General features: G+C 33.4%; 83 protein-coding genes, 5 tRNA genes and 3 pseudogenes. 37 read left to right on the plus strand and 54 right to left on the minus strand.

Annotated features, from left to right (window positions below; translation table 11 throughout):
- Positions 1 to 314, plus strand: a pseudogene (locus ACM39_RS17250) (transketolase C-terminal domain-containing protein); the annotation flags it as partial.
- Between the two features lie 95 nt (positions 315 to 409).
- Here ACM39_RS17250 and ACM39_RS18765 read toward each other — a convergent pair.
- A complete protein-coding gene (locus ACM39_RS18765) occupies positions 410 to 775 on the minus strand; it encodes a helix-turn-helix domain-containing protein (RefSeq protein WP_053073345.1) in 366 nt (121 codons plus the stop codon).
- Between the two features lie 196 nt (positions 776 to 971).
- Between ACM39_RS18765 and ACM39_RS17260 the strand changes: the two genes are divergently transcribed.
- Genes ACM39_RS17260 through ACM39_RS17270 form a run of 3 tightly spaced genes read left to right on the plus strand, consistent with a single transcriptional unit; the run spans position 972 to position 2639 of the window.
- Positions 972 to 1652: a hypothetical protein gene (locus ACM39_RS17260; RefSeq protein WP_048512299.1), complete on the plus strand. Its 681-nt coding sequence runs from the start codon at positions 972 to 974 to the stop codon at positions 1650 to 1652.
- A gap of 32 nt (positions 1653 to 1684) precedes the next feature.
- On the plus strand, positions 1685 to 2221 hold the full coding sequence (locus ACM39_RS17265; protein WP_048512300.1) for a TlpA family protein disulfide reductase: 537 nt from the start codon (positions 1685 to 1687) through the stop codon (positions 2219 to 2221).
- Between the two features lie 7 nt (positions 2222 to 2228).
- Positions 2229 to 2639 (plus strand): hypothetical protein, encoded by a 411-nt coding sequence (locus tag ACM39_RS17270; protein ID WP_131701482.1) that lies wholly within the window; start codon positions 2229 to 2231, stop codon positions 2637 to 2639.
- Between the two features lie 40 nt (positions 2640 to 2679).
- Here ACM39_RS17270 and ACM39_RS17275 read toward each other — a convergent pair whose 3' ends face one another.
- The 3 genes from ACM39_RS17275 to ACM39_RS17285 form a co-directional block, all read right to left on the minus strand.
- Complete coding sequence (locus tag ACM39_RS17275; RefSeq protein ID WP_048512302.1) at positions 2680 to 3057, minus strand: hypothetical protein; 378 nt, start codon at positions 3055 to 3057, stop codon at positions 2680 to 2682.
- Positions 3058 to 3124: 67 nt separating this feature from the next.
- On the minus strand, positions 3125 to 3595 hold the full coding sequence (locus tag ACM39_RS17280; protein WP_042723244.1) for an Lrp/AsnC family transcriptional regulator: 471 nt from the start codon (positions 3593 to 3595) through the stop codon (positions 3125 to 3127).
- A gap of 134 nt (positions 3596 to 3729) precedes the next feature.
- Positions 3730 to 8526 (minus strand): hypothetical protein, encoded by a 4797-nt coding sequence (locus tag ACM39_RS17285; RefSeq protein ID WP_048512303.1) that lies wholly within the window; start codon positions 8524 to 8526, stop codon positions 3730 to 3732.
- Between the two features lie 4 nt (positions 8527 to 8530).
- On the opposite strand from ACM39_RS17285, the gene tsaD reads away from it, so the two are divergent.
- From tsaD to ACM39_RS17300, 3 genes are read left to right on the plus strand one after another with little or no spacing between them, the layout of a single operon-like run.
- Positions 8531 to 9547: a tRNA (adenosine(37)-N6)-threonylcarbamoyltransferase complex transferase subunit TsaD gene (gene tsaD, locus ACM39_RS17290; RefSeq protein WP_048512304.1), complete on the plus strand. Its 1017-nt coding sequence runs from the start codon at positions 8531 to 8533 to the stop codon at positions 9545 to 9547.
- Positions 9544 to 9939: a hypothetical protein gene (locus ACM39_RS17295; protein ID WP_048512305.1), complete on the plus strand. Its 396-nt coding sequence runs from the start codon at positions 9544 to 9546 to the stop codon at positions 9937 to 9939. Before tsaD ends, ACM39_RS17295 begins: the two co-directional genes overlap by 4 nt.
- Positions 9936 to 10634: an RsmE family RNA methyltransferase gene (locus ACM39_RS17300; protein ID WP_048512306.1), complete on the plus strand. Its 699-nt coding sequence runs from the start codon at positions 9936 to 9938 to the stop codon at positions 10632 to 10634. Before ACM39_RS17295 ends, ACM39_RS17300 begins: the two co-directional genes overlap by 4 nt.
- A gap of 16 nt (positions 10635 to 10650) precedes the next feature.
- Here ACM39_RS17300 and ACM39_RS17305 read toward each other — a convergent pair whose 3' ends face one another.
- On the minus strand, positions 10651 to 11328 hold the full coding sequence (locus ACM39_RS17305; protein ID WP_048512307.1) for a TrmH family RNA methyltransferase: 678 nt from the start codon (positions 11326 to 11328) through the stop codon (positions 10651 to 10653).
- A gap of 80 nt (positions 11329 to 11408) precedes the next feature.
- On the opposite strand from ACM39_RS17305, the gene ACM39_RS17310 reads away from it, so the two are divergent.
- Positions 11409 to 12425 (plus strand): asparaginase, encoded by a 1017-nt coding sequence (locus ACM39_RS17310; RefSeq protein ID WP_048512308.1) that lies wholly within the window; start codon positions 11409 to 11411, stop codon positions 12423 to 12425.
- Between the two features lie 57 nt (positions 12426 to 12482).
- Positions 12483 to 12569: transfer RNA gene (locus tag ACM39_RS17315), tRNA-Ser, on the plus strand.
- 268 nt (positions 12570 to 12837) lie between these two features.
- On the opposite strand, the gene ACM39_RS17320 is transcribed toward ACM39_RS17315, so the two are convergent.
- The 4 genes from ACM39_RS17320 to ACM39_RS17335 form a co-directional block, all read right to left on the minus strand.
- Positions 12838 to 14685, minus strand: a complete 1848-nt coding sequence (locus ACM39_RS17320) for an acyltransferase family protein (protein ID WP_048512309.1) — start codon at positions 14683 to 14685, stop codon at positions 12838 to 12840.
- Between the two features lie 324 nt (positions 14686 to 15009).
- Positions 15010 to 15714, minus strand: a complete 705-nt coding sequence (locus tag ACM39_RS17325) for a hypothetical protein (protein ID WP_048512310.1) — start codon at positions 15712 to 15714, stop codon at positions 15010 to 15012.
- Positions 15715 to 15845: 131 nt separating this feature from the next.
- On the minus strand, positions 15846 to 17378 hold the full coding sequence (locus ACM39_RS17330) for a M20/M25/M40 family metallo-hydrolase (protein ID WP_048512311.1): 1533 nt from the start codon (positions 17376 to 17378) through the stop codon (positions 15846 to 15848).
- 80 nt (positions 17379 to 17458) lie between these two features.
- Entirely contained in the window at positions 17459 to 19129 is a 1671-nt protein-coding gene (locus tag ACM39_RS17335) for a helix-turn-helix domain-containing protein (RefSeq protein WP_048512312.1), read from the minus strand.
- 348 nt (positions 19130 to 19477) lie between these two features.
- On the opposite strand from ACM39_RS17335, the gene ACM39_RS17340 reads away from it, so the two are divergent.
- From ACM39_RS17340 to ACM39_RS17360, 5 genes are all read left to right on the plus strand, one after another.
- A complete protein-coding gene (locus ACM39_RS17340; RefSeq protein ID WP_048512313.1) occupies positions 19478 to 19723 on the plus strand; it encodes a hypothetical protein in 246 nt (81 codons plus the stop codon).
- Between the two features lie 91 nt (positions 19724 to 19814).
- Positions 19815 to 20108, plus strand: coding sequence for a hypothetical protein (locus ACM39_RS17345; protein WP_131701483.1), 294 nt, complete (start codon positions 19815 to 19817; stop codon positions 20106 to 20108).
- Positions 20109 to 20165: 57 nt separating this feature from the next.
- On the plus strand, positions 20166 to 20681 hold the full coding sequence (locus ACM39_RS17350) for a hypothetical protein (RefSeq protein WP_048512315.1): 516 nt from the start codon (positions 20166 to 20168) through the stop codon (positions 20679 to 20681).
- On the plus strand, positions 20678 to 21604 hold the full coding sequence (locus tag ACM39_RS17355; RefSeq protein ID WP_048512316.1) for a hypothetical protein: 927 nt from the start codon (positions 20678 to 20680) through the stop codon (positions 21602 to 21604). Before ACM39_RS17350 ends, ACM39_RS17355 begins: the two co-directional genes overlap by 4 nt.
- Positions 21573 to 22415 carry a GLPGLI family protein gene (locus tag ACM39_RS17360; RefSeq protein WP_165585137.1) on the plus strand — a complete coding sequence of 281 codons (843 nt, stop codon included), beginning with the start codon at positions 21573 to 21575 and terminating at the stop codon, positions 22413 to 22415. The genes ACM39_RS17355 and ACM39_RS17360 overlap by 32 nt, the downstream gene beginning before the upstream one ends.
- 117 nt (positions 22416 to 22532) lie before the next feature.
- On the opposite strand, the gene ACM39_RS17365 is transcribed toward ACM39_RS17360, so the two are convergent.
- The 4 genes from ACM39_RS17365 to ACM39_RS17380 form a co-directional block, all read right to left on the minus strand.
- Positions 22533 to 23975 carry a TolC family protein gene (locus tag ACM39_RS17365; protein WP_048512376.1) on the minus strand — a complete coding sequence of 481 codons (1443 nt, stop codon included), beginning with the start codon at positions 23973 to 23975 and terminating at the stop codon, positions 22533 to 22535.
- Positions 23962 to 27156: an efflux RND transporter permease subunit gene (locus tag ACM39_RS17370; protein WP_048512318.1), complete on the minus strand. Its 3195-nt coding sequence runs from the start codon at positions 27154 to 27156 to the stop codon at positions 23962 to 23964. Before ACM39_RS17370 ends, ACM39_RS17365 begins: the two co-directional genes overlap by 14 nt.
- Before the next feature lie 20 nt (positions 27157 to 27176).
- Positions 27177 to 28259 (minus strand): efflux RND transporter periplasmic adaptor subunit, encoded by a 1083-nt coding sequence (locus tag ACM39_RS17375; protein WP_048512377.1) that lies wholly within the window; start codon positions 28257 to 28259, stop codon positions 27177 to 27179.
- Between the two features lie 150 nt (positions 28260 to 28409).
- A complete protein-coding gene (locus ACM39_RS17380; protein ID WP_048512319.1) occupies positions 28410 to 28802 on the minus strand; it encodes a hypothetical protein in 393 nt (130 codons plus the stop codon).
- Positions 28803 to 29332: 530 nt separating this feature from the next.
- On the opposite strand from ACM39_RS17380, the gene ACM39_RS19380 reads away from it, so the two are divergent.
- From ACM39_RS19380 to ACM39_RS17395, 3 genes are all read left to right on the plus strand, one after another.
- Positions 29333 to 30331 carry a hypothetical protein gene (locus ACM39_RS19380; protein WP_048512320.1) on the plus strand — a complete coding sequence of 333 codons (999 nt, stop codon included), beginning with the start codon at positions 29333 to 29335 and terminating at the stop codon, positions 30329 to 30331.
- A gap of 234 nt (positions 30332 to 30565) precedes the next feature.
- Positions 30566 to 30958 carry a hypothetical protein gene (locus ACM39_RS17390; RefSeq protein ID WP_048512321.1) on the plus strand — a complete coding sequence of 131 codons (393 nt, stop codon included), beginning with the start codon at positions 30566 to 30568 and terminating at the stop codon, positions 30956 to 30958.
- A 29-nt stretch (positions 30959 to 30987) separates the two neighbouring features.
- Positions 30988 to 31416, plus strand: coding sequence for an META domain-containing protein (locus ACM39_RS17395; protein ID WP_053073346.1), 429 nt, complete (start codon positions 30988 to 30990; stop codon positions 31414 to 31416).
- 240 nt (positions 31417 to 31656) lie between these two features.
- Here ACM39_RS17395 and ACM39_RS17400 read toward each other — a convergent pair whose 3' ends face one another.
- Both ACM39_RS17400 and ACM39_RS17405 read right to left on the minus strand, forming a co-directional pair.
- The gene (locus tag ACM39_RS17400; RefSeq protein WP_131701484.1) at positions 31657 to 33003 is read right to left on the minus strand and encodes a hypothetical protein; all 1347 of its coding nucleotides are present in this window, start codon (positions 33001 to 33003) and stop codon (positions 31657 to 31659) included.
- A 967-nt stretch (positions 33004 to 33970) separates the two neighbouring features.
- Positions 33971 to 34228, minus strand: coding sequence for a SemiSWEET transporter (locus tag ACM39_RS17405; protein ID WP_048512323.1), 258 nt, complete (start codon positions 34226 to 34228; stop codon positions 33971 to 33973).
- A 415-nt stretch (positions 34229 to 34643) separates the two neighbouring features.
- On the opposite strand from ACM39_RS17405, the gene ACM39_RS17410 reads away from it, so the two are divergent.
- Positions 34644 to 36062 (plus strand): tetratricopeptide repeat protein, encoded by a 1419-nt coding sequence (locus ACM39_RS17410; protein WP_048512324.1) that lies wholly within the window; start codon positions 34644 to 34646, stop codon positions 36060 to 36062.
- A gap of 692 nt (positions 36063 to 36754) precedes the next feature.
- On the opposite strand, the gene ACM39_RS17415 is transcribed toward ACM39_RS17410, so the two are convergent.
- The 8 genes from ACM39_RS17415 to ACM39_RS17450 all read right to left on the minus strand — a co-directional run bounded on the left by ACM39_RS17415 (position 36755) and on the right by ACM39_RS17450 (position 46940).
- On the minus strand, positions 36755 to 37789 hold the full coding sequence (locus tag ACM39_RS17415) for an NAD(P)/FAD-dependent oxidoreductase (RefSeq protein ID WP_048512325.1): 1035 nt from the start codon (positions 37787 to 37789) through the stop codon (positions 36755 to 36757).
- A gap of 56 nt (positions 37790 to 37845) precedes the next feature.
- Positions 37846 to 38784 carry a gliding motility protein GldN gene (gldN, locus tag ACM39_RS17420; RefSeq protein WP_048512326.1) on the minus strand — a complete coding sequence of 313 codons (939 nt, stop codon included), beginning with the start codon at positions 38782 to 38784 and terminating at the stop codon, positions 37846 to 37848.
- 24 nt (positions 38785 to 38808) lie between these two features.
- Entirely contained in the window at positions 38809 to 40401 is a 1593-nt protein-coding gene (locus ACM39_RS17425; RefSeq protein WP_048512327.1) for a GldM family protein, read from the minus strand.
- Positions 40402 to 40456: 55 nt separating this feature from the next.
- Positions 40457 to 41152, minus strand: a complete 696-nt coding sequence (gene gldL / locus ACM39_RS17430) for a gliding motility protein GldL (RefSeq protein ID WP_048512328.1) — start codon at positions 41150 to 41152, stop codon at positions 40457 to 40459.
- A 57-nt stretch (positions 41153 to 41209) separates the two neighbouring features.
- Entirely contained in the window at positions 41210 to 42628 is a 1419-nt protein-coding gene (gene gldK / locus ACM39_RS17435; protein WP_048512329.1) for a gliding motility lipoprotein GldK, read from the minus strand.
- A 108-nt stretch (positions 42629 to 42736) separates the two neighbouring features.
- Positions 42737 to 44590: a glutamine--fructose-6-phosphate transaminase (isomerizing) gene (gene glmS / locus ACM39_RS17440; protein ID WP_048512330.1), complete on the minus strand. Its 1854-nt coding sequence runs from the start codon at positions 44588 to 44590 to the stop codon at positions 42737 to 42739.
- A gap of 24 nt (positions 44591 to 44614) precedes the next feature.
- Positions 44615 to 46156: a DUF4270 family protein gene (locus ACM39_RS17445; protein ID WP_048512331.1), complete on the minus strand. Its 1542-nt coding sequence runs from the start codon at positions 46154 to 46156 to the stop codon at positions 44615 to 44617.
- 13 nt (positions 46157 to 46169) lie between these two features.
- A complete protein-coding gene (locus tag ACM39_RS17450; protein WP_048512332.1) occupies positions 46170 to 46940 on the minus strand; it encodes a glycogen/starch synthase in 771 nt (256 codons plus the stop codon).
- A 170-nt stretch (positions 46941 to 47110) separates the two neighbouring features.
- Between ACM39_RS17450 and panC the strand changes: the two genes are divergently transcribed.
- Positions 47111 to 47959, plus strand: coding sequence for a pantoate--beta-alanine ligase (panC, locus tag ACM39_RS17455; protein ID WP_048512333.1), 849 nt, complete (start codon positions 47111 to 47113; stop codon positions 47957 to 47959).
- A 218-nt stretch (positions 47960 to 48177) separates the two neighbouring features.
- Here panC and ACM39_RS17460 read toward each other — a convergent pair.
- The 4 genes from ACM39_RS17460 to ACM39_RS17475 form a co-directional block, all read right to left on the minus strand.
- A tRNA-Lys gene (locus ACM39_RS17460) sits at positions 48178 to 48250 on the minus strand.
- Between the two features lie 181 nt (positions 48251 to 48431).
- Positions 48432 to 48504: transfer RNA gene (locus ACM39_RS17465), tRNA-Lys, on the minus strand.
- 77 nt (positions 48505 to 48581) lie between these two features.
- Positions 48582 to 48664, minus strand: a tRNA-Leu gene (locus ACM39_RS17470).
- A gap of 33 nt (positions 48665 to 48697) precedes the next feature.
- Positions 48698 to 48770: transfer RNA gene (locus ACM39_RS17475), tRNA-Lys, on the minus strand.
- Positions 48771 to 48884: 114 nt separating this feature from the next.
- On the opposite strand from ACM39_RS17475, the gene ACM39_RS17480 reads away from it, so the two are divergent.
- Positions 48885 to 49400, plus strand: coding sequence for a shikimate kinase (locus ACM39_RS17480; protein WP_048512334.1), 516 nt, complete (start codon positions 48885 to 48887; stop codon positions 49398 to 49400).
- Between the two features lie 16 nt (positions 49401 to 49416).
- On the opposite strand, the gene ACM39_RS17485 is transcribed toward ACM39_RS17480, so the two are convergent.
- The gene (locus tag ACM39_RS17485; protein ID WP_048512335.1) at positions 49417 to 49863 is read right to left on the minus strand and encodes an RNA-binding S4 domain-containing protein; all 447 of its coding nucleotides are present in this window, start codon (positions 49861 to 49863) and stop codon (positions 49417 to 49419) included.
- A gap of 55 nt (positions 49864 to 49918) precedes the next feature.
- Between ACM39_RS17485 and ACM39_RS17490 the strand changes: the two genes are divergently transcribed.
- On the plus strand, positions 49919 to 50677 hold the full coding sequence (locus ACM39_RS17490) for a hypothetical protein (RefSeq protein ID WP_048512336.1): 759 nt from the start codon (positions 49919 to 49921) through the stop codon (positions 50675 to 50677).
- A gap of 53 nt (positions 50678 to 50730) precedes the next feature.
- On the opposite strand, the gene ACM39_RS17495 is transcribed toward ACM39_RS17490, so the two are convergent.
- The 5 genes and pseudogenes from ACM39_RS17495 to ACM39_RS17520 all read right to left on the minus strand — a co-directional run bounded on the left by ACM39_RS17495 (position 50731) and on the right by ACM39_RS17520 (position 57491).
- Entirely contained in the window at positions 50731 to 52248 is a 1518-nt protein-coding gene (locus tag ACM39_RS17495) for an FMN-binding glutamate synthase family protein (RefSeq protein WP_048512337.1), read from the minus strand.
- Positions 52249 to 52299: 51 nt separating this feature from the next.
- On the minus strand, positions 52300 to 53646 hold the full coding sequence (gene mtaB / locus ACM39_RS17500) for a tRNA (N(6)-L-threonylcarbamoyladenosine(37)-C(2))-methylthiotransferase MtaB (protein WP_048512338.1): 1347 nt from the start codon (positions 53644 to 53646) through the stop codon (positions 52300 to 52302).
- Between the two features lie 158 nt (positions 53647 to 53804).
- Positions 53805 to 54300: pseudogene (locus ACM39_RS17510) on the minus strand (DUF1572 family protein).
- Positions 54301 to 54435: 135 nt separating this feature from the next.
- Positions 54436 to 56532 (minus strand): T9SS C-terminal target domain-containing protein, encoded by a 2097-nt coding sequence (locus tag ACM39_RS17515; protein WP_048512340.1) that lies wholly within the window; start codon positions 56530 to 56532, stop codon positions 54436 to 54438.
- Between the two features lie 161 nt (positions 56533 to 56693).
- Positions 56694 to 57491 carry a hypothetical protein gene (locus tag ACM39_RS17520; protein WP_048512341.1) on the minus strand — a complete coding sequence of 266 codons (798 nt, stop codon included), beginning with the start codon at positions 57489 to 57491 and terminating at the stop codon, positions 56694 to 56696.
- A 202-nt stretch (positions 57492 to 57693) separates the two neighbouring features.
- On the opposite strand from ACM39_RS17520, the gene glgP reads away from it, so the two are divergent.
- The gene (glgP, locus tag ACM39_RS17525) at positions 57694 to 59358 is read left to right on the plus strand and encodes an alpha-glucan family phosphorylase (protein ID WP_048512342.1); all 1665 of its coding nucleotides are present in this window, start codon (positions 57694 to 57696) and stop codon (positions 59356 to 59358) included.
- A 51-nt stretch (positions 59359 to 59409) separates the two neighbouring features.
- Here the strand turns inward: glgP and ACM39_RS17530 are convergent, their stop codons facing one another.
- Both ACM39_RS17530 and ACM39_RS17535 read right to left on the minus strand, forming a co-directional pair.
- A complete protein-coding gene (locus tag ACM39_RS17530) occupies positions 59410 to 59595 on the minus strand; it encodes a DUF6496 domain-containing protein (protein ID WP_047397622.1) in 186 nt (61 codons plus the stop codon).
- Positions 59596 to 59607: 12 nt separating this feature from the next.
- Positions 59608 to 60081: a hypothetical protein gene (locus ACM39_RS17535; protein WP_048512343.1), complete on the minus strand. Its 474-nt coding sequence runs from the start codon at positions 60079 to 60081 to the stop codon at positions 59608 to 59610.
- Between the two features lie 119 nt (positions 60082 to 60200).
- On the opposite strand from ACM39_RS17535, the gene ACM39_RS17540 reads away from it, so the two are divergent.
- The 6 genes from ACM39_RS17540 to recG all read left to right on the plus strand — a co-directional run bounded on the left by ACM39_RS17540 (position 60201) and on the right by recG (position 70571).
- A complete protein-coding gene (locus ACM39_RS17540; protein WP_048512344.1) occupies positions 60201 to 62330 on the plus strand; it encodes a S9 family peptidase in 2130 nt (709 codons plus the stop codon).
- Positions 62331 to 62495: 165 nt separating this feature from the next.
- Positions 62496 to 64151 (plus strand): peptide MFS transporter, encoded by a 1656-nt coding sequence (locus ACM39_RS17545; protein ID WP_048512345.1) that lies wholly within the window; start codon positions 62496 to 62498, stop codon positions 64149 to 64151.
- Positions 64152 to 64285: 134 nt separating this feature from the next.
- Positions 64286 to 66040 carry a peptide MFS transporter gene (locus ACM39_RS17550; RefSeq protein WP_048512346.1) on the plus strand — a complete coding sequence of 585 codons (1755 nt, stop codon included), beginning with the start codon at positions 64286 to 64288 and terminating at the stop codon, positions 66038 to 66040.
- A 290-nt stretch (positions 66041 to 66330) separates the two neighbouring features.
- Positions 66331 to 67842 (plus strand): peptide MFS transporter, encoded by a 1512-nt coding sequence (locus ACM39_RS17555; RefSeq protein ID WP_048512347.1) that lies wholly within the window; start codon positions 66331 to 66333, stop codon positions 67840 to 67842.
- A gap of 40 nt (positions 67843 to 67882) precedes the next feature.
- Positions 67883 to 68416 (plus strand): thioredoxin family protein, encoded by a 534-nt coding sequence (locus ACM39_RS17560; RefSeq protein ID WP_048512348.1) that lies wholly within the window; start codon positions 67883 to 67885, stop codon positions 68414 to 68416.
- A 70-nt stretch (positions 68417 to 68486) separates the two neighbouring features.
- Positions 68487 to 70571 (plus strand): ATP-dependent DNA helicase RecG, encoded by a 2085-nt coding sequence (gene recG / locus ACM39_RS17565; protein ID WP_048512349.1) that lies wholly within the window; start codon positions 68487 to 68489, stop codon positions 70569 to 70571.
- A gap of 621 nt (positions 70572 to 71192) precedes the next feature.
- On the opposite strand, the gene ACM39_RS17570 is transcribed toward recG, so the two are convergent.
- The 5 genes from ACM39_RS17570 to ACM39_RS17590 form a co-directional block, all read right to left on the minus strand.
- The gene (locus ACM39_RS17570) at positions 71193 to 71636 is read right to left on the minus strand and encodes a hypothetical protein (protein ID WP_048512350.1); all 444 of its coding nucleotides are present in this window, start codon (positions 71634 to 71636) and stop codon (positions 71193 to 71195) included.
- Between the two features lies 1 nt (position 71637).
- The gene (locus tag ACM39_RS17575; RefSeq protein WP_048512351.1) at positions 71638 to 72204 is read right to left on the minus strand and encodes a helix-turn-helix domain-containing protein; all 567 of its coding nucleotides are present in this window, start codon (positions 72202 to 72204) and stop codon (positions 71638 to 71640) included.
- Positions 72205 to 72511: 307 nt separating this feature from the next.
- Positions 72512 to 73015, minus strand: coding sequence for a GNAT family N-acetyltransferase (locus ACM39_RS17580; protein WP_082140645.1), 504 nt, complete (start codon positions 73013 to 73015; stop codon positions 72512 to 72514).
- A 70-nt stretch (positions 73016 to 73085) separates the two neighbouring features.
- Positions 73086 to 73958 (minus strand): 4-hydroxy-tetrahydrodipicolinate synthase, encoded by an 873-nt coding sequence (gene dapA, locus ACM39_RS17585; RefSeq protein WP_048512352.1) that lies wholly within the window; start codon positions 73956 to 73958, stop codon positions 73086 to 73088.
- 159 nt (positions 73959 to 74117) lie between these two features.
- On the minus strand, positions 74118 to 74510 hold the full coding sequence (locus ACM39_RS17590; protein ID WP_048512353.1) for a helix-turn-helix domain-containing protein: 393 nt from the start codon (positions 74508 to 74510) through the stop codon (positions 74118 to 74120).
- Between the two features lie 173 nt (positions 74511 to 74683).
- Here ACM39_RS17590 and ACM39_RS17595 point away from each other — a divergent pair, with 173 nt between their 5' ends.
- The 4 genes from ACM39_RS17595 (at position 74684) to ACM39_RS17610 (ending at position 78836) form a co-directional block, all read left to right on the plus strand.
- Positions 74684 to 74971: a hypothetical protein gene (locus ACM39_RS17595; protein WP_048512354.1), complete on the plus strand. Its 288-nt coding sequence runs from the start codon at positions 74684 to 74686 to the stop codon at positions 74969 to 74971.
- Between the two features lie 67 nt (positions 74972 to 75038).
- Positions 75039 to 75791 (plus strand): GLPGLI family protein, encoded by a 753-nt coding sequence (locus ACM39_RS17600; RefSeq protein WP_048512355.1) that lies wholly within the window; start codon positions 75039 to 75041, stop codon positions 75789 to 75791.
- Complete coding sequence (locus ACM39_RS17605) at positions 75791 to 76258, plus strand: hypothetical protein (RefSeq protein ID WP_048512356.1); 468 nt, start codon at positions 75791 to 75793, stop codon at positions 76256 to 76258. Before ACM39_RS17600 ends, ACM39_RS17605 begins: the two co-directional genes overlap by 1 nt.
- 19 nt (positions 76259 to 76277) lie before the next feature.
- Positions 76278 to 78836 carry a hypothetical protein gene (locus ACM39_RS17610; protein WP_048512357.1) on the plus strand — a complete coding sequence of 853 codons (2559 nt, stop codon included), beginning with the start codon at positions 76278 to 76280 and terminating at the stop codon, positions 78834 to 78836.
- 81 nt (positions 78837 to 78917) lie between these two features.
- Here the strand turns inward: ACM39_RS17610 and ACM39_RS17615 are convergent, their stop codons facing one another.
- Positions 78918 to 79334 carry a hypothetical protein gene (locus ACM39_RS17615; protein WP_048512358.1) on the minus strand — a complete coding sequence of 139 codons (417 nt, stop codon included), beginning with the start codon at positions 79332 to 79334 and terminating at the stop codon, positions 78918 to 78920.
- Positions 79334 to 80152: a GLPGLI family protein gene (locus ACM39_RS17620; protein WP_082140646.1), complete on the minus strand. Its 819-nt coding sequence runs from the start codon at positions 80150 to 80152 to the stop codon at positions 79334 to 79336. Before ACM39_RS17620 ends, ACM39_RS17615 begins: the two co-directional genes overlap by 1 nt.
- A gap of 931 nt (positions 80153 to 81083) precedes the next feature.
- On the opposite strand from ACM39_RS17620, the gene ACM39_RS17625 reads away from it, so the two are divergent.
- Genes ACM39_RS17625 through recO form a run of 4 tightly spaced genes read left to right on the plus strand, consistent with a single transcriptional unit; the run spans position 81084 to position 85723 of the window.
- Positions 81084 to 81842, plus strand: a complete 759-nt coding sequence (locus ACM39_RS17625) for a 5'-nucleotidase C-terminal domain-containing protein (protein ID WP_048512360.1) — start codon at positions 81084 to 81086, stop codon at positions 81840 to 81842.
- Entirely contained in the window at positions 81842 to 82792 is a 951-nt protein-coding gene (locus tag ACM39_RS17630; RefSeq protein ID WP_048512361.1) for a bifunctional metallophosphatase/5'-nucleotidase, read from the plus strand. The genes ACM39_RS17625 and ACM39_RS17630 overlap by 1 nt, the downstream gene beginning before the upstream one ends.
- 1 nt (position 82793) lies before the next feature.
- On the plus strand, positions 82794 to 85037 hold the full coding sequence (locus ACM39_RS17635) for a hypothetical protein (RefSeq protein WP_082140647.1): 2244 nt from the start codon (positions 82794 to 82796) through the stop codon (positions 85035 to 85037).
- Positions 85037 to 85723, plus strand: coding sequence for a DNA repair protein RecO (gene recO / locus ACM39_RS17640; protein ID WP_048512362.1), 687 nt, complete (start codon positions 85037 to 85039; stop codon positions 85721 to 85723). Before ACM39_RS17635 ends, recO begins: the two co-directional genes overlap by 1 nt.
- A 9-nt stretch (positions 85724 to 85732) precedes the next feature.
- Here recO and ACM39_RS17645 read toward each other — a convergent pair whose 3' ends face one another.
- The 7 genes from ACM39_RS17645 to ACM39_RS17675 all read right to left on the minus strand — a co-directional run bounded on the left by ACM39_RS17645 (position 85733) and on the right by ACM39_RS17675 (position 92203).
- Complete coding sequence (locus ACM39_RS17645; RefSeq protein WP_048512363.1) at positions 85733 to 88387, minus strand: MGH1-like glycoside hydrolase domain-containing protein; 2655 nt, start codon at positions 88385 to 88387, stop codon at positions 85733 to 85735.
- 174 nt (positions 88388 to 88561) lie between these two features.
- Positions 88562 to 89371, minus strand: a complete 810-nt coding sequence (locus ACM39_RS17650) for a glucose 1-dehydrogenase (protein WP_048512364.1) — start codon at positions 89369 to 89371, stop codon at positions 88562 to 88564.
- A 74-nt stretch (positions 89372 to 89445) separates the two neighbouring features.
- Positions 89446 to 89919: a GNAT family N-acetyltransferase gene (locus ACM39_RS17655; RefSeq protein ID WP_048512365.1), complete on the minus strand. Its 474-nt coding sequence runs from the start codon at positions 89917 to 89919 to the stop codon at positions 89446 to 89448.
- A 3-nt stretch (positions 89920 to 89922) separates the two neighbouring features.
- A complete protein-coding gene (locus ACM39_RS17660) occupies positions 89923 to 90540 on the minus strand; it encodes a DUF1684 domain-containing protein (RefSeq protein WP_048512366.1) in 618 nt (205 codons plus the stop codon).
- A gap of 111 nt (positions 90541 to 90651) precedes the next feature.
- Positions 90652 to 91056: a hypothetical protein gene (locus ACM39_RS17665; RefSeq protein WP_048512367.1), complete on the minus strand. Its 405-nt coding sequence runs from the start codon at positions 91054 to 91056 to the stop codon at positions 90652 to 90654.
- A gap of 407 nt (positions 91057 to 91463) precedes the next feature.
- Entirely contained in the window at positions 91464 to 91754 is a 291-nt protein-coding gene (locus ACM39_RS17670) for a hypothetical protein (RefSeq protein WP_131701485.1), read from the minus strand.
- A gap of 179 nt (positions 91755 to 91933) precedes the next feature.
- Positions 91934 to 92203 carry a hypothetical protein gene (locus ACM39_RS17675; protein WP_048512369.1) on the minus strand — a complete coding sequence of 90 codons (270 nt, stop codon included), beginning with the start codon at positions 92201 to 92203 and terminating at the stop codon, positions 91934 to 91936.
- 327 nt (positions 92204 to 92530) lie between these two features.
- Between ACM39_RS17675 and ACM39_RS17680 the strand changes: the two genes are divergently transcribed.
- Positions 92531 to 92857: a helix-turn-helix domain-containing protein gene (locus ACM39_RS17680; protein ID WP_048512370.1), complete on the plus strand. Its 327-nt coding sequence runs from the start codon at positions 92531 to 92533 to the stop codon at positions 92855 to 92857.
- Between the two features lie 46 nt (positions 92858 to 92903).
- Here the strand turns inward: ACM39_RS17680 and ACM39_RS17685 are convergent, their stop codons facing one another.
- The 5 genes and pseudogenes from ACM39_RS17685 to ACM39_RS19305 all read right to left on the minus strand — a co-directional run.
- Entirely contained in the window at positions 92904 to 93149 is a 246-nt protein-coding gene (locus ACM39_RS17685) for a hypothetical protein (RefSeq protein ID WP_048512371.1), read from the minus strand.
- 104 nt (positions 93150 to 93253) lie between these two features.
- Positions 93254 to 93931: a Fic family protein gene (locus ACM39_RS19665; RefSeq protein WP_410470254.1), complete on the minus strand. Its 678-nt coding sequence runs from the start codon at positions 93929 to 93931 to the stop codon at positions 93254 to 93256.
- A pseudogene (locus ACM39_RS19385) lies at positions 93911 to 94195 on the minus strand (RHS repeat domain-containing protein); the annotation flags it as partial. The pseudogene ACM39_RS19385 and the gene ACM39_RS19665, both read right to left, overlap by 21 nt.
- An 80-nt stretch (positions 94196 to 94275) precedes the next feature.
- Positions 94276 to 94626 carry a hypothetical protein gene (locus ACM39_RS17695; RefSeq protein WP_048512373.1) on the minus strand — a complete coding sequence of 117 codons (351 nt, stop codon included), beginning with the start codon at positions 94624 to 94626 and terminating at the stop codon, positions 94276 to 94278.
- A gap of 2 nt (positions 94627 to 94628) precedes the next feature.
- Positions 94629 to 95481 (minus strand): hypothetical protein (locus tag ACM39_RS19305; RefSeq protein WP_048512374.1); only part of this gene is annotated, 853 nt, incomplete at its 5' end.

The following is a 95481-nucleotide window of genomic DNA, read 5'->3' on the forward strand; positions in this document are numbered from 1 at the left end:
GCTGATGAGCTTGAAAAAGAAGGCATTTCTTGTGAGGTGATCAATATCCACACAATTAAGCCTTTAGATGAAGAAATCATCTTAAAATCAGTTGAAAAAACAGGTAAAATTGTAACTGCAGAAGAACACAACTATTTAGGTGGTTTAGGTGAATCTGTTGCAGGAATGCTAAAAAAAGAAAAAGGCCTACAAGACAGGAATTTGTAGCTGTAAATGACACTTTTGGAGAATCTGCAACACCTGCTGAATTGATGAAGAAATATAAAATTGATGCAGAAGCGGTGAAAGAAGCGGTGAAAAGAATTTTAGCTTAAATAAAATTGAAACTTACATACATAAAAAGTCCTCAAAATTGAGGACTTTTTTATTATTATTAAATAAAATAACTCAATTATTATTTTTATTTTAATTATTCTTCTTTATTTAAAAGGCTTTTCAGTAAAGCAATTTGATCATCTTTGTCTTTCAGCCTTTGTTCATATTGTTCTATAAGTTTATCCGAAATATAATTATTTATTGTAGTCACTTTACTAATGGCGCTTGCGTCACCTAAAGTATTATTAAAAATACTATCTCCGGTTTCATCGTTCATAAGATCGTAAATATCCGCTTCATAAAAATTTGAAATTTTCAATAGATTTTCTATCCCGGGTTTAGTCAGATCACTTTCCCATTTATTGTAAGCAGTTTGAGAAACGTCTAACTCATGCGCAACCTGCATCTGAGATAAGTTTTTCTGTTGGCGCATATGACGTAGTTTGGTTCCTAAGGACATAAGAATAATTTTTCAGCTAATTTAATGTTTTTTAAACTCTAAAAATAAAACTTTTGTTTTTGATTTTAAAACTTTTGTTTTTGATTTTAAAACTTTTGTTTTAGAATGTTAACCATAACATTTTTAGTTTTGACATAAGTTCTCGAGAAAACTTAAATGTGTAAAAAAATTATTTAAAATCTAAAATTACAATTTTATGAAAAATTTTATCAGACTTATGTCATTATTATTTATTTTAACAATAAACTTTACTAGTGCTCAAGAAGCATCAAGAAAAATTAAGGTTGCATGTTATACTACCTCATGCTGTTCTTTTCTTGGCTTTTTTGATGTTGATCTAATATCGACCACACACTGTCATTATATAACAACAAATAAAGATGGCTCTCAGCAACAATCCTACTCATCTACTTTTACAAGTAATATACCTATTAAAGATGGAACTGTAAAATTAGACGAAAATGTAATCATGCCCCAGTTTAAAGACGAAGAAGGAACGGCATTAGTATTACCAAAAGGAGAATACATAATTAAAAATAACGAAGTTGAATATAATTTATCAAAGATTAAGCACAATGCAGTATGCTGGTCAGAACATGTAACAGGAACAATTTTAGGGCATAATGTGGATTATACAGTTAGTGTATGTGTATTTTATCCTACTATAGGAAAATTAACCAATCAAAAAGTTAGTGTTTCTCTTAAATTTGATCTTGACGAATCTCAAAGAGAAGAAATTAGAAAAAACAACAATATGATTACATTTAAAGAGAATACTGTAATTAAGAAAGGTGATATTGTATATACCATAAAAGCAGGAGACTATTTTGTAAATGATAATGATGAAATTTATATTATCAATTCTTCAGTAAAATAAATATTTACATATATTTATCAAAATTTACAAAAATGAAAAAAATAATAGCCGTAATTTTAGTTCTTATAGTTGCGTTAATCTTAATTGGATCAAGATTTAGCTTTAAAATTGGGAATACTACAATAGGTAGAGCAACTGATGAAATAAGTATTCACAATGACAAAGATCTTACAAAAAGTTCTTTTCAGAAAAATTACCTGAATAAAGAAGAATTGATTATTGTTAATCTCTGGGCAACCTGGTGCAAACCTTGTTTAGAAGAAATGCCAATCTTTGAAAAGATAGCTACAGAAAACAAAGACATTAAATTAGTTTTCTTATCTATTGATAAAGACAGCAATAAACTTCAATCTTATCTTTCCCAAAATAAAATTAATGATATAACTTTTGAGAATAGAAATTACAGAAAAGCTATTAGAAACTTTTTAGATGGAAAGAGCAAAGATAACTTGGTTTATACAGATGCTGTTCCTAAAACTTACATCCTGAAAAATGGAAAAGTTATTCATACGGAAGAGGGTTCGATTGATTACCAAGAATTTTCTAAAAAATTAATATCACTCAAATAAATTAAATGTGAAGATCAAATATTTTCTTATTTTCTTCATCTATGTTTTCCCATTATCATTACAATCCCAAAGTACAATATCTGGTTTAGATAAAGGATTAGCAATAGGTAATATTCTAGTGCAGGGCTATATGGCTTTAAAAGGAAATGGTACAAAAAAAACAGATCCCAATGCTAAAACGGTAGACAGTTTTTGTTTTAAAAACAAAATAGAAGAGAAAATTACCGTAAAAATCAATGGAAAAATAGAAGATGAGGAAATAAAAAAGGAATTCGTAATACAGAAAGACGAGAAAGAGTGTACATATAATTTACCAAAAGGTATTTACACTTATGAAGTTCTACTTTCCAGTAAAGACACCTACCAGAAGGGGGAATACAAAGTTTCGGAAGAAACTTTAATGACAATAAATCATTAATTATAATTTTCTAAACCGCTTTCATAATGAGAGCGGTTTTTTATGTAAAAAACTTCCACTTCGGAATAATAGCCAACATTCCGAATCCTGTGAAAAGGAAAAGGTTAGTAACATCCGTATAAAGGAATGTGGATAAATAATAATTGTGCATAAAGAAATGCAACACCAAAAGAGCAGGAAAGGCAAAGATTCCTATTTTCCGGTAAAAAAACATCAGAACCAGACTTATTACCATCAAAGCATCAATTGAGAAAATCACATAGAAATACCATCTTGGAATATTCAAATATTCATGCTGAAGAAATTCGTCAAGGTCTATCCCGAATCCCATTATCGTAAACAGCATCAAAGCTGCAAATGCACCGATAAAACCCCATCCTTTCTTAGGATTTTCATCAAAATAGCTGTACTCTTCCATAACTACAAAAATAAAGAACTTATGAGAAATTTCATAAGTTCTTTTATATAATTCGTTTAAAATTTGATTAAATAGAAATAGCGTTAATCAGCCTGTTTTTATCACTTAAATATTCTTCCATAGAAATCATACTTTCAGTTCTCATTACATCCTGAATATCATCTATTTGGTAGATAATTCTTTTAGCATCTTCCGTATTCTTAGCTCTTACTTTACAGAAAATATTATATTTTCCTGAAATAACGCTTGCTTCAATTACGTTAGGAATACTTGTTAATTCTTTTAACACTTCTTGTGTACGGTTTGATTTTGTTAAAAGAATTCCGATGAAAGCCGTAAAGTGATAGTCTAATTTACCGTAATCGATATTAAGAGATGATCCCAAAATAATACCCGCATCTTCCATTTTTTTCACTCTTACGTGAATTGTTCCAGCAGAAACGTCCATCTGCTTTGCAATCTCTGTAAAAGGCATTCTTGTGTTTTCTACTAAGAAATCAAGAATCTTCTTGTCTATTTCGTCCAGTTGATAGTTCATATTAGTTAAATTACAATTTCCTTAAAAAATCAATGTATTTTTTGCAAATTTATAAAAAATAATTTAACTAAAAAAATTATATCAAACATTAACAATAATTAACACGGATGATAAAAATCATTAAAATATTCTAACTATTTACCACCTGATTTTGTAGAATCTGTTTTTATTTCAACTTTTGATTCAGCTGTTTTTTTATCTTTTTTGTTCTTTTTAAACAAAGAATTGAAGCTCTTAGTCCATACCACCCCGCCTCCATAGGCTTGATTTGCAGAACCATTTGTTCCTGCTCCTGCAAGGCCCATACCAATGTTTGTAGGTTTAGAATATCCTCTTAGAATTAATCCTCCGTCATTCTTTCTGGAAACGTCATATTCTATTGAGCCTTCCCCCGATAGGTAATTAGCTTCTGTAGCCTCTGTTTTCGTCAAAGGAATCCCCAAACCTGTTTTCACTTTTATCCTTGGCGAAACAGCAAAGCTTACTCCCGCATTAGCCCTGTCTCCGGTATTTGAATATTGATCTCCTTTCACATAATTCAGGTCAATCTGAAACTCATTACTCATCGTATTAAGAACCGACCCCAATTGTTTTAAAAGCAGATTATATCCAGAAGATTCTGCAACGCCTGCAACATCCACTTCAACTCCACCCGAATTAGAAACATTAAAGCTACTCAAAAGCAAAACAGAACCAAACTGAAGAACTTTCTCCCCCTCCTGGCTCATTTTAGAAGCCAACGTCTCTTTTACCTGGCTGGAAACATCCATTGCGGTAAGATTTAAATCTACTTTAGGATCCGTAAGGCTTTGTGTAATATTGGCCTGTAATAATATACTGATTGGCTGTATACTTCCCATGTTCAAATACTGTCCTGCATTTGAAACCATTCTTATGTAATTGGCCGTTATATCAAGAGCAGGTTTCATAGCATCACCGTCCCAACGAATACTGCTTCCGTTCTGAATCTGGAAAGTTTTATTAAGGATTGCTTTAGAAACGAAGGTTCCGTTATCAACTTTATAGGTTCCGTTCATAGCAATATTTCCTTGCCTGTTCATTTGAAATCTTAGATTATTGGCAGTACCTTTTACAGTAATATTTCCTACATCATCACCTACAAGAACATTTACCGTCGTACCTTTATCAACGTCAAGATTGAAATCGATATTCATATTGGCCCCGCTTTTTTTCTTTTCTTCAAGGGTAATTAAACCGTCTTTACCCTCTTTTAAAAATCTTAACATCTTAAATTCTTCAACATTCGAAGTCGACCCCGAATTGAAAGTAAATGTACTTCCATTAAGCGCCTTCATATTAGGTGTTGAAATATTTAAAGCAGAAACCGGCCCGTCTACGTAGAGATCCCCCTGTCCGTAAACTCTTCCCCAGAACAAATCAAAATCTTTCTGAGCAGTATTCAATACCAGTAAATTATCAGCTCTCATTACCAGGTTGACCCCCATTGATGAAAGTGTTTCAAACTGTATTGCCCCGGAAATGTTTCCATTTGAATTGGATCTTCCGTCATGTACTTCGATATTGTTAAGGATTGCCAATCCTTTTGATAAAGGAATAACTGTATCACCAAAAGAATAATCAACTCCCGTAAATAAAAGTTTTAGCCCAAATCCCTTTAAAGAAACATCTCCACTGTAATCAAGATCATTAAATTTTCCTGTTATTTTCAGGTCTCCGGTTGCTTTTCCTCTTAGATTTCCAAAAATAGTCTGTACAAACTGCTGGGCAAAGGCAACATCAAAATCCCGCATTTCTGCCGTCAGATCAATTACAGGTGTTGGTGTATTATTATTAACAGTTCCCGTGACATGCAGGTTATTATTTCCAATTATTCCTGAAGAAGCAACTTTTATATCAATATCATAAACATTTAACGAAAAACTATTGGTTGCGGAAACGGTAATATCACCCATATCATTTCCGTTCATCGTGATATCATCAATGGTCAAATCAACCAAAGGCTGAAGCGTGCTTTTATCCATTCTGATTTTAACAGAACCATTAGCCAAACCTTTAATGTTCATTCCGTTTCCTCCGGATTGCATTTCTAGAAGTTTTTCAATCGCAAAATCTTTGATATCTGCATCTACATAAAAGTCTTTCGCATTTTTAAAGTCAGCTTCATTGATCAACAATGCACTATTATCTGAATAAATCCTCAGATTTCGAATTTCAAAATCACTTTTATTCTTTCTGTACGTAATAGAATGATCCAATTCAGGACTTGTGTCAATAGCCCAAACAACATCATTGAATTTAACTTCGGTAGGCTCAAATCTAAAAACATAATCCCCTACTGTGTTGGTTGTCTGGTTGACATTGATTACATATTCTTTCAGCTGATCTTCGGAAGTATCTTCTGTATTTCCATGTTTAAATTTAGTAGCCAAATGAAGAATACTGTTGTTTTCATTTCTTCCACTCAGCGTAAAATCTTTGAAAACATTTTTATTGTAGACAACTTTGCCAATTTTCGCATACAACTGTTCATCAAGATTAGCTGTATTTATTCTTACCATGACACTGTCAACCATCGCACTGTCTCTGGTAACTTTATCTCTAGTATCTATTTTATAATCAGGATTTGCGGCAGCTAAAGCCTTATCCGCTTCGGTAATTTCCTCTTTCTTGGTCATTACATACTTTAACGTTGTAGCATCAAGATTTAAAATTAAATTATTCGAGTTTCCATCATATTCACCCTCCACTTTTGCACCTTGAGGTAATTTTAAATCAGGTAGGAAATAGCTTACCAAACCCTGCTGAACATCAAAATCCATTTTAAAACTCTGCCCTCTGTACAATTTTCTAGGCGGTGGGCCAACCAAGATTTTACCTAAACCATTTTCTACCATTCCGGCTAAATCGGCCAGATTATATCTTCCTGAAATTTTACCGCTTGCAGCTCCAGGAGCATCAACATCGATAACGCGGCTTCCTCCTTCAACAAAAGTTTTTAGCTTAGCATTGGGAATAATATATTTTTGAGTAGCTGTCGCAAAATTGATATTATTTGCTTCAACATCCAATGTCAAATCGTTAATAGAAGACATGGCCATTTTACCAACCACCTTTCCGCTTACAATCTGGTTTCCGGGTTTATCGGTAAAATAATTCATGTTTAAATAATTAACATCAGCATCTATATTCATGGAAATTCTTGAAGTACTGAAGTCGATTAATCCCTTTATTGTCGCTTTTGCCTGCTCATCGTTTACAGTGATCAGTCCGTTGTATTTTTTGTGATCTAATAAACCATCCAAATAAAGATTATTAATTTCCTTATTTAAGATTTCAATGCTTGCAATTTGGGATTTTGTCGTCAACCGCATTGTATTTACATCGAAACTTTGACCATTCACATCAAATTTACCGGAAATAAGACCAACAGATTTATTTTTGGTAATTACAGAAGTATTTAAATCTCGTACTTCAGCAATTCCTGAATATTTCGGCATCGCACTACTGTAATCTGTAAGAGAGAATTTCGTAATTTTGGCCTGTCCTATTCCTGTCATCAGATTTCCACTGGAAACATAGACTTGTTTAGGATTTACCCTTGCCGCCCCGTTATATTTCAATTTTCCAAAGTCATCAGCAAAATTCTTCATCTTTTTAGAAATAAATGAAGGCATCATTGCTTTTAGATCTTTATAGGTAAAATCTGTTGAAAGATCATTGGTTTCAATTAAAAAATTGCCCTTCAACAAATTATCAACTTTCATTGTTCTGGTAGCGATATTTACATCGGGGTTTCTTATAAGGAAGTTTTCAAGGTGAAATTTATTCAAAGGCCCTGTCATTTTACCGGAAATATTGAATGGTTTAAAATTATCCCAGTTTGTTACAAAATAGCTAATATCATATCCACTCAGCTGGCTTCCCTGCTGAAGATTCATATCCCAGCGAACCCTGTCTGCAAAACCCGCCCAAGAACCTTTGTGAAGATTAAATTTAATATCTCCCTGTAAAAGTGTGTGATCCGTATTTAATGTTAAATCTTTAAGTGAAAGAAAATCCTGAGTCATGGATAATTCCGTAGAGAAAGTGTCTACAAAATGAGATTTTCCCCATCTGTTTGTGACAAATGAAAGATTATTGATTAATGCAGAAACGTTCGGTCCGTTTACTTTTACATTTGGAGCTTTAAGATTAAACTTTGTAGCAGTCAGCCATTTTCCGGCTTCTCCCGGTGAATTTAAATTCACAATAGAAACCTTAGAATCAAGAATCTGCACCCTGGAATCTAACTGAAAAGGAGGCTTTTTCGAGTCCTTTTTTTTGCCGCTGTCAAATAACTGGGTAAAACGGATAAAGTTTGAAATGCTGTCCCCTTTATAAGTAATGACTTTTATCTCGGCGTTTTTTAATGTTAAGGAATTAAAACTTAAAGAATTATTTTTTCCAATGTTTGTCGCTAAAGAAAACCAATCTGAATTAGCAGTAAATTCTTTTGCCGTAATAAAATCAAGCCCCTTATAATCTTTTATTTTTAAACCTTTAATTTTTACATCTCCAAAAAAATCTACTTCTACACTTTCGGTAGACATCTTTGCTTTAAAATCTTTATTTACAATCTGTAAAGCCTGATCTGCAGCCCATTGTTTCGTTACCGGCAGATTGATAATGATAAAAACAGCAGCAACAAGACCAAAACCAATCCAGAAAAGAATTAATAAGAGTTTCGCCCACCAAGAATAGCTTGTAACATCCTTCATTGCCTGTTTTCCAAACTCTTCTGCAGTTTCTACAGGATGATGAATAGCATCTGAAGCAAGTTCAGACGCTTCCTTAACGGTCTCCTTTACAGCTCCTTCTACATTATCAACAGTTTTTTGTACCTGATTACCTAAGTTTTCAGCTACCGATTTTTTGTTCTCATTCTCGTTATTATTCTCTAACTTTGCCATTATTATGAGCGACTCTATAATTTTAGGTATTGAATCGTCTTGCGACGATACATCAGCAGCTATCATCAAGGGAAATGCTATTCTTTCGAACATCGCTGCGACTCAGGCAATCCATAAAGAATATGGCGGTGTGGTCCCTGAACTAGCATCGCGCGCGCATCAGCAAAATATCATCCCCGTTGTTGAAAAATCTTTAACTAAAGCAAATATACAACAAAATGCAATTTCTGCTATAGGATTTACACGTGGACCCGGACTTTTGGGTTCTCTTCTTGTAGGAACTTCATTTGCTAAATCTTTGGCAATGAGTTTAGATGTTCCTTTAATTGAGGTAAACCACCTTCAGGCGCACATTTTAGCCCATTTCATTGAAGATGCAAATCCTATGCCGCCAAAATTTCCGTTTTTATGTCTTACCGTAAGCGGAGGTCATACAATGATTGTTTTGGTAAAAGATTATTTTGATATGGAAATCATAGGGAAAACCATTGACGATGCAGCAGGAGAAGCATTTGACAAGATTGGAAAAATTTTTGATTTAGATTATCCTGCAGGTCCGGTTATCGATAGACTATCTAAGGAAGGAAATCCTGATGCTTTTAAATTTAATAAACCAAAATTAGAGAATTATGATTATTCTTTCAGCGGAATCAAGACTTCTGTATTATATTTTATACAAAAAGAAGTTAAAAAAGACCCTGATTTTATTAAAAACAATATTAAGGATCTTTGTGCTTCCGTACAAAAAACAATCATTGAAATTTTAATGAATAAGCTTGAAAAAGCGGCAAAAGATTTAGATATAAAAGAAGTTGCAATTGCGGGGGGGGTTTCTGCAAATTCAGCGCTGAGAAAAGCTATGGAAAACAATCATGAAAGATTAGGCTGGAATATTTACATCCCAAAATTTGAATATACTACTGACAACGCCGCAATGATTGCAATGGTTGCCCAATTAAAGTTTGAAAGAGGGGAATTTACTGATTTAAGAACCTCTGCAACTGCAAAATATGATTTATGAAAATACTCTTAGAAGAAAAAATACTTGGAACACGTTCTAAAAAGAACTCAAAATATTATTGGGTATTAGAAACTATTACAGGGAAGAATGATGTTCCGGAAAGTTCATTAGATTATTTCCCATCAAGTTCTGAAGGAGGATATATTCAGGATATAAAAGACGAAATTCTAGAAAAAATAAATTCAGGGAATATTTTCAGTTTTCCTTATACTCCAAAAGAAGGAGATTATTTATCAATCAAAAACAATTTAAGAAAACAAGAATATTTAAATATCATTTTCATTAATAATAATTGGATGGAAGAAGTATTTGTATGCAGTTATAGAGATTGTGATACAGACATTTATAAAACAATAAAAACAGGAGTTGCCATCTTAAGCCAGGATATATGAAATTATTTTACGGGGAAATATCAGATGATAAAGTAATCATTCATGATGATGAACAACAGCATATTGTAAAAGTTCTTCGAATGAAAAATGGTGAAGAAATTCATGTGACAGACGGAAAAGGCAATCTTGCTTCCGGAAAACTGATGATTGAAGGAAAGAAAGCAAATATCAATGTTTCTGAAATTAAAACAGGGCATCCTGATTTTAGCCCGAAACTTCACATTGCCATTGCTCCGACAAAAAATATTGACAGAATTGAATTTTTTGTAGAAAAAGCTGTAGAAATGGGCATTTCTGAGATTACAATTCTACAGACTGAAAAAACAGAACGAAAGAATATTAATATAGACAAACTAAGAAAACAGGCAATTGCTGCTTCCAAACAGAGCTTAAGATTTCATTTTCCTATCATAAATGATTCTGTCAGACTACAGGATTTCCTTAAAAGTATCAACGCAGACAGTACTTTTGTCGCTCATTGCCATGAAAATCTGGAGAGAATGGAGCTTAAAGAAATCTCAAAACCAGGTCAAATTACATTCTTAATCGGTCCTGAAGGAGATTTTTCTGAGAAAGAAATCTCTTATTTATCAGACAATAAAATAAAAGCCATATCACTTGGTAATCAAAGACTTAGAACAGAAACCGCAGGAATTTTCGTTGCAGCCTGGAATTATTTGAATATTTCAGTATAATTTTGTTAGCAATGATTTAAAATAAATCTGTAAAATTGTTGTCTTTTACATATTTTTCAAAAATCTGCTGTCCGCTTCTCATCGAATTTACTGCCCAACGGATTTTCATTCTCAATAGCTTTTCTTCGTTTAGTTTATAATCGATATCAGATTTAAGGAGTTTTTGTTTCAATTCGTACATACAAATCGAAGCTGCAACCGAAACATTAAAACTTCTTGTAAAACCATACATCGGAATTGCTAACGTTTCGTCTGCAAAATCTAAAATTTCCTGAGAAACACCCTCCATTTCAGTTCCGAAAACTAAAGCAATTGGTGTGGTAATTTTATATTCAGGCAACATTTCTGCATTATTTTCCAATGAAACCGCAACAATTTTATAACCTCTGTCTCTAATGTTTTGAAAAGATTCCCTATTTCTTGGTAGTTTTTCAACTTCAACCCAAGTATCGGCGCCTTTTGTTACGCGAAGATTGGGTTCGAAACTATACTCTTCCTGTAAAGCCACTACTTTATGAAAACCACAAGCCTCCACAGAACGTACAATCGCTGCGGCATTTCTGAACTGATAGATGTCTTCTACCACAGGAAGTATAAAATCTGAACTTTCGGGTGCGAAATGTTCAATTTTTTGCAATCTTTCTTCTGTTAAAAACTGTTTTAAATACTCAAAAGTTTTTGCTAAATCTTTCATTCATTTTCAAATCTTTGCAAATTAACGTAATTTTGAGGAATGAACCTGAACCAGGCTCAAAATCTTAATAAAAGTATTACATGAAACGTAAAGTCCTGCTAATTTATACCGGTGGAACCATCGGTATGGAAAAAGATTATGAAACCGGAAGCCTTCGAGCGTTTGATTTTGGAAATATTTTTGAAAAAATGCCCGAAATGAAGTTGATGGAATGTGAAGTTTTTGTACATCCTTTCGAAAAACCGCTGGATTCCTCTGATATGGGCCCCGAAGAATGGAAAGTTATCGCTCATTACATTCATAAAAACTATCAACACTATGACGGATTTTTGATTCTTCATGGAACTGACACCATGTCTTATACTGCTTCCGCACTGAGTTTCATGTTAAAAGGACTAACCAAACCGGTGATTTTAACAGGCTCACAACTTCCAATTGGTGATTTAAGGACGGATGCGAAAGAAAATCTTTTAACAAGTCTATATTATGCCAGTTTATATGAGAACAATAAAGCTGTTATTCAGGAAGTTGCAATTTATTTTGAATACAAATTATTAAGAGGAAACAGGACGTTGAAATATTCTGCAGAATATTTTGATGCATATTCCAGCCCCAACTACCCTATTCTTGGGCAATCCGGGGTTCATTTAAATATCATTAAAGAAAATCTCCACCGCTGTGATCCCAGAATACAATTTCATGTAGATGATCATATTTCTGAAGATATTTTATTCTGGAGAATTTTTCCGGGAATGAAGCTTAATCATTTTAAAGAAATTCCGAAAATGAAAGTCCTTATTCTTCAGGTTTTTGGTTCCGGAACGATTTTCAGCAGTGAAAAGACGATGGAAACTCTTCAGGAAATCAGAAATAACGGAACTGAAATAGTGGTGGTAAGCCAATGTATTTCAGGCGGAATATCATTTGGAAAATATGAAAACAGTAATATTTTTTCAAAAATAGGAGCTATCAGCGGAAAAGATATCACAGCCGAAAGCGCCATTACCAAAGCAATGCATTTAATTGATAATCCACATTATAAGGGTAGTTTTGCTGATAATTTTGCAAGAAGTCTCTGTGGAGAAATTTCAGAGTAAATTACATTAAGAGTTTGCAGATTCAATAAATTACCCTATTTTTGCAGTCTCGAATAAAGAAAGGTGTCCGAGTGGTTGAAGGAGCTACCCTGGAAAGGTAGTATACGGGTAACTGTATCGAGGGTTCGAATCCCTTCCTTTCTGCAAAAGACTTGTAAATCAATGATTTATGAGTCTTTTTTTGTTTTATAACACCTTTCCTAAAGCAGTTTTGATTTCTTTAAAACATAGTTTTTTTATACTTTACAACCGAAGAAGTAATGGATAACATATTAGAAGAATTGGAAAAAGCAAAAAATGCTTAAGTTAGAAATGGTTCGTAATGAGGAAGGTGTAATAAATAATTCATCCTTACTCGAAAAACTATATTTAATTTAGCCCAATCAAATTAATAGGGCTTTTATCTTAATTCTTATTGTAAATACTCATTTAATTTCTCCTTAATAATGTCTTTATATTGATCACATCCGTAGCTTGTCAAATGATGTGTATCATACATATATGGAATGCCTGACTTGTTCACTTTTTGAATTGAAACATTTAATAAATTTATATATTTATTTTTCAAATGATCCTCTAAAAAAAGATTGACCTGATTATTTTTTCGAGATAATTCTAAATTTAACGGTTGATGAATGCTATACCTTTGTTCTAAATAATCTGTAGTCGGATAATCAAAATAATACGTGTCAGTTTGTCCCAAATAAACAGTATCTACATTATATTGAGCAAAATATTTCTGGCTGAAATCTATTTTTAAGGCTAAGTCTTTGATTGGATACCCTGAATAGTTAGAATTTATTATAACCAGTTTCACTTTATCCTTTATTTTTGGAAAATAATCTACAAAAAAGTAATTAAAAAACTCCCTTGGCCCTTCAAAATTAGTTTTTGAGTCTATCATAGGGTACGTAGCATCTGTAGTTACTTGTATAAATTGATATTTATCTTTATCAATTATTTCCTCTATCATTTCTGACATCATTCCTGCATGACTATCTCCCAACAGTATTACTACAGAATCTTTTTTTATTTTAAGATTTGACAAATCATATTCATTAAAACGGTCTTCTCCATTTTTATGGCCTTTGATAAAATTATATTGTTTAGTTGCCTCCTCACTATACTTATAATCTGACGCACAAAAAATTAAATTTTTCATATAATTATTTGCAGGAAGCTCTTTGTACAGTTTCGTAACAATAAAAGATACCGTAAATAATATAAAACTTGTAATTAAAATAGGTTTTATTTTGTTATCGCTGGTTTTTTTCTCTATAGAATAATATGAAATTATTGCAAATATAAACGACAGACAAATAAACAATACCTTATATCTCAATCTGTCATTTAATGCAAAGTACATGCTTATCACCCAAAAAGGCCAATGCCATAAATACAAAGAATATGATATATCTCCGACAAACCTGACTAGCTTGTTATTAAAAAATTTTAAATCAATATTTATCAGAAGTATGATTGCAGTTGATACAACCGGAATTATTGTCAGTAAAGAAGGCCATACAACCTTATACTCCTTAATGAGATAGATACAGCTAAAAATAACAAGTAAGCATAAAGCCAGTATTACTTTTTTTAAATTTAAATTTATTTTTTTAAACCTGCCTTCAAAAAGAAATGCCAAACCTCCAAACATCATTTCCCAAGCTCTTGGGTAGAACATAAAAAATGAAAACGATCTGTCAGCTTTACTATGTAGCAGCATTGAGATTAACGAAATTATTATCATCAAACAAAAAAATAATATAAATTTATTTTTATTGTTTACATAAAATTTCCTTATTAACATCAGTATTAATGGATAAATCATGTAAAACTGCCATTCCACCGATAAAGACCATGTGTGCAAAAGAAAATTAAATTGAGAAGCAGTATCAAAGTAATTACTATTTAAATAGTAAAAAATATTAGAGAAAAAAAGACTGCTGGAATAAAAATATTTTAGATAATTAATAATTTGAGTAGGTATTAATAATCCAATTATTAATGCAAAAAATGAAATCATAGCAAGTAATGCCGGAAATATTCTTACTACTCTTTTTTTATAAAATGATAAAAGGTCGAAGTTATCATTCTTAAAGCCGGAAAGCACAATTCTAGTCATTAGATAGCCTGAGATCACAAAGAAAATATCTACCCCTATAAAACCTCCTGAAAAATATCTTAATTTGAAATGAAAAAATAAAACTGCCAATACAGAAATAGCTCTTAGAAGGGAAATATCGTTTCTAAACTTCATACATTTTGTTTAAGCAAATATAATTTTTTTTAACTTTATAGAAAGTACTATTTAACAATTTGAGTATAAAGAAACATTAAAATGTTGACTGGTTTATGACTAAACAATATTTCTACTGGGATCTTTTGTATAGCAGGAATCTTTTACATCATTTGAATAACTTAGTTTTACTTCTCTTATCAATCATTTTTTGTCGTTTAGAATCATGATAATTTAATATTAGAAAAAATCCCAGCCACGAAGGCTGGGTTCATTGTTTGAAAAATAAGCTAACAAAATGTTCAAACAATACAATTTAGTATATGAATGTTTGGTGTATTAGTTTTAATTACAAATGGTGAGGAAGTTATGATTTTTCATATGCAACTTAATTGTAGCTTCGGATCTTAAAACAGAATATGAGCTATATTCAAAAGCTTTTACAGCTTTCAGTTTTTGATCAATAAAATCTGCAATCCTTACAATAGAAAAGTGAAAATTTCTATATAAAGAAATATCAACTGTACAGCCGTAATAAGGCAGAAAAGCTTTTAAAAAGGGAATCGTTTTCTGATGTTGCTCATAATGTAAACAATATCCGGTTTGTTCTTTTGAGGTGATAATTTCATGATTATTAATATAATTCAACACATTTTCTTTTTCTTTATTCAATCCTTTTTTGTAAAAGTATGTATTGATTTTATCTAAAACATGCTGAGCATATTCCATCATCGTAATGGTTTTCCATTCTGAAATGTTATTAATTCCGGGAGGTAAGGGCTTGGATTGTTTTCCGTTTTCAAAATCCACACAGAAAGAAATACCAAAATTTTCGAAGTAAGGAAAGAAACAGTGCTTAACCTTTATTACAGCATCCGGCTGAAGTTTATCTTCCGAGAAATTGTAGCATAAATAAGGTCTGTACAACTCAGCCTGACTTTTCAGAAAGTCAATTTCATTTGTATTATCGTAATGCTCAAACCATTTTTCAAGATTGTCGTAATAATCTTTTTCAAATTCTCTGTAGCTTATATAAAATGGTAATTCCATAGCTTTAATGATTTAATATTGCAAAGCTATAGGTGTAAAGCGACAAAACTTGACGTGTTATTTTTAATTAAATATTTTTTTCCTTTGTTTTTAAAAAGAAATTTAATGTAAGGGATTTTATAAAAAAAAATTTACTTATCATAATTCTTCATAATGTATTCGAAGTAGTGAATCATTTTCATATAGTTTTCTATACTTATATATTCATTGGTACTATGGATGCTTTGCTGTTCAGAATTATTAATTTTTATCGGCATAAACCGGTAAATATTTTTACTCACAATCTGATATTTGTAAGCATCTGTTCCGCCAACAGTAAGATAAGGTGTTACTATGGCAGTCGGATGAATTTCTTTAATCGCAGCCTGAATCATTCGAAAAGCTTTTGTATTAGTCGGAGAAACCGCAGAAGCTTCTCTGGTATTATCTATTTCCTCAACTTCCACATCAAAACCTTCACACGCTTTTGCAATATGATCTTTCACCTCTTTTACCGTATTTCCGGGAAGAAGTCTGAAATTAACCACAAATTCAACTTCAGGAGAAAGTACATTTGTACCATCACTACCTTTCATCATGGTAAGTGCAGTTGTAGTACGAACTAAAGCATTGGTAGAGTTATTCTTAGTCAGCTGAGATAACAAAACCGGCTTTAAAAGCCACTGATTTGAAATAGCCAATCTGTTTGCAAATGGCATCGAACCTCCGATGTTATCAAAAAATTCATGAATAAGCGGGGTAATAACAGGTTTCATCTGGTGATCTTCTAAACGCTGCATAATAACTGCTGCTTTCCCGATAGCACTTTCCATTGGTGGCATAGAAGAATGGCCTCCCAGCCCTTTTACTTGAATTTTTGCGGATAAAAATCCTTTTTCTGCACAACCAATGACAGCAACATCGGAATCAATCCCTGCAATACTTCCTTTCTGTAGTACCAGACCTCCTTCATCATATACAGCATCGAATTTTAATCCTTTCTGTTTAAAATAATTTGCAATCTGTGTAGCGCCTTTTTGTCCGCCAACCTCTTCATCAAAGCCAAAAGCCAGATAAATATCCCTTTTCAAAACATTATTATTTCTAATCATGCTGTTCATAGATTCCATCAAAGAAAACAGCATCCCTTTCATGTCCATAGTTCCTCTTCCATAGATTCTTCCATTAGCCACTGCCCCGGCAAAAGGAGCAAAATCCCAATCTTCGGCAACTTTTGTCACAGCAGGTAAAGGTTTATCATCCGGTCTGAAAATATTTTGCTCATTTGATTTTACATCCGCATCTCCAGGAGGCACAACATCAATGTGGGAAAGAAATAAGATCGGTTCGAGATTTGGCTGGCTACCTTTTAGTCTAAAAACTAATCCGTATTTATTGATTTCATAATTCTCTGTATTCTGATATACCAGAGGATAAGATTTTTTCAAATATTCTTTAAATGCATCGAAAGTGGAATAATCAAAATCGCCTAATTCTCCTGTAGAAACTGTTGGTATTTTGATCCCTCCTGCGAATCTTTGAACGACAGAATCATTTTTCGCTGCTTTCCAGCCTTCTTTGGCTTCTGAATCAACTTTTTTAAATGGGTAAGTGGCTGTTTTTATCAGAAGAATTGCCATCAAAACAATTGCAGCACCGAGAATAATGAATAAAAGCTTTTTCATGATGATTATAATTTGTGTGTGGATAACAAATATAATGAAGAAAACCAAGTTTTACTACTAATATTCACCATATTTCATACTTAAATAGGATTTAATTTAGAAAAAGCACCTTTACTTTCAAGTTCCTGTCTTCTCTTCCTTATAAAATCTGTAGGCCGAATACCGTTAATTTCATAGAATAAATCAGAAAAATTCTGCCTTGAAGCGATTCCGCATTCCTGAGCTAGAGTCTCGATTCTATATTTTAAATATTCTTTATTTTCAAACAAAAGTTTAGTAATATAATTGATTCTTAGTTCACTCAAATATTTGTTAAAATTAGAACCTTTGCAGTCATTAATTACCTGAGAAAGATATTTGGAATTTGTGCCAAACTGATTAGCAAGTTTATGTATGGTAAGCCCTTTTTGAGTAAATTCTTTTTTATCTTCAAAAACTTTCAATTTACGAAGTAACTCTTCGATTTTTTCTTCATCTAAACCAGTTTTCTTTTCTTCAAAAATCTGTGGATTTGAAATTTTGCCCTCTTTTAAATTACCTTCATTATTTCTAAGCTTTTTTTCAAGCAAATCATATTTTTGCTGAATATTTTTTTCTTTTTTATATCTGATAATTAGTAAAATAACCAGACCAGCTGCCAAAATAATCAAACTAATAATAACAAAGTTTCCCCGGGAATTTACTTTTTCAAGCTTATTTTTTTCATCTAAAAGATTTTTTGTATCATATTCTTTATGAATTTTCGCAGAAAGGTAACTAAAGTCTGTAGATATTATACTGTCAGCCTTTAAAAGCTGGCTGGTATAATATAATTGTTGAGACTGATTTTTTTCTTTTTTATAGTAGTTAATCAATATCTCATAATTTTCCCTTACCTCCGGAAGGATAAACTGATATTTTTGGAATATGGAATCAACTTTTTTGAAGTTTGACAGCGCCTGATTGTTATTTTTTAGACTGAAAAAACTTTTACCCAAATAAAAATAGTTTACTGAAAGTGAAGCAAAATCATCCGTCTTTTTGATAGGAATTAAAGATTCATTTAAATTTTGGACTGCAGTTTTAAAATCACTTTTTTGATATTCTAGAATCCCGTTGCTTAATTGAAAATAACCTTTTTCCTGACTATAATCTTCATTATTTTTCACTTCTCTTAACCCTTTTTGAATCAAAGAATCTGCTTCTTTAAACTGTTTTAGATTTCGATAACAGATAATCAGCCGGTGTAAGCTATTGAGATATCCTTTCTTATTGTTAAAAATTTCATTAGGATGAAGTTTTTCTTTTGTTTTTAGATAATAATGATTAATACATTGTCTGAAAATCCTTGACGCTTCTTCATCATATCCCAAATAGCTTTTTACAACACCAATATGATATAAATTCTGGTATTTCAGGAAACTGTTTCCAGTATTTTTAGAATATTCATAGGCCTTGAGATATTCATTAAGTGCAGGCTGAAATCTTTTATAATTGTAGTAATAAATGACTCCTTTATCAATATATGCCGTGCTTATTAAATCATTATCACCTGATAATTTTGCAGCATAGATCATACTGTCTGCATATTTTAGCTTTTCCTCATCTGAACCAGAATAAAAGATCCCGTCTTTATAGCCCTGAACTAATTTTGTATAGTCTTTCTCTTTTTTAGCTTTATTGATATAGGGTTTGATATAGGGAAAGGCCCTACTGTCATTTTCTTCCAGGTTTTCATAGTTTTTTCTCAGTTTATAATATTCACTATACATTTCTTTTTGAGAAAAAGAAAGTTTAAAAATTATTATAAATAATAGAAAAAATAGTTTTTTATTCACAATGAGTGTTTATTAAGACATACATTCTAATCAAAAATACACAAAAATTGTTAAAATTTATCAAACATTATGGAATTAATACAGATAATTAACATCTGATTAAAAACAGCAACAAAACACTGGTAATCAACACAATAATAATGTCCCAATTCATGAATTAAGACGTCTTAATTTCTGAATAGTGACAACAAGTATTTTTTTTCTTATCATTTTGCCTATAAATTCGAAATCAGAAATCAAACTAAAACCTGGCCAGGGATAACCTTTAATTCAGAAATCAATATGAAAAAGATTATCTCTTTAAAGATCATCTCTTTATTTGCTATAATAGTTTTATCTGCAGGTTTACAATCCTGCAGACAGGATGACGAAAATGACTTACCAAGGTTTGAAGAAAAATCCCGTGGTAAAAGCTCTAATATAATGAGCAAGGATAGTGACCAATCTACTTCAAGAGATTCTATCAGTAAAGCTGAAGAAGAAGATCCTCCGGTAAAAAACGGCACTCACTGGAGAATAAAAAAATAATTTATCATCCACTTATTTTGTAGTGCGCAATACAAAAAAATGGCTTATAAATAAATCGAAAAATAACTATCAACTTTCAAATTTAATTAACATGAAAAAAGCAATTCTTTTAGCAGGTGGAGTTATCACTCTAACGCTTATGTCTTTCGCTGATACGAAAAACACAGACATCATCGAAGTAAACGGTAATGTAATTACTGTAAAAAACACTGAGAAAGTTTCTAAAGAAGATTTAGAATTTTTAAGTAAAAACGTTGTGGGATGGACTTACTGCGACTATCAGTCTGAGCTAAGTACCTGTACTACAAAAAACAGAACTTTCCCGGATGAGCCTACGACACCTGTGCTTACTCAATTAAACAAAATCATCAACAAGTATCAGTAAATACTTTTTCAGGATGCTCATAAGAGCATCCTGTTATTTCCATCAAACTAACAGGTAATGAAGAATACATATTTTGAATATATAATATTCTCTGTAATAGTTTTAAAGGTAATAATTACAGGAATAACAACGACTACTCAGTCTTTCTGTGACTTTTATAAATATGAAAACCCCATTCAGACAAAAGGATTTAAGTATGAAAAGTTGGTTTCTTCTTATACAGGTTTTGATACTGGATATGGTTTTTTTGCGCCGAACGTTTCAAGCAATTTTTTAATAATATCTGAAAATACCCAAACCGGTAATTCATATATTTCTACAGATTTGTTAAGTACAAAAGAAGGTAAGTTGAGATTTGCAAACCTCAATGACGTATATATCAAAAATGTAACAACTAAAGATAAAAATATACCTGAATTAAAAATCAATCATATTCTTTTAAAACAAGTAAACAAAAATTTTAAGAAAAAATATGGAAATAATATAATTACTTACGCTTATTTATATGACCAACCCACACTGGACAGTAATAAAAAAGAAACAAGATTAATAAAAATCGACAGTATAAAATGAAAGATTCTCTACACATATTTTTTAACAAAAATTTCGATCCGAATTTTCTTGTTTTTTTCAGAATAAGTATTGGAGCAATTTTATTGGTTCATTTCCTTTCTGTTTGGAGTGATTTTGAGTTATTGTATGGTAGTAACAGCATTATTCCGGTTGAAATACATGGGGCATTTTATGATTATAACATCATACCTTACAGCAAAATAGAAGCATTCTTATCAGAATATTCTCAAAATCCGGGGCTTATTTTCAAATACATCTATATCACCCTTACAATATTTGTAATTTTAGGCTTTTTTAGTAGAATATCAGCATTAGCATTATTATTTTTACAGATTTCTTTTGTAAAAACCGCTTCATTATTTTTTTATGGTGCTGATTTTTTTTCAAGCATGTCTTTATTTTATATTTTTATATTTCCGACGAGCAGTTATTTTTCTGTTCAGCAAAGATATTTACCTAAAACAATCTTCAATCTTCCAATACAATCTTTAAACATCAGCAAAAGGATTATCCAGCTACATCTGTGTATTGCCTACTTTTTTTCAGGACTTGATAAAATATTGGGATTCAATTGGTGGAACGGGGAATCAATGTGGAAATCATTAAACCTTCCAAATTTCACACACTTTATACATCTGCCTTCAATTTTTAACGAAAATTTCAGATATTTTTATATTGCAGGAGGATGGCTGATCATTATAATAGAAATTTTATATCCTATCTTTATAAATATCAGCAAAACCAGAAAACTTTGGTTTACCCTGACGATTCTAATGCATATCGGAATTATCATTAGCTTTAATCTTTTCTTCTTCTCTGCAATAATGATTATATGGAATTTAACATCTTATTACTTTAACTATTATGAAAAGGACGAACCTTATGAACAAAATGTATTTACTACCAGTATTTCTAATCAGTAATTTTATTTTTGCACAATCTTATAAGGTTTTCTATGAAATGCAGTGGAAGAATAAAACTGATGTTCCAAAACATGAGGAACTTTGCACTTTGATAACCAATGAAAAAGGTAAATCTTATTTCCAGGCCTACGAAAATTTCAGGAGAGATTCTGCTCATACCAAAATGGTGAATGATTATTTTGCCAACAAAGCCCAGGGTTTAAAAGTAAGTGATGGAAATTCCAATGCAAAATTCCGCTCTTTGGTAATTAAAGACATTTCTCAAAGTAACATTACCGTGGAAGAACGCTTTTTCACCAGTATTTTCTCTACAAATTATAGCTCTTGTAAACAAAACTGGAAGCTGGTAAACGATAAAGCAATGACAATTTTAGGATATAAGACCAATATGGCTTTTACTGAGTTTGGAGGAAGAAAATGGACAGCCTGGTATACAACGGAAATCCCGATAAGTGACGGACCTTATAAATTTTACGGATTACCGGGATTAATTTTAAAAATAACAGATTCTGAGAATATATATAATTTCGAAGTGAAGGGAATAGTAAAAGAAAAAAATGACCTCGAACAAAGGAATTTCACCTATGACCAGCCAATGAATATTTCACCAAAACAATGGGATGCGTTTTGGAAAAAATATATAAAACAACCCTCGGTTATTTTTGAAAATTTAAATACATCCCAAACTACTTATGTCATCAATGGAAAAGATGTCAACAGTAAAGAAGTAAAAGATTCCTACGATAAAAAAGAATGGGAAATACTGAAAAACTTTGAAAGCCCAATAGAACTAAAACCTAGTTGCCTTTAAAAAAAACTTCTCAATAATAAAAACTAATAACCATGAAAATTTAACATTTACATGGTAAAACAAAGGGTTCAGATCTTATGATCTGAACCCTTCTTCATAACGATTTAAAAGTCTCCTCTACTTCCAGCCTCCTCCTAAACTCTTATAAATATCAACAACTGTACTTAGTTGTTTTTCTTTTGCTTCTACCAATTCCATTTTTGCATCCAATGCATCTCTCTGGTTCATTAAAACTTCCAGGTAATCTGCTCTTGAATTTCTGAATAATTGGTTGGCAATGTCTATTGATTGATCCAATGCCTTATTTTCTTCAGATTTCAATTGATAATACTGATCAATATTCTTGATCTTTGACATCATATTTGCTACATCCAGATAAGCATTTAAAATAGTCTTATCATACTCATACAAAGCCTGAATCTGTCTTGCGTCTGCTGTTTGGAAATTAGCTTTGATAGCGCTTTTATTAATCAGTGGTCCCGCCAATTCTCCTGCCAAACTTGAGGCAATTGATTCCGGTAACTTTACTAAATAAGAAGGTTTAAAAGCTTCTAATCCCAATGTTGCAGAGATTTCCAACGAAGGATAAAACTCTTTTCTTGCTGCTTCCACATCAAGTTTTGATGATTTTAATTCCAATTCAGCCTGTTTGATATCGGGACGGTTCGCCAATAACTGTGAAGGAATTCCTGTATAGACTGTTTGCGGAACCATTGACATAAAACTCTCTTTCGTTCTTACAATCGGTTGAGGATATCTTCCCAACAAAGCATTCATTTGGTTTTCTTTTTCCGTAATCTGCTGACGAATCGTATATTCTGAAGCTTTTGATTTTGCTAGTTCCGCCTCAAATTTCTTCACAGCCAGCTCAGTAGTTGCTGCCGCTTCTTTCTGAATTTTAGATATTTCTAAGGCTTTCTTTTGAAGTTCTATATATTTTTGAATAATCTCAAGTTGATTATCCAGCGATAATAATTCATAATAATTATCTGCAACCTCAGCAATTAAACTCGAAAGAACAAAATTCTTCCCTTCAACCGTTGAAAGATAATGAGCAACTGCAGATTCTTTTTCTGTTTTAAGTTTTTTCCAGATATCGATCTCCCAATTTGCCATGATTCCTCCTTCGAAATTCCCCAGCGGATCCGGCATTTCTTTTCCGGGTTCTATTTCAGTTGTCGCATCACCCGCTCCTTCGCTCGTATAACGTCCTGCTTTACTTACTCCCGCCCCAAGCTTTGCTGCAACAGTAGGTGTTAGCTTTCCTTTTTTATAAAGAACATTGCTTTTTGCAATTTCAATTTCCTGTAGAGTAATTAACAGTTCCTGATTATTTTTTAAAGCTGTTTCTATTAAAACAACCAGGTTAGGATCTGTAAAAAACTGTCTCCAAGGTGTCATTCCGCTGTTATTATTAGTATCTGACTGTTCTTCCTGATTAAAATTCTGAGGAATATTTTCTTTTACCTCATCTTTTATAACGGTCGCCATAGGCGCCTTACAGCTTGCTAAAACAAGCGATAAAGCAATGGTTGCTATATATTTATTATAAATCTTCATGTTTGTCATCGTGTTGATAAGGTTCTGTTTGTTCTGTTAAAGGATTTTCTTCTTCATATCTCGCTAATCTGGATTTATCTGCAATTGTTCCAAAGATGTAGTACAATCCCGGGATAATCATTAACCCGAAAATAGTTCCGATAAGCATTCCCCCCGCAGCGGCTGTACCAATCGTTCTGTTACCCACAGCTCCTGGTCCGGTTGCCATTACCAACGGAATCAATCCCGCAATAAATGCAAACGACGTCATTAAAATCGGACGGAAACGAATAGCAGCCCCTTCAATGGCGGCTTTTACAACAGGGATACCTTCTTCAGCTTTCTTCTGTACGGCAAATTCTACAATCAACACTGCATTTTTACCTAAAAGGCCAATCAACATGACCATTGCCACCTGCGCATAGATATTGTTTTCCAGTCCTAATAATTTTAAACATAAAAATGCCCCGAAAATACCCGTTGGCAATGATAAGATTACCGGTAACGGAAGAATAAAACTTTCATACTGTGCAGAAAGAATTAAATAAACAAAACCCAGACACACCAGGAAAATAAATACAGCTTCATTTCCCCGGCTTACCTCATCTTTAGAGATCCCTGCCCAATCGATACCAAAACCTCTCGGAAGGGTTTTATCTGCAACTTCCTGAATAGCCTTAATGGCTTGCCCGGAGCTGTAACCCGGCGCCGGAGTACCACTTACTTCTGAAGAGTTGTACATATTATGTCTCGTGATTTCAGATAAACCATATACTTTTTCCAATCTCATGAAATCTGAATATGGAACCATTTGCTCCTTATCATTTTTAACGTATAACTTTAATAAATCACTTGGCAGCGCACGATATTGAGGTCCCGCCTGGACAATTACTTTATACGGCCTGTCAAATCGGATGAAACTCGTCTCGTAGTTTGAACCAATCAAGGTTGATAAATTATCCATTGCATTTTCAATGGAAACTCCTTTTTGCTCCGCCAAATCATTATCAATTTTTAGCATATACTGAGGAAAACTCGCAGAATAAAAAGTAAATGCAGAACCCAGTTCAGGTCGTTTTTTCAATTCCTTTACAAAATCATTACTCACTTTTTCCATTTTCTGATAATCCCCACTTCCCGCTTTATCTAAAAGACGAAGTTCAAAACCTCCCGCAGCTCCATATCCCGGAATGGATGGAGGTTGGAAAAATTCAATATTCGCACCCGGAATATTTTTAGCCTTTTCTTCAAGTTTTTCAATGATTTCCGCAGCAGATTCTTTACGATCTTCCCAGCTTTTAAGGTTAATCAAACAAGTTCCTGAGTTGGAACCTGTACCTTCTGTCAGGATTTCATATCCTGCCAATGAAGAAACAGACTGTACTCCATCAATACCTTCGGATTCTCTTAATAATTCTTTAGCAATCTGATTCGTTCTTTCCAGCGTGGAACCCGGAGGGGTCTGAATAATTGCATAAATCATCCCTTGATCCTCACTTGGAATAAACCCTGAAGGAAGAGAATTGCTCAGGAAGAATGTACAAGCACAAAATGCTAATAACAGTGGTAATGTAAATGCTTTTTTAGTAACCGTTTTATTCAAAAGCTTCTCGTATTTTCCTGCCCCCTTTGTAAATAAATTGTTGAATTTATCTAAGAAAATAGTAATCGGAGTTCTCTTTTTAGCTTTTCCGTGATTATTTTTTAGAATTAAAGCACATAAAGCCGGCGTCAATGTCAAAGCTACAACTCCCGAGAGTATAATTGCAGAAGCCATTGTAATGGAGAACTGGCGATAGAATACCCCAACCGGCCCGGACATAAACGCAATCGGTATGAATACTGATGCCATTACCAGGGTAATTGCGATAATTGCACCACTGATTTCATGCATTGCTTCCTCGGTTGCCTTTAATGGCGAAAGTCCTTTTTCTTCCATCTTGGCGTGGACGGCTTCTATTACCACAATCGCATCATCGACGACGACACCAATTGCCATTACCAAGGCAAAGAGTGAAATCATGTTTAAAGTAATTCCAAAAGCGGACATCACAGCAAAAGTACCTACCAATGAAACAGGAACCGCCAAAGCAGGAATTAATGTAGAGCGCCAGTCTCCCAGGAATAGAAATACCACAATTGCCACCAAAACAAAAGCTTCAAATAAAGTATGAACAACCTTTTCAATAGAGGCATCCAAAAATCTTGAAACGTCATAACTAATGTCATAATGCATTCCTTTCGGGAAAGAGTTTTTCTGCAGGTCAGCCATCAAAGCTTTTACATTTTTAATAACGTCACTTGCATTTGAACCATATGACTGCTTTACGGTAATAGCTGCAGAAGGTTTCCCGTTTAATGTAGAATAAATGTCATACATCGAAGAACCGAATTCTATATCCGCAACGTCTTTTAACCTTACAAATTCTCCTGCAGATTTTGCTTTTAATATAATATTTCCATAATCCTTTTCATTATTAAAACGACCAGGATATTTTAAAATATACTCAAATGACTGGGAACGCTTTCCTGAACTTTCTCCTGTTTTACCCGGAGATGCTTCCAGACTTTGCTGATTTAAAGCTTCCATTACCTCATCTGCTGAAATATTATATGCCGTTAACCGATCAGGTTTCAGCCAGATACGCATTGCATATTCTCTTGTTCCCAAAATGTCTGCAAAGCCTACCCCACTTACCCTTCTCAATTCAGACATTACATTGATATCGGCATAGTTGAAAAGGAACTTTTGGTCAGATTTCGGATCATCACTGTATAAATTAATATACATCAACATATTGGGCTCTTCACGGGTAATTTTCACCCCTTCACGCACTACCAAAGGAGGAAGTTTATTTACTACCGAAGATACACGGTTCTGAACATTTACGGCTGCTACGTTAGGATCGGTTCCCAAGTCAAAAACCACCTGGATGGAAGCTTCCCCGTCATTTCCGGCATCAGAAGTCATATATTTCATCCCCGGAACACCATTAAGACCTCTTTCCAGCGGGATGACTACGGATTTGATCAACAATTCGTTGTTCGCACCCGGATATTCTGCGGTGATGTTTACTTTTGGTGGTGAAATTGACGGGAATTGTGTTATAGGAAGTTTTACCAATGATAGAACTCCCATAAATACGATAATCAATGAGATTACGATAGACAGAACAGGTCTGCGAATGAATTTCTTAAACATACTACTTCATTTAAAGAGTCCTACTCTGCTTTTAATTTCAATGACTGAAGAACTTTTTTCGGATCCTGGAATTTGGTCTGAACTTTTTGATCATCTTTCACTTTTTGTACTCCTTCCAGCAAGATTTTGTCGTTTTCTGAAATCCCTGACGCAATAACATATACATCAGGAAGTTCATAAGCAACTTTTATATTTTTAGACTTCGCGACACCATTTTTATCAATCACGAAAACATACTTTTGATCCTGAATTTCGTATGTCGCTTTCTGAGGAATAATTAAAGCATTTTTTAATGGTAAAGTCATTTGTACTTTTCCGGTTTCTCCGTTCCTTAATAATTTCTCAGGATTCGGAAATTTGGCTCTGAATGCAATATTTCCTGTTTCATTATCAAATTCACCTTCAATGGTTTGAATTTTACCTTTCTGGGGAAGGGCTTCCCCGTTTGCCATAATCAAAGTTACCTCATCACTTCCCCTGTCTGCAGCATGCATCTGATAACTCAAATATTCGGGTTCGGAAACATTGAAATAACTGTAAACATCGTTGTTATCAGACAGTGAGGTTAACAAATCTCCTTCGTCTACCAAACTCCCCAATTTCAATGGAAGCCTATTGATTACTCCTGAAAACGGAGCTTTAATATCAGTAAATGATAGATGGATTTGAGCCAGTTTTGCTTCTGCATTTGCAGCGTCTAATTTAGCTTTTGCCATTGCTCTTTCATTTTTGGAAACAATATTGTTGTTTGCCAAAGTACTTGCATTTTTCAGCTCAATGGTAGCCTGCTCTACTTCAGCTTTGGCTTTTAATAATTCTGCCTGGTACAATTGGGGCATGATTCGGAATAAAGTCTGTCCTGCATGAACATACTGACCTTCATCCACATAGATTTTCTCCAGAAAACCTTTTTCCTGTGCGCGAACTTCAATGTTCTTTACAGACCGAATCTGAGCTACATACTCTTTATTGATTACCGTATCCATTTTCACAGCAGAGGTAACCGGATAAATTGTAACTTCTTCCCTTTCTTCTTTCTTTTTGTTACAACTAACAACAAATAAGAGGACACTTAGCATAATGCTTGAGACAACTCTTTTCATCATAATTTTAGAGTTTAATATTTTAAATCGTTTATGAAAAATTTAGAAATGGTAATAAGTATAGTTACGATGTGATGATTACCGGCAAACACAACGCAGAATATTTCCTGCTCATCTCATGAGCAGAAAAGCAATCAAAGAAATAAATTTTTAAATTCTTATCGAACGGATCAAGATAAACGTTTTAACAGTAGAAAAATTTGAAATAAAACCATATACGGCAGATTTCAACTGTTTTTTGCTTCGTAAACCGAAAACATAAATCAAACTGAAAACACTTGCAAAAACGACAATCGTCTGGAAAGTATCCGAAAACTGAAAATCATCTTCCGCAAGTTCTAACGAATAAGCATTACCCGAATCATCAGGAGCTTGCTGCATTGAAAGTTTTTCGTAAGTTTGGTTTAAACGGTTTACTTTTTTGGGCATATTATGAGAAGTATGACCAGAATAGTCGTTTCGCAGAGTTTTGACATTAATTTTGCTTTCCACTACAAACAGCAGAAAAAGACTAGTCAAAAAGTATACGATATAGTTTCTCATTTTGAAGGCACAAATGTACATTTAGTTCTATATACAAACATAATAGATTAACAAAATTTAACTCTCCTTTAAATTACCTGAAATCGCACCAGTTCCCAATTTTCAGAAAAAAAACAGGTTTGCCCGAAAGAAACAAAATCAAAAAAAACAGCAAACTGTTTAATATCATTTCTGCAAAAAGCTTTATACCAACAGATATTAATCTTATTTTATTAATTTAAAAATAAAACATGTAAATATTGTCTATATTTAGTAAACGCATCCCACAAATATGAAATATAGTTAACAATATCATTTTATTACGAAACTATTCATAATATTACTTATATTTAATGAAAATTTAGCTAAAATATGATGAATAAAATTACATAATCAAAAATACCCAAAAACATATTCAGAATAACACTCCCCAACAACCTAAAAACATTATCCTATGAATAAAAAATTAAAAATAAGGGCACCAGATTCTTAAACTATGTAAAAACTTAGTACACCCCACAATACATCTATAACTATGAAATATTTTAATTATGAAAAACAAACTATCAACATTAGGATTTGTATTTGTATCAATTCTTTCATTTGCTCAAGTAGGCATTAATACATCCAATCCACAAAACACTTTCCACATCGACGGAGCAAAAGATAATCCAGCTACAGGCACTCCCTCAGCAACAGAACAAGCCAATGACTTTATCGTAACAAGCACCGGAAGTACAGGAATCGGAACTAACGCACCAGATGTTTCTGCGATTTTAGACATCACTTCACAAAACAAGGGGATTTTAGGCCCCAGAATCAGCCTTACATCATCTACAATGCAGCTAAGTGGTAATCCGAATGCGACAGGCCTGCTAATTTATAACACAGGGCCTGTACTGAATCCCGGTTATTATTTCTGGAATGGAACGGAATGGAGGGTCTTCAACACCTCATCAGGCGGCGGGGGCGGTACAACAAATATTGCAACTGTTGAGAGTATCGCAGTAATGGGGCCATTAACAGCTACCACAGACAACGGAAGAGCCGGATACGCCATTTCCATCAATACTCCTGACGGAAAATTTTCCGTACGTTGTTTTATACCTACAGGTACTGCATTTGCAGATGTAAATTTACAAATCAGAAACAACAGCTCATCTACAGTAGACATCATTTCAAACGGACATTATTTATGGTCCGGAGCAGGTGGATATATGCAAAACCAATTAAGACTACCTGCCGGAGCGTGGGCCGGAGACAATGCTACCTCCAGCCAAGCGCTTATAGATGCCACAATCGGAGCAAGAATACAAACCGCTTCAACTAATCCCTACTGGGCAGATCCTGGAGTATACGCAGGAGGCATGCCTGAACAAAGAATCTATTCCTGGACAACCAACGACGGTGCTGACAAATCTTTCTACAAAATGTATTTCATGATGGGCTCATCCACTCCCGCAAGCATAGGGAATGCAACAACATGCCCAGCAGGAACCTGCTCAACCACAAAAGCATTTTTTACTATCGATCAGATTACCGCACCTTAAAACAAAATTTTTGAAAATTTATATGACAATTAAAAAATCAAAGGAGTATTTCAATACTCCTTTTTTTATTGAGATTCTTAAGATTCTTCAATCTCTAATTACCCATTTACCACGATAAAAAACCTTTTAATATTTTGTTATTTTATGAAAAATTAACATATATAATTAAAAAATAGTTGTAAATTTATACAGAACTAATATAAAAATTCATGAATCACCTAACCACCTATTATTATGAAAAAATTATTACAATTAATTACCATGGGACTCTTTGTCCTTTTTGCAGTAGCGTGTAGGCACTCTAAAGAAGCAGAAACGGTAACCAGCACTTCGATAGCCGACACTGAACCTAAAGATGTCATAAAAGACGTTTTCACAGACGAAGACGGGGCACAGATGGAAGTTTCTATCAACAATACAGACAATACCGCAATCATACACTTGGAAGGCAAAACCTATGAACTGAAAAAAAGCAGGGAGCTTCCTGAATACACTGCCTCAAATGCTGAATATCAATATTCAAACATAAAAGGAAGAGTTACTTTCTTAAAGAAGGACTATGATATGGTAATGTTTCGAAACAAAAAAGATCAACCTTCCGCTTCCAGCAAAATGGCTTCATACTAAATGTCTTTACCAACCCATATTAAATAACTATGAAAAATTTATATAAATACCTGACAATCACCATTTTAGCCGTGTTTTTAAGCTCTTGTGCTAATAAACCTTCATCTCCAAGCAATGATATTACCGGAAAAACATGGAAACTTACTGAACTAAACGGTAAACCCATCATCCTTAAAAACCCTAAAAGCAATCCTTATTTCAAACTTAACATGTCTGATATGCGATATGAAGGAAATGGTGGCTGCAATGGAGTTGGCGGGACATTTGAAATAAAACAAGATATAATGCGAATCAAGTTTAATCAGGGGATGTCTACAATGATGGCCTGTGAGGATTTGGATATCGAAAACGCATATGTAAAAGCTTTACTTGCCGCAGACAATTATTCGGTAAACGGGAATACTCTTACTCTGAACAAGGCGAGAATGGCACCTTTAGCAAAATTTGTTTTACAATAATATAATCCTGAATAAAACACATCATCATAAAGAGCGTTTTTGTAATATACAGAGGCGCTTAATTTATATACTTCAGCATTTAATCGGTTTAAAATAAAGTATATTGAATATAAAAAAAGCTTCTATAATATTATAAAAGCTTTTTTACTCATCTAAAAACAGCAGCAACAAAAGAGCGCAAAAAAATATTAAAGCATTCTTTTTCTACATCTATAAAATAAACTTTCTCTTTTTTTTGTGTTATTTAATTGCAGTTGCATATATTGAGCTTTCGGACCACGTACCTCCAAAACTTTTGATAATGGTCGTAGCAACAGGACTACCTCCTACAACTGTATTACCTACAATATATCTGTATGTTTTAGGAGCATTAGTTTTATTTTCAATAAAAACAATACCCTGAGCCACATCAAATTGTTGAGAGTGTCCAGGCGAAGCCGGTCCTTGTACTTTAAAACTCATTAATGAGGGTGATTTCACATCAGGAGACTGTGTAGCCGTACTTCCTAATGCCGGATTTCCTTCTCCGAAAGTACTTCTAACAAACATCCAGTCATCTGTATCTAAAATCCCAACCACTTGGGTAAGCTGAGTAATAGTAACTGCCCATTTTCCCGGTGGCAATGTAATAGATCTTCCTGTATATCTTAAGGTCATAACTCCCGCAAAAGGAATATCTATTCCTGCACCTGTTATAATATCTCCTACCACAGTTTCAGAAGCCGGAGTTTTCCATTCTGCAGTACCATTACTGTCAGTAGCAGTCAATACCGAACCTACAGGAACTGAACCGCCCGTTGCATTTTCAAATCTTCTTGTACCAATAGCATGGAAATTAGCTTGTGGATTTGTAGTACCCACGCCTACTCTGCCATTCTTGTTCAATGTCATCAATGCATTTCCGTCAGTGGGAACTCCTGCAAAAAGCTGTAAAACATTTTGAGCTGCTCCAAATCCATAAAAGTCATCTCCGGCTACACTGTTCCAGATCGCCAGTTTTTTCCCCGCAGATGTTCCTAAATCCAGCAAGTTGTTTGGCGTAGTAGTACCAATTCCAACATTTCCTGTTTCTGAAATTCTTATTCTCTCTCTTCCGGAAGTACTCAACCTTAAATCTGTTGATATATTACTTCCGTCACCCTGATAGTACGAAGTAATCCTCGACCCGCTGGTATAAATATAATTATTATTAACTCTCGGGATAAATGTTACAGCCCCTATCGGATCATCTTTGACTAAATTTGTTGGTGCTGAATAAGTACCATTTGCTCCTGTAAAATAAATTGCAGGCAATTTAGAAGTTCCAAATCCTCTAAATGTAAAATCATTTATTGATCCTTCACCTTGATTATCCGCCACTATTTCAAATTTAGCCGCAGGATTTATTGTCCCGATGCCAACATTCCCATTTTTGAGTACTACAAAATCATTTGATTGTTGAGCGGAAGTAGGAACTCCTGTAAGGACATTATCTTTTGCTCCGTCTACATGAAAAGCACCCTGAGGGTTAGCTGTGCTGATTCCAATTTGGGCAACTGCCATGCCAGAAAGCGTCATCATAGACAATATTAAAATGCTTTTTTTCATTTTTTCCAGTGTTTGTAATATTTATTTATACTCTAGTTTTTTTGATAATCTATTTTTAAATCATCCGGTTTTATTGAATTGTTAGGTAAAAAATAACAGGGTTGGCTGTGAAAGCACTTGCCCTGTTATTTTTTTACATAAACAACTCATTTTTTTTCATCTATCTGTTTTTAATGTTCCGAGGGAAAGGAACAGTCAATTATCATTTCCATTCTGTTGCAGTGTAAATAACAGATTGATTGTGGGAACACTTTCGCCCTGTTATTTTACACAACACAACAAAATTTTCATATTGTGTTTATTTTTAGAATGTTGAGGTTAATCGGCTGCAGTAGCTGCCATAAAATTTTAGTGACAATTTTAAAGTTGTCTTCAAAATATTAACCTGGCAATGTTTTTCTGGTTTGCGCTCATCTTATTTTTCATTTTTTTAGTGTTTAAATATTAATTATTCATCTACATGTTTTCAACCCTAAGCTATCATTAGACTGACAGACTTTAATTGTTTTTTAAGATAAATAACCAACTTGTTTTACATTTTAAAATTTCATTTGGGAATTGTGTTTCTAGAATCGTTATCTTTTACAGTAAATCAAGATTCGTCTTTTTGGTAAAGCAATACTCTTTAAAAATTCAATAATTGTATTCATTTTCTTTCAATATAAATTTTAGTGTCTGACTAATTTTTTTTAATTTCCTGAACAGTTTCTTACACTTGTTTTCCAAAGTTATCCGGAACTGTATCGTTCGTGAAACTTCGTTGCAAATGTAGAACCAATACCGCAAAAAAAGCATACTGCAAAATCACTTCAACGCCATAAAATACTATAAAACAACATCTTAAATAAACAACAACAGTAGATATGAAGTATAGAAAAAGAAAGAAAACATTCTATAAAATGTAGAGTTATTATCAAAAAAGAAGCAACATCATTTTTTTGGCATACCTGAAAAAAAGATAATAAAATTATGATTTTCTGAAGATCATATAACAAATAAGCAGGGATACATTAAGAAGTACGGCAAATGAGTTTGATAAAATGATAGGAAGCTCATCTTTTATGAAACCATACCAGACCCATAAAGAAAGACCAGAAATAAGAACTAGAAGCATTAACCAAGAGATATCATCTACATTTTTCTTCCTCAAAACTTTTACAAGCTGAGGAACTGAAGCTGCAGAAGTAAGCGTACCCGCAATGATACCTAAAATACTTTCGTTCATCGTTTAATATTTGTTCAAAATTATAGCTTTAATATAAGAAATTTTGCAACATCAAAATAAAGTATTTAATAATTAAATTTTCTAAAAACATTTCTACAATCTGCAGCTTATCATTTTAAAATGAATATCATATATCAATTTTGAAAAATTATCAAAAAATTATCAATATGTATAAATAAAATACACGTAATATTATTTAATTTTATAGAATTATAAACAAATCAAAATTACACTCAAATGCAAAAGTAGGGAATGAAACAAACAGAAAGTAATTTAACCCTTTAATAATCAAATTATTAAAACAACAAAAACACCTTGTTTATATTAAGAATAAATACATAATAATACAATTAAAATATTATATTTACATAATAATGTGGATAAAATTTAATTTTGCAAACTAAAAGACGCAGATATGTTCCCAAATCCTTATTTTAAAAAAGCGTTATATGCTCTGTTAATATTATTTATTGCAAAATTTTCTGCACAGACATATTCTATAAAACAGCTTGACAGCTTGACAGAGAAATACCGAATTGACGGCGATATCAATAAAAGTATTGAACTCAATAAAAAAGCTCTGCAACAATACCAAAAACAAAATGACAAACATGGTATCATTGCCACCCAAATCAATATGGGGGGGCTTTTGTGGTTTCTTCATAAATATAAAGAAAGCCTGGAGTATCTGGAAAGTGCAGAAAATAATCTGAGAAAGATTAAGGATTTATCACTGTGCGCTAAGCTATATGGTGAATACGGTAGAAATTATGCTTCTTTGGGGCTTTTGCAGCAATCGAACACTAATTTGGACTGGTCAATTATTTTTGCAAAAAAAATAGAGGACAGAAGAGAACGTGAAAAACTTCTTTACTTTTATTACACGTGGAAACTTGCTAATTTTGAGGAGCTCAAAAAAATTGATTCTATTAATTTTTATCAAAAAAAACGTCTCGAATTAACTGCCCAGCCTCTTACCTTTGTGCATATTGCAGAAAAACATCTTAAAAATAATGATTTGGACACTGCTGAGTATTACCTTAACAAAGCTTTAGAACTTACCGGGGATTTTAGCCTTTATCAAAGATCCATGACTTTATCAGCTTATGGTAAACTCTATACACAAAAACAAGATTATAAAAAAGCATTAAATTATTATTTACAGTCTCTTGCTATTTCTGAGCAACTTTCCCGAAAAACAGATATTAAAAGTACTTATAAAGCCATTTCAGACACCTATAAACAGCTTAATGATATCGAGAAAAAGAATGAATACCTGGAGAAATATTCCGATATAAAAGACAGTATTGATCAATCAGAAAGAGAAGCTCTCAGCCTTCCTATTGACAAAATTATTCAGGAAGAAAATCAAAAAGAACAGAAAGAAAAAATAAAATATATAGGTTTGGCTTTGGCAATAGCTACAATATCTATTGTTACGATTTTTTTATTGGTAAGAAGACATCTGAAAAAGCAAAAGCAAACTGAAGAAATAATCATTGAAACCTTGCATGAAACCGGTGAGCTTAAAGTAAAACTTAATGAAGCCTTTGAAGAACTGTCGAAACTTGCCATGACAAATGATCCTTTTTTCCTTACCCGTTTCAAGGAAGTATATCCTGAATTTTATGAAACTCTTACCACCAGGTATCCCCATCTTACGGCAAACGACATTAAGTTTTCTGCATTTTTGAGATTAAATCTTTCTACAAAAACGATTGCTCAATACAAAAATATCTCGGTAAGAACCATTGAATCCAGAAAATACCGATTACGAAAAAAATTAGACCTTGCTTCAGATGTTGACCTTAATAAGTGGATGATGGATTTATAAAATCTGTTTAAAAATTCATTTTACCGAAACCTCTAAATTTTTTTAGAGGTTTTTTTGAATTATTTATATAAAAACCTAATTTTTCCAGTACTTAAAATTCACTTCAAAATTTATATAAATATTTGATAACCAATTATTTATACATACTAAGTATTTTTGCAGTAATGGATTATTCTAAAATTGACCATACATTTGTACCATCATTCTCAAGTTAGTATAAAACACAAGTTTTGTTCCCTGATAAGGATTCAGTGAGTGAGCATACAGGCGACAATAAAATGCTCACTCATTTAAGAAATAAGATCCGATTAGTTTATAAATTTACTTATTATTTTATGTTTGAAATAATATTATAATAATAAGTAGATTGAAATAGGAATGTAAATGCCTTTTGGAAATTCATCCCGTTCCAGCGGTGTTTGCATCCTATTTTTTAACAAAAAAAATGTAAAAATTTAATTATTAATAATAAGGGAAGTAGAAATGCAAAAGGGACTAATATATAGAATTCATCCCGACTTCATTAGTCCCGTTTTGCTTTCAAATTAAATTTTAACTTGAATCACCCTGTTTGCAGGGTGATTTTTTTGTTTACAATAAATTTATTATACTTATAATTTTTCAATTTAAATGTTAAAACTTGTATTCTGGACAACCTTAATCTGAGTTTTATGTTTCTCTGCTTCAATTTGTTATTTAAATCTATCCAATGAAATCTCCTCTTGCAAAGGGATATCTTTTTCTATAAAATCATATAAACTTTTAGAAAAATAGCAGCCATTCAGAATTCCTCTCGCCCCTAAACCGTTAAAAACATAAAAATTATTATGTTCAGCATGCCTTCCAATGATGGGCCTTCTGTCTTTCACCGTAGGCCTGAATCCAAAATTCACCTCGCTTATTTCAAAATCGTAAGGATAAATTTCAGATAAACCCTTTATAAGCTGATCTACAGCAGAATCATCTATATGATGGTGAAGCTGCTCCCTATCATAAGTTCCGCCATAAAAATATAAATCATTATTGGCAGGGAAAAAAAAGTGTTTTTTCTTAATTGTAATATTTTGAAAAACCCCTGTTGAAAGTTTTACTTTAATGTGATGCCCCTTATTTGGATTTACAGGAATTCCGGCAAAAAACGGATTTCCGATAACTCCCATTCCTTCACAAAAAATTATATTTTTAAAATTAAAATCCTTATAAGAAGATTCAGCAATATCAATTTTAGAATAATCAAACTTTTCTCTAATTAATTTTGAAGTATTTTCAAAATAATTGAATAAACCAGTGAAAAACCCATTAACATCTAATCTGGCAGATTGATTTACCTTTCCAGTATTAAAGTCGTTTTTTACCACCTCTAAATGAGCAAAATTTTTATCTAAAAAATTAATAAGTTCATTATTTTCTGATTTTTTCAGCCAGAGCTGTTGCTCATTTTCATCATGAAAAATTCTGTGAATAGGAGCTTCAATTAGATAATTCTTTCCTGTGTAACTTTCAATTTCTTTTAAAGAATCTCGTAAAAAATCAATTTGTTCCTGGGCTTTCCAAAATGTAGTAAATTTTTTCAATACCACAGGGTTTATAATTCCCGCAGAAACCTGGGACGCACTCTTTCTTTCTTCAGAAAAAATCACAAAAGATTTCTCATTTTTTATTAATTGATGTGCAAAGAAAAGCCCTGCATATCCATCTCCTACTATTATATAATCTACTTTTTTCATAAATAAAAAAACCTGAGTAAAAGTACTCAGGTTTTGTATAAATATCAAGTGAAATCTTAGTAATTCCACATATCATTTTCCATTTGAAGAATTTGCTCCTTAATTCTGTCGCTTTCCTCCAATTGTTCGTCAGCATTTCTAGGAATATAATCTTTGATAGTTCCATCTCCTAAACCGCTTGAAGACTTATAAATGATTGAAGAGAATCTTCTTGCATTGATAAGGTCATCGAAAGACAAATCAGCTGATGAATTTTTTCTGTTATACACAAAATTGTTCGCTAAAATATCTCTTGCACTTGGATAATAGATCCAGAATAAGTCAATAAGCTCATCTGCTCCAGCCAAAGGCTGCCCGTCTGGTCCTGTTCTACCCTGTACAGCAGGATCCGGCCCCATAGCAGCAAGACCCAAAGGTCTGTACTTCATTTGCCCGTCTCTCTTATCGATAAACCACATACCCATAATTTTAAGAACTTTTACTTTATCGGTAGTTGTCTTGAAAATATCAGTATATTCCTTTTTCTCCTGTTCAGTCAATTGTCTTCCAGAGTTAAGGATATCAATAGCAGCATCAGAAACTCTTACACTTTCCAATCTCTTCTGAATTCCATCCGGAGAAAGTTTAGTTACAAAGTTTTCGTCATCATATACTTCCTGGATTTTACCAGTAATTGCTGCATCTAATAATAATTGGTATAATGATCTTGTTTGAGTAGCCAATAAACCATCTGGATTATCATAATAGAATGGTTGGTTGATCTTATCATTCATATCAATGATTTCCCAAACAAACATACTTTTTAAGATATCTTTATCATCAACAAAGCCATATTCTAAAGGCTTCACGGTTTTATCAATAACAGTGTCTCCTACTTTCTGTTTGTTTTCCTCTCTCATTCTTCTGAACTCTTCCGGAGAAGATGCATTCAAAATAGTCTGGGAAAATACAAACCCTGAAACTAATACTAAAAGACTGCCTATATATTTTTTCATAATACTATTTTAAACTTATTAATCTTAATTAATATTGATAACAATAGGAGAAATATTTTTAATTTGTTGACTACCTAAACCTGTAGCTGTTGCTTTAATATCAAATATGTAAACAACATCTCCTGTTCTCAAGTTTTTAACTAATCCAGCTGCTTCATCTAAGCTGCTACCTTTAATTAGTAACGCTGCTCTACCAGGAACTTTCACCATAAACTGATTAACAGTGAATGAAACCGGGAAATCGAAGTCCGGGATAGCCGCTTGTACAGACTGATTAGGTACTGAAGATGCAGGCATAGACAATACATTCTGACCTCTCATCTGTCCTTGTGGCGGTGGTACATTCTTAATTCTATACTCAAATACCTGGGAAACAGTTTTACCATAAGGGTCTGTTCCAGATAATGTTAATTTAACACTATTTCCAGTGGTAGGAGTAACAATCCATTTACCAGCACCCGCACCTTTTACCACTGCACCAGGAGCAGATAATGAAAGTTTAGAATTGTCAGCTCCCAAGATAGAACCAGATACAGGGTTTTCAAGTCCTCTATACATTACGTTCATCTTATCAGCAGATAATAATAATCCTTTCTCCATCTTCACTTCTCTTGGTCCGGCGATTACGTTATAAGTATGTGTCCAAGGGAAAGTCTGAGGTTTACCAGAAGCATCAGTCAATGTAATGTTTCCACTTAAAGTATGCTCACCAATACCATTACCAGAAATAGCAATAGTTCCTTTTCCATTTTCTACCTTGCTTACACCGGTAATAGCAATCTTATTACTGTTAGAATAAGTACCTAGCATAACTTTCACTTCAGCCTGTTTACCAGCCTGAATATCAATAGGTCCAGAAACGATAGGTTCATAACTTGTAAATTTAATGCTGGCATCCACTTTTTCCTGAAGCAATAATGCTAACGCATCAGATTGTACATTTCTAGCATCATTCTGGATAATTTCAAGATTTGATATTGCCGCAATAAGTGGCTGGTGATAAAATTTGTTCTGAAACCAAGTTTTACCGTTTGGAGATTTTCCTTGAGGATATTCGGCAATGATAGATTTATTAGCTCTATCTACTAAATCCTGAAGTTGAGCATTTTTTCCAAAAGTGACATTAATATAATTTCTTACATCATCCATTTTAGCTTTCAAATCCATAGCACCTTTTGTAGGAGAATTTTCATCTCCATCTTTAAAGAAGTAACTCATCGTTGCTTCATTATTGTTAAGTGCTGCAAAATTTTCGCTTACATCAATATCTTTTCCTGTTTTAGGATCTTTATCATGAAATTCTGATTGCTTCTTAAGAGTTGTCTTAATATCATCAGAAGCTTTTACTAATGCATCTACCTTTGCTTTCAAAACTTTATACTGCTCCCAAGGCGTAGCATAAGTATCAGGTACTTGCTGTGCTTTAGCTTCAAGAGTTCTCTCGAAAATCTTTTCGTTTTTCTTTTCAGTTAAAGTTCTTGTTTCATTAAGAGCTTTAGTAGAGTCATAATATGATCTAATGATTTCTGCATCAATATTTAGGGCCATCATCGCGATGAACACCAAATACATCAGGTTGATCATCTTCTGACGAGGGGTCTGTTTTCCTTGTGCCATTCTCTTTTCTTTGTTTTTTGATTAAGTAGTTAAATTTTAGAAATGGTCTGGGGAATTAAGATTTCATTGCAGTTAACATACCGCCATAAACTCTGTTTAAGTTATTTAAGTTAGATGTTAAACCTTGTAATTCTTGGTTGAATTTTTCTGATTGTTCAGCAGATTTTTGCATATCCGCTACATATTTACTTGCAAGCTCTGATTGTCTCTTACCACTTTCCAACTGCATAGCATATAAAGCATTCATACTTTCCATGTGCTGAGCAGCTTTATTTAATTGCTCATTATATTTATGTGTAGAAGCAGAAACATCCACAGTTTGATTGATTTGATCTACTGAATTTGAAAACTTATCAATACCCGTTCTTAATCTATCAAATAATTGAACATCTAATTTTGCATCAGCCAGCATTTTATCTAATTTATTTGAAAGAGAATTCTCTAATTCAGCAAACTGAGCTGCTGCTGCATTTTTAGAAGATACATTAGAATGCAATGGGTTTGGGTTTGCATGTTTATCTAACAATTCTGGATAAACGTTTTCCCAAGCATAAGACTCCTCAGATTTCGGTGGGTCGAATGCGAAGATAATGAAGATAATAGCTTCAGTAATAAGCCCCACTGTAAGAGCCATGTTACCATTGATTGGTCCCAAAGTGATGTGAGTAATCTTAAGCCAAGCTCCAAGAATTACAATTGCAGCACCGAATGAATAAAAGAAATTCATCCACGCATCTTTAGTCTTAAACATATAAGTTAGTTTTTTTTAATGTTAATGTTAGTAAATAATTTTTATCGAAAATGTTTTTTATCTGTTTACTCTTCTTGGTTTAACAGCAGCTTCAGGAATATCCTGTACCGTTCTAAATCCGATATAACTTCTCGCAGAATCCTTTCTTTCCCAATCTCTAGCACCTGTCATAAGCATATAGCCTACATCTTTCCAAGAGCCGCCTCTTACTGATTTTTTAGTATCAGTTTTGTCCTTAGTAGAAGGATTCAAAGTAGAAGAGAATCCGTATGAAGAATTGTTATATCCTGATTCTGTCCATTCAGAAACGTTCCCTGCCATGTCAAATAACCCAAATCCATTTTTCTTAAATTTCTTTACTGGAGCTGTATATGTATAAGTACCTTTTTTATCATCTTCCATATAATTACCTCTCTTCGGTTTGAAGTTTGCAAGGTAACAACCTCTGTCATCCATTAAATAAGGACCTCCCCAAGGGTAAGTTGCATTTTGCATACCTCCTCTTGCAGCGTATTCCCATTCAACTTCTGTTGGAAGACGGAATTGTAATGGTCTTTGTTTTCTTCTTTTTAAGCTTTCATTGTAATCAGACTTTAATTTAGATCTGAAATTACAGTAAGCTCTGGCCTGATCCCAAGTCACACCAACAACCGGATAATCTTTATAAGCTTTATGCCAAAAGTATTGTTCAAATAAAGGCTCGTTATAAGCAAAATGGAAATCTTTTACCCAAACAGTCGTATCTGGATAGATGGCAATACTTTCACTTTTTAGGTAATTTACACCTCTTTCGTTATCAGCGATTGCAGCATCCATATCACCCCATCTGTAAGTATATTTTAATTTACTAACGTCAAGGATTCTTTCATTACCGATTCTGGAAGAAGCAGGTAAGTACATAGATTCTAATACTTCTGCGTATTCAACATCAGGATACTTAGTTGTACTCCAGTGTAAAGGAATTTTCCAATCCAATCTTTTATTTGGATCGTAAGTACCTTCGTCTCTACCACCCTGACCTTCTAAATATTCCTGATATGGTGTTAAATTTTCTTCTTTTTTTGCAAGGTATGCATAATCACCTATTGCAGCGCCTCTTCCTCCGCCTTCACCACCTTCTCCGGCAGCTTCAGCAAGTAAAGTTCTGGCGATAGAATCTCTTACGTAGTTGATAAATACCCTGTACTCTGCATTGGTAGTCTCTGCCTCATCCATAAAGAAGGAAGAAACAGTTACTGTTTTCAGTGAAGCTTTCTCAGGAGTGTTTGTCATATCCTGATCTGCCAGACCTACAATGAAAGAACCTGCAGGGATACCAACCATTCCGTATGGTCTTTCCGCAACAAATGATTTCGTTTTTTCTCTTGGTATCAATTCTCCTTTTGTTCCCGGTTTCCCTACAGAAGAGCTACCACCACCTGAACAAGATACCGATGCTACCGACGCAGACAATAATAAAAGAAATATCCTTTTCATGTTAATTTTTATAATTAAGCCGTAAATATATAATTTTTTTAAGAAACTTTTAAGATTTTTTTTGAAATAACGGAAGAAATCTAAATTTATTTTATTTCAAACAATTTTTTATTCTACTGTTACAGATTTTGCAAGGTTTCTCGGTTGGTCTACATTAGCACCTCTGTATACAGCTATATAATATGCTAACAGCTGTAAAGGCACCGATGCAACGATTGGAGAGAAACATTCTGAGGTCTCAGGTATTTCTATCACATAATCCGCCATTTCACTTACCTGTTGATCTCCTTTATTTACTACAGCAATAACTTTTCCTTTTCTAGCCTTAATTTCCTGAACATTACTTACAATCTTATCATAGTGTCCTTTTTTAGGGGCAATAATAACGATTGGCATATTTTCATCAATTAAAGCAATTGGCCCGTGCTTCATTTCTGCTGCAGGATATCCTTCTGCATGTATATAAGAAATTTCTTTAAGCTTCAAAGCTCCTTCTAAAGCAGCAGGATAATTATATCCTCTACCCAGATACAGGAAGTTTGTAGCATCTACGAAATCTTTAGCAATATTTTGAGTTACCTCATGAGTAGTATTTAATACTTCTTCAATTTTTTTAGGGATAGCGTCCAATTCTGAAATTAAGCTCATAAATTCAGCATTTCCTAAGTTACCATTATGCTTACCTAATTTAAATGCAATCAGTGTAAGAATAGTAAGCTGAGCCGTGAAAGCTTTTGTAGAAGCCACTCCGATTTCAGGACCTGCATGAGTATAAGAACCAGCATCTGTAATTCTGGCAATAGAAGAATCTACCACGTTACAAATACCATAAATAAATGCTCCTTTTTCTTTTGCCAATTTTAAAGCAGCCATTGTATCTGCTGTTTCCCCTGATTGAGAAATTGCAATAACAACATCTTTATCTGTAATAATTGGATTTCTGTATCTAAATTCAGAAGCGTATTCTACCTCCACAGGTACTCTTGCATACTCTTCAATCAGATATTCTCCGATAAGACCTGCATGCCAAGAAGTTCCACAAGCGATGATGATAATTCTGTTAGCATTTTTGAATTTTTCAATATAATCCCAGATTCCTGCCATTTTGATGATTCCCTCATCTACCAGTAACCTCCCTCTCATCGTATCATGAACAGATTTTGGCTGTTCAAAAATTTCTTTAAGCATAAAATGCTCGTAACCACCCTTTTCAATCTGCTCTAAACTCAGCTTAAGTCTCTGAATTTCCGGCTCAATTTTAGAGTTATCATTAATGGTACGGATGTCGACTCCTTTTTCCAAAGAAATTGTAGCCATATGTCCTTCTTCCAAATAGATAGCTTCTTTTGTAAACTCAACAAAAGGAGAGGCATCTGAAGCAATGAAATATTCTTTTTCTCCAATACCGATTGCTAAAGGAGAACCTAATCTGCCCACAACCAAAATTCCCGGATAATCTTCGTGCATTACCGTAATTGCATATGCTCCATAAACTTCATTAAGAGCAAATCTTACAGCTGTCGGAAAATCCATCTCAGAATTAAGATCCATAAAATACTGAACAAGATTTACTAACACTTCAGTATCTGTCTCAGATTTAAAATCAAATCCTTTTTCTTTAAGCATTGTTTTAATGGTGTCATAATTTTCAATAATACCATTGTGAACAAGTGCTATTTTTCCGTTGTTTGATACATGCGGGTGAGAGTTTCTATCACTGGGAACTCCATGAGTAGCCCAACGAGTATGTCCCATTCCTATTCTAGCCGTACCTTTTAACTGGCTGGAAATATTAACAAGATCATCTACTTTCCCTTTTGTTTTTTCAACCTCAAATTTATTATTTGTGTTTTCAAGGACAATTCCTGCACTATCATAACCCCTGTATTCTAATCTTCTAAGACCATTGATTACTATATCGTAAGCATCCTGAAATCCTGTATATCCTACTATTCCGCACATATTTCTGATAAGTGTTTTTTAAGTTTATTTTGTTCCGTAGATTACTTTCAATTGAATATTATTTTCATTATTAGGATCTGTTCCTACGAAAACAGCCCTGTCTCTAGCGTAAGCTCTTGATGTATATTGTTGACCAGCAAGCGTTCCTGAAGAATTTAACAAGAAACTTCCCATATCGATTTTAAAAAATTTGTCTTTATATTCTTCTCCCCCTTCTACAATATCTTTTAGTGATTGAGTAACCGTAAAATCATAATGTGTTGGATTTTTATCCAAATCATAAGCTTTATAAATAGAGAAGTTATTAGAACTTGAAATATTCAATAAATCGTTCGTAAAAGTAAATTTCTCTTTACCATCAACTATATCTCTTTGTGTAATTGTAAATACAGTTGGTTTATAATATTTACTTGTCCATTCAGAATCAGTATATATTCTGATTTTAGCACTGATGATTGCTGCTTTATCTTTTTGATATAAAACTTTCAACTTATCAATTGTTTCTTTAGGAAATTTAACTCCAATTGAAGCACCTCCCATTCCTTGGGTATATAGCAACTTATCTCCAGTATCCTTATTACTTGCTGCAATTGCAGCAGTGTATGTAGCTGGCCTATTGTAAACATAATTCCCAATATGCGTATTTCCAGAACCTAAAGCAAATGTATATGTATTGGCTGTTTTTGTAGTAGTACCATTTTCAGTTTTATCGTACTTATAGTACATCGTTAATTCCAATCCGTTCGGATCAAATTGCATTAAATATCCATCATCTTCAGCAACAGAAATTCTTAACCCTCTGAAATATCTGATAAAATTTGAAACATCTTTTAGTTCAGGTTGACCTTTCTTTGCAATAATTTTATTTTGAAAGAAAGTAGAATCTAATTTAATTCTCGTTCCTACCGCAGATGAAGTATAAATTGAAGATGCATCTGAATCCTTAGTAATCGTTACTAAATTAACATTCCCATCAAAAGTTTTTGAACCAATTTCCTGTCCATAAGCATAAGCTTTACCTGAACTTGCTTTATCAGCATATCCATCTAAGAAATCCGTGACTTCATTTACTTTAATAGTCATCGATTTTTTAGCATTACCATATTTATTTACAGGATAAGTATCAACCACTTTCTTAGCAGCAATATTTCCTGCCGGATCTGGATGCATATAATCTTCATTGGTGGTGGTGGTAACAGAATCCGTAGCATAAGTTGGCTTAATTACCAAAACAACAGAATCCACAACTGCATTTGCTCCGAAATCCGGATCATATGTGGATAATCTCAGTTGTGTAAGGTAAGAAGCTTTCTGCATCCCAAACTTTCCTTCCTTAAAAGCTCCGAGAACCGCAGAATTTAATCTTGATGCATCACTTTGAATGGTATCAAGATTATCAATATTATATGCTATAAGAGGAAAAGATTCTTCATTACCCTGTGCAGCTCCATCTTGAAATAATTGCTCTCCCAAAGAATCCGGATCTGGTTCGCAATTATAAAGCAATACACTTCCAAAAATCGCCAAAAAAAAGATGACGAAAGTTCTTTTAATACTATAAGTCATTAAAATGTGTTTTTTAATAAAGTTTATTTATTGAATCTATATCTAAATATTCCGATTTAGGAGTAGCAGTTTCGTTGAAAGCTTTGTCTAAATCTTCATTTAAAAACTCATCTCCTTTCACTACCATATCCACATATTCCATACTTTCAATCACAAAGTTTTGAAAGGTTGGGTTATCTAACGCTTTTAAACCAGAAATATTATCAAATTTTAATTTTTCATCGACATTTTTGCTGAATCCAGCGTCTTTCTCATTGTATAAAGAAAGAATGATCTTCGCGTCTTTGAAGTAACTGTCAGATTCGTAATAAGTTTTAAGGTATAAAGGCACGAATGAAGTCATCCATCCGTTTAAATGAATCACGTCAGGAACCCAGTTAAGTTTTTTAATTGTCTCAATTACTCCTCTGGCAAAGAAAATAGCTCTCTCGTCATTATCGTCGAAAGCTGTTCCGTCATCTTCAAAATAATATTGTTTTCTTTTGAAATATTCTTCGTTATCTATAAAATAGACCTGAAGTCTTTCCCCCGGAAGAGACGCTACTTTAATAATTAGAGGCTGATCCAGGTCATTAATGATAATATTCATTCCTGAAAGGCGGATAACCTCGTGCAGTTGGAATTTTCTTTCACTTATTTGTCCAAATCTTGGCATAAAAACTCTTACATCATTGCCTTCATTGTGCATCTTAAGTGCCATTTTGTTTACGACTGCAGCCATATTTGTATCTTCCTGATATGGATACATCTCTGTAGTAATGTACAGTATCTTTTGATTCGGCATAAAACTTCTATCTAATTTTTGTATAATTGCTTAATGTGCAAAATTACAAAAAAACATCCAACATTAATTTAATTAACATTTTTTTACGAAAATATCTATTTTCAAATTATCAAAACCACACTTAATTATATGATATTTTTAGTATTTTTGAAATACTATTAAAATAAACTATGGAAGTTTTAAAAAATAAGAAAACTCTTCAGGATTTCATTGAAAGACAGAAAGAAATGGGCAAAAGAATTGGCTTTGCACCTACAATGGGAGCTTTACATAACGGGCATTTATCACTTTATAAAAAAGCAAAAGAAGAAAATGATCTTGTAATTTCTTCAATTTTTGTAAACCCCACTCAATTTAACAATTCTGAAGACTTAGAAAAGTACCCTAGAGATATCAACAGAGATATTTTAATCCTTCAAAACTCGGAATTGGTAGATGCAGTTTATATTCCGGAAGTGGCTGATATCTATCCTGAAAAAGCAGAAAGTCAACATTACGATTTTGATGGGCTGGAAAATGAAATGGAAGGAAAATCAAGGCCGGGTCATTTTGACGGGGTAGGAACGGTGGTAGAAGAACTTTTCAGACAAGTAAAACCAGACAATGCTTATTTTGGTGAAAAAGATTTTCAACAATTAGCTATTATTAAAAAAATGGTTGAAAAGAAAAAACTTCCGGTTACAATACAAGGAGTTGCAATTTATAGAGCAGAAAACGGATTAGCTTTAAGCTCAAGGAATCAAAGATTGCATGAAGACAGAAAAGAGGCATCAAAAGTCATTTATGAGACCTTAAAAAAGGTGAATGATTGGTTCAGGGTCATTACCATTCCCGAAATAAAACTGAGGGTACAGGATATTTTTGACAATCAGCAAGGAATGCAACTAGAATATTTCCTGATTGCAGATGAAGACACTTTAAAAGAAACTGATTTTTTCTATAAAGACAGAAATTTCAGAGCATTTATCGTAGTCGTTGTAGATGGAGTCAGACTGATCGACAATATGCATTTGGACTAATTCAGGATATTTTTAAGATTTAAATAATTTTCATCCAAAATTTCGTGTTGTTTATTTACTAAACAGCACTTTTTAATTTATCCAATTAAATAGATCAATCGTAAAAATTTCAGATTCATAATCTTAGAGCAAAAAAATCGAAGGCTTCTTGAGGAAGCCTTCGAAACACCAAATCACAAAATATTAATATGAAAAAAATTTACTTTTCAGTAAACTTGTGACCCGGCTGGGATTCGAACCCAGGACCCATACATTAAAAGTGTATTGCTCTACCAGCTGAGCTACCGAGTCGGTCACTTTGTCAACGAAATACATTTTAAAAATGCCTTTCATTTTTTAAGAGATGCAAAGATACATTATTTTTTGTTCCTGCAAAATTTATTTTTAAAAATCAAAGGCTTCTTGCGGAAGCCTTTGAAACACCAAATCACAAAATATTAATATGAAAAAAATTTACTTTTCAGTAAACTTGTGACCCGGCTGGGATTCGAACCCAGGACCCATACATTAAAAGTGTATTGCTCTACCAGCTGAGCTACCGAGTCGGCCACAATTGTAATGATAAATATAGAATTAAATCCTAATTAATCATACGAATTATTTTATTTTTTTTTCTGCAGTGTGCCTGCGACTGGACTCGAACCAGCACATCCTTAGGAAACCACCCCCTCAAGATGGCGTGTCTACCAATTTCACCACGCAGGCAATAAAATTACAAATCCAGTAATTTCTTGCTAGTGACCCGGCTGGGATTCGAACCCAGGACCCATACATTAAAAGTGTATTGCTCTACCAGCTGAGCTACCGAGTCGGCCACTTTATCAATGATTAACACTGTAATAATGTCCCTCATTTTTAGTGGTGCAAAGATATGAGTTTTTTCTTTATCTCAAAACTTTTTCGCAAATTTGTTTAAAAAAAATTCATGATAATTTCACTGGTCGGATACATGGGGTGTGGCAAATCTCACATTTCCAAAATATTAAGCGAAAAATTAAATTTTAAATTAATTGATCTAGATAAAGAGATTTTTAGACGAAATAAATTAACCATTCCTGAAATTTTCGAAAAAAAGGGAGAAATTTACTTTAGAAAGCTAGAAAGAGAGGCGTTGGAAGAAATACTGGCGAGCGAGGAGAATGTAGTTTTAAGCCTGGGTGGAGGAACTCCGGTTTATTATAATAACATGGAAATTATTAATCACAACTCTAAAAGTATATTTTTAAGAGCTTCTGTTGCTACTTTATCAGAGAGGCTTTCAAAACAGAAAGAAAAAAGACCATTAATTGCAAATATTTCTGATGAAAATCTTCCAGAGTTTATCGCTAAACATTTATTCGAAAGAAACGAATTTTACAGTAAAGCACAATTTAGTATCAATACAGATGCACGTACACCTGAAGCTATCGCTGCTGAAATAATAGAAAAGCTCTATCACTAGAGCTTTTTATTTTAAATTAATCTTCATTTTTCTGGTTTTCAGAATCGTCACCTGTTTCGCCAAAGAAATCATCCCAGTCTGTAAAATCGCTTTCAACATCATTTTCAGCATAACCATCGATATCACGCCTGTCTTTTTTGGTGGGCCTTCCCTCTCCTTTTATTCTATAGTAATTTTGGGAGGCTTTACGAAGTTTTAATAATTCGTATTGTTCTTTATCTGTCACATCTTTGATATGAAGCGGAACAAGCTTGGCTCCCATTCTGCTTTTCGGAATCTGGAGAACTTTAATCTTATAGTCAATTTGATTTTTTCTGATCTTAATTACATCCCCTTCCTTTACCTCTTTTGATGACTTTACGGCAGACGTTCCTATAGAAACTCTGTTCTTTTTAATCTCCTCTGCTGCAATACTTCTCGTCTTATAAAAACGAATGCTCCATAAAAATTTATCTATTCTCATAATTTTTTATACTTTTGCCGTTATATTATTTGTAAAGTAATTAAAGTTTTTTGAAATGAAAAAAATATTTTTATATATCCTTGCGGGTTCATTGTGCTTCACTGCATGTAAAAAAGATGATGATGATACGGCTACTTATGTTGAGCCAGAAGACATTGCAACACAAAATTCGTATGACGATCAGTCTATCCAAAAGTTTTTAGATGCAAATTATTTGGATACTCAGGGAAATATAAAAACATTCAGTGCAACAGATACTGCAGATGATCATTATAAAAAATTATCTGAATTAGACCCAATAAAACTGGCTTCAGGAGTTGTATACATTGTAAGACCAGGGGCACAGCCTATAGATATTGACCCAAGCAATCCAGGTAAAACAATCGGTGCTACAGACATTACAACTACTATGATGAGAGCTAAAACTTATCTTGCAGCAGATACAAACGGTGAGGTAGCCTTTATTTCGCCTGTAGATATGACCGGTTACAATACAGTTGATGGTTCTGGTTCTCCCGTGGTAGATCCTAAGTTTTATTACATATCTGAGCAAGATCCTTTAATTACAGATGCTTCCACAGATGCTGCAAAACAACCAAGCTACTATGTAATTGAAGGTTATAACGAAGCTTTGCAAAAATTCAAGGCATTTGACCAAGGAAATGGAGCTCCTTATAACTTACAAGGAGTAATTATTGTTCCTTCAAGAGCTGCTTTTGCGAGAGATTCACATTATAATTATAGTGGATATTCTTTCAGAAACAGAACTTTTGTTTTCAACTTCCAAGTTTACAAAACAGAAGCAAGACCATAATTTATTAAATAGAAATAAAAAAACGCTTCAAATTATTGAAGCGTTTTTTATTTTTAAGACCTGGCTTTCTGCTTTACATTTCCTAAAATATCCGGGAAATACAAATCTGCCAAATGGTCAAACTCATCCCCTCTCATAAACATTGTAGCATCAATTTCTTCATAAGAACTTTTTCCTGCTGCCGCGATTAATTCATTACAGGTATGCAGTGTATTCTTATGGAAATGGTATACTCTTTCTGCTTTGTCGGTCACATCAAGGCCCTTAATCAACATTTTATCCTGTGTTGCAACTCCTGTCGGGCACATGTTATTATTACATCTCAATGCCTGAATACAACCTAAAGAGAACATAAAGCCTCTCGCATTATTACACATATCAGCACCCATTGCAATAGCTCGTAAAATATCTAAACTTGTCAGAACTTTTCCGCTGGCAATCACTCTTAATTTATCTCTTACATTATAACTATTCAATGTTCTATTAACAAAAATCAAAGCAGGCTCCAAAGGCATCCCCACTCCATCAGAAAATTCCGGCGGTGCAGCTCCTGTTCCTCCTTCTGCTCCATCAATAGTAATAAAATCAGGATAAATTTTCAACACATTCATCTGAACGCAGATATCTTCAAATTCTTTAGTATCACCAATACATAACTTAAACCCGACCGGTTTTCCACCTGAAAGTTCTCTTAACTGCTGAACAAACCTCAACAATTCTGCAGCATTAGAAAAAGCAGAATGAGATGGTGGAGAAATAATTGTCATGCCTGGTGTCACGTGACGGATTTTTGCAATTTCAGGGGTATTTTTCACTCCCGGTAAAACTCCTCCGTGACCAGGTTTTGCTCCTTGAGACAGTTTAATTTCAATCATCTTCACACTTGGAAGGTTTGAATATTTTGTAAACAATTCAGGATTAAATTTGCCTTCTTCATCTCTGCACCCAAAATATCCTGTCCCGATTTGCCAGCAAAGATCTCCTCCTTCCAAATGATGGGGAGAAATCCCTCCTTCACCCGTATTATGATAAAAATTTCCTTTTTTAGCACCTCTATTTAACGAAATCTGTGCTCTGTCACTCAACGCACCGAAGCTCATCGCCGAAATATTAAATAATGACGCATGATAAGGCTGCGAACATTGCTCGCCTCCTACCCAAACTCTGGGTAATTCTTCTGACGGAGATTTAGCATAGATGGAATGCTTAATCCCTTCGTATTTTCTATGATTAACTTCTAACTGTGTTCCAAAAGGGACCGTATCACTCAAATTTTTTGAACGTCTGTAGACTGCAGAACGCTGATTTCTGGGAAAAGGTTTTCCGTCCGTCTCTCTTTCGATAAAATATTGCTGCATTTCAGGTGAAATACTCTCGAAAAAGTACCTGAAGTACCCAATGACAGGAAAATTCCTCAAAATAGCGTGTTTTGACTGATAAGCGTTGTACACGCCCAATGCATAGAAAGCGGATAGCAGAATGGGTATCCAATAATGCGCTCTGATTAGCAATGCTACAATCCACGTAGCAATGACTAATACAATTCCCCAAGATAAAAACTTATCTCTCATGAATGTAGTATTTAAAGTTAAAATAAATTTAGTCGAAATTTTGCAAAGAGACTATGCTTTTGCTAAAAAACTTTCGTAAGAAGATTGCACAGAAACCGTGCCATCTGACAGGATTTTTTCTAAATTCAGAAATTCAATTTGGTTTACAGATGCCTGGTCAAAATCTTTTTGTACTCTCACATAGTTTTCCGTGAAACCATACATTTTGCCGTCTTTATTTTCGTGTTCCCAAAGGACAGGAAGCGTTTTGCCTAACTGAGTTTGATAAAATGCCATTTTTTTCTTTTCAGAAAGGATTCTAAGCATTTTGTTGCGTCTTTTTCTTTCAGGTATAGGAACAATGCCTTCCATTCCTGCAGCCTCCGTATTTTCTCTTTCAGAATAAGTGAATACGTGTAAATAAGTAATCGGAAGACTATTCAGGAAATTATATGTTTCCATGAATCTATCTTCTGTCTCTCCCGGGAAACCAACGATAACATCTACACCGATAGCCGCATCAGGCATTACCTCGCGGATTTTGCTTACTCTGTCGCTATATAATTTTGTAAGATAACGACGTTTCATTTTTTTCAGTAAATCATCACTTCCCGATTGCAACGGAATATGAAAATGCGGAACAAAGCTTTTACTTTTAGAAACCAATTCGATACTTTCATCCTTCAAAAGATTCGGTTCGATAGAAGAAATACGGATTCTTTCGATTCCATCCACTTGGTCTAATTTTGAAATTAAATCCAAGAAAGTATGTTCATGTCTTTTGTTTCCAAACTCGCCTTTACCATAATCACCGATATTGACACCCGTCAAAACAATCTCCTTGATATCTCTTTCAGCAATTTCTTTGGCGTTTTTCAATACATTTTCGATAGTATCAGACCGGGAAATCCCTCTTGCTAAAGGAATTGTGCAGTACGTACATTTATAATCACACCCATCCTGAACTTTCAGAAAAGCTCTGGTCCTGTCTCCAATAGAGTAGCTCCCGATAAAGAAGTCGGTTTCTTCAATTTCACAAGAATGAACGATACCTTCACTTTCAGATTTCTCCAAATCATCAAGATAACTTAAAATATTGAATTTCTCTTTGGCTCCTAAAACCAAATCAACACCCTCAATTTGTGAAATTTCTTCAGGCTTCAACTGTGCATAACATCCTACAATCACTACTAACCCTTCAGGGTTGGCTTTCATAGCTCTTTTCACATGAAGCTTACATTCACGATCTGCATTTTCAGTTACCGAACAGGTATTAATAACATAAATATTCGCCTTTTCATCAAAGCTTACCTTATCGTAACCTGCATCTGTTAATTGACGGGCAATAGTAGATGTTTCCGCAAAATTTAATTTGCAGCCAAGGGTGTGAAATGCGGCTGTTCTTTGAAAAGTTGACATTATTTACTCCTGAATTTAATGGGTGCAAAGATAGTAATTTTAATATTATTTCTAAATTGATTCAATCTATTGATGATATTCATCACGAACTTCGGAGCTATTTTGAAAACAAACAGGCGAAGAGTTTGCATCAAAATCATTTACCGAAAGCTTATTTTTCATTTCATATTAAACTCTTGTGATTTATTTCTTGCAATAGAAAATGTTTCCCAATCCTCATTTTTCATCATTTTAGCAACATAAACGATTTGCCCGATATGAAGGATAATGAGCCAGTTGACGAAAAACCGCATCTAAAACAGAATGAGCTTCACCTCTGATATAAATGGTGGATTCTAAATTTTCATCATTAATCTGACTCAAGGCATCGAAAAGGCATTTCCAGCCTTCTTCCCAATAATCAAGAATTTCCTGCCTCGTTTCGAAAGTATTGATAAATTCTTCATCACGGTTTCGTTCAGGTTTTTCGCCATCTTCCGTTAAAAAATTAGTCCATCTTGAAAGCATATTTCCTGCAATATGTTTTACAATAACCGCAATTGAATTGCTCTCTTCATTGAATTGCCAGAAAAGCTGTTCATCTGAAAGCTGTTCAAATGATTTATCACCAAGCTTTTTATAGTATTCAAAACGTTTTATAAATAAATCTTTCATAATTCAACATTGAACATCTAAGTTAAAAATTTTTATGTTGAGATTATTCAATCCACTTTACTTCTTTCAAAACAGTCAGAAAAAAAATAAAAAGCCGACACTCTCGCGACGGCTTTTTGTTTTTATAACAGTAAATTATTCCCTGTTTTTTACCATGACCCATCCCGAATATTTGATAAGCGTATTCTTTTTATTATTTTCATTCCATGTTACGGAATACCAGTAAGTCCCGGTTGGAATCTTTTTACCGGCAGTCGTACCATCCCATTTATACCCTCGAAGTTTATCAGCCTGAAAAATTTTTGTTCCGTATCTGTCAAAAATATTAAATACTAAATTCTGCTTATTTCCTAAAGCCGAATAGTCTATTACATCATTTACTCCATCACCATTTGGCGTAATAACGTTGGTAAGATTCGGAACAACAATATCTACATCAATAGGTTCACAATCATAAGCATCTTTTACATATACCGTATGATCTCCTCTTGTGACATTATTGAAAACATTCGAATCCTGCCAATTGACATTATCCATAGAATACTTGTAAGGTGCAGTACCTCCTATTATATTTACTGTAACAACATTCGTAGCGATATCAATGGTTGAAATAACCGGCTGTTCAGAAGGAATGATTTTTACAGTCTGTGTAGCAATACAGTCTCCAGTTTTTAGTTTCACCCAATAGATACCCACTCCTACATTGCTGATAGACTGAGTTGTTGCCCCCGTACTCCATTCATAACCATTAAATCCCACTCCTGCGTCCAGTGTCGTTTTATCTTCTATACAAATAATTTTATCTTTTAATACAGAAGAATAAACTGGCGGAATAACCGTTAAACTCACTTTGGCAATAGCATAACATCCATTAGAATTGGTAACTTTTATATAAGCTACCCCGTTTGGAGCAATATATCCTGATGGATTTCCGATGGCATTGGTGCTGTTGACAGCATCTGTCAATGATGGATAATATGTTTTGATAACTCCACTTTGGGATGTTACAAGCGCTGCAGTAAGGTTAAAAGAGGCCGTTGCAGGGTTTGTTTCTATAAAGCACGATCTCAGGGCCGCATCATTTACCACAACTACCGGATGAAATTTAAGCGTAATCACCGCAGTTCCTGTACATTCATATTGGGAGGTTATTTTAACATAAACTGTGCCTTCGGCGGAAACATAAGCAGACGGATTTAAAATTTCGCCGGTCCCGGTATTAAGGGCATTCATCGTAGGATAATATTTCTTAATCACTGTAGGATCTGCATATACAGCCGCCGACGTAAGATCAAATGTCGCCGTTCCCGCATTGTTATTATTACAGCTATACAGCGTAACATTCGTACCTGTAATATTTCCTTGTTTAAACTTAAAAGCTCCGACCTGTCTGCAAGAATTAATAGGGTTATTAGGATTTGTAGGATCAAGATAATGAATACTATAATAATATATAGTCGTCATATTAACTGTTTGCGGTGTCAAAATAGGGTTGGCTCCCGAAAGCGCATCGTTTTGTGATGTATGATAACTTATCAGGAAATTAGGATTATTATTGATAATGCCTGCTGATAAAGAATTGAAATCAAAAATTGCAGGATTGGTACAAACAATTACTTCTCTAGGATCTGCAGGATTTGCCGCCGGATTACCGGGAGGAGTAAAAGGATGAGGCTGTAAAGCAGGATCTGTAAATGGCGAGGCCAAAGTTGCACTTCCACCCCAGGTCAAAGAAAACGGAGCCGTTGTAGTGCTGCCTGCTCCCACCCAGTTATCTATATATAAATAATAAGTTTCTCCCGGTAAAACATCCAAATATTTACAATAAGGTGTAGTTGATCCACCGGCAGCGTTGGTAATTGTACTCGTCATATTCAATCCTGTAGAGGCTCCAACGTTAATTACAGTAGCAGCGTTGCAACGTATTGGTGAACCCAAACTGCCACAGACAACATTAGGGCCGTAAACTGCCCAGTCATAATCTGCATTCGGATCATTGGGAACCAGATCAAAAGTAAGTGTACCTCCGGTCGCAATAGTAATTTTATACCATATAGAATTATGCTCGCCCGTTATTAGACAGCCGCCTAAATTCTCATTGACAGCGCCAATTCCTGTAGGAGAATAAGTAATACTTGAATTTCCACAAACTGTCAAAGCAGTTGAGCAATCCGCTTGAGAAAAAAATGTTTGTGATATGAATAAGAGAATAAAGAGTAAAGTTTTTTTCATATATAATTTTTTTCAAGGTTATTAGAATTTAGATAAAATCAAAATGACGAATATCAAATATAAACATTTTCCAATCAAAAATAAAAATATTCAAAAAAAATTACACTTTTAAATGTGAAAAATTTAAAATTATACGATTTTTCAGCAAAAAACAATAAAAGCTATTTGATACTTGTAATGTTTCCGCAAAGATTCTCAAGGTGAAAAATCTTATGGAACGGGCTTTTTACCTCATTTAAGTGTTCTTTATCCTGAATAAAAGTATACCGGGATGCGATAGAATTCATATCTGAAACAATAACAAGCCAACATTCATCCACAGAAGTATCATAATAAGGAAATTTTTCGTTTTTCTTTTCAATGAGTTCCAAGATTTTTTCAGAACATAATTCATCAAACAGATTCATATTATATTCATGAGTAATGAAAACATTTCTACGATGGAAAGATTTTCTTATACTTTTTACACACCCGAAAGGTTTTCCCTTTTTAATACTTTTATAGATATTTAAGATAATTTCCTCATGATTTTCCAGAGTCTCTAGTTTAATATTTGGGTAGAACTCTAAAAAATAAACACCACGATATTTCGTAGTGTCCTCTTGTTCTAATACTATTTCCGCCTGACGGAAAATTTTGTTTAAATTGCTTTCAACCTTTTTCATTTCAAGATGGTTGATAACTTCAGTCAATTCGATTCCAATTTTTTTGTCGTTGAATTTTGCAATGAAGTCGGGGCTTTCACAGGTTAAATCTTCAAATTTAACTTCAGGAAAATGATGCATAAAAGAATTCAGTAACAAAATCTCTGCTTTTTTCTTATACTTTTCACGGTCGTGAAGCGGAGATTCATCTATGGTACGGTGATACTTCTCTATCGGCTTTTTTTTCAAATGTCGGTTCAGGTAATATAAGCTCAGATTTTTAATTAAATCTTCATCAGAAAATGCCTTTTTCATGTGTTGGTTTTTTATCGTTATGGAACACATAAAACTTCTCTCATCACTTATTGAAGTTTTTGATTATCAAAAATTTACACTTAAAGATAAGTAAAATAAACTATTCATCCGACACTTTTAAAAATAATTTATCGTATAATTAACATTAAGTTTATTTTCATATTTAATACCTTTGAGCCTTTCAAATATAAAACTGTGATGTATGGATTTTAAAAATTTTAAAATACCTTTTAGCGTAGCCCCTCAATATTCTAAAAAAGTTGCCTATTTCTCGATGGAATTTGCCATTGAGCAGGTTTTAAAAATATATTCAGGAGGTCTTGGTTTTTTGGCAGGCTCTCATATGAGAAGTGCTTATAACCTTCAACAAGACCTTGTGGGAATCGGGATTCTGTGGAAATTTGGTTACTATGATCAGGCAAGAAACCATGATCAGACTTTACAACCTACATGGACAAGAAAAATGTACAGCTTCCTTGAAGATACAGGAATAAAGTTTCAGATTGAAATTCACAGCGCACCGGTTTGGGTAAAAGTTTGGTATCTTGATCCTGAAATTTTTCATACAGCACCGATGTTTTTCCTTTCAACGGATGTTCCCGAAAATGATCATATTTCAAAAACAATCTGCCATAAATTATATGATGCCAATGAATCTACTAAACTTGCACAATATATTTTATTAGGAAAAGGCGGTGCAAAATTGTTAGATGAGATGAATATTGAAAGAGATATTTATCATTTAAACGAAGCTCACGGACTTCCCGCGGCATTTCATTTACTGAAAAAATACAATGGAGATATAAACAAGGTTAAAGAAAAGCTTGTTTTCACCACTCATACACCGGAAGAGGCAGGAAATGAGAAACATAATCTAAAATTGTGTTATGACATGTCCTATTTTTCAGGTTTCAGCATGGAAGACGTAAAAAGTATTGAAGGTTCTGATGATGATCGTTTCAATCACTCACTTTGTGCTTTGAAAATGGCGAAAGTGGCAAATGGTGTTTCTCAGCTTCACGGTGTCGTTTCCAGAGCAATGTGGAGTAAATATCCCGGAATTTGCGAAATAACTTCGATTACCAACGCCCAAGAATTCAAATATTGGGCTGATAAACCTCTTTACAATGCAAAAGACGAGAACAATGAAACATTATTTGATTACCGTAAAAAACATTTAAAGAAGAGACTTTTCAAAATTGTAGCTGACCAGACCGGAAATTTATTTAATCCCAATGTTTTCACAATCGTTTGGGCGAGAAGATTTGCAGGCTACAAACGTGCCGATCTGTTGTTGCATGATAAAGACCGATTTTACAGGTTGCTGAACCACCCGAAATATCCCGTCCAGATTATTTGGGCAGGAAAGCCTTATCCAATGGATTATTCTGCGATTTCTACATTTAATACATTAGTGGAAGAAAGTAAAAATCATAAAAATATGGCCGTTCTTACAGGCTACGAACTTTCATTGAGCAAATCTTTAAAACAAGGTTCAGATTTATGGTTAAACAATCCGAGAGTTCCCAGAGAAGCTTCCGGAACCTCAGGTATGACGGCATCTATGAACGGTTCTATCAACCTTTCAACTGATGACGGATGGATTCCTGAATTTGCAAAACACGGTGAAAACTCATTCGTAGTTCCAAAAGCTGATTATATGAATATGAGTATTTATGAACAGGACAATTATGATTTAAACAAATTATATGAAATCCTCGAAAAGGAAATCCTTCCTACCTATTATGATAATCCGGACAGATGGAGAAAAATTCAGCACAATTCAATGAATGATGTAAAAGATCAATTCAACAGTGATAGAATGGCAGATGAATATTATAAAATTCTTTACAATTATCAAGGATAGAGCATAAAAAGTAAAATCCGCGAAATTACTTTCGCGGATTTTTATTTTAAATTAATCTTTTTTCTTTTTAGGTACTTTCAAACCTTTTTCCCTAGCTTCAGAAATACCGATGGCTACCGCCTGTTTTCTGCTTTTCACTTTTTCTCCGGAAGAGGATTTCAGTTTCCCTTCCTTGAATTCGTGCATTACTTTTCCTACTTTGTCCTGAGCCTTTTCTGAATATTTTGTCTTGCTCATGATATTTTATTTTTAAGATTTTGGTAAGGCTACACCTATTTCATAAACATTTGCATTCTTCAAATATTTTGAACGCTCTCTGGAAGTCACCGATTCAAAATGATCATTTTTAATCACAATAATCGGGTCTTCTGCATTTTCAATTTCAAAACTCGCTAAATATCTCTCATCCGGCGGAGACTGCTGTAATTTTGCTTTAATTTTCTGCAGTTCGTCTGCATATTTCCGAAATCCCGGATCTGATGAATGAATAAACTTATATTCCTCTCCTGCATCTACAAAATAATGGAGCTTTTTTTCAATTAAACCAGCTTCATCACTAATATTGGGATTATCATTTCCATCTTTAAAGCCTACTTCCACCAAAGTTCCCCCTTTTTTCTGTGCGCATTCTTCAGCATCATTAAAACTAGAAAAACCGGTATATATAATTTGGTCATTTAAAACATATCGGTTCAGTTTTTGGTTAAAGGCATTCGTTTCCATAATTATTATTTGATTTGATTATACTTTATGATATTCAATTTTGTTGCCAAAAGCTAAGTTTAAATTGCTTTTTTTAGCATTTATAAAATTATTATATTTGAAATCTTTTAAAATTAGAAATGAAAAAATTCTTACTAACGCTTACAGTTGCTGTGGCATTTCAAAATTTATCTGCACAGGAAATCACTTTAGATAAAATATATTCAGGATATTACCGCGGAAAAGGCATTGCCGGAATCACTTCCATGAAAAACGGTGAAAATTATTTGGTTATTGAACCTACAGGAATCGCCAAATATTCTTACAAAACTTCTCAAAAGGAAGGAAATATTGTTGACGGACAATTCGAAAGCTATGAGTTTTCTGATGATGAGTCTAAAATCCTTTTATTAAAGGAAAGCCAGCCGATTTACAGACATTCTTTCTTAGGAAAATTTGATGTAAAAGATTTAAAGTCGGGAAAAGTAATCAGTTTAAATGACGGAAAGTTGGTTCAGGAACCAAGATTCTCTCCAGATGCAACGAAAGTAGCTTTCATTTCTGAGAATAATTTATATTATCAGGATTTAAATTCAGAAAAAATTACACAAATAACTGAACACGGAGTTAAAAATAAAATATTAAACGGTCTTGCAGATTGGGTGTATGAAGAAGAGTTCGGACACGCAAGATTGTATGAATGGACAAAAAACTCTGATGCTATTGTTTTCGTCAAATTAGATGAAACTGAAGTTCCGGAAATTTATATTCCAATCTATGGAAAATCTTTGTATCCTCAGGAGATGCGTTACAAATATCCAAAAGCAGGAGAAAAAAACTCTGTTGTTTCAGCACATATTTATCAATTAAACGACGGTAAAAAAACAAAAGTTAACTTAGATAACTTCAAGCATTATTATATTCCAAATGTTGTACAGACAGCAAAACCGGACGAAATTGTTTTGATTACTTCTGAAAGAATCCAAAATGCCTCTGATGTTTTAAAAGTCAACACAAAAACAGGAACTGTTCAGAAACTTTTTACAGAAACGGATGAAAAATGGATTGATACCGACAGCCCGACACTGGAATTTTTAGAGGACGATTCTTTCCTTTGGGGCTCTGAAAGAGACGGAAACCGCCATTTATACTGGTATGACAAGGATGGAAAACTGAAAAAACAGGTTACAAAAGGAAACTGGGAAGTAACTGATTATTATGGGTTTAATCCAAAATCAAAAGAAATCTACGTTCAGACCACAGAAAAAGGAAGTATCAATAAGGTTGTTTCTAAAATCAATATTGAAAACGGAAAATCTCAGTTGATTTCAAATGGAGAAGGGAATAATTCCGCAAATTTCAGTAAAAACTATAATTATTTTATTGAAACTTCTTCTACTGCTTCAAAACCTTACACTTTTGTTTTAAAAGACGGAAACGGAAAAGTAGTAAAAGAGCTCCAAAACAATAATGAGCAGCTTCAGAAATTAAAAGCGGATAATTTTGTTGAAAAAGAATTTATCACGATACCAAATGAAGCAGGAGATCAAATGAACGCTTGGGTTATGAAGCCTAAAAATTTTGATAAAAATAAAAAATATCCGTTATTCATGTTCCAATATTCGGGACCTGGTTCTCAACAGGTTGCCAATTCTTGGGATAACGGAAACACTTTATGGTTCAACCATTTAGTTCAAAAAGGGTACATCGTTGCTTGTGTTGACGGCCGTGGAACTGGTTATAAAGGTGCTAAATTCAAAAAAGTAACGTATATGAATTTAGGGAAATATGAAATCGAAGACCAAATTACCGCTGCAAAATGGTTCGGCAACCAATCTTACATCGATAAATCAAGAATCGGAATGTTCGGATGGAGTTTTGGTGGTTATATGACGAGTCTGGCGATGACAAAAGGAGCTGATGTTTTCAAAGCGGGAATCGCTGTAGCACCGGTTACAAACTGGAGGTATTATGATTCGGTTTATACAGAAAGATTTATGAGAACTCCCCAGGAAAATGCTGATGGATATGATAAAAACTCACCAACAGAATACGCTAATTTATTAAAAGGAAAATTCTTATTAATTCACGGAACGGCTGATGATAATGTACATTTCCAAAATTCTATGGAATTTTCTGAAGCGTTGATTCAAAACAAAAAACAGTTTGATTTCATGGCTTATCCTGATAAAAACCACGGAATTTATGGCGGACAGACAAGACCTCAGCTGTATCAGAAAATGACGGATTTTATTCTTGAAAATTTGTAAAAAATAAAATATGGGCTTCTCCCGATTTAGCCTGAAAATACAATCCCTTTCAAAAATTTTGAGAGGGATTTTTATATTTATATCATTAATCATTTTGGGAAAATTCAATTTATTTTATCAATTAAAATTAAAAACTTATTTTTGGGAAACTTGAAATTTGAAAATATGAAGACTAAACATCCTAAAGGATTGCCTTTCCTCTTCTTTACCGAAATGTGGGAACGTTTCGGATACTATTTAATTCTCGGAATTTTTGTACTGTACGTTATTGAGCCAACCGGCCTGAAGGGAGGTTTGGGGCTACCTGATAAAACAGCAGACGATATTTTCGGAACGTATATCGCTTTGACTTATTTGACTCCTTTTATCGGAGGTTTTTTGGCAGACAGAGTTTTAGGATATATTAAATCCATTTACTTGGGAGGAATTTTAATGGCTGCCGGATATATCGGGATGGGTGTTTTCAAAGATCTGACTTTATTTTATACTTCATTAGCTTTAATTATCATCGGAAATGGTTTCTTTAAGCCTACAATTTCTACATTATTAGGAAATTTATATTCTGAAGAACCTTATAAAGCCAATAAAGATTCCGGATATAATATTTTTTACATGGGCATCAATATTGGAGCGTTTATTTGCAATATTATTGCAGCTTTCATGCGGAATAAATTCGGTTGGGGCGAAGCCTTTATCACTGCAGGAGTCGGAATGTTGATCGGAATGGTCATTTTTACAGTAGGTAGAAAACACTATATCCATGCCGCACAAATGAAGCCCGTACAGGAAGGTGATACAAAGCTTTCTGAAATTTTGATTAAAGTTTTCCTGCCTGCTATTATTGCCGGAGTAATTGGCTGGGTTATCCCCGGAAATATTTTCGGAAGTGACAGTACTGATGCCTTTATTTTTGCTTGTATACCTGTTATTTACTTTTATGCTTCTCTTTATTTCAAAGCAAAACCAGAAGAAAAATCATCAATTGGAGCTTTATTATCTGTATTTTTAATTAGCATGTTTTTCTGGGCAGTTTTCAAACAAAACGGAACAGCGTTGACCAGATGGGCCAATTATTATACCGACAGGAGCGTTCCTGCAGCTTTGGAAAAACCGTTGGAAAGTATCTATATGGTTGACGGAAAAGGTTATGAAGACAAAGAAGTTTCTGTTTATGATGATCAATACCAATCTCAAAAAGACAAGGACGGAAATACCATTAAAGAAAAAGGAAAAGATATTTATTTTAAAAATATATCGCCTGAACAACGTGCTGAATTAGAAAAAAATCCTGAAAAAAAGGTTTATTTATACAATACAGAATTATTCCAATCCATCAATCCGTTTTGGGTAATTGCTTTAACACCTGTTGTTGTTGGTTTCTGGGCATTATTGAGAAGAAAAGGAAAAGAACCTTTAACTCCTACAAAAATTGTTTTAGGACTATTTATCTCAGGATTATCCTGCCTGGTAATGGTTCTTGCAGTTTGGGCCGGAGATAATGGAGCTGTAAAAGTTTCACCTTGGTGGTTGGTTGCGGGTTACGGAGTCATCACAGTGGGAGAACTTTGTCTTTCTCCGATGGGATTATCCTTTGTTTCTAAGCTTTCCCCGGCAAGAATCACAGCTTTGATGATGGGAGGTTTTTTCTTGGCAAATTCAGTTGGTAACAAACTTTCAGGAATTTTGGCAAGTACCTGGTATAGTTATGATAACAAAATGAATTATTTTTTGGTAAACTTTGCTTTGTTAATATTCGCTACGCTTTTAGGACTCTCCATGTTAAAAAGATTAAACAAAATCATGAAAGAAAAAGGGCATTAACTCTTATTTATTATAAAAGAAAATTAAGCTGTGGAATCATTCTGCGGCTTTTTTATTTAATTATAAAATTAAAACCTTGCTGAAAACACAAAAAAAACTATATTTGTCAGTCTTAACAAAAATTAACAATAAAAATGGATAATACTGAAGCATTAAATCCGAATCCGGATGAATTTGTTGAAAGAAAAGGTTCCAGACACCCAAAAGGATTATGGGTTCTTTTCGGAACAGAAATGTGGGAGCGTTTCAACTTTTATGGAATGAGAGCACTTTTGACGCTCTTCATGGTAAATTCCTTATTAATAAAAGAAGCTGATGCGGCAATCATCTATGGTGGATTTTTAGCTTTATGTTATCTTACTCCTCTTTTGGGAGGTTTCATTGCTGATAAATATATCGGGAACAGAAACGCTATCTTAATCGGAGGTTCATTAATGGCCATTGGTCAGTTTTTACTATTTATCAGTGCATCAAGCTTTTCTGCTGATTTAGGAAGTGCAAAAATGATTATGTGGCTGGCTTTGTTTGTTATTATTTTTGGTAACGGATTCTTCAAACCAAACATTTCCTCAATGGTAGGAAGCCTTTATCCGAAACAGGAAAAGTCAAAACTAGATTCGGCTTTCACGATTTTCTATATGGGAATCAACATTGGAGCATTCTTGGGACAGTTTATCTGTCCATATCTGGGAGATGTAAAAGATGCTGCAACGGGAGTAAGAGATATTTTTGCTTTTAAATGGGGATTCCTTGCTGCTTCAATTGCTATGGTAATCGGAACAGTGACTTTTTTCATTCTTAAAAATAAATATGTAGTAACACCGAAAGGAAGACCTATCGGTGGATTACCAAAAAACAATACAAGTGCAGATTTTGAGGAAGGTGAAACACAAACAGCAAAATTCTCTGGACAATCTTTAGGAATTACAGGAGGTATTTTTGTTATTTTATTCTTCGCTTTCAGATATTTATTGGTAGGTGAATTTGGATTCAACTCTGTAGAAATGGGACAATTAATCAAAGGAATTATTTATCCTTTCATTTATGCCGCAGGTATTGCTTTAGCATTCTTAATTATGAGTTCTGCTGAAAATAAGATTGAAAAACAAAGAATTTGGGTAATCTATATCGTATCATTCTTTATTATTTTCTTCTGGGCAGCTTTCGAGCAGGCAGGCTCTTCATTAACATTTATCGCAGATAACCAAACAGACAGGAGCATCTTCGGATGGAACATGCCTCCTTCAATGGTTCAGATTTTCAACGGAATCTTTGTTGTATTATTAGCTGTTCCGTTCAGTTTGTGTTGGGATAAATTAAGAGCAAAAGGAAAAGAGCCGGTTTCTCCGATGAAACAGGCAATGGGTTTAGCTCTAATTGCATTAAGTTATTTCATCATTGCGCATAATGTAAAAGATCTTGGAAACTCAGGTTTATTGGCTATCAAATGGTTAATGCTTTTATATTTCATCCAAACTTGTGGTGAACTTTGTTTGTCACCAATCGGTCTATCATTGGTAGGTAAATTAGCTCCAAAAAGATTCGCATCTTTATTATATGGTGTATTCTTTATTTCTAATGCTGCAGGGTATGCATTAGCCGGTTCATTAGGAGCATTGATTCCTGCAACTGGCGATAAGTTCTCTAAAGCACAGGAAATTGGAGTAAACCTTCAGGATGTTTTAGATAAAAAAGTCACATTGAATGCTGATCAGGCTGCAGCTTTTGAAAAGGCTCAATTGCCTCTACAAAACCCGACTTTTGCCGGGTTTGAAATCCACAACTTATTTGAATTCTTTATGGTATTCGTTGTATTGTGTGGTATTGCTGCTGTAATTTTGGCTTTAATATCTCCAATTTTAAAGAAAATGATGCACGGTGTAAACTAGTTCACATCAATAAAATATAGGTAAACCTCTGCTAAGTCGGAGGTTTTTTTTTATTTTTGCACGATGGAAATTTCCGAAGATTCTTTTATTTCAATCAGTAAAAAGAGATATTGCCCAATCGCTCGAAAAAATTTTTCGAATAGCGAATTCTACGTCGCTGTTTACGTATTGGCAAATAGGAAAGCGCCTAAAGAAGAAGAATTAAAAACAAATTATTGACCAAGACAGAATTCGTTTTGAATTGGATCAAGAAGATAAAAACCCTAATTAAAACTTAATCATATACAATTATGAGTTTAACTTTAGATGAAATACAAAATTTCAAAGGAAAATATCCAAAACAAATCTGGAGTCTCTTTTTCTCTGAAATGTGGGAACGTTTCTGTTTCTACGGAATGCGCGGAATGTTGGTTTTCTTCATGATTTCCCAACTTAATTTCCATGAAAAAGAAGCCAATCTCCAATACGGAGCAACACAGGCATTTGTTTATGCCTTTACATTTATTGGTGGACTTTTTGCCGACAAAATCTTAGGATTCAGAAAATCTTTATTTTGGGGTGGACTTTTAATGATCGTTGGGAGCTTAATCTTAGCAACAGATCCCCATAAATTCTTTTTCCTGGGAATCGCATTTACCGTTGTAGGAACAGGGTTCTTTAAACCCAATATTTCATCAATGGTTGGTCAGCTTTACAAACCGAACGATTCAAGAGCAGATGCAGGTTTTTCATTATTTTATGCAGGAATCAATCTGGGTGCTTTATTAGGTGGTTATTTATGCATTGCCATAGGTAAAGGGGAACTTTTTTCTAATTTTATCCCGGAAGAACTAAGATGGCATCTTGCTTTTGGTTTTGCGGCAATTGTAATGGTAATTAGTTTAATCAATTTCGTCTTTACACAAAGAAGTTTGGGTTCTATCGGGCTTCAACCGGGACATCCAAATAATGAAATAAAATCTGCCCCAATTCCTAAATGGCAGGAATACGGAGTGTATGTTTTATCATTAATTTTCGTTCCGATTATTATGGTAATGGTTGCAAAGACCCAATATACAGACTATTTTATGTATACAATCGGGCCACTTACGCTAATTTATCTTTTCTACGAAATGACAAAAGTAACTCCTGCAGAACGCAAAAAACTTTGGGCTGCTTTAGTTTTCATTTTATTCTCAATCTTATTTTGGGGAATTTATGAGCAAAGTGGAGGTTCATTAAGTATTTTTGCTGCAAAAAATTTAAATAAGGATCTTCTAGGTTTAGATCCGAATGGTGTAAATAATTCCGGAGGGGCATTTTTTATTATTTTCCTGGCTCCGATTATTGGATTACTTTGGATTTGGCTAAATAAAAGAAAAATCGAACCTAATACGATCATCAAATTTGGATTAGGATTTATTTTCCTCGGATTGGGTTATTATATTTTATTTGCAACAAGACTTTTTGCCAATCTTCAAGGCATCACTTCGTTGAATTTCTTTACCGTTGCATTACTGGTAATTACTTTGGGAGAACTTTGCCTCTCTCCTATCGGATTATCTATCATGACAAAGCTTTCCACAAAAAATCTTCAGGGAATGATGATGGGAATGTGGTTCCTGGCTTCAGCATACGGACAGTATGTTGCGGGAATCATCGGAGCAGGTTTAGCGACTGCAAAAGAGGGCTCTACCAACTATGATGCTCTCATCACTTATACTGATGGATATAAACAATTGGGATTATATGCTGTAATTGCCGGAGTGGTATTAATTTTGATATCTCCGTTCGTAAAGAAATTAATGCAGGAAGTAAAATAAAAGTAAGTAATTATGCTTATTTTTACTTAAATATCAAATTATGAAGAAAATTATAAGCATAATTCTAATCTTTTGTTTAAATTTTAGTTTTGCACAGGTAAAATGGATGACGATCGAAGAAGCCTTAAAAGCTCAGAAAGAAAATCCCAGGAAGATACTTATCGACTTTTATGCAGACTGGTGCGGACCGTGTAAAATCATGGATAAAAAAACATATGGACATCAGATAATTGCTGATATTCTAAATGAAAGCTATTACCCTGTAAAATTCAATGCGGAAGAAAAAAAACCGGTTCAAATCTTTGGAAGAACGTTTTCAAATCCTGATACAGAACATAAGAAAGGTAAAAACTCTTTACACGAGTTCACTCAATATATGAACGTAGGAGCCGTTCCAAGTACTGTTTTTCTGGATGAAAGCGGGGGGCCCATTACTATTCTTCAGGGCGAATTATCTGCCAAAGAGCTAGAGCCCTATTTAGAATTAATTTCTAAAAACCTTTATAAAAAAATTCGTTCCGGACAGCAGTGGGAAGATTATCAGAAAAAATTTAAATCTAAAATAAAAGATTAAACATAGAAAGACTTTCAGCTTTGAAAGTCTTTTTTAATTTCTATTTTTTTCCGAAATTCGTGGTTCTTTAATGACTTTAGAAACATCCATAGAATACGTCAAGGGCATTGGCCCGGACAGAGCCAAACTCATCAAAACCGTGTTGGGCATTTCTACGGTAGAAGATCTTTTGAACTTCTACCCTATTCGTTATTTGGATAAAAGTAAAGTTCATAAAATTTCTCAACTGCAGGAAACCAATCTTGATATTCAGCTCAAAGGGAAAATCACGAATCTTCAGGAAATTCAAACGGGAAAAACGAAGAGGCTGTCTGCAAAATTCAATGACGATACCGGTACGATGGATTTGGTTTGGTTTCAATATTCAAAATGGCTGAAAGAGCAGCTTCCCGTGAATAAAGAAATTTACATTTTCGGAAAGCTGAATGTGTTCAATAACCAATTTTCAATGCCACATCCTGAAATTGAGATTGAAGAAAACAAGGAGAGTGACAATCGATTAAGACCAATTTATCCGAGTTCTGAAAAACTTACCAAAAGAGGTTTAAATCAAAAATTCTTTCAAAATGTTGTAAGAAATATCTGCAAGGAAATTCCGAACCTTCTTGATGAAAATATGCCTGAATATCTGATAAAACACTTTAAATTTTTATCAAGACAGCATACTTTTCTCAATATCCATTTCCCAAAAAGTTTAGAACATTTTGAAAAAGCTAATTACAGGTTAAAATTTGAAGAATCATTCTTTTTTCAGCTTGGTTATGCCTTAAAAAAACTTCATCATAAAACCCAGTCACATGGTAATCCGTTTCCTATTGTCGGGGATTATTTCACAAGTTTCTATGAAAACAATCTTCCTTTTGAGCTTACAGGAGCCCAAAAAAGGGTTTTAAAAGAAATCCGTCTGGATATGAAAAAACCTATCCAGATGAATCGTCTGCTGCAGGGAGATGTAGGTTCGGGGAAAACGATGGTTGCTTTATTAACAATGCTGATTGCCATGGATAATGGTTTTCAAAGTTGTTTAATGGCTCCTACCGAAATCCTTGCACAACAGCATTACAACGGAATCAAAGATTTATTGACAGGGACAGGGATTAACGTTCGGCTTTTAACAGGCTCTACCAAAGCCTCAGAAAGAAAAATCATTCATCAGGAACTTGAAAGTGGAGAACTCTCTATTTTGGTGGGCACGCACGCTGTTTTGGAAGATAAAGTTAAATTTAAAAATCTTGGTTTGGCCATTATTGACGAGCAACACAGATTTGGTGTCGCACAACGGGCTAAACTCTGGGCTAAAAATAAAATTCCGCCACATATTTTGGTCATGACTGCAACTCCTATCCCCAGAACCCTGGCGATGAGTTTTTATTCTGATTTGGATGTTTCTGTAATTGATGAAATGCCGGTCGGAAGAAAGCCAATCATTACAGCTCACAGACGGGAAAAAGACAGGGCTTACGTGTATAATTTCTGTCGGGAAGAGATTCAGAAAGGCAGGCAGGTTTATTTTGTGTACCCTTTGATTGAAGAGTCTGAAACATTAGATTATAGAAATTTAATGGAAGGCTTGGAAAATGTGATGGAAAATTTCACACATTATAATGTTACCATGCTTCACGGGAAAATGAAGCCCGATGAAAAAGATGCAGCAATGAATTATTTTGCTTCCGGGAAAGCCGAAATAATGGTAGCTACTACCGTAATTGAAGTAGGTGTAAACGTTCCTAATGCTTCTGTAATGGTGATTGAAAGCGCCGAAAGGTTCGGACTGTCACAGCTTCATCAGCTTCGGGGCCGTGTTGGTCGCGGAGCAGAACAGAGCTATTGTATTTTGATGACTTCGGATAAATTATCTTCAGACAGCAGAACACGTATCAAAACGATGGTGGAAACTAATGATGGTTTCAAAATTTCTGAAGTTGATATGCAGCTGCGTGGTCCGGGAGATATTCTCGGTACTCAGCAAAGTGGCGTTGTAGACTTTAAAAGGCTCGATCTGATTCAGGATTCTGCCATTATAAAATTGACAAAACATACAGTCGATAAAATCTTAGAAACAGATCCTCTTTTGAGCAGAGCAGAAAATATGGTTATCAAAAACTACTACCTTCGATATTATCGCGGTAAAAATAAGTGGAGCAAAATTTCATAAAATAAAAAACCGCGAAAAGAAATAATCTTTACGCGGCTCCCCTTTATAAAACTGTTATTTTTGAAGAAATTTACTTTCAGTTTTTCAGAAAAAATTTATTTTAATAGCTGGTAGCCTCATAACTTAATATTTTGTGATGTGGTGTGAAAATATTTATAATTGTGTTGAGGAAGTTATGGTAGCTGCAACTATTAAAATAAATTAAAAAACAAAATGAATTATGTTTCCAATTTTAATTATTATAAAAACTAACTGAAGCATTGCTAAAGGATAAAAATGAAACGAATATCCATTAACTACTACAAGTTTTCATGATTGTACCGTTTTTTTAAAAGATCTTCTTCGCTTATAAATTGGAAATTATTATAATTCATTTTGTTTAACTAACATTGTGATGTATATAATTTAGTTTAAAACTTGAAATAACTTAATTCATTCATTTCCGGTTTTGAAATATAGATGAATTTGTGTTACCATTTTTCTTATTACAAAAATGGTAATATACCGGCAAAAACTTTTTATATGATTTCATTTTTTAGTTATAGAATTTTCACATCTGTGTGAAAATTATGCTCTGAATATTAATTTTCAGTTAACAAACTTTTGCCATAACTCCCTTATTTATAAAATCTTCAGGATAAAATTATCTTTATTCAAACCTGAGGTATGATATTGCCAGTTAACAGTAATGACATCAGAAAGCACTTTTTTCAGAGCCACTTCATTATCCGGTTTTCTTATAAAAATATTTCCTCCGTTTACAAAAAAATCTTCTATTTCACTTTCTGATAATTTTTCTGAATACAAGGCTGTAACCAGGTTGTCAAACTTTCCATGATTTCTGGTTTCATCCAGGATTTTACGTTCAAAAACATTAAAATTTATAAACATAATTTCCGGGATGAGAACTTCGCCACTATTCAAATAATCCAAAATTTTGTCAATACTTTGAAATACCTGAATCTTTACCCCGATTTTTATTTTATTTAAAATATTTTTAAATAAAGTTACATTCTCATTATTATCATCTATAATAGCAATACTTAGATATTCTTTGTTTATCATCTTAGGGAATGATTACTAAACTTTGTATTTTTCTTCTCTTTTCCACAATCTTGTAAAATTGTGAAGGTGTAATTCCTGTAGTATTCTTAAACTGCGTGCTCAGATGCGCCACACTGGAATAATTCAGTTTATGGGCTATCTCAGTAAGACTTTGCTTATTGCTTATGATAAGCTCTTTTGCATATTCTATTTTTTGCAGAATAATAAAATTTTCAATGGAAGTAAGTGCTACTTCTGAAAAAAGGTTGGAAAGATACCCATAGCTGTGATTCAGTTTTTCGGAAATAAAAATCGAAGCCTTTACAGGAATAATTTCGTCAGAGAAAACCAATTCCACAATGGCATCTTTTATTTTTTGAACCAAAGCAATTTTTTGGCTTTCGATAATTTCGATACCATAATCTTCAAGTTTTTTCTTAAAAATCTTGTGCTGTTCTTTTGTAAAAGATTCGTAAAACTCTACTTCCCCAAAATTCAACAAGCGGTATTTTATCCCCTGTTCTTTGAGCTTTTCGTCCAATACCTTTCTGCAAAGTGCATTGAAATCAAATTTAACGTACATTTTCATCCTTAATATAGTGTAAAATCCTGGAGTAAATATAAACACTTTATTTCAATTAAAAGTGAATTAGGAGAAAAAACTTTAAGAAAATTTTAAGACGCAAAAAACTCCTGTATTAATTAATACAGGAATTTAAACACTAAGGATGAAAAAAAATATACTGAAATAAAGCTTCAACAGCTTAAAATCAAGCATATGAATGTACTATTTATCTAAAAATCTAAATAAGTGAATTGGTTTATTGCAAAGATGGTTTAAAAAAGACATCACCTGTTATAGAATTACACGGGAATATTACAAAATTTTAAGTCAATCATTTGTGAAATAAATACTCCATTTGGTAGTCATCCATTACAAAATTCTTACCAATATCTAAAACCACTTCATTATATACAGTATATCCCTGCGATTCGTAGAATTTTTTTGCAGAATTATCTTTGTTTACATTCAGAATTATTCTCTTATCACCACTCTCCCAAACTTTTTCTTTTAAAAATTCCAAAGCACTTTTTCCAAATCCCTTACCTTTACTTTCGGGAACCAGGTAAATCCTGTGAAGCTTTGTCGTGCCTTTTTCATAGCCATGTTCATAGCCGATAAATCCTTCATAAGAATTATGATTATCATCCAAGATCAAATAATAATGGTAATTGGGGCTTTGAATATGCTTTAAAATCTCATCGGCGGAATACATTTCGCCCAGCATATATTCAATCTGTTCTGTGGAAATGATTCCCACATAAGCACTTTCCCAGGATCTTCTCGCCAAATCCTGAATCAAAGCAATGTCTTTTTCTGTTGCTTCTATTAATTTCATAATTTTTTATCATTAAAAAAAGTGAAAAGCCATTGGCTCTCCACTTTATTATTACTGCAAATTTCTATTGTTAAATATGGGACATTTCAGCTTTAATTTTTGCATAAAGCCCTTCTGAAGCCGGAACTAAAGGAAGTCTTAAATAATTTTTAATAATTCCTTTTTCCGCCAGAATCACTTTAATTCCGCAAGGATTTCCTTCTGCAAAAATCAGTCTTGTGATTTCAACCAGTTTATTATGAATTTCATATGCTTCTTTCACTTTTCCGTCAAAAGCAAGCTGAACCATGGTAGAAAATTCTTTTGGATATCCTTGCCCAATTACCGAAATTACCCCGTCCCCACCGGCTAAAGTTACCGGAAGCGTGTATTCATCATCTCCTGAAACCAATGAAAATCCTTCAGGTTTTTTTCTTAAAATATCGAAATACTGAAGAATATTCGGTGCCGCTTCTTTAATTAAAAATAAATTCGGGAATTCTTTTGCCAAACGTAAAGTGGTTTCTGCCTCTACATTCTGTCCTGTTCTTGACGGAACATTGTAAATAATAATATTCTTTCCTGTAGACGCTAAAACTTTGTAGTGCTGGTAAAGACCTTCCTGATTGGGTTTATTGTAATATGGAGACACAGAAAGTACGGCTTCAAATGCCGATAAATCTGTTTCTTCAATCTGTTTTTTTACTTCAAGAGTATTGTTTCCGCCAATCCCCAAAACTAAAGGAAGACGTTTATTATTAACCTTAATGACATGCTCAATCACCTGTTTCTTTTCCTCATCAGAAAGCGTTGCAGCTTCCGCTGTAGTGCCCAAAACAACTAAATAATTGGTTCCGTTTTCGATATTATATTCAATAAGTTTTGTTAAACTATCGAAATCAACGGATAAATCTTCATTAAAGGGTGTCACCAATGCAACACCTACTCCTTTTAAAATGCTCATCTGTTAGAATTATTTTTGTCAAATTTAATAATTTATGGCAAGAACTTGTGGTTTATTAAATTCTTTTTTTAATCTGAATCTTGAATTCTTCCCTTTGTAAATAATAACCCTTTCGATGTTTTAAACATCGAAAGGGTTATTATTTACAAATAGTACTATTTATTTTTTCTCTTTCAAAAAAGCAATCTGTTCTTTTAGTGTTGCAATCTGCTCATCTTTGCTTTCAATAAGCTTATCGTATGTTTCTTTGATATCTTTAACTATATCTTTATAATCATTATTAATAGTCTCTACATATCCAAATCCATCTCCTTGATTAGCTTGGGTATTAATTGTGCTTTTCGTACTAATATCCAAAAGATTGGATAAGTCTTCCTCAAGAATATCAGATATTTTCATCAGTCTTTCTACGCTTAGTTTGGTTTCTCCTGTTTCAATTTTGCGATATGCAGCAGGGGTAATATCTAATTCATCAGCCATATTTTCAAAAGTGTAGCCTTTTTTACTCCTTTGTTGGGCAATTCTTTCTATAATTTTCTCCATTTCTGTCATTTATATTTATTTTCATCAAAAGTATATATTTTTTGAGTAAAAGTAAAAATATTTTCACTAAAAGTATTTCTATTCGTAAAGAGATATACTTAGCTTAGTAAGTAGAAAAACACAAGTGCACGAAATGTTTTTTAAGTGTATTAAATTTATTTTTTTAACAAAAAAAATCATTTATGAAAAAAGTATTATTAGGTGCATTCCTAGTTGCAGGAACTACTTTGGCATTTGCTAAAGAATCTACACCAGTTCAAAATTTTTCTAATAACAAAGAGATTATATCTTTAAAGTCAACAACTGTTAGAGTTAATTCATTAGAGGAAGCAGAAAAACTATTTGGTATTTGTCATTCAACAACTATTACTCCGGTTAATGTAATAACTTCGTTTGATGATGGTCTAGGACATACTGTTTATATGATTGAACATTATTGGGATGTACAGACAATTTGGTATGGTTGTTAGAAATTAACAATTAAATTATAAGCGTCTATTTATTTAGACGCTTTAATCTTAAATACAAAGCAAAACTATGAAACAGTTTTTTTTAATTTTAATATGCTTGTTTATAAATATCACATATGCACAAAATTTAAAAGTGGAATATGACCGAATAAATAAACAGTTTAATAACAGTCCTTTACTAGCTGAATCTTCTGAAGCTTTTAAGAGTAAAGTAAAAGAAGAAATGCAAAAACCTCAAAAACAAATTTTATATGTTAAAGATGGAAATACTTTTTTTAAAAGTATTTTGAAAGCTGATATTATTCATGAAGAAGAAAGTAAAAAAATAGATGAATTTACTTCTATTAAACCAAAAACTAAATTTGTTGAAAAGCAAATTAAAATTTATCGTAAAAAAGGAGATAAAGGGTTTTATCAATATCAAAATTTTAATGAAGATGAATTTTATAGATATTTTACTCCAAAATTTAATAAAATAGATTATAAAGATGATATTGAATATATTGAAAAATATAAATGTAAACTTGCTGAAGTAACAACTGAACAAGGAATATTAACTAAAGTTTGGTATACTGAGGATATTCCTGCAAGTGTTGGCCCATATGCCTATGGAAATCTGCCTGGTTTGATTTTAAAAATAGAATCTCCAGAGTTTGTAATCTATGCTACAAAAATTAGCAATGATACAACAGCACAAGATTTTGAAATACCTAACCCCCAATTAAAAGTCTTAAATGAAGATGATTATATCAAAAAAATGAGTGAAATTAGAGAAGAAAGTAAAAAAGTAAAAAAGACTGAAAGCAATATTAATTTATAATGAAACCAATATTTTTAATAGCATCATTTTTTCTAAATTTCTTTAATGCCCAATATTTAAAAGTAGAATACGAAAGAATAGAGCTTAATGAGTTAGAAAACCGCAGCATGTCTAAAGAGTATAAGGAAAAAGTGAATACCACAAGAAAAATACCGCAAAAAAATTTTCTGTATTATGCTAATGGAAATTCTTTTTTTAAAAATATTCCTCGTGCTGATTTTATACACGATGTTGGAACTACGCAAATAGATGAATCTAATAAGAGAAGAAAAAAAGAGGTTTTCAAGGACTTTCCGGGAGTAATTTTGAGTAGAATCCCAGACTATATTTTGACCGCAATAAAAGTGAGCAATGATTCTAAAGAGAATGATGTTGAAAAAATCTATCCCAAACTAAAAGTATACAAGGGTGAAGAATACAAAAAAAATGCAAGAGGTCAGGGAAATACTGAGCAAGCCTACTACTGAAGAAATACGGTTATAATTGATGAAATCAAAATTTTCAATCCTTATTTTCTTTCTGCTCTTTCATTTTTCGTATTCACAACAGCTTAGTATTGAGGTAAAGGAAATTAACGGAAAAAACATCTCAGAAATCAACGTACAGCTTTTAAAAAACGGAAAAACATTAGATTTTCAAAAAACAAATGATAAGGGCATTTGTGCTTTCCAGATCTCGGAGAAAGGAATTTTTTCACTAAAATTCACTTCTGTATTCTACAAAACAAAATTGGTAGAAATAGATACCAACGAAAAACTAAATTTTGAGGTACAATTAGAACCACAAATTACAGTTATAGAAGAAGTCGAAATAAAATCCCGTCCAAAGATAGCAACAGCTAAAGAAGACACTATTGCTTTTAATCTGAAAGCTGTAAGAGACGGCACAGAAAGAACAACGGAAGACCTGATAAAAAAACTTCCCGGATTAGACATCAACGAAAACGGAAAAGTAACTTATAAAGGAAGTACACTAGGTCAGGTTTTAGTGGATGGAAACGAATTTTTCGGGAAAAACCATAAGATGGCTACGCAAAATATTTCGGCTAACATGATCGAAGGGATTGATCTTTGGCAAAATTACAACACCATAAACGGAAACCGTTCCACTGCACTGAATTTAAAACTGAAAGATGAGTATAGGAGAAAAATCAACGGAAATATAGAAGGAAACTACGGAACTGAAAATTCTTACTCAGGTCATGCCAATTTATTCAAATTCGGAAAAGCAGGAAATTTAGCTTTGATTGCAGATGCCAATAATATTGCAAAAGATCCTATTAATTTCATGGATTTCTACGAAATGAATACTCAGGAAGATATTGAGAATTCAGGAACCGTATCTAATATAGACATTCCGAGTTTTCTAAACAATGACGGAAAGGTAAAATCAAAATCTAATCAGTTTGGCGCTTTACAATATTCAAAATCTAAAAAGAATGTTACCATTACCGCTTTTTCTATTTTAAATAATGCTTCGCTGGATAAATTTTCAACTTCTAAAAGAACGGCATTTGAAGGGCAACCGCAAAGCTTTAATTTTTGGGAACAAAAAAAAGAAAATAACAGTGGTTTTTTCGGAACTACTCAAATTAAAATAAAGAAAACCTTTTCAGATAATAGTTTTTTGTATTATAATTTCGGATACAATCCTACTCTGGATAATTTTAATCAGAATATTGACAGACATTCCGTAGATTATAACTATTATGAAGTCCAAAACAAAATAAAGAACAGCGTTACAGGCAATTTCCTGTCGTGGAATAAAGAAATCCTTAATTATAAATTAGTATTTGCTTTAAGTCAGCTCAGCGAATCGTATACAGGATACCTCAATATTGATTCTAATACGCAGCTATTCCTTGGAAATAGTAATTTTTTATCTCAACAGTATTCAATAAACTCCAATAAATATGGATTTGATTTTTATTTGAAGAACAAAAACAAAATTCTGAATTTTAACTTTCATTCCGGAATTTCTTATAAAAAGAATATTTCTGATCTTGGAGAAACCTTTTCTGAAACTGCCGAATACAGAATTCTTAAAATTTACCATTATATTAATGATGTGAACATTTCTAAAAAATTGTGGAAATTTGACATGTCAGGTTCGGTAAGTTCAAATTTCCTTACGGTTAATGAGATTAATAAGCATTACTTTGAAAAAAGATTCAGTATAAAATTTAATTTAGGAGCAAATGATTTGGGATTAGAATACAACTCAAGATACGATCTTCCAAATATAAAACTCCTTCAATATCATACATTCTATACAAGAGATTTGTCTTTTTACAACAACACCCTGCTCACTCCTGACTTATTGAGTAATACAGATACTTATAAATTTACCTGGAACAGATTTAATTTTGACAAAGGGAACAATTTGTTCTTTATGCTGATGTATACTAAAACTAAACCAAATTATACAACAAATACTATTAATTACGGTACATTTTCAGGAACAGAAAATACTATTGGTGCTTACAACGATAGAATTGTACTCTTCCTTACCAATAATCACAGATTTAATAAAAATTATTCCCTGAAATCAAAATTAACAGGTCTTTTAAGCAAAAATGTCAACTTTATCAGTGGTAATTCAAATTTGTCCACCATTAAAAACCTTGAATTCTCTCAAAAACTTTCAACCAATTTTAGAAATAAGCCATTACAATTTGATTTGGGTTACACTTTCACAACAGGTATTTTTGAACAAAGCTTTTATGATACAGCTTCCAGACAAGATAATATCAAATTGTCTTTAGGAATAAGAGCTAACATTAAAAAAGAATGGATTGCCAATGTCTTAGGTGAATATTTAATTCAGAAAACTGAACAAAACACGATGAAAAACTTTTTGCTCGGTGGTCAGGTTTCATATAGAAAAGCAAAATCAAATTTTGAATACAACCTTTTGTTTAACAACATCCTCAACCTCAGCTCTTTTCAATATATTAACAGTTACACAAGTCAATTGGGAATTGAGGAATCATCCGCAACAGCGCTATCCGGTTATATTACAGGCGGAATGAAATTTATTTTTTAAATGTTTTTTTCTTATGCTTAATATATTATAAATACATATAATTATATTTGTATATACTAAAAGATATTATGAAAAATAAAATTAATGTAAGCCACTAAGTAAAAATTTTTTGTTATAATCTCCATTTATATTGTTACTTACGGCTATTGTTATTTTGTTGTTATTTATGATAGTATCTTTATAAACAAATGTTTCGGGATACATTTTATTATCTAACAGTATATAGTAATCTCCGTTTAAAATTTTAGAATAACCATACAATAAAACATTTTTAAACTTAGGTGATTTTTTTATTTCCAATTTTTGAAAATCAGATTTATTGTTGACGAATTTAACACCTCCAAATGATGTATAATTCCATTTTAGAGAATCATTAGAATAACAAAAGAAAGATTTATTCTCTTCATTGCAATTTATTTTTTTACTATTAACAGAATACTTGCTAAAAGTTGTGCATGAAAAAACAAAGGTTAATAGCGCAACAAGAATATATTTCATTAATAATTTATTTTATGGTTAATTTCGATAGGATTATTACAAGATTTTATTTTATTCTGTTTTGATTTAGTCCATCCCTTAAAATCCGGTTCAATTACTTTTCCATTTTCATCACGAAAAGCGACTTGTCTATTGATATTTGACGCAGAATTAGGTTTCATATTTGCGTATGGATCAGAGTAGTATTGTTTAGATAATTTTTCTAAATTATTCCAGCTTATGTTTAAGTTTTTTTTATTTCTTACATCATATAAATCAGAATTTCCTTTTTTCACTTGAATAAGTGAAAAATCATATTGTTTATTAGTATCATATAGTTTCACGATTAAACCCGGAAGCCCATGAAATACATATGGTCCGTCTAAAACAGAAATTTTTGACGTGAAAAATGCTATCCATTCTCTTCCGCCATAATTCCCCATAGCCTTTTGACAAGAATAATCTCCTATTTTTACAACTTCAGGATCAATCTTCCAATCTATTGATTCATTTATATTTATAGTATAAGTATCAGTGCTATTTTGTATTAGTTTCGTTACTTTTTTTTGGCTTAAATCCTTGATTATATAGAATTGATCGTCAAACCCCAACGGATAATTGGTTATTTTTTTTGTATAGGCTAAAATAGAATCGCTATCTTTTTCTTTAGAAGATCTAAATATAGATTTTGAATTAGAAAAATCTAAGATCATATTTTGCATTTTTGTTGAATCTTTTTCTTGACATGGTTTATACTTCATCTCATATACAAATGTATTAGTTTGAGAAAACAGTAAACAGCTATAAAGAAAGGTTAAGATAAATAGGGCTTTTTTCATATTCTATTATAATTTATAAGAGTAAATTTAAGAAAGAAAAATTAAATATCCATTCAGTGAAATTTTTCAGCCTATTAAAAAAATATGCGCAAAAAAGAGTCAAAAAAATGATGATTATTTTAATGTAACAGAACTTTTTGAGAGGTGGTGGTACATTGCAGAGCAGACGATATCGGGAAAATTTATCTTCATTTAAAAAAAACAGTTAAATTCCAAATTCCACACATTATAATAGCAATAGTATAAGTTAATATATTTTTTGTATAATGGCTCAGAAATGGAAAATAATGGTCAATTAAAAATAATAATTAAAGTAATTAATGCTAAACATCTTAATCGTTTTAATATTGTAAATATTCATCTTTTTTATTTAAATTTAATTTTACTTTTCCTCGGCTACCCCCTATTATCATTTTTTGTGATTATTTAGAGAAAGGTTCTAAATTATATAATTTAGTAAAGTCAATTTCGCCATGAAACCCCGAAATGTACTCATACTACAAACTAATTACTTTAAATGTTTAAGTTTTAAAATCTACAATTAAGCTTCGTTCGCAACCAATTTCACTTTTAGAATCAAAATAAAACGATTCCCCAATATTAACATGTTTAATACCTAATTTATTAAATAGATTATTTAAAACTACTATACTCCGACCAATAAAGGAATATTTCATATGAAATTTTGCGCGCGTTTTTATTTGAATAGTACTACTACTCATCACTTATTTGTACGCCCATAATATTACCCTATTCTTTCCAATTCCCTTTCTAACAGTTACACAAGTCAATTGGGAATTGAGGAATCATCCGCAACAGCGCTATCCGGTTATATTACAGGCGGAATGAAATTTATTTTTTAAATGTTTTTTTCTTATGCTTAATATATTATAAATACATATAATTATATTTGCATATACTAAAAGATATTATGAAAAATAAATTCTTGTTATTTGGAATTACTCTGGCTACACTTTCCGCTTGTAAAACGGCTTCTCCGTTGCAGGTAGCAAATGTGCAGACTCAGAAAAATATTTCGATTAATAATGAGCTAAAGAATGATGAGGAGTTTGTAAAAATTATTGAGCCTTATAAGCAAAAATTGGATAAAGAGATGAATCAAAAGATTTCTCATACCAATGTAGACCTTACCAAACAGGGTGATAACAGTAATTTGGGCAATCTTTTAGCAGACTATACATTCGATGGAGCCGACCAATGGGCAAAAACCAACCTTAAAAAAAATGTTGATGCCGCATTGATTAATATCGGAGGTATCCGTACAACGATTGGTAAAGGAGACATTTGGCTGAAAAGCGTATTCGAAGTAATGCCTTTCGAAAATGAGGTTATTATCGTAAAAATGAAGGGTTCTGATTTACAGGGGCTTTTTGACTATTATGCAAAAACTCAGGTCAACAATCCGGTTTCTCATTTATACATTGAAACGAATAACGGGCAATTAACCCAAACTTTAATCAACGGAAAAACAGTAAATCCAACCCAGGATTATTACATCGCAACATCTGATTATCTGGCTTTGGGTGGTGACAATATGAAATTCTTCGCAAAAGGAGAATCTATCCCCACAGGAATCAAATTAAGAGATTTATTTATTGAATATTTCAAAAAAACTCCCGAAGTAGTAGCAAATACAGATGTTCGTTTAAATTTTATTGGTAAAAAGTAATGGATAGAAAAAGTTTTTTAAAAGCAATAGGTGGCGGAACTTTAGCAATGGCTTTAGCTCCGAATATGATGATGGCAGAAGAATTAAAAATTCTTGACGTAAAATCCGCAAACAAACTGACTATTCTTCACACCAATGATCAGCACAGCAGAATAGAGCCTTTCGATGCAAGCTATACCAAAAATCCTAATCAGGGAGGTTTTGCAAGAAGGGCAAGCTTAATTCAGCAAATCAGAAATCAGGAAAGCAATGTTTTGCTTCTTGATTCAGGTGATATTTTTCAGGGAACACCATATTTTAACTTTTTCGGAGGGGAACTGGAGTTTAAATTAATGTCCATGATGAAGTATGACGCTTCTACGATGGGAAATCATGATTTTGACAACAGCTTAGACGGATTTTTAAAGGTGCTGCCCAATGCGCACTTCCCTTTTATCTGTTCAAATTATGATTTTAAAAATACAATCCTTGACGGAAAAACTTCTCAGTACAAGATTTTCAATAAAAACGGAATCAAGGTGGGGATTTTCGGAGTCGGAATTCAACTGGACGGATTGGTTGGTAAAAAGCAGTACGGAGAAACAGTCTATTCTGATCCTATTGATGTGGCGCAACATTATTCAAACTTCCTGAAAAACGAACAAAAGTGTGATCTTGTCATCTGCCTTTCACACATCGGCTACGATTACCAGGAAGAGCCTGATAAAGTAAGTGATAAAATCTTAGCTGCCAAAACCGAAAATATTGATATTATTTTGGGCGGGCACACCCATACTTTCTTGCCGGAGCCTCAAACTTTTACCAACAGACAAGGTAAAAATGTTCTTGTAAACCAGGTGGGCTGGGCCGGGCTTCTTTTAGGCAGAATAGATTTCTTTTTTGACTCAAATAAAAACGTAAAACATATTTCCTGGAACAATCAGGTAATTGATAGCAGCATAATAGCATAACATGAAAAAACTTTTAATTTCTCTGGGAATTTTAGCATCCCTGCAGGTTGTAAATGCACAGAATATTTCTTCAAAAAAATGGGCAGATTTATTTTCCTATAACAATGTGTTGGCCATGAAGGAAGGCAACGGGAAAATAGTTGCAGCAACAGAAAACGGGGTCTTCTATTATACAATTTCGACAGGTGAAATTACAAAGTTATCTAAAGCTAACGGTCTGCACGATGTAAAGATTTCAGCCTTTGACTATAACCCCCAAACCAATACCGGACTGGTGGGATATGAGAACGGGTCTCTTGATGTAATCACGCCAAACGGGATTACCTACATTGTAGATATTCCTTTGGCAACAGGCTATACGGGAAACAAAAAAATCAATCATATTTCGGTTACGGGAAATAAAGCAACGGTTTCTGTAGGGTACGGGGTTTCCATTTTTGATTTGACAAAGAAAGAATTTAATGATTCTGCTTTTTTCTTAAATGGTGGTATTTATGAAGCCAGCAATGAAGCAACTTTAGTAGGAAATAAAGTGTATGCCGTAACTAATTCAGGATTAAAAAGCCATGAAATAAATACGACTTTCCCGGTTTTTTCCACTTGGACTACCGAAATGGCGGGCTCTTTTAACCAGATTGATTCTGAATCTGTTCTTTCTTTTGGCTCTTCAACCGCTGCCTACCTTTACGACAATGGCATTGCCACCCCACTGCCACAGACTTTTGGAGGCATTCGTGATATTGTCGTAACCGGAAACGACATCATTGTAACAGATGTAAGCAGAATATATACATTTGCCACCAACGGGACTTCTAACGGAAGCGCAACAGTCGGAGAAGAATGTAATACAGCAACAAAAACTAACGGTAAAATCTATGGCGGAACAAAATTGTCAGGAATAAAGACCGAAGAAAGTACAATTTTCAAACCTGATGGCCCATACAACAATATTGCCTATAAAATTTCTTTGCTGAATGATCAAATATGGGTTTCTACAGGAGGAAAAGTTGCCTATAATGACCCTCCGGCAGGCAGAAATATCGGCTATTACCATTTTGATGGCAGTAAATGGATCTATCCTGATTATTTTAAAGATAATCCCATCACATTCAACATTTTAGATGTAGTGCCCAATCCATCAAATCCAAGTGAAGTATTTTTTACAAACCACATCTATAATCAAGGTCAAAAAGGCATCTACAAGATGGAAAATGATGTCTTTAAAAAAGTATACAAAAATAACGATTCTGATAATCTTTATAATCGTATTACAGGACTTACTTTTGATGAAAACAATCAATTATTTGTAGCTGTAACGGGGATACAGACAGGTTCAGCCAATACCGGATATTATTTTTATAACCAATCTTCAGATGATTTTACCCTTGTCCCGATAGTAAATGCAGGTGGTTCCCAGAAACCATTTACAAAAGATGGAATAATATATATTCCTTCCCCGTTTTTTGATCCGGGAGGGCTAATCATGAAAGAATATGGAAATAACCCAACTTCTACAACAACGCCATTAAAATATATCAGAAAAGAAAATGGGCTGCCCGCAAACGGGACCATATCTGCTGCTATAGACAAAGATGACAATGTGTGGATTGGAACCCGTTCCGGCCTGAGAATTCTTCCAAATCCAAAGTCTGCAATCACAGAAACTTCACCACAGGCATCTCCTGTAATTATAGAACAAAACGGTCTCGCAGAAGAGCTATTCAGAGATAACGCCATCTTACAAATCGAAGTAGATGGGGGAAATCACAAATGGGTTTCTGTAGATGACGGTGGTGTTTATTACTTATCAGCCAGCGGTGAGCAGGTTATTAAACATTTTACAAAAGAAAACTCCCCACTGCCGACAAACAACGTTACAGATATTAAAATCGATAACAAAACCGGAAAGATTTATTTTGTCACTCTCGACGGAATTGTAACCTATCAAGGGGATGTAGCAGATGTAACTTCAAATTTCGGTAATGTACTGGTTTACCCAAATCCAGTAGTTTACTCAAATTTCAAAGGTAATGTTACTATCAAAGGGCTTGCAGAAAAAACAAATATAAGAATTGTAGATGCAGCCGGAAATATTGTACATTCTGCTGTTGCAAGAGGAGGGTATTACGAGTGGGATCTTGTAAGCCAAAAAGGAAAAAGAGTAGCTTCGGGGATCTATTTTGTTTTAATGACTAATGAAGATGGCTCTGATAAAGCTACCGCTAAAATTGCAGTGGTAAATTAATGAATTCACAAAACGGTTTTTTACTTTCATACATAAAATACGGCGAAAATGATGCAGTCTTGCATTGTTTTACAGAAGAAGAAGGCTTTCAGTCTTATTTTTTAAAAGGAATTTATTCTAAAAGAAATAAGAAGAAGGCTTTTCTTCTGCCATTAAGTAAACTCAGCTTTTCCGTAAATCCGGTAAAAGGAAATGGCATCCAAACGGTTTCAGGTTTTGAATTAGTAAAAAGCAATGATATTTATACTGACATCAAGGCAAATACAGTTGTTTTTTTCATCTCAGACTTTTTAAATCAAAATTTAAGACACGAAAATAAGAATCATAATATTTATTTTTGTCTCGACGAGTTTATAGATGAATTAGACCAAAAAAATTATCAGTCTTACTTAGTTTTTTTAATTAAAATTTTAAAAATACAGGGTGTTTCTCCACTTATTAATAATGAATGTTTTCTGGATCCGGAAACAGGGACTTTTTCTGCTGAACTGTCACATCAGCTATTCGACACTACTATTTCAAACATTTGGAAAGCTGTTCTTTTAGCTGAAAAACCATATCAGATAAAAATTCATTCTTCCTTCAGAAAAGATTTTCTGGACAGTCTTTTGGTATATTATCATTATCACATTACAGATTTTAAAATTCCCACATCTCTTGAAATCATCCAGCAGATATTTGAATAAAGAGTTCAGCTATTTTGCTTCATCGGGCATTTCTGTTTCAGATTCTGCGATCTCTTTTTTTGAAAATCTCGGCTGTAAAATTTTTGCTATCAAGCCCGTCCATCCTGTTTGATGTGAGGCTCCTACTCCACGACCGTTATCCCCATGAAAATATTCGTAAAACGGAATATAATCTTTAAAATCAGGATCGGTTTGAAATCTTGGATATTGCCCGTTCACAGGCCGATTCCCATTTTCATCTTTTAAAAATATGTTAGATAATCTTTTGCTTAGAGCATCTGCAATTTCATCCAGATTTAAATAATTTCCGCTTCCTGTGGGATATTCAACCAAGAAATCCGGACTGTAATAGAAGAAGAAACGCTGTAAGCTTTCAATAATTAAAAAATTAATAGGAAACCAAATCGGGCCGCGCCAATTGCTATTTCCTCCGAAAAGCCCGCTATCACTCTCCGCCGGAGTGTATTTTACGGTATAATCAGTTTCATTCAGCTTTAATGTATACGGATTTTCTTCATATTCCTTCGATAAAGCACGAACCCCGTAATCGCTTAAAAATTGATTAGGGTCAAGCATCCGGCTCAGCAGTCTTTTCAGGCGATGCCCTCTCAGAAGTGAAAGTAAATGTTTAGAATCCTGCCCTTTTACCTCCCACCTTGAAACCAAAGCTGCAAGCTCAGGTTTGTTTTCAAGAACCCATTTCATCCTTTTTTTGAAATCCGGAAGGTTTTCAAGCATTTCATCATCAATCACTTCCACGGCAAACATCGGAATCAAACCAACAATTGTCCTCAATTTCAGATATATATGGCTTCCGTCATTGGAGGATATGGCATCATAGAAAAACTCGTCCTCTTCATCCCAAAGGCTGAAACATTCATCTCCCATATTATCCAGAGAATTGGCAATAGAAAGAAAATGCTCAAAAAATTTCATTGCCATTTCTTCATAAACCTTATTATAAAGAGCCAACTCTAAAGCAATTCTCATCATATTCAGGGCAAACATTGCCATCCAGCTTGTACCGTCGGACTGTTCCAGCTGTTCACCATTCGGCAATGTTGTATTCCGGTCAAAAACGCCAATATTATCAAGCCCTAAAAAACCGCCTTCAAAAATATTATTTCCGTTATTATCTTTTTTATTGACCCACCAGGTGAAATTCATTAATAGCTTTTGGAAAGCGCTTTCCAGAAATTCCAAATCAGGTTTGTCTTTTAAATATTCATCAATTTTAAAAACCCGGAAAACTGCCCAGGCATGAACCGGTGGATTTACATCACTCAAATTCCATTCGTAAGCCGGAAGCTGGCCATTTGGATGCATATACCATTCAAACAGGAATAATTTTAGCTGATGCTTGGCAAAATCCGGATCAATCAGTGAAAAGCTTATCGTGTGGAAAGCCAAATCCCATGTCGCATACCAGGGATATTCCCACTTATCGGGCATTGAAATGATATGCTCGTTGTTGAGATGTTTCCATTCAAAATTTCTGATTTTTTCTCGGGATTTTGGTGGCGGCACTTCTGCGGGATCACCTTTTAGCCATCTTTCAACGTTGTAATGATAAAACATTTTATTCCAAAGCATTCCTGCGAAAGCCTGTCTTTGAATAAGTTTTTCATCTTCAGATTTTATTCCCTGCTGAATTTCTTTATAAAAATCATCTGATTCTTTTTGTCTTTCATTAAATATTTCGCCAAAATCATCAAACGGCTTTTTTAAATCTTTATCTGTAACTCTGTATTCGAAGGTTTTCGTTTCTTTAGGCTTAAAAATTTCATCAATAAAAAACGAAGCTTTCGTACCAAAATCTTTAGGGTTTACAGCCTGTGAGTTTCCGTTAACGACAAAATCATTGATTCCGTCTTTACAATATTTTGATTCATTGGGTGATTGGTAAAGTTTTTCGTTATTGTTTTCGTTATCACAAAACAAAGTTTTAGAAGATTGTTTTGCATAAACGTTTTTTATCTCTACATCTCTATGCTTTACTTTAATAGCATTGGCTTCATCCGAACTCAATTGAGGTTTGTAATCATTATATCCCCAATCCCATGTATTTCTAAACCAAACTGTCGGTAAGATAATTAAAGGAGCTTCATTTTCAGATTTATTAACTACTGTCAGCTTTACCAATATATCATTCTGACTTTCCTTAGCATACTCTATAAAGATGTCAAAATATTCGTTTTGGTCAAAAATCCCTGTATCTATTAACTCATATTCTGTCTCATCTTTACCTCTGCGAGAATTGGTGATTAATAAATCTTCATAAGGGAACGCATTCTGAGGATATTTATACAGCATTTTCATGTAAGAATGCGTAGGGGTGGAATCTAGATAATAGAAATATTCTTTTACGTCTTCACCGTGATTTCCCTGCCCGTTTGATAAGCCAAAGAATCTCTCTTTCACCATTTTATCTTTTTTATTCCAAAAACCAACGGAAAAAATTAATTTTTGCAAATCATCACAGATACCACAAATTCCTTCTTCTCCCCATCTGTAAGCTTTTGCTTCCGCGATATCATGATTGGTATAGTTCCACGCATCCCCGTTTTCACTATAATCTTCACGTACAACACCCCATTCGCGGTTGCTGACATAAGGGCCCCATTTTTTCCATGAAAGGTCTGATAATCTGATTTTTTCTGACATCTGAGGTTTTTTATGAGTTTAAAATATTTAAATACATTAATTGACTATCGGTGAACTCCCGACTGAAATACGCCCCGGATTGAACGGCATGTCTGAGCTCTTTTTGCAAGCCCCGGAATAGGTAACGGTACAAAAAAGCGAGTAGTGAAAGCCGGAAATGTGCGCTCAAAAAAGCTATCCCCCCGTTGAAAAACTTTCAAAAGTTGTCATTCCGCCATCAACGAAAATACTGGTTCCGGTAATATAGTCTGCCCAATCACTGGCTAGAAATACAGCCAGGTTCCCGATATCCTGAGGCTGCCCTATTCTGTTGTAAGGAATCAGGTTGAGTAATGAATCCAAAGCCTGCGGAGTACTCCATGCATCTTTGTTAATCGGCGTTTGAATCGCTCCCGGACAAATAGAGTTGACACGTATTTTATCAGCACCATATTCCTGAGCCAACGTCTGCATCAGCATTCTGATTGCCCCTTTGCTCGAAGCATAATTTGCGTGACCTGCCCAAGGAATAATTTCGTGAACCGAACTGATGTGAATGATTTTTCCACAAGCAATAGAACGGGAAGTATCGATTCCCCGGCGAAGAAATTCTTTGATAGCTTCTCTCGCACAAAGAAACTGCCCTGTAAGGTTCACTCCGATCACGGCATTCCATTGGTCGAGCGTCATTTCTGTGAATTTTGCATCTTTTTGGATTCCGGCATTATTAATAAGAATATCTACAGTTCCAAATTCAGAAACGGTATCCTGAAACATCTTCACCACCTGATCTTCCTTGGAAACATCACATTGATAGGTAATTCCCCTCCCACCCGCATCAGTAATTTCTTTTAGGACCGCTTTTGCTTCATCTGCAGACCTTTCGGAAGAATGATTAACAACAACTGCAGCTCCCGCTGAAGCCAATGATTTTGCAATTCCTGAACCAATTCCGCTTGAGGCTCCTGTAACTACAGCAACCTGGTTTTGAAGTGATATTTCCATACTTTATTATTTGATGTTACTCAAAGTTAGCTGAAAGTATCACGCCAAACGAAAAAATTAGAATTAAAATTTTCTTAAAGTTTTTTATGCATTAAATATTGCGGCCCGCTTCTTCCCATTCTGGTTTTGCCATCGTATTGGTAACCGACTTTTAGATAAAGTTCATAAGCGGAAATATTATTTTGGTTTACAGCCAATACAATTTCATCACAATCCCTGAAATTTGCACGTATAAAACCGTCAACCTCAATCATAGCAGATTTTCCGATTCCTCTGCCTTGCATGTGGGGACTTACAGATAAAGAACGGAGTAAGACTGAGTTTTGATTATCCGTTAAATCCATTTTATCTTCTCCGAAATCCAGTGTAAAAAATCCTACAGGTTTTTCATTTCTGAAAATCGTAACGGGATGCTCTAAGCCTGTATTTCTGTCTTTAATCCTTGTTAAAGCCAATTCTGCTGTGGAAGTATATTTTGACTGAATCTTATCTAAAGTATAATTTACATCAGATAAATCTTCCTGTTTGAAAAAATGTAAACTAATCATAAATTAATGATGATAAATATCTTCATACATAACTCCAGCACGAATTTCAACAGGCAGCTTATTTTCCTCAGGAACAATCGGACAATTGTAATCGTAAGCATTATAAGCACAGTAAGGCTGATAGGATTTATTAAAATCAAGAATGATTGTATCTCCTTCCGGAATTCTCAAATCCATATATTTTCCGCCACCATAAGTTTCTTTTCCGTTGGTAGCATCACGGAAAGGCAAGAAAAGATAGTTTTTATATTTTTTCTGCTTCATTAAATCAAGACCTTGATATAAGGTCAGAGTATAAGGTTTTCCGTCTAGTTTAAAAGTCGCTTTTCCGTATTCTTTATAAGATTTTGTTTTTCCGGAAGATGTCGGAAGGTCAAAAGGTTTTGCACTTTTCGTTTTCACAACCTTTGCCGTAACCCTATATTTTAAATCAAACGGAAAAAACGGGTGTCCTTTAAAATTTGTGAAATTGCCCCCTCTTAAAGGTGTTTCTTTAGGATTAAGATATTCAGCATTCAAATCTTCCTGAAACTTTTTGATTTCCACTATTTCTTTTGAAACCATCTTTTGAGAAAAGACAAATAATGGAAAAAGCATCAATATCAATATATATTTCTTCATGAATCAATTTAAATTAAAAAGTTAAAACTATGAAATTTTGCGTTCAAAGCTGTTAAAAATATGTTACAAAAATTCTGCCTGATTATTATAACCTCATAAGTTGAACCTGTTTTATCCGTATGATTCTGAAATTTTCACTCTATAAATATCCGAAGAATTTCTTTTAATTGATTCTACAAAAAAGCCGCCTTCTTCCGGAATCACTTCCTTTAAATCAAAACTTTTACAATCTTTTGGAAGCCCTGAAAAGACTAAAGTAAACCAAAAGTCCTGCATAAATGGAACCGGAGTCCAGTTTGGAAAAATAGTAATATTTTCCGCATAAATCAATTTGCTTCTGTGCTCAGACTGATTATCAAAAAGATAGGTAGAATGCCAAATTCTGATAAGATTCCCCAGAAATGGTGATGCCGGAAAACAACAATGCACAATCACCTGCTTCTCCTCCTCCACCTTTGTCTGAAGAGATTCCAGAAGTTCTTTTGCGATGATAGGCTTTGCTATTGTTTCTGACACAGGATTTTTTTTATACTTTACAAATATACTTACTTTATAAAAATAAGAATTGGAATTCTGTTCTTTTCATTTTTGTTATTATACTATTTTTCCATTGTTACGAGCAAGAGATGAGAAGAGGTCTTGATTTGGTTACAAATACATCCGGAACATGAATAAGCTTTTATCTTCATATAAAATGTGTTTTTCTTTCAAAAATAGAAAGATTAACTCTTTTAATTACTCTTTCTATGATATTTTTATTGAATTTTCCAAATTAGAGGATATAAAAACTTTTGTCTTACAAAGGTAGAGGTTTTATCGAACTTGCTCTAACTTATTATTAATCAAAGTGTAAAAAAGGTATTTCCCTTTAATTCTTTTAATAATATAATAATCATTTCGTTGGTATCGGGCTATACTATCATCTATTTTTTTCCATTTAATGTAGATTGAATAAACTGGAGCTCATTTTTAAATTTCCCATCTTTTTCTTCGTATACCTTTCGTTTCATAGGAATATCATATGCATTTCTTGCTTCATCATAATAAGTAAACTCTACAACTTGCGTCTTATCGGTTTGGAGTAGACTAACCGTAGGAGCAGGAATATAAGTATCGTATTTCTTCCAATTAAAAATAATAAAGTCTCCTTTTTTGTCCGGTAATGAAGCCAATAAAGTGTTAGTACCATCTATAAAATTATCAAAGATAATCACTCTATCTTTGATAATTTTATAACTTCTTTATTCTCGTCCGTATTTTTTATTTTATCAATTTCTGATTCCTTAATACAATATTCATAAAATTTTTTCTTTTCAATTTCAAAAAACGTTTTGATTTGCTGATTTTGAGCATAACATGATTGTATACAAAGAAAAGCATTAAGTAGTTGTAACTATTTCTTTTTTGTACGTCTAACATTATCATAATAATTATATCTCCCTTTGAATGTTGGATATGGAGAACAATTTAATAAAGAATTTATAGCATTTATGCTATCAGTTGTTTCAAATTCTTGTTTTTTCCAATTATATGGATTTCCTCCAGAATTGTAATATAGACTATTTCCAACAGAGTCTATTAATATAGTTTTACCATGTAAACCATCGGGATTACTTTTATTTATTCCATAAGAAATTCTAAGAGGTAAATTATCTTTCAGCACGAATCATATTTTCTGTATGGGATGTAAAGATTTCACCCCTACTTACTCCGAACCAGCTTCCAAATAATAAATAATTATTTTCATTTCTTTTATTTCCCAATTCATGTCCGAGACTTACAAAAAAAGGAGAATTTACAAGTCCATTTGTTGTTGGAGTTTGAGCTCTCGCTTTTGGATCAATTTAGGTTGCAGGTTGTAATGCTTCAGGACTTCGGATAAACTTAAACGTTCTTTGATTGCAGAGATTTCCATAGATGAAATTTTTGAAAAAAGTTTTTCACCACACATTGTCTAATTCCTTTATTAACTGTTGTTTTTAATACATTTATGAAGTCTATAGCATTTGGTAAACGTCTTACAGAAGTAAGAAAAGATAAAAAGATGTCGCAGGACGAAGTGGGCAAACTTGTAGGTGTTCACGCTGCTGTCATCGGAAGATATGAACGTGAGGAAGTAAAACCGTCTATTGAGATGGCGACACAACTGGCGGAAGTTTTAGAGATTTCTTTGGATTATCTCGTAGGTTCTACAGATGTTCTTTTGGAAAAAAGTATTGTTTCTAAAATCCTAGATACCCAAAAACTAAAAGAGAACGACAGACAACACGTCTTTGCTCTCCTTGATGCGTTCAACAAACTAAATTGCAATCTATAATGTAATAAAAAACCACTCATACGGGTGGCTTTTGTTTTATATAATTTTAGAAAAATTCTTTTATATATTCACTTAAAACTTTTTTCATAGCTTCTGGTAATAAACTGTTATCACATCTAAAACTTTTTTCAGAATTTTTTGATGAAATTATTATAACTGAATATTGATTACTATCTCTAATGCCATCATTTTTTACAATAATGATATCTTTATTCTTTCCAACGAAAGAAATTAAATTTAAAATATCTTCTGGAGAAAGGTTTTGCTTATTTACTAATTCTTTTATTTCCATTATAAATTATCTTGTTAACATTTTAGCAATTTGTGAAACTTCACTTACTTGTCCTGTAGCAACTTTATTCGCTACATTATAAATCTGCTGTACAGGTACTGTTTTTATCCATTTTGTTTTGCAAAATACATAAACGCCTGAACGGCAGTTCTCTTATTTCCATCTTGAAACATATGATTAGAAATAATAGACCTAAAAACTGAGCTACCTTGCTCCGCTGCAGTATCATAATACATTGCTGAATTAATTACACTACTTTGACTACTACTTAAAATAACTCCTCCTCCTTCAGTTTTGGCATTTATTGCAATAATTTCATCTGCGAAAGAAGTAGGATTAAAAGCCTTTGATTTACTAAATAGCATACCAAAGCCTTTTCCCGCAACTTTTCCTATAACACCTCCTGCTAAAGCTCCAGCTGATGTATTAACAGCTTCGTGTATAAATCTGTCATCAGCAGAATTATATTCTTTATGTTCTACAAAGTAATCATCGTCTCCTCCAAAAACAGATGAATTAATCCAATTTCCAATTTGAGCCCCAAGATTACCTGTATTTTTATGGTATTTTTTCCCATCAATAGTTACAAGTGCCTTAAGTGATTCTTTTTCCGACATCCCAGAAGAAGAGCCCGCTTTACGAACATTTTTCTTTTTCGGGTCATCTTCGCCACCATCAAATGTTCCATTTCCACTATTAGTCCAAGTACTGGAACCTGAAGTATTATCCCACATTTCTTGTAAAGAACTAACAGACAACATCCCATCCGGGTCTACAAACATTATAGGATTGTTATAAGCATAATTATAGGGAGTCCATCTTTTAGAGACTTCCGCCAATGGGTCGATTGCTCCCCATCTTCCAATATCCGGCATATACATCCTTGCCCCATAATCATACATTCCCGTCTCCTGCAGTTCTTTCCCGTTGTACTTGTATTGATAACTTGGATTTCCTGCTAATACATTATATCCCTGATGTTTCAGTCCAAATAGATAGTAATTATTTTCTTCAAGAACTTCTGCGCTGTTTTTTTTAAAACTTAGAATTATTTATTAAACAAAGAGAGTATAAGAAGTATAATCTTTTTGTCCTAAAAAAGATAGCAACTCCAATGATTTGAATTTCAGCAATTTATAACATTTCCGTTTTCATCTGTTTCACTTTCTAAATACCCAATAACTTCATCCCAATTTTGACTTAAATAAAACATTCCGAAATAATTATCACCAAAAATATCTGCTCCTTTTAACAAATCTCCAGAATAATCTTCCAAACCAATAAGTAACTGATGCATTTTTTTTGCAAGCTTATGATTCTCCTGACGAGTAGCAATACCTTCTCTTATCTTATATATATTGATTAAATGCTTTCTTTCAAATGTACTCTTGCTTATTCTAATTTTGTAATCACCAATCTTACCAGATAAATGTACAGTTTGCTTTATCAAATTAAAAATATCTTCTATTGTTTCCATTGTTAAGGTTTTACATGTTGAACATTAGCTCTCGTTACAGGTCCGAAGATTAACCATTCTTTTTCTTGCATTGACATACCTGTAGGAGAAATGTTGGGTATAGCATTTACTCCAACTTTAAACCTTTTGGATAAAACTACTCCTGGTGCTGTTCCATAATTCGTTGCAAAATCTCGTGCCACATTCGGATCAGATGTCCAAGATGTCCAAACTGAATAATTATCGCCTCTAGCATGGTCATCCATGTTCCAGTGAGCTTTATTTCCGGGTCTTAAACCATTTGGGATAGCAATTCCAAATAAAGCTTCATTATACATTGAGAGTTGTGTTTCAGTGTGTATATCAGCAGATATACCTCTATATAATAATATTCCATTCTTATTTACATCCGTTGTTGTAACAGGTACATCTACAGATGTTGTAAGAGGTATATTATAAGCAGGAGCATGAGCACTATCTCCGTTTAACATTAAAGGCAAAGACCATAAACCGGCTCTTAATCCTCCTGCTAATTCTCCTAATATACCTCTAATTGCAGTCCAGGTTCCTGCTGAAGCTCCGCCACCTGTAGGTAAAGACATCACTCCTGTAACTCCCATTGCTACATTTGCTCCCCAATTATTATTGAGATTATTCATGTAGGAATTAAACTGACTTTGTATCTGCTGCCCCCATCCGGAACTATTTCCCGAAAGCACCAGCGGCGGTAATGTATAAACTCCATCACCCATTGTAAAGATACCGCTGTAACTTACTGTAGAACCATACGCCAAACTTCCGCCCCCGGCATGGCCTCCTTTGTCACCACCATCGTAGCTCGTAAATCCTCCATTTCCATTATTGTACCAGTAAGAG

The sequence above is a fragment of the Chryseobacterium sp. FH2 genome (assembly GCF_001045455.1).
GTDB lineage: Bacteria > Bacteroidota > Bacteroidia > Flavobacteriales > Weeksellaceae > Chryseobacterium.

Excerpts from the sequence above, each read along its gene's own strand:
- ACM39_RS18765 (WP_053073345.1), bottom strand. The coding sequence starts at position 775 with ATGTCCTTAGGAACCAAACTACGTCATATGCGCCAACAGAAAAACTTA.
- ACM39_RS17260 (WP_048512299.1), top strand. The coding sequence starts at position 972 with ATGAAAAATTTTATCAGACTTATGTCATTATTATTTATTTTAACAATA.
- ACM39_RS17265 (WP_048512300.1), top strand. The coding sequence starts at position 1,685 with ATGAAAAAAATAATAGCCGTAATTTTAGTTCTTATAGTTGCGTTAATC.
- ACM39_RS17275 (WP_048512302.1), bottom strand. The coding sequence starts at position 3,057 with ATGGAAGAGTACAGCTATTTTGATGAAAATCCTAAGAAAGGATGGGGT.
- ACM39_RS17280 (WP_042723244.1), bottom strand. The coding sequence starts at position 3,595 with ATGAACTATCAACTGGACGAAATAGACAAGAAGATTCTTGATTTCTTA.
- ACM39_RS17285 (WP_048512303.1), bottom strand. The coding sequence starts at position 8,526 with ATGGCAAAGTTAGAGAATAATAACGAGAATGAGAACAAAAAATCGGTA.
- tsaD (WP_048512304.1), top strand. The coding sequence starts at position 8,531 with ATGAGCGACTCTATAATTTTAGGTATTGAATCGTCTTGCGACGATACA.
- ACM39_RS17295 (WP_048512305.1), top strand. The coding sequence starts at position 9,544 with ATGAAAATACTCTTAGAAGAAAAAATACTTGGAACACGTTCTAAAAAG.
- ACM39_RS17300 (WP_048512306.1), top strand. The coding sequence starts at position 9,936 with ATGAAATTATTTTACGGGGAAATATCAGATGATAAAGTAATCATTCAT.
- ACM39_RS17305 (WP_048512307.1), bottom strand. The coding sequence starts at position 11,328 with ATGAAAGATTTAGCAAAAACTTTTGAGTATTTAAAACAGTTTTTAACA.
- ACM39_RS17310 (WP_048512308.1), top strand. The coding sequence starts at position 11,409 with ATGAAACGTAAAGTCCTGCTAATTTATACCGGTGGAACCATCGGTATG.
- ACM39_RS17320 (WP_048512309.1), bottom strand. The coding sequence starts at position 14,685 with ATGAAGTTTAGAAACGATATTTCCCTTCTAAGAGCTATTTCTGTATTG.
- ACM39_RS17325 (WP_048512310.1), bottom strand. The coding sequence starts at position 15,714 with ATGGAATTACCATTTTATATAAGCTACAGAGAATTTGAAAAAGATTAT.
- ACM39_RS17330 (WP_048512311.1), bottom strand. The coding sequence starts at position 17,378 with ATGAAAAAGCTTTTATTCATTATTCTCGGTGCTGCAATTGTTTTGATG.
- ACM39_RS17335 (WP_048512312.1), bottom strand. The coding sequence starts at position 19,129 with ATGTATAGTGAATATTATAAACTGAGAAAAAACTATGAAAACCTGGAA.
- ACM39_RS17340 (WP_048512313.1), top strand. The coding sequence starts at position 19,478 with ATGAAAAAGATTATCTCTTTAAAGATCATCTCTTTATTTGCTATAATA.
- ACM39_RS17345 (WP_131701483.1), top strand. The coding sequence starts at position 19,815 with ATGAAAAAAGCAATTCTTTTAGCAGGTGGAGTTATCACTCTAACGCTT.
- ACM39_RS17350 (WP_048512315.1), top strand. The coding sequence starts at position 20,166 with ATGAAGAATACATATTTTGAATATATAATATTCTCTGTAATAGTTTTA.
- ACM39_RS17355 (WP_048512316.1), top strand. The coding sequence starts at position 20,678 with ATGAAAGATTCTCTACACATATTTTTTAACAAAAATTTCGATCCGAAT.
- ACM39_RS17360 (WP_165585137.1), top strand. The coding sequence starts at position 21,573 with ATGTATTTACTACCAGTATTTCTAATCAGTAATTTTATTTTTGCACAA.
- ACM39_RS17365 (WP_048512376.1), bottom strand. The coding sequence starts at position 23,975 with ATGAAGATTTATAATAAATATATAGCAACCATTGCTTTATCGCTTGTT.
- ACM39_RS17370 (WP_048512318.1), bottom strand. The coding sequence starts at position 27,156 with ATGTTTAAGAAATTCATTCGCAGACCTGTTCTGTCTATCGTAATCTCA.
- ACM39_RS17375 (WP_048512377.1), bottom strand. The coding sequence starts at position 28,259 with ATGAAAAGAGTTGTCTCAAGCATTATGCTAAGTGTCCTCTTATTTGTT.
- ACM39_RS17380 (WP_048512319.1), bottom strand. The coding sequence starts at position 28,802 with ATGAGAAACTATATCGTATACTTTTTGACTAGTCTTTTTCTGCTGTTT.
- ACM39_RS19380 (WP_048512320.1), top strand. The coding sequence starts at position 29,333 with ATGAAAAACAAACTATCAACATTAGGATTTGTATTTGTATCAATTCTT.
- ACM39_RS17390 (WP_048512321.1), top strand. The coding sequence starts at position 30,566 with ATGAAAAAATTATTACAATTAATTACCATGGGACTCTTTGTCCTTTTT.
- ACM39_RS17395 (WP_053073346.1), top strand. The coding sequence starts at position 30,988 with ATGAAAAATTTATATAAATACCTGACAATCACCATTTTAGCCGTGTTT.
- ACM39_RS17400 (WP_131701484.1), bottom strand. The coding sequence starts at position 33,003 with ATGAAAAAAAGCATTTTAATATTGTCTATGATGACGCTTTCTGGCATG.
- ACM39_RS17405 (WP_048512323.1), bottom strand. The coding sequence starts at position 34,228 with ATGAACGAAAGTATTTTAGGTATCATTGCGGGTACGCTTACTTCTGCA.
- ACM39_RS17410 (WP_048512324.1), top strand. The coding sequence starts at position 34,644 with ATGTTCCCAAATCCTTATTTTAAAAAAGCGTTATATGCTCTGTTAATA.
- ACM39_RS17415 (WP_048512325.1), bottom strand. The coding sequence starts at position 37,789 with ATGAAAAAAGTAGATTATATAATAGTAGGAGATGGATATGCAGGGCTT.
- gldN (WP_048512326.1), bottom strand. The coding sequence starts at position 38,784 with ATGAAAAAATATATAGGCAGTCTTTTAGTATTAGTTTCAGGGTTTGTA.
- ACM39_RS17425 (WP_048512327.1), bottom strand. The coding sequence starts at position 40,401 with ATGGCACAAGGAAAACAGACCCCTCGTCAGAAGATGATCAACCTGATG.
- gldL (WP_048512328.1), bottom strand. The coding sequence starts at position 41,152 with ATGTTTAAGACTAAAGATGCGTGGATGAATTTCTTTTATTCATTCGGT.
- gldK (WP_048512329.1), bottom strand. The coding sequence starts at position 42,628 with ATGAAAAGGATATTTCTTTTATTATTGTCTGCGTCGGTAGCATCGGTA.
- glmS (WP_048512330.1), bottom strand. The coding sequence starts at position 44,590 with ATGTGCGGAATAGTAGGATATACAGGATTTCAGGATGCTTACGATATA.
- ACM39_RS17445 (WP_048512331.1), bottom strand. The coding sequence starts at position 46,156 with ATGACTTATAGTATTAAAAGAACTTTCGTCATCTTTTTTTTGGCGATT.
- ACM39_RS17450 (WP_048512332.1), bottom strand. The coding sequence starts at position 46,940 with ATGCCGAATCAAAAGATACTGTACATTACTACAGAGATGTATCCATAT.
- panC (WP_048512333.1), top strand. The coding sequence starts at position 47,111 with ATGGAAGTTTTAAAAAATAAGAAAACTCTTCAGGATTTCATTGAAAGA.
- ACM39_RS17480 (WP_048512334.1), top strand. The coding sequence starts at position 48,885 with ATGATAATTTCACTGGTCGGATACATGGGGTGTGGCAAATCTCACATT.
- ACM39_RS17485 (WP_048512335.1), bottom strand. The coding sequence starts at position 49,863 with ATGAGAATAGATAAATTTTTATGGAGCATTCGTTTTTATAAGACGAGA.
- ACM39_RS17490 (WP_048512336.1), top strand. The coding sequence starts at position 49,919 with ATGAAAAAAATATTTTTATATATCCTTGCGGGTTCATTGTGCTTCACT.
- ACM39_RS17495 (WP_048512337.1), bottom strand. The coding sequence starts at position 52,248 with ATGAGAGATAAGTTTTTATCTTGGGGAATTGTATTAGTCATTGCTACG.
- mtaB (WP_048512338.1), bottom strand. The coding sequence starts at position 53,646 with ATGTCAACTTTTCAAAGAACAGCCGCATTTCACACCCTTGGCTGCAAA.
- ACM39_RS17515 (WP_048512340.1), bottom strand. The coding sequence starts at position 56,532 with ATGAAAAAAACTTTACTCTTTATTCTCTTATTCATATCACAAACATTT.
- ACM39_RS17520 (WP_048512341.1), bottom strand. The coding sequence starts at position 57,491 with ATGAAAAAGGCATTTTCTGATGAAGATTTAATTAAAAATCTGAGCTTA.
- glgP (WP_048512342.1), top strand. The coding sequence starts at position 57,694 with ATGGATTTTAAAAATTTTAAAATACCTTTTAGCGTAGCCCCTCAATAT.
- ACM39_RS17530 (WP_047397622.1), bottom strand. The coding sequence starts at position 59,595 with ATGAGCAAGACAAAATATTCAGAAAAGGCTCAGGACAAAGTAGGAAAA.
- ACM39_RS17535 (WP_048512343.1), bottom strand. The coding sequence starts at position 60,081 with ATGGAAACGAATGCCTTTAACCAAAAACTGAACCGATATGTTTTAAAT.
- ACM39_RS17540 (WP_048512344.1), top strand. The coding sequence starts at position 60,201 with ATGAAAAAATTCTTACTAACGCTTACAGTTGCTGTGGCATTTCAAAAT.
- ACM39_RS17545 (WP_048512345.1), top strand. The coding sequence starts at position 62,496 with ATGAAGACTAAACATCCTAAAGGATTGCCTTTCCTCTTCTTTACCGAA.
- ACM39_RS17550 (WP_048512346.1), top strand. The coding sequence starts at position 64,286 with ATGGATAATACTGAAGCATTAAATCCGAATCCGGATGAATTTGTTGAA.
- ACM39_RS17555 (WP_048512347.1), top strand. The coding sequence starts at position 66,331 with ATGAGTTTAACTTTAGATGAAATACAAAATTTCAAAGGAAAATATCCA.
- ACM39_RS17560 (WP_048512348.1), top strand. The coding sequence starts at position 67,883 with ATGAAGAAAATTATAAGCATAATTCTAATCTTTTGTTTAAATTTTAGT.
- recG (WP_048512349.1), top strand. The coding sequence starts at position 68,487 with ATGACTTTAGAAACATCCATAGAATACGTCAAGGGCATTGGCCCGGAC.
- ACM39_RS17570 (WP_048512350.1), bottom strand. The coding sequence starts at position 71,636 with ATGATAAACAAAGAATATCTAAGTATTGCTATTATAGATGATAATAAT.
- ACM39_RS17575 (WP_048512351.1), bottom strand. The coding sequence starts at position 72,204 with ATGAAAATGTACGTTAAATTTGATTTCAATGCACTTTGCAGAAAGGTA.
- ACM39_RS17580 (WP_082140645.1), bottom strand. The coding sequence starts at position 73,015 with ATGAAATTAATAGAAGCAACAGAAAAAGACATTGCTTTGATTCAGGAT.
- dapA (WP_048512352.1), bottom strand. The coding sequence starts at position 73,958 with ATGAGCATTTTAAAAGGAGTAGGTGTTGCATTGGTGACACCCTTTAAT.
- ACM39_RS17590 (WP_048512353.1), bottom strand. The coding sequence starts at position 74,510 with ATGACAGAAATGGAGAAAATTATAGAAAGAATTGCCCAACAAAGGAGT.
- ACM39_RS17595 (WP_048512354.1), top strand. The coding sequence starts at position 74,684 with ATGAAAAAAGTATTATTAGGTGCATTCCTAGTTGCAGGAACTACTTTG.
- ACM39_RS17600 (WP_048512355.1), top strand. The coding sequence starts at position 75,039 with ATGAAACAGTTTTTTTTAATTTTAATATGCTTGTTTATAAATATCACA.
- ACM39_RS17605 (WP_048512356.1), top strand. The coding sequence starts at position 75,791 with ATGAAACCAATATTTTTAATAGCATCATTTTTTCTAAATTTCTTTAAT.
- ACM39_RS17610 (WP_048512357.1), top strand. The coding sequence starts at position 76,278 with ATGAAATCAAAATTTTCAATCCTTATTTTCTTTCTGCTCTTTCATTTT.
- ACM39_RS17615 (WP_048512358.1), bottom strand. The coding sequence starts at position 79,334 with ATGAAATATATTCTTGTTGCGCTATTAACCTTTGTTTTTTCATGCACA.
- ACM39_RS17620 (WP_082140646.1), bottom strand. The coding sequence starts at position 80,152 with ATGAAAAAAGCCCTATTTATCTTAACCTTTCTTTATAGCTGTTTACTG.
- ACM39_RS17625 (WP_048512360.1), top strand. The coding sequence starts at position 81,084 with ATGAAAAATAAATTCTTGTTATTTGGAATTACTCTGGCTACACTTTCC.
- ACM39_RS17630 (WP_048512361.1), top strand. The coding sequence starts at position 81,842 with ATGGATAGAAAAAGTTTTTTAAAAGCAATAGGTGGCGGAACTTTAGCA.
- ACM39_RS17635 (WP_082140647.1), top strand. The coding sequence starts at position 82,794 with ATGAAAAAACTTTTAATTTCTCTGGGAATTTTAGCATCCCTGCAGGTT.
- recO (WP_048512362.1), top strand. The coding sequence starts at position 85,037 with ATGAATTCACAAAACGGTTTTTTACTTTCATACATAAAATACGGCGAA.
- ACM39_RS17645 (WP_048512363.1), bottom strand. The coding sequence starts at position 88,387 with ATGTCAGAAAAAATCAGATTATCAGACCTTTCATGGAAAAAATGGGGC.
- ACM39_RS17650 (WP_048512364.1), bottom strand. The coding sequence starts at position 89,371 with ATGGAAATATCACTTCAAAACCAGGTTGCTGTAGTTACAGGAGCCTCA.
- ACM39_RS17655 (WP_048512365.1), bottom strand. The coding sequence starts at position 89,919 with ATGATTAGTTTACATTTTTTCAAACAGGAAGATTTATCTGATGTAAAT.
- ACM39_RS17660 (WP_048512366.1), bottom strand. The coding sequence starts at position 90,540 with ATGAAGAAATATATATTGATATTGATGCTTTTTCCATTATTTGTCTTT.
- ACM39_RS17680 (WP_048512370.1), top strand. The coding sequence starts at position 92,531 with ATGAAGTCTATAGCATTTGGTAAACGTCTTACAGAAGTAAGAAAAGAT.
- ACM39_RS17685 (WP_048512371.1), bottom strand. The coding sequence starts at position 93,149 with ATGGAAATAAAAGAATTAGTAAATAAGCAAAACCTTTCTCCAGAAGAT.
- ACM39_RS19665 (WP_410470254.1), bottom strand. The coding sequence starts at position 93,931 with ATGTTTGTAGACCCGGATGGGATGTTGTCTGTTAGTTCTTTACAAGAA.
- ACM39_RS17695 (WP_048512373.1), bottom strand. The coding sequence starts at position 94,626 with ATGGAAACAATAGAAGATATTTTTAATTTGATAAAGCAAACTGTACAT.